This is a genomic window from Nocardia abscessus (genome assembly GCF_015477775.1).
GTDB lineage: Bacteria > Actinomycetota > Actinomycetes > Mycobacteriales > Mycobacteriaceae > Nocardia > Nocardia abscessus_A.
This window is the reverse complement of sequence record NZ_JADLQO010000010.1, coordinates 113,978-228,473: the sequence shown is the minus strand read 5'-3', so window position 1 is coordinate 228,473 and position 114,496 is coordinate 113,978. Positions and strand designations below refer to the sequence as shown.

The window sequence follows — 114,496 nt, the reverse complement described above, 5'->3', positions numbered from 1 at the left end:
GCGCAACTGCATGCCGTCTCTGCACACCGCCTGGGCGCTGGCGTTGTTCATCCACTCCCGCGGCGGCCCCGTGTGGTTGCGCTGGGGCGGCGCGTTCTGGCTGGTGTGCACGCTTACCGCGACGCTCGGCCTCGGCGCCCACTACGGCATCGATCTGATCGTTGGCGCGGCGTTGTGCCTGACGGTCGAATCCGCGCTGCGCGACCCCGACCGGGGTTGGGATCAGCAGCGCATCCGGATCGTGGCCATGGGGGTCGCCGTCTGCGCAGGGGTACTGCTGTGCATTCGCTTCTTCGCCGTGCAGATGGCGACCTACCCGGCGCCGTTCGGGATCGTGACCCTCGGTGCGCTCGGTGCGCTGGCGATCATGTTCTACACCACGTGGTTCGGCGCGTCATCGGTCGAACGGGCGCGGTCGGTGAGTCTCTGACGGTTACACCGGTCATCGGCCGAGCGAAGGGATGGCTGCGTCCGACGGACGCAACTGGTTCCCGTTCGCGGTGGCACCGAGTGGGCCGCCACAGCGCATGCCGCGCAATTCATTGCCGCGCCGCCGATCCCGGCGGCGGCCTGTGCGGGACGAGCAGTCGACGTCAGCGATCGATCCGGTCAGGCCCGACACGGCGATGAGCGGCCAGCGTCGAGGCGAGCGCTGCCCGATCGAGCTTGCCCCGCGGCGTGCGCGGCAGACTGTCCACGACCAGAACCTGCACCGGCATACTCGGGCTCGGCAAAGTCGCGCGCAGTTGCCGCCAGATCTCGTCAGCGTTCGGTGCGGCGTCGCCCACCACGATCGCGGCCGCGGGCGCTTCCCCCATGCGTGCGTCGGGCACGCCGATGCAGGCGGCCTCGGCGACACCCGGTATCGCGGTCAGCGCGGCTTCGACCGACGCGGGTTCCACATTGAGACCTGCCCGGATCACCATGTCGCTCTCCCGGCCGAACAGGCGCAGACGGTTGCCGATCACCTCGCCCCGGTCGCCGACGGTCATCCAGCCGTCGACGGGCCCGCCGGTCACGCCGTCCGCGGTGAGGTAGCCGTCGAACAGCATGTCGCTGCGCACGTACACCAGGCCGTCACGAATTTGTGCCTCGACGCCGTGGAACAGTTCACCCGCCGACTTCTCGTCGCTTACCCCGAGTCCGCGATCGAAGGAGACGAAGCTCAGTTCGGACGCACCGTAGAAGTGCACGAGTGCGGCGTTCGGCAAGACCTCTTGCAACGCTTGCCGTCCCGTGCGCGGCCATCGCGCGGCAGAGGACAGCACTTCCCGAACGCCGCGCACGGGGCCGATTCCCGCGCGCACGACGTCCCACGCGATCGTCGGCACCGAATACAGTTGCGTCGCACCGTCTTGCAGCGAGTCGGCCGCCGACCGCAGATCGACGGTCGCGCCCCTGGTCAAAGCGTGCAGCGCGCCGTAGAGAAAATGGGTGTGGTCCAGTACACCGGGCACCGACACCCAATCTCCGGTGCCGATGTCGAAGGTGCGGTCGGAGCGATCCAGCGTCGTGGCCCAGGACCGCTGGTCGCGTACGAACAATTTCGGCTCGCCCGTGGTGCCGGAGGTGATGCCGGCCAAGAGCTCGGCTCCCGGATCCACCCGGCCCACCGCCCCTTCGGATGCCAAGGTGGCGGCGGTTCGCACAGCTCCCTCGAATCCCAGCCGCCGCAAACGCCGATGCTGGTGCGGCGCGGCCACCACGGCTCCCGGCTCGGCGAGCGCGAGCACCCGGCTCAACTGGGCGGGCAGCAGATGGCGGTGCAGCAGGACGACACTCACTCCCGCGTGCATCGCCGCCGTCACCGTCACCAGCGATTCGACATCGGACGTGGGCAGCACGGCCACCCGCTGCATCCCATCGAGCCCGGCGGCGGTGCGGACGACCTCCGACCAGAATTGTTCGTAGCCGACTCGCTCGCGTCCCGAGATCACCGCGGTGGCCCGCGGATTCGCCGCGACCTGCCGGGCGATTCGCGCGGCGAGCAGTTCAGTCATCGTCCACTCCCCTCGCCGCGAGGGCGTCGCCCATCGCGTCGGCCGTCCGCAATGCGCGCACCAGCACCGGCGTCACCAGCGCCGTCATCGACCATTCCAGCCCACGCGCACGCCGCGCTTCGGCGACGTCGTGCACGATTCCGGCCAGCAACGGGACACAGCGGATCGCCAGAGCCAGCAGCAGGCCGATTCGCTCGGGATCGATACCGACCCTGCGCAGCGGCCCGAGCCACCGGGTCACCGCATCGAGCATGTCGGTCACCCGCGTGGTGAGGGTGAACAGCGCCGCGAGCGCCACCGAGATCACCAGCACGCCGCACACCACCGCCGCCCGCGCGGGCGAGGTGATCAGCACCTGGAACGCGGCGATGAGCAGCACCATCCACACCAGCGGACGCAATTGAGCCAGCGCGACGCGCCACGGGATTCCGGCTGCCGCGAACAATCCCGCCACCGCCGTGGCGGCGACCAGCACCTGCATCGGAGTGCGCACGAACACCGTGCCTGCCACGATCGACACCAGCAGCAGCACCAGCTTCGCCCCGGCGGGTATCCGGTGCAGCAGCGAATTCCCCGGACGATACAGGCCGATCATTCGACCGCTGCCCGGTACGCCGCGACGGCGTCGCCGGGGGCTCCGTCGAACGCCACCGCGCCCTCATCGATCACGATCACGCGTTCGAAGCTCTCCAGCAACGACAGCTGGTGCGTCACGACGATCACCTGCTGGTCCACGCCGTCCAGCGCCTCGGCGACGACCCTGGCATTGCGCAGGTCCAGCAGGGTGGTCGGCTCGTCGGCCACGATCACCTCCGGCCGCCGGATCAGCACGGCACCGAGGGCGAGCAACTGTTTCTGCCCGCCGGAAAGCAGGTGCGCGGGATGCTCCGCGTGGCCCGCGAGCCCGAATCGTTCCAGGATCTCCCCGACGCGGGCGGCGACCTCCGGCTTTCTCAGCCCCGTGCGCCGCAGCGAGAAAGCGAGATCCTCGGCCACCGTGGGCATCACGATCTGGGTGTCGGGGTCGGTGAAGACGAAACCGACCTTGCGCCGCACCTGCGCGCCCTTGCGGGAAACGTCCACGCCGTCCACCGTCACCGTGCCGGAGGTCGGCGTCAGCAGGCCGTTGATCATGCGCGCGAGGGTCGATTTGCCGGAGCCGTTGGATCCGATGATGCCGACGCGGCGCTCGCTGATCCGCAAGGTGATGTCGCGCAACACCTTTCGTTCGCCGAAGCGGTGGCCGACCGAGTCGAAGACGATCTCGCTCACGACACTCGCTCCACGAGCACGGCGATCCCCTGCCCACCGCCGATCGCGCAGGCCGCCAGACCGAGCGCCGGGCCGTCCGCGGCCAGCATCCGACTCGCCAGGCGCACCAGCAAGATCGCTCCGGACGCTCCCCACGGATGCCCCATCGCGATGGCGCCGCCCTGCGGGCAGATCTTGGACTCGTCGAGGCCCAATTCGTCCGCCACCGCCAGCACCACCGAAGCGAACGCCTCGGTGATCTCGATGACGCCGAGGTCCGCGACGCCGAAACCGGTCCGGCGCAGCAGTTTCCGGATCGCGGGCACCGGACCGAGGCCGGGCAGAGCCGGGTCGGATCCGGCGACCGCGCAGCCGAGGATCCGCAGCGCGGGCAGCCCGGCGGCCATCGACTCGGTGGTGACCGCCATAGCCGCCGCGCCGTCGGAGATGCCGCAGGAATTGCCCGCGGTGGCCGTGCCCTCGATGCCGAAGCTGGGGCGCAGCCGCGCGAGCCGGGTCACGGTCATACCCGCCCGGATGCGCTCGTCCCGGCGCACGTCGCCGATCGGGACGATCTCAGCGGAGAAGTCGGCGGCCGCGGCCAGCGCGTGCGAACGTGCCGCGTAGGCGTCCTGCCGCTCCCGGCTGATGCCGCGCACCCGCGCCAGATCGTCGGCGGCCACGCCCATGTCCGGATCGGGAAAACCTTGCGGCGCGAAGGGAGCCCGGGTGTATCGCACGGGCTCGGCGTCCCCGGTCGGCGGCCAGAAGCGCCACGGGGCGGTACTGGCCGACTCCACCCCTCCGGCGAGGACGAGTTCATCCGCGCCGCTGCGCACCCGCAGCGCCGCCTGCATCACCGCGTCGAGGCCGGAGCCGCACTGCCGGTCGACGGTGACTCCCGGCACGTGCACGCCCAGCCCCGCTCGCAAGGCGGCCACGCGGGCGGGATCACCGCCCTGGCCGAGACAGTTGCCCAGGACCACGTCGTCCACTTCGGCGTCGATGCCCGCGCCGCGCACCGACGCCAACACCGCCTGCAAGACTGGAGCGGCCAGGTCGATGGTGGTGACGTCCGCCAATCCGTGCCCCGCGTTGCCGATCGGCGTGCGGCGCGGCGCTACCAGAACGGGAACGGGGCTCATATCAGCAAGTCTCTCAGCTGACCCCGTGCGACCTTTCCGGCGGCGGTGCGCGGCAGCGCGGGCAACGGTACCCACCGGCGCGGCATCGCCTCCTTGGCCAGCACGCGACGTGCTCGCGACCGGATCTCGTCGAGTCCGGCGCGGCCGTCCAACTGCACCGCGGCCGTGACGATTTCACCCAGCACGGCATGCGGCGAGCCGATCACGGCCACCGCGGCGATGCCGTCGAGCGATTCCAGGACGCGCTCCACGTCCTCGGCGACGACCGTGGTGCCGCCGACGTTGATCGCGCAATCGCCCCTGCCCAGCACCGTCAGCTCGCGGTCGTCGCCGAGGACGGCGAGGTCGCCGACGCCGAACCATTCCGGCGCGCCCAGCACGTGGTAGGGCGATCGAACGTAGAGCAGGCCATCGCGTACTTCGGCCTCGACTCCGTCGAGCAGCCGCATCGGCTCGGGAACGCGCCGCGCCGCCACCAACGAGACCTCGGAGGACCCGTAGTACTCGACGACCTCGACGGAGCCCGCCGCGGCCAGCGCACCATCGTCCAGCGCGATGCCCGCCACGATCGCCGTGCGCAGGCGCGGGCAAGTGCGCACCACCTCGCGCAGTACCGCGGGGACCGCGTGCACCACGGTGGCCCGCGCCGGATCGTCGGTCACGCACGCGCCGCGCCACAGCGCGTGCAGCGCACCGAACAGATGCATCGTCGCGTGCAGCGGACCGGTGATCAGGACGCGATCGGACGGCGCCACGCCGGTGATCGCGGTGAACGCGGGGAAGCTGTCGTACCAGGAAGCGGCCGTCCTGGCGAGCGGCCGGGGACGGCCGGTCGAACCGGACGTCGCCACCAGCAGAAACGCCGCGGTCGGAAGCTCCGCTCGGTGCGGCCGGGCCGAAGGATTCTCGATGATCACCGGGATATCGCGGCGCGCCGCGGCGCAGACGCAGATCAGCGCGTCCGGCACGGGCAGGGCCGACGCGTCGTAGACGGTCGCGTCCGAATTGCGGGCGATCCACTGCTCGATCGCGCGGTCGAGTTCGCGGTAGGTATAGGCGTGTCCGCCGAAGTCGACGGCGGGCTCGTCGCCCGTGCCGCCGAGTTCGGGACTAAGCACCGATCACACCGGGATACGCGCGGTGCACGCCCTTGGCCACCACGCTCGCGACCACGACCTTGAGCAGGTCGCCGGGAATGAACGCCCAGTTCGTGGTGATCGCTGCCTCGACCCCGAGATCGGTGCGCAGCAGTAGACCCACGGTGCCGAAGAGGTAGATGATCAGCAGGCCGCCGATGGCGTTGATCAGCAGACCGAGCGCGAGCGGGTATTTCGGCAGGATTCGGGCGGTGCACAGTCCGATGAACAGCGCCGCGGGAATCCAGCCGACGAGATATCCGGCACTGGGCCCGGCCAGCGCCGTCAACCCGGTACGTCCACCGGACAGCAGCGGTAGGCCGATCAGCGTGAGCGCCAGGAAAACCAGCACCGCGGCCGTCCCCTTGCGCGCCCCGAGCACCGCACCGGCCAGGATCACACCGAGGGTCTGCACCGTGATGGGGACACCACTGAACCCGACCGTGATCGCGCCCGGCAGGCCGAGCGCCGCGATCAACGCCGCGAAGACGGCGATCTGCGCCATGTCCCGGGCGGAAATCCCGGCTCTGGACTCCCGAGAGTTCTCGACACCCTCCACGACGACCCTCCGCATAGAACTTGAACGACGTTCAAGGTAGCAGGCCGGATGCGGTGACGCGCGGGACGGGCCGCCCGGCGCCGGACCGGAACCGGCGAACCCGCACTCTGCGAACGAGACCGTCGACGGCGCGGCACCGGCTTATCGGTGGGTCCAATCGGGTTGGCCGAAGTGAGCGACCCGGGCCGCGGAAGCGGCTGTGCCGAGCAGGACGACCTCGCGGAATTGCCAGAGCATGGCGCCGGTGGGTGCGTGGATCGTCATCTTCGGCCCGAGCCGCATCTGCAGCAGGCCGGTCTCATCGGCGGGCGCGGCATCATCGCGCAACTCCACTTGCCGTACCGCGTCCTCGGCGCGAACCCAGTGCGGCGTGTCCTCGGCCGCGAGCCGGGCGAGATCGACCAGGTGCACCGAGTAGACCTCGTCCGGGTTCGGCCGCAGTCGCGCGGCGTCGGTCAGCGCCAGCACGAGGGGCGTGATCGTGAACCCGGAGGCGGCGGGAAAGTCGTCGAGTGCCCCGAGCAGATCACCGGGACGTGCCTCCAGGCCCAATTCCTCGTGCAGTTCACGCAAAGCGGCTTGCTCAGCGGTCTCGCCTTCGTCCACGCGACCACCCGGCAGGCCCCACTGACCGGCGTTGCGTCCGCGGTAGGCACGCTTGATGACTATCACCGACAGCGGTCCATCGGGCTCCTCGACCACGCACAGCACGACCGCCGCCCGGCGCACACCGGGCGAATCCGGAACCTCGATGCGCGGGAACTGGGCCAGCCGGGATTGCGCGAGCACGCGGAACTCGTCGATGCACCTCGGCAGCGGCACTCTCGGGCTCGGTTCCATGGCTTCGATCTTGCCCGAACCCACCGGAAGCGGTGCGACAAGGGAAGTCGTTGACAGCATCTACGGCACCTGTCACCGTATCGGGAACCTCGGGGTCCGGACCGTGCCTCGGGCGTTCTCGATCGGAGCGTGCTTGATGGGGTTTCTCGAGCCCGACCTGCCGGCGGTCGACATGGCGGAATGGAGCAGAGGCACGCGCAGCGAGCGGATCCGCCCCATGGCTCGGCACTGGGCCGAAGTGGGCTTCGGGACACCCGTGGCGCTGCACCTGTTCTACGTCGGCAAAATCTGTCTCTACGTGCTCGGCGGCTGGCTGGTCGCGCTCACCACCGAAGGCATCGACGGTTTCACCGACGTCGGCGCCTGGTGGTCGGAACCGATCGTGTTCCAGAAGATCGTGCTGTACACGCTGCTGTTCGAAGTGGTCGGTCTCGGCTGCGGATTCGGCCCGCTGAACAACCGTTACTTCCCGCCGCTGGGCTCGGCGCTGTATTGGTTGCGGCCCAACACAATTCGCCTACCACCGTGGCCACAGCTGGTTCCGCTCACCAAGGGCGACAACCGAACCCCGGTCGATGTCGCGCTGTACGCGGCACTGCTGGTGACGACGGCGGTGGCCTTGCTGTCCGACGGGACCGGCCCGGTACCGGAGCTGGACACCACCGTGGGGTTGCTGCCGCACTGGCAGGTCGCGATGATCCTCGGCCTGCTGGCAATACTCGGTCTGCGCGACAAGGTGATCTTCCTGGCCGCCCGGGGCGAGGTCTACGCCACCCTCACGGTCACCTTCCTGTTCACGGGAGCCGACGCGGTTGTCGCCGCGAAGGTGGTCTTCGTCGTGATCTGGATGGGCGCCGCGACGTCGAAACTCAACCGGCACTTCCCTTTCGTGGTGTCCACGATGATGTCCAACAGCCCGGTGTTCCGGCCGAAGTCGCTCAAACGCGCATTCTTCGAACGCTTCCCCGACGATCTGCGGCCGGGCCGGTTGTCTCGTATCTTCGCGCACGGCGGGACCGTCATCGAAATGTGCGTCCCCTCGGTGTTGTTCTTCTCCCACGGGGGTTGGCCGACAGCGCTCGCGGCAGCTGTGATGGTGGGCTTCCACCTGGCGATCCTCACCGCCATTCCCATGGGCGTGCCCTTGGAGTGGAACGTCTTCATGATCTTCGGCGTTTCGACGCTGTTCGTCGCGCATGCCGACCTCGGTCTGCGCGACCTGCACAACCCGGCGCCGGTTGCGGCGCTGTTCGTCGTGATCGCGAGCATCGTGATCGCCGGAAACCTGTTCCCCCGCAAGATTTCCTTCCTGCCGGGCATGCGCTATTACGCAGGCAATTGGGACACCACTATGTGGTGCATCAAACCGTCGGCCTCCGCGAAGATCGGCGCCGGCATCGTCGCGATAGCCAGCATGCCGCAGGCGCAGCTCGAGCGGTTCTACGGCAAGGATCGCGCGCAGATTCCGCTGTACCTGGGATACGCCTTCCGCGCCATGAACACTCACGGGCGCGCACTGTTCACCCTGGTGCACCGAGCCATGCCGCCTGGTCGCGAAGACGAGTACACCATCACCGACGGCGAGCGCATCTGCAGCACCGCCGTCGGATGGAACTTCGGCGACGGCCACATGCACAACGAACAACTCATCGCCGCGATGCAGCGGCGCTGCCACTTCGAACCCGGCGAGGTACGCGTCGTCCTCCTCGACGCCCAGCCGATCCACAAGCAGACCCAGCAGTACCGGATCGTCGACGCCGCCACCGGTGAATTCGAGCGAGGCGAAGTGCGGGTCGCCGACATGGTGACCCGCCAGCCCTGGGCCGACGACGTGCCGGTGCGGGTGCATCACAGCACGGGCTAGCGGAAGTAGCGGTCAATCGGTGTTCCGCAGCGGAGACCCATATTTTAATGCGCATATCTACGTATACACATATTAGTGAGCGGTGAACGCCCTCTGAGAAGGGTTCGCCGCAGCCGAGAACCAGCTCGCGTCGGCCTACTCGGATGCGAACGAGCGCGTCGGTAAATCCCTGTTCGCCGTGGCTCCTGGCTACCGCCGATCGATGACAGCCGCGCGTGCCGCTTCGTCGACCCGCTCGCCCACCCAAGCCAGGAAGGCTCGAATGTCGACGGGGTGCAGTGGAAGTGCCGCCGAGCGTGGGCGCTCAAAGCTGCGCAGAGCCATCTCGATGAGGGGTCGAAAATTCTCTTCTGACGTCGCGATCATCTGTGCGGCTTCGCGTTTGGCCAGCCAGCGACCCGTGCGGCAGAACGCTACCGACCGACAGCCGTTCAGCACTTGATTGTCGGCCAGGTGCCCCGCTCCTTCGGCATGTTCCCGGATTGAGGCCAGAATCGCGGCCGACAGGTCACGCTGCGCCGGTGCGGCGAGGACCTCCCGCACCGGCGTTCCGTACAGCAGCCGCCCGGCCTGGTAGGCGATCGAGCGATCGATGACGTACCAGAAGGAGGATGATTCCGCCGGATCGAAGCTGGCGCGATTCGGCAACATCGGCCCGGTATTGAGGTCCAACAGATAACCGGCCGCGCTGGACGGACGCGCGACGAAGTTGGCGTCGTAAACCACCAGTTCCAGCCCGGCCGCCGGGCAGGGCAGCCTTGGGTGAGCGAGTGTCTCAGCCAATTCGCGCAATGCCGGCGCGGGAAGCAACGGGTCGACGACGATCGCCACATCCACGTCGCTGCGTCCATGTCGATAGTCCTCGAGCGCGATCGAACCCACTGCGAAGACGCTGACCACACGAGAACCGCAGACGGCGTGGGCGCATCGCACGAGACCTTCGAGGTACGGACGCACCTCTTCCGGAAGGGATCGCGGGTCCACCAAGGCGTGGGTCATGCAGGCCAGTATCCGCCAGGATCGGGCTCGGAACGGAGGGCAGGCTCGCGGGCGGAATTCGCCGACTCGGGCGGAAGCGGCTCCCGGCTCCCGACCACAGCGCTTTCACCGCGGCCAGCGCCCACTCCCCCCGCCGAACGCTCACTGCGACAAACCGAGGCCCTCGGCCAGCACCGGCCACGACTTCTTCAGCGCCTCTTGCCAATACCCCCACGAATGGGTCCCCGTGGGCTGGAAATCATAGGTGGCGGGGATACCGAGAGCGTCCAGCCGGTCGCGCATGTTGTGGGTGCACCAGTTCACCGCGGCCTCGATCAACCCGCCCAACACCAGCTGGTTCAGATAGCCACGCGGCCCTGGCTGGGCATACTCGCCGTTATAAGTGTCATACATTCCGGGAACTCCGGTTCCGGTGGAGAGGAACAGGCGTATGCCGTGCAGCTGGTCGGCGTGCAGGTACGGATCATTGGCGGCCCACATCGGGTCCTCGGGTGGGCCGTACATGTTCTCGGTGTCGCCGCCGCCCCAGCTCTCCACCGCGAGTTTCACGAACTCGCGGCCGATCGGGTCACTGACCTGCGCGCAACCGCTGTAGGCCGCGACCGCCTGGTACAGGCCGGGTTTGGCGATCGGCAAGTGGAGTACGGAGGTACCGGAGGTGGACAGCCCCGCGATGGCATTCACCCCGGTCGTGCCGAACTCGGCGTCGATCAGCGGCGGCAGCTCCTCGGTGAGAAACGTCTTCCATTTGTACACACCGAGTTTCGGATCAGGCGCCCGCCAGTCGGTGTAGTAGCTCCAGCGCCCACCAACCGGCTGTACGACGTTGACATCCTTGTCGGCGAGGAAGCGCAGCACGTCGGTGTTCTTCTGCCAGGTCGCGCTGTCCTGCCCGCCGCCGCCCCCATTCAGCAGATACAGCGTCGGCCGTGGCACCGAATGGTCCGCCGGGCGCAGCACCTTCACCATGATGTCCTGCCCCATCGCTGCGGAATGCACGCGCAACTGCACGGTGCGGTCGTCCTCCGCCCACGAACCGGTGATCGATGGTGCATCAGCACTCGCGGGAGCTGACGCCGTGACCGCGCCTGCGGTAACCGCGAGCACCGCCGCCAAGACGACGAGCGCGTGCCCCATCGATCGGCAGACCACTACCATTCCCGCGCATACTCTCACCGAATCGACCACAGGCGCAGCCACACGTCCGGCGTCGACGTCGGAACTTCGTTTCATCGCTTGCCTTTCCTCCAGCCGATGCGTTCGTCTACCCGGCACCGATTCGGCTGCTCGGTGACCTACAAGCGCGGCCAACGCTAAAGCAGAAGAAGGCGGCGCACTTCCCCAGTCCGATGGGTCTGGATACCTCACGAATCGGCAAGGATGCCCATGAGAGCGCGACACAAGCACAGACAAGACCTCGTGTCCGTTACTGGCCGTGACTAGCTGCACACACCAGCCGGACCGTTCGCGGCGCGCGATTGCGTTGCCAATAAGCGACATCGAGCGGATGAGCCGCAACTTCAAGGGCCAGATCTCGAGGGCCAGATCTCGCTTGCAATCCGGCTCGGGATGGCTTGAGTCGCAATATCGTGCGACGGCGGGTTACAGCCGGGCGCTGATCACCGCCGCGTAGCGGCGCGACCGATCTCGCCCGGACGATGGAAGGCGTGGTGTCGACGATCTCCGCCGAGCCGCCCAGCATCAACCCAGCGACACCTCGACCGCCGAGCGAGTCACAATCCCGCCCGCGCGGTTATCTGATCCCCCGTTTCCCAACGACAGCCGGACCAATCGAGTCTCGAACCGGGCAACGTCTGTACTCACCCGAAACAGGATCCGACCAGGGCAAACCCGGAACGATGAATCTTGAGGTCGTTCCACAAACGGGAACGCGTCCGGGCGGAGCCGCAGCATGCGCGAGCGGCTCGCCCTCCCTGACGAATCGCACACCGGCATACAGGTTGTCCGGGTCATCGCTGCCCTCGTCCACCGCGCGATAGATAACCGAGTAGACCGCCTCGTACTCCACCCACCGAGCCTATTCGCGAACATGCCTGCTCACCCGAGGTCCGGTTCCGGAGAAAACGCGTACTCATGCCGCTGAGCGCTCGGCCGGCGGATGAGATCCTCCGCGGCTGAGGACATCCGCACATGCCGATGATCGGTCGAATCGACCCTTTGATCCCTGGGTTCACCCAGCAGAACTGGCACTGGCCGGGGCGCGGGTCGGTGTGTCCGAAAAATAGGCTTCGGGCAAAGATGAGCAGGACCATTGCACCCGAGCGTTAGTGCGTCAGGGTATGTGGTTGACCAGGGAGTTGGCGATGCGCTGGGCATCGTCGCAGGAGTTGAATCCGTCGGTGCCGCCCTGAGGGTTCCAGATTCGTGACGCCAAGAGCAAAATGTCACCACCGAAAGACGCTGGTACCGCGATGTAGCACCCGAGCTTGTGAGTGTCTTGCGCCGCACGGAATTGCTGAGATTTACGGCCGGCCACCGTGACCGAACTGAAGTCGACGTATTTACCGGTCTGGCGCAGCTCACCTACCGGCATGCCGTAGGCCGTGACGTAGAACTCGAGCGCGTTGTCGGCGGTCTTCCATTTGCAGGACTTCTCGGTGGGGAAACCGGGATTCGAGATCGGTTGCTCGCTGGCGACGTTCAAGCCCGCACTCGAGAGCGCGGAATCGGGAGTGTCACAGGGGTTCCAGCTGCCGGCGGGCCGATCCGTGTCGGTGCCCGGCGCCTCCGTCGTGGACTCGGACGCGACGGTCGTCGCCGGGGCTGGAACCGACGTCGGCGCCGCTGTGGTCGCGGTGACTGCATTGGCCGAGGTGACCGTGTTGTTCGGAGTGCTCGGCGCGGACGTGCTGTCGGTCGAGGCGGGACCACATCCGGCAAGCAGCAGTGCGGCACCGAGTGCCATCGTTGCGACGCTGATCGATCGCGTTGTCGTACGACTCATGAATGCATATTCGCGCATTGGAACAGGTTGTTACACAGGATCATTGCAGAGTTGAAGACATCGGGAAGTCATCGGTCCACGTGTTCCGCCGCTAAAAGGTGCTGATCATCTCCCATCAGCCGGCTTTCTGCGCGCCGCCTACGGGTCGAGCCGAGCAGATCGGACCGCAGCCGGCCGAACACACGCAAATGCCGATTACCGCGTCCTACACGGCTGCTGGCCGTACCGCCAGACCGTAGCTTCGAAAAGTTATGCCCGGCTCTCACCGCGACAGCGGTAACCACCGTTACGCCGATCAGCCCTGACGGCCCATGCCAGTGCAGCGAAGAGGCCGCCGAACATCATGCCTCCAGCCAGCAAGACTCCCACGCCGACAATGGCGGTAGCGAGCACAGGAGTGCCGAAGCCGAAGTACACGGCGAACGGACTCGACAGTATTGCGCCGATGAAGCCCCCGATCAGGGCCACGACGAGGACAGGTCGGTCTTTCATGAATCCGACTCCAGTCTTCGAGCAGTCATTCACTCCGTCCAAGACACCAGCATCACAGACATCCGCACATGCCGCTTACAAGGCTGTTCGGCTAGCCCCAGTTCCGCAGATGGGTTGCAGGTGGGTCGCGTCCGGCGCAACGCTCCGGCTCCGAGTCCGGAGCCGGGGCTCCGAGCGACGGCAACCCGCGCAACGCCGCGGCCCCCGATATCTACACCGAAACCTTCTCCGCCGCAGTCGACTACCTACGCACCCAGGACACCGTCGACCCCGACGCATCGGTGCACTCGGTATCTGCGGTAGCGGCAGTTTCGTCATCGCCGCGGCCAAGATAGACCCCCCGCATCAAGGCCGTCGCCACGGTGAGCATGTACGACATGGGCGCAGCCAACCGCAACGGCCTGCGCCACTCGGTCACCCCTGAGCAGCGCCAGCAGATCATCGCCCAGGCCGCCGCCCAACGCGATATCGAATTCCGTGGCGGGCCGGTCGAATACACCGGCGGCACCGTGCACGAGCTGACCGAGGCCTCGACCCCGGTCGAGCGCGAGTTCTACGACTTCTACCGCACCCAGCGCGGCGCGGTCACCCCCGAGGGCGCCACCGCCGACACCACCACCCACCCGACCCTGTCGAGCAACACCAAGTTCATGAACTTCTACCCGTTCGACGACATCGAAACCATCTCACCGCGCCCGATGGTGTTCATCACCGGCGAGAACGCCCACTCCCGCGAATTCAGCGAAGAGGCATGCCGTCTCGCCGGTGACCGCAAGGAACTGGTCATCGTGCCCGGCGCCGGACACGTCGACCTCTACGACCGCACCGAGCTGATCCCCTTCGACAAGCTGACCAGCTTCTACACCCAGAACCTCGTGTAGTCAGCACGTCGTGATAGGGGCCCGGCATGCGAGCACAGCGCATGCCAGGGCCCAGCCGTTCCGGTTAGGCTGCCCGACGGCGCGCATCAGGAACCGGCGGCGTTGATCCCGGCGGTGTCCAGGACTCGTTCCCGGACCTCGCCGCGGGTGACGGCGAGCATGGCCTGCCCCAAGCGCAGGCTTGTCGTGACATGGCCGGGGATGATCCGTCGCAACAGCGGGTAGAGCGGTGTCACCACCCGGTACAGCGCGACATAGGCCTTGGTCTTGGCCTGGGTTCCGGACAGGGGCACGATGAACGCGGGCCGGAACATGCAGGCCCGTTCGGACAGGACGAGCAGCGCGTTCTCCGTCTCGCCCTTCACCCGCGCCCACATCATGCGCGATGTGCCGGTGCTGTCGGTTCCGGCGCCGGAGACATAGCAGAACACCAGTTCGGGGTTGGCGTCCAGCAGGGCGCGGGCCGTGGCGAGGGTGTAGTCGTAGGTGATGGTGCGGTAGTCGGTTTCGCTCATGCCGACCGCGGATGTGCCGAGGCAGAACAAGCATGCGTCGTAGCCGGACAATCTGTCCTGGATCGGGGTGAAGTCGGTGAAGTCGGCGTGGTGGATCTCGCGCAGCTTGGGGTGGGCGCGGCCGGTGGCGGAGCGGCCGATCACCAGCACGTCGGTGACCGTGTCGTCGAGCAGGCAGGCTTGCAGTACGCCCTGGCCGACCATGCCGGTGGCGCCGAAGACGATGATGCGCATCGGGGTTCCTGTTTCGGTGGAGTGCGGGTGAATCGGTCAGCCGAGGTAGCTGACGCCGGTCAGGTCTTCGGAGACCTGCCACAACCGTCGCGCCAGCTCGGGGTCGTAGGACTGGTTGCTCGACGAAACCGGCTTCGGGTGGCCGCGCAGGCCTCCGAGCCCGTCGGGGCCGTAGTACTGCCCGCCCGTCACACCGGGGTCGGTCGCCGCACGCAGGGTCGGCAACGCGCCCATCGCCGCGGATTGGGAGAACAGCTTCATCGCGGGAACCTCGATCACCGCGGGCAGGTGTCGGCCCAGTTCGGTGTTCGATCCGCCGGGGTGGGCGGCGACCGCGATCGCCTCCTGACCGGAGGCGGCCAGGCGGCGCTGGAGTTCGCAGGTGAACAGCAGGTTGGCGAGCTTGGATTGACCGTACGCGGCCAGGCGGCTGTAGCCGTGATCGAAGTTCAGGTCATCGAAGTGGATCGCCGAGCGGATGCGGTGCCCGACACGCGTTGGGCGTTGCGGCGGTGATCCGGTCCGCGGCGGCCTTGCCTTTGTCCAGGTTGCGTACGGCGAGCACGACGTGTGCGCCTTTGGCGGCCAGTGCGGTGGCCGTTTCGAATCCCAGCCCGGAATTCGCGCCGGTGACGACGGCGGTGCGTCCGGACTGGTCACGGATGTCGGTGGTGGTCCACTTCGCCATGGGATTCCTCCTGGATAGCATGAGACAAGCGGAATGATCACTCCGCTTATATTTCAACTATACGGAGCGTGTGCCCCGTTTGTCGGCGTGCGGGAGGTGATCCACGTGACCGACAAGCCCAAACCGCTGCGTGCGGACGCGATACGTAACCGGGAGGCAGTCCTCGAGGCCGCCTACCAGAGTTTCGCCGCCGAGGGGTTGTCGATCCCCATCGATGAGATCGCGCGCCGCGCCGGGGTTGGTGCGGGCACCGTCTACCGGCACTTCCCCACGAAGAACGCGCTGTTCGCTGCCGTGATCGATTATCGCCTGACCCAAATCGTCGCCGAGGGGCGCGCACTGCTCGATGAGGACGACCCAGGGCAGGCGCTGCGGGAGTTCATCCGCGCGATGGCGTTGCACTGGGGCGCTGCCGATCAGGGATTGTCCCAGGCAATCGCGGCGACGGGATCGACATCGACACCGTTGCCCCAGATACCGAAGCTCGGTTCATGGGTCTACTCGGCGAACTCCCCACCGCCGCGAAACACGCCGGGACCGTCCGCTCTGATCTGACCGTACGAGAAGCCAAGGCGATTATCGTCGCCTGCCAGGCCACCCGAACTCATACCCCCGACGTCGCCGATCGCGTCACCGCCCTCATCCTTGATGGGATCCGCCCTCTGGAATGAGCGGCAGGAGTGGGTCGTAAGCGCCCAGTGACTCCACGCACGGGTGAGCCACCGAGCGTACCGACTGACTGACCTGCCCGAACCCGACGTGCAGCACTCCTCACGCCCTGGGCGGCGGCCTCGTCGGGGACAGGGCGATCATCGTCGTGCCCGGGGTCGACAACCGCGGCAGCCGCATGGTCTGCTCGCGCTTCTGCCGCGGGCAGGCCAACGTCAGGTCGATGCCTTCGATCTCCCCCGCCCAGCCTCACGCTCGGCGCGGGCGCGCCGAGCGATCAGATCGGTTTCGATATCGTCCAAGCGCGCAAGCATTTTCGGGTTGATCGGCAGCATCGGGCACCGTATACAGGCTTATCTGCACTACGCAAATCGACACCGCTGTTCAGCGGAGTTGTCGGCTTGCCCGATCCGTATCTCTCGACTTCGGGCGCGATGGCAACCTGGACCGCCGTTACTGGCGTGCTTGTGCAGGCACCCGCTGTGCCTCTGTCTCATTACCAAGGTTTCGAGACGGTGCTCTGATCGTCTCGATATCGCGCTCGGCGGACGATGTCGGCCAGTTCAGCGCCCGCGCACCGCGCCGACGATGTTCTGCGGATGCCACCGCGGTGCCGGTGGCTCCCCGTTCTTCGGCTCGCACCAGTTGATCGACTCGCGTCACTGCGCATAGACCGGCTCCGGCAGCACGAAATCGGTCTGGGCCGGGTTGATCTCGGTGATCCGGCGCCAGAAGTAGCCGACCAGGTACCGGGCAAGGTGCTCGAGGGTGGCGTAGTCCATGTCGGGCGACGTATGTGCAGTTGTTCGTCGCGATCGCCTCGGCCAACGACGTGCGCGTGGACGCCGCGCACCCTCGCATTCGCGGCAGCGCAATGGTTTTGGGGCATGATGTTGCGGTGTCCGACGAAGAGATGAAGCAGAAGTCCTGGCAGCGGTGGATCACCCGGCTCCTGGGTCGTCCCGGCGAGCGCGGTGTAGTGAAACAGCGGAAGCCGGAGATCGAGATCCCCGCTGGCCCGCCGCCGAGCGAATTGGTGATCGTGGAGATCTGGGACGGCGACGGCCCGCAGGCCGAACACGGCGATTCCGTCGAAGTCCACTACGTGGGCGTCACGTTCTCCACCGGAACGGAGTTCGATTCGAGCTGGGAGAGCGGCGAACCGTTCGCATTCACACTGGGCGCCGGGCAGGTCATCAAGGGCTGGGACGAGGGTGTGCAAGGCATGCGAGTCGGCGGCCGCAGGAGGCTGATCATCCCGCCCCACCTCGCATACGGCGACCGAGGCGCCGCGGACGCCATCGCGCCGGGGGAGACGCTCGTCTTCGTGATCGACTTGATCGCGACGTGAACCTGTCCGCCGCCTCGGCTGAGGCGGCGGACAGGCCGTCTGAATGTTGCATCCGAGCTGGTGGCCCAGTTGGCGGCCCAGGCCGGCGCGAGCGGGCTACAGCTCAGCGGCGAGGGCGGATCGCTGCAGCTGACCAAGCTGGTGGTCGAGTCCGCCCTCGACGGCGAGATCACCGATCACCTCGGCTACGACCACGGTGATCCTGCCGGGCCGTGGAAAGGGGCAACTCACGCAATGGGACTCGTTCGAAGACCGTGATCACCGATGTCGGCCCGGTAGAGATCGTTGTCCCGCGCGACCGGCACTCCAGAATCGAGCCGCAGATCGTCAGGAAACGGCAGCGCCGACTCGAGGACGTCGAGAACATGGCGCTGTCTGCCAAAGGATTCACGCATGATGAGAGCTCCGCGCATCTACGTGTAGTCTACGGCGCCGAGGTGTCCGAGCAGCGATCTCGGTTACTACCGACAAGGTGATCGACGGCATGGCCGAATGGCAGAACCGGCCGCTGGACATGGCGTATCCAGCGATCTTCCTAGGGGCATAGCGCAGCACGGGAAAGCGTGATCCCGCGTCGTTCTCGCGGTTCTCGCGACCGGACTTCAGCCGACTTCGGCGAAGAACCGCCGGATGTCGCCGACGAGCAATTCGGGTGCCTCGTGCGCGGCGAAGTGGCCTGCGGCGTCGTTCGGACCGCCGATCGCCGAGCCTGCGTCGTAGGAGTTCCAGCTGACGATGTTGCTGTGGTCACGCTCGGCGAACCGGCGGATCGACTGGAAATCACCCTTGAACATGGCAAGTGCGGTGGGGGTGGTGGTCGAGCCGGTCGGGCGGTCGGTGCTGTGCGCCTCCTCGTAGTAGTACCGGACCGATGAGGCAGCGGTGCCGGTCAGCCAGTAGAGGGCAACGTTGCCGATGACGAAATCGGCGTCGAGACTCTCACCGAAAAGCTGTGCGTTCCAACCCAGCAGGCCGATCGGCGAATCGGAGAGCGCGTAGGCCAGCGTCTGCGGCTGCTGGCTGCACAGGATGTTGAAGGCCATCTTGTTGTTCTGGAACCACTTCAGGTGTTCGAGCGCCGCCAGGTCCTCCGGCGAGAGGTCGACGAACTCGGCCGGATCGCCGGACGGGAACGAAAACAGTTGTGTGACATGGACGCCCACTACCCGGTCCGGCGCCAGGCGACCGATCTCCGGGGAGACCATCGACCCGCCGTCATTGCCGATCGCACCGAAGCGCTGGTAACCGAGCCGATCCATCAGCTCGATCCAGGCCTTGGCGACGCGCCGCATGGTCCAGCCGGTGCTGTGCGTCGGGCCGGAGAAGCCCATGCCGGGCAGCGCCGGAATCACCAGGTGGAAGGCGGGATCCTCAGCGGACTCCGGCGCGGTCAGCGGCTCGATGACGTCGAGGAACTCGAGCACCGAACCGGGCCAGCCGTGGGTGAGGACCACCGGCAGCGCGTCCGCGCGAGCTGACCGGATGTGCAGAAAGTAGATGTTCTCGCCATCGATTTCAGTGGTGAACTGTGGGTAAGCATTCAGCTTCGCCTCGAGCGCCCGCCAGTCGAAGGTCTCCAGCCAGTACTGCGCAAGGCCGCGCACCCGATCCTCGGGCACACCGTAGGAGTCGCCGACGCCGGGCAGTTCGCTCGGCCACAGGGAGCGGCGCAGACGGTCGGCCAGATCGTCGAGCTTGGCCTGCGGAATGTCGATCCGGAAGGGCTTGATGGTGCTCATGGCGATCTCCTTTGGAAACGGAATGCTTCGTTCTGTTTGAACCCTATCAGAACGGATCATTCCGTTTCAAGCCGTGAAGTCTTGTCGCAACCAGGTGATGTTCCAGCTCAGAAGGCTCCACTTGAGGAGCGGGCGGCTCGTTGGGCAAGGTTCGGCCAAAACCACCGGGTCACGATGTCACCGGAAGCGACAGTCTCTCCGAAGGACGGGGCTTCTGCGGGCAAGCGACCCCCTCCACGGATCGGCGCCCCTGCCGACGTACCGACCACCGCAGCCACGACGAACAGGACGCCGCGATCGGTGCCTACATCCTCTGGTACAACCAGCACGCCCAACCCAACGCGAGTTCGCCGTCGACTCCAAGCTCCGGCGACCCGATTACCTCCCCCAGATTGCTTGACGGGGCACTAGACCGCTGCCCGCTGCTTCGCCCGGTGCCAGGCGCGACGGTGGATGCGCCCGTCCCACTCCAGGAACATCAACCCTTCCCGCCTCGCCCATCGTCCCGCCACCGTCGCGCGAGGCCGCGCCGCTCGGTATGCGTGCCGTTCCTGTTGTGTCTTCCGTGGTGACGCACGCCTTTTCCCTTTCTTCGAGGAGGTTCGTCATGTCTTCTGTTGGAGATCCCGGCCGATTCATCGCCGAGGCGCTGGCGTGGTTGCCGAAACCGCCACACCGGTCGCTGGTGGTGATGAGCTTGCGGGAGGTGGCGTGCTGGCCGGATGCGTATATCGCGGTCGAATGCGTCCGCCGCGAAGATCTCTATCTGACCCGGGAGCACCTGGCCACCGTCCCGATCCTGGCCCGCACCCGCGGTTGGTGCGCAAAGCATCGCCCGGACGCGGTCGCGGTCGTCGTGATCGATGATCCGAGTCCGGACACACCGTTTCCCCGCGACGAACACCGCGAGCTGGCGGCCCTGTTGCGCGACCAGCTGGCCGAACTACGGGTCGGAACGCTCGGTGCGTGGTCGGTGACCGGCCCTGCCGCGGGTCATCCGTGGGCGAGCTTGTTCGGCGGCGAGCACGGGCTGCTGCCCTACGCCGCGCCCCGCGGTGACAGTGTCGAGGACCTTCCGCCGGACCTGGTTGCGGATACCGAGCTGGCCGACGACATGGTCCGCGACAGCCTTTATGCCTTCGCCGTCAGCGCGAGAGGTGTGCGCGGGCAGTGGTTGTGGGCGTTGCGGGTGCGGGCGCTGCCGTCCCCGCACCGCGCACCAGCCGCGATGTTGTGCGCGGTCACCGCCTACGTCCACGGCGACCGCGACCGGGCACTGGCCGCGGTTCGGATCGCGTTGGCCGACGACCCCGACAACGAGACCGTGCAGGCCATGGTCAGCTGATGCGCACGCTCGAGGTCGAGGAGGCCGCCGCCCGGCTGGCCACTGGCGATGTCGCGGCGGCTGTCCCGCGTGACCTGCGCGGTCAGGCTGCCCAGGATCTCGACCGCGCCGACGAGCTCGGCGTTCGGCTGGTCACTCGCGACGACGCCGAGTGGCCGAGGGTTGTGGCCGACCTCGACGCGCCCGGCGTGGCCGCGGGGAGCCCGGTCCCCCGCGGCCTGCGCGACGAACTGGACTCCCGCGCCCCGGCGGCGGGGGTCGCCGCGCCGCTTGTCGTGAAACACGTCTGCCGGCCCCTAGCCGCCGGTCTTCACCAAGCCGTTGTCGGTGCCATCGCCGCTGCGGCGCCAATTGGCTCAGGCATCGCGTGGATACTGCTCCGAGCATCGGCGGGTCAAGGCCGAGGAAGGCCTGGCTCTGACTGATCAGCGGGGGCACTGATACCGAGCCGTCCTGATCCGCTGGGCCCTCGGACAGCGCTACCGCGTGCGGGCCCGGCCTGCGACGCGGAGCTCGACCGCCACCGGGTCGGCGGCGGGCGCCGTACGCAGCTCGGCGACGGCGTGTCCGAGGATCCGCTGTCGCAGGGCGGGCGAACACGAGTCCGGCGGCCCAGCCCTGGCCAGAGCGAGAAACCTCACCCGATGAGTACGAACCGCCCATCACAGGCTATTGTTGGTCAGGCGCGTGACATGTCACGCCAAGCGTCGTAGATCGCATTCGCTTCGCAACCAGCGCTTGCCGCATCCGCTCTTCTTACGGCGATCGATTTTGCCCATCGGCAATCTCGCCATTTCGTGCCCCCGGCGCGGACCCGGAAGGTTCGCAGACGGCTCAGGCACCACCGATGCCCGAAAGGCACCGCAACACCTATGAGTTCTGCTGACATCTCTTTTGCCGCGCTCGGCGTGAGCGCACCGCTGGTGAAGGCGTTGACTCGCGCCAAGATCACCGAACCTTTTCCGATCCAGACCGACACCCTGCCCGATTCGCTGGCCGGACGCGACGTGCTGGGCCGTGGCCGGACCGGCAGCGGCAAGACGCTGGCCTTCGCCATTCCGATGGTCAACCGTCTCGGCGGCGGTCTCGCCGGTAGACGCGCACCGAGCCGCCCGACCGGCCTGGTGCTGGCGCCGACTCGGGAATTGGCCACCCAGATCGCGGCCGCGCTGGAACCCCTCGCCGCGGCCTATCGCATGACCGTCACCACGATTTTCGGTGGGGTCCCGCAGAACCGGCAGGTCCGGTCACTGCGCGCCGGTGTCGACATTGTCGTCGCCTGCCCCGGCCGGCTCGAGGATCTGATGAACCAACGTCTGATCTCCCTGGATGCCGTCGAGGTCACCGTGATCGACGAGGCCGACCACATGGCCGACCTCGGGTTCCTGCCAGGCGTGACCCGCATTCTCGCGGCCACCCCGAATGACGGTCAGCGCCTGCTGTTCTCGGCCACCCTGGATAACGGCGTCAACAAGCTGGTGAGCCGCTTCCTGCCGGATGCCAAGCTGCATTCGGTCGATGAGGCGAACTCTCCGGTCGCCGCCATGACCCATCATGTTTTCGAGACCGCGAGCGTCGAAGCCAAGCGCGAGGTCGTACACCGGCTCGCCTCGGGCTCGGGTCGGCGAATCCTGTTCATGCGCACCAAACATCAGGCTCGCAAACTGGCCAAGCAGCTGACCCTCGCCGGAATTCCGGCCGTCGATCTGCACGGCAACCTCTCGCAGGGCGCCCGCGACCGCAACCTCGCGGTCTTCGCCGCCGGTGATGCCCTGGTGCTGGTGGCGACCGATGTGGCCGCGCGCGGCGTGCACGTCGACGGTGTCGAGCTGGTCGTGCACGTCGATCCGCCCGCCGAACACAAGGCGTACCTGCACCGTTCGGGCCGTACCGCGCGGGCCGGCAACTCCGGTGAAGTGATCACCCTGGTGCTGCCCGGCGAACGACGCGACCTGGCCGACCTCATGCGCAAGGCCAAGATCACTGTGACCCCGCAACGGGTCACCGCCGACTCGCCCGTGGTGGCCGAGCTCGTCGGCACGATCGCCCCATTCGTCGCGCCCTCCTACAGCGAGCGGGCGGCACGTGAAGACGACCGCCGAACCAGCGGCGGACCGTACCGTAGCAGTGGCGGACCGCGCCAAGGCAATGGCGGATCGCGCAGGGGCAGTGGCGGACCGCGCCAAGGCAGCGGCCGTCGCAACGGAAATGCGGCGCAAGGGCAGTCGCGCGCCAAGCCGCGCGCTCACTCTGCGCGCGGAACGGCCGCATAGGGCCAACAGGTCGAGCAGCATCACCCGGACAGGCAGCCGGTGATCAGCACCGATGCCAAGAAGAAGGAGCAGCTCGGCGGTTGCCCAATGCCGGAGGGCAGTGGCGCCCGAAAGGTGATCCGGTCGAGGTCGAGAATCACAGCTTCTGTTTCATGGCCCCGACGTCGAGGTCGCGATCCCGTTCGGTGTCTACGACTTGGCCACCTATACCGGTTGGGTAAGCGTGGAACCGATCACGACACGCCGGTGTTCTTCTGCCACGCCGCGCTGTCCTGCCCCATCGCCGCGGAATGCACCCGCAGCTGCACGGTCCGATCGTCCTCGGCCTAGGAACCGGTGATCGACGCAGTATCGGCACTCGCAGGCGGTGAAGCCGCGACCAGCCCTGTGGTCACGGCGAGCATCGCCGCGAGTGCGACCGGAGCGTGACCAAGAGAGCGCCGAGCCGTTCGGATCTCGCCCGCACCTGCCCGAATCGACAACAGGCGCAGCCGCACCTCCGGCGCCGACGTCGGAACTACGTTTCATCGCTAGCTTCCTCCAACCGTCACGTTCGTCTACCGCCACCGATTCAGCTGCTCGACGACCCACAAGCTCCGCCACCGCTGAAGCCGAAGAAGGCGGCACGCTTCTCCGGTTCGATGGATCTGGACACCTCACGAATCGGCCCGATTTCCCGTAAGGACGCGACACAAACAGAGGCAGGAACGCAGTGGTTCGTTCCCAGGTTCTGTCCTGTACGTCACCGCAGCCACAGGACTTCTCTGCACTATGCGAGCGAACTCGCCGTCGGCTGTGTGACAGAGTGACCGGGCCTGCTCGGTGCCGCGACGGCGGAGGCCTTGCCGAGCGTCGGGCGTCGTTGATCAACAACCGCGGCATTGGATGAAACGACATGGTGTCCAGCAAGAAGGAGCGATGTGAACGGCGGCTGTCTCTGCGGCAATATCCGGTTCTCCGCGACCGGCGACCCGGACTTCCCTCACCTGTGCTCGTGCGAGCACTGCCAGAGGCTTTCAGGCGCCCCGGTGATGTCGTGGGTGTCTTTCCCGGAGGAAGGATTCGCGTGGACCGGTCCGGGCGGGGAACCGACCTGGTTCGAGACCTTCCCGCAGATCTGCCGCGGGTTCTGTCCGAAGTGCGGTTCCTCGGTCGCGTCCAAGGGGGATGAAGCCGGCTTGGTGGGGGTCACGATCACGGCCTTGGACGATCATGCCGACCTGGTGCCGGTCAAGCAGAGCTTTGCTCACAACGCAGTCCCGTGGATGGCCCCGCTGAAATGACGCGCTGCCCTTGCGGGACAATCCATCCGGGCTGTCCCGCAGAGGCGTTGGTTTCGTTCTCCTACTCCATCGGGAACGAGGACTGCACGGTGAGCGCCTGCTCCGAATCGAGACTTCGAGGTGCGCTCGCACCAGCTGGCGGAGCAGCGGTATCGTCCCCGCATGCGGGGGTGCATGATCTGCGACAAACACAACGGGACCGGACCACTGGTGAGCCCGGTGATCCATGTCGACGACCTCGTGGTGGTGACCCACCGGCCCGCCCATGGCGAGTGGGTCCGGCCGGGCTACCTGTTCGTCGAGCCTCGTCGTCACGTTGCGACCCTCGATCTGCTCGACGAGGCTGAGACAGTAGCGTTCGCTCGCGCTGTCCGCTCGTCGATCGGTGCCCTGCGCCGAGTTCTCGAACCCGCCCACGTCTTCACCTTCGTGGCGGGCCTGAGCGCGGCCGGTGTCCACCTCCACCAGCACATCTTCACCCGACCGTCCGACACCGCACGAGATGTACCGTGGCACGACGCCGATTCTCCGGACGCGCCTCGGATCCCCGCATCCGGACTCGATGCGCTCTGTGCCGAGCTGGCGGCAGCGTTACCAGGCTGAGGCGAACCCGAAGCCGACGCTCATTGCCGCATACCGCGCTGACCGAGACTGCCGGCGCGGCACCTCGGAAGATCAACGCGCCGTCGGCCTCTGCCGCCGTCCACGACGTAAGACTCCATCTCTATGGTGGAACGATGGCGTCGGTCAAACAGATCCAAGTCACCTTCGACTGCGCGGAACCTGAGCGCGTCGCTCGTTTCTGGTCTGAGGTATTGGGTTACGAGCACCGGGGCTCAGCATGTGTTGATCCCTCAGGTGCGGGCCCGCGCCTGTACTTCCAGCGTGTGCCCGAGGGAAAGGTCGTGAAAAATCGGGTGCATCTCGACGTGCGGGTCGGCACCGGGCTCGTGGGTGACGAGCGCGTGGCCGCACTCGAGTCCGAATGCGCACGACTGGTCGCGCTCGGCGCGGTACGCGTGCGACTACTGCGCGCCGATGGCGTCAACGAGTCGTGCCTGGTGATGCAGGACATCGAGGGCAACGAGTTCTGTCTCGACTGAGGAGCCGAGAACATGGCGCCTATCCGCCAACAGGCTGGAAGCACCAGACGACGGCCCCTGAACGTGGCCGGACCGCGATCGGCGGCGGCACTATGCTGCCCTCGGCCGGGGTGAGGCACAGGTGAGTCAGTGTGCTGTTGATCCGGAACCCGTCAGCTCCCTCCGTCAGCTGAAGCGTCCAGTACTGCCGGTCGCCGCTCGCAACAGGATTCATCCCGCTCACACGGGTGTCGTCGTTGAAGGCCAGCGCTATCGCCACATTCAACTCGGTGTTGATGATCCGGTAGGCGCCTTCGGTCAAATCAGCCATGGTTCGCGTCCTCACTGTGTGAGCGCACCGCCACCGAGCCTCGAACCGTTGGTAAACGCTGCGCTGATCTCGTAGTCGTCGTCCAGGGCGAATCTCTGAGATCTAGTAGATCAAATCCACCACCCCGCCGGACCGGATTCCATACCCCCGGCAGGATCACCATCGGTGTGCGGCGGCGTGGGTGCAGCGCGGCTGCGGTGCCCTCCTACCGCGGCAAACCGTTCGGCCCCACATGGTCCTGAGACTCCGACAGCGCCCAGGGCACCGCGGCTTCGCCTCTGCTCGGCTACCACGGAGTTGCCCTCCATCGCCCGGGTGGGTGGGGGCGGACAGCGCCGCTCCCAACGGCGTAACCGACGCCGGGGTGCCCGGTCCCACTCGCGACGCGGTCCATTTCGCTCACCACCGACCGTCGGTGACGGCCTTTCTTGTGGGGTCGCCCACGATGCCGGACTACTCGGCGCCGCGACTGGTGAAGTCGAAGGATCCGCCGTCGATGCCCCAGGAGATGATCCGTTCGGGGTGGATTCGGATGACCGCGCGTTCCTGGGGTTGGAACGGTGGCTCCTCGTCATCGAGCGCCTCGGCCGTGCCGCGTACCTCGATGCCGCGAATGACGTATGGCTCCAATGAAACCTGTTGGTCGACGACGAACGACACCCGGCTACCCGCCTCGACATTGCGGTACTTTCGACTGGCCCGCATCCGCATGCCCCCGATGTCGATCGTGCCGTCGGCGTTCACCCGATAGCTGGTCGGGTTGTTCTGCACAACGCCGTCGGGCGACACCGTGGCCAGCCGACCGATCCCTGCCTCCTCGAGGAATCGCAGTTCATTGCTGGTAAAGGTCATATCAGTCACTCCTCGGTGAATTCGATATCAGGTGTGCCCCCGGCGATCAGCCGGAAGTTGTACTACGCGAGACCGCCTACCCCGTGCTCTGAGATCAGAACAGGATCAGCGCGGCGCACAGTCCAGCAATGGCAATGAACTGCAGGGTGACCCGGTACTTCAGAATGCTGTCCCACTTGTCCTGTAGCGCACGGGCATCGGCCGGAATGATGCCGCTCTGGGCGGCGGCTGTCTGCTGGGTATTGATCGGTTTGGCGATGCGGACGTAGAAGGCGAGCCAGGTCAGCAGCGCCGCCACCGTGATCCCTGCCGCGACAGCGGCGCCGATCCGGCCGGCCAGTAGTGCGATCAGCAGTGTGAGCACCGCGGTGACCATGCCGCCCGCACCGACAACCGGCATGCGCTTGTCGCCGTAGTAGTGACCCCATCCCGCACTCATGGTCACGGCCGCGTCATCGAGCTTGCGGTACACGGACCGGGTGATCACGGCCCCGCAGACATCGGTGCCATAGACGATGGCATTGGCGAGAACGGCGACGGCGGCGATGATCTGGCCGGTGACAACGAGCATTTCGGCTTCCCTTCCTGAATTCTAGCATCGCTAGAAACTGGAGCAACGGTAGCATTCGCTCGCTATCTTGTCTAGCGTTGCTAGATTTCAGATCGCTACCGCGGGATCACTCTCGGATCAGCAAGCCGCACAAGCCCGTTCCGGCCGAGCGGACGCTGTCGCCGTCAACTTCCGGCGGAGCTCTACGATCGGTCGGCGGTACATCGGTCACCTGAGCCGGCGGCCGTCGGCGAAAGTGCACGCACGTACTGCGACTCCGCAGGAGAAAGCTGAGCTCTGGCCGCAGATCATCGCTGCTTATAAGGGTTAGGCGAACTATCAGCAGCGAACCACGCGCGCGACATCCCGGTGGTGATCTGCGAGCTGCGGAGCTGAGCGGTCGGTTGCGCAGGAGGGAAAAGGGTGACCGGGCTCCCGCCGTGCCCACCCGCTTGCGGTCCGTCACACGGGCTGAGCGAGCACAGAGGCCTGGCCGCCCAGCAGGCGGCGGATCTCCTCGTCCGGGTACGGGGTGCTCCGGCTCGCCTGCTGGAACGCACGCATGAACGCCGACATCGCCGCGGCGATCGGCGCGTGCCGGGTGAGGACCGTGGCGGCCTCCGCAGGGATGCCCTCCGGCGGCTTGCCCTCGGCGAAGGCGCGCACCATCGTGGCGCGCGCCTCCCTGTCCTCCCGCCGGAGCCCGTACAAGGCGGTGACCAGCCAGTTCACCAGGTAGGTGGTGGCGTAGCCGCGGTCGTAGCTCTGGTTCTGGTCGAAGAACGCGGTCTCCTCCGGCGAGAGGTCGAACCCGGAGGAGAGCGAGAGGCCGTAGTCGCCGAAGTAGAGGCGTTGACCATCGGTCAGGATGTTCTCGAAGTGCGCGTCGAGGTGCAGCAGTCCACGGCTGTTCATGAACGCGGTGCCGGCGGCCAGTTCCCGCTCCACCATGACGCAGGCCCGGTCCGCGGCCTCGTCGCCCGCCTCGATCTGGGCGTTCAGCCACTCGTGCAGGGTCTGCGGGATGTACTCCAGGAACAGCACGATGCTCGCCGAAGAGTCCCGGAGGGCCTCGATCCGGTGGCGTACCTGCGGTCGGCCGTCCCAGTAGGCGACGGCGCGGTCGACGTCGGCGAGTTCCTCCGGCAGCGGGGTCGTGTCCCGCAGCACCCGCCAGTGGTACATCAGCGGGAAGCCCTCGTGTTCGGCGGCGAGCACCCAGTTCGTCGTCATGGTGTGCACGGCGAGTTCGCGCCAGGCCCCGAAGCCCGGCCCGCCGATGAGGCCGATGCCGTACTGGCAGAAGAGCGGCATGTCGAACAGGTTCGCCGTGGACCGGACGTGCTCCGGCTGCCGTTCCAGGTCGGTGAGGGGCACTCGCTTCACGAAGACCGGGGTTCCGGCGACATCCAGCAGCGCCGACTTCCCGCCGATACCGGCGCCGATCGGCGCGGCCGCATCCACCAGCTCGCGCAACGCGTGATCGCTGTGCAGCGCCAGGGCCGTGGAGACGGCGCTGTGGGCGTGCAGGCGCGCCGGGCGCGACATGTCGCGGGTCGTCGCCGCGTCGCGGGATATCGCCGCGTCAGGTGAACAGGACGTCACCGCGTCAGGGGAGTTCGCTGCGGCCTCCACGTGGGCACCGACCTCGATTCAGTCATGGCCACGCGGTCGTGCCGGCGGCCTCCGGAGCGCGCAGGAGGTCGGTCCGGACCAGCACCCGACAGCGGTCCCTGCCTGTCCCCCGGAACCGCACTCTACGTTACGAACTCCACGCGACGACTTCACGCAGTGAGAGACGAGGCGTCAGGCGCCGGCCCGAGGCTACGGGGCCGCTGGCTTTCGGCAATCAGGAGGCCGTCGGCTCCGCGGCGGCGACCCACACCCGAGTACCCCATGCCGCCCATCGGTGAGTCGACGCTCCCCGGGCAGCACCGTAGGCATCGTTGACGTTGACCGTGTCTGCGCGCAGGCGGGCGGCGACGGCCCTGCCCTTGGCGCCGTCGCCGGTCCAGACGCCGGCATTGAGGCCGTACTGTGTGGCCCAGCCGGGCAGGGCAGCACGGGCGCGCCTGAACGCCGCGTCGACACCGGCGGGCGTCGAGCGGGAAGGCCGGCCAGCGGCGTAGTTCAGTGCAATGCCATGCGCAGGGTGTCCTGCGTCAGCTTGATGGCGGTGGTGGCCGCGTGGGTGGAACGCATCGAGTTGATCATCATGAAGTCGTGGATGATGCCGCCGAACCGCACGTGGGTGACCGGCACACCGGCCTCGCGGAGTTTGGCCGCGTACGCCTCGCCCTCGTCACGCAGGACATCGGCTTCGCCGGTGATCACCAGCGCCGGCGGCAGGCCCTTCAGCTGCTCGAGCGAGGCTCGTAGCGGGGAGGCGTAGATCTCCTCGCGCTGCGCGTCGTTGTCGGTGTACTGGTCCCAGAACCACTGCATGCCCTCGCGAGCGAGGAAGTAGTGCTCGGCGAACTGGTGATACGACGCGGTGTCGAAGTCGGCGTTGGTGACCGGGTACAGCAGCACCTGCTGAGTGACGCGAATATCGCCGCGATCCTTGGCCATCAGGGCCAGCACAGCACTCATGTTGCCGCCCACCGAGTCGCCGACCACCGCGAACTTCGAAGCGTCGAGCCCCTTCTCGGCGCCGTGGGCGAACACCCATTGCGCGGCGGCGTAGTTCTGCTCGATCGCGGTCGGATACTTCGCCTCCGGCGACAGGTCGTACTCGGGAAAAACCACGGCGGCCTCGGCACCGACCGCGAGTTCGCGCACCAGCCGGTCGTGGGTGTGCGCGTTGCCGAACACCCAACCCGCCCCGTGAATGTAGAAGACGACCGGAAGCGTCCCCGTGGCGCCGGCAGGCTTGACGATGCGGACGTTCACCGTGCCGGTCGGCCCACCCTCGACGGTGATCCATTCCTCGTCGATCTCGGGCTTGTCGATCTCACCCGACTGGACCTCGTCGACTATTTTCCGGCCTTCGGCCGGCGGCAACTGGAACAGAAACGGCGGCTTGTCAGTGGCCTTGGCGAACTCGCTCGCCTCAGGCTCGAGCACCGGCTCGATTTCGGTCATCGCGCTCTCCCTCGGTTCTGGTGTACCCGATTCCGGCTGTTCTCGTGGGTTGCTGGTCCGATCAGTTCACGCTCGGGACCGGCACGATCACCGGCTGGCCACCCGGGTCGACCTCGACGGTTGTCTGCTCAGTCGGTGACATCGGTAGCTCCCCAGCTCACTGACTATGGCAAACCCCACGCTAATCGCAAGGTCGCCACTGCGGAGGGGGTTTTCGATCGAGCAGAGAAAGCAGCAAAACCGGTAGGCACACTTCGGTGCCCCGCAAAAGGCGCACAAAGTGGCAACGTCGAGTGAGCGCGGCGTCGAGTGCATCCGACCAGCGGAACCTACCACTCCCCGATCGTGCTCAACGTCCCGCAATCGCGATCGGTTCGCGCTTCTACGCACCGCTCGTCGCGGCGTTCACCGACCGTGGGTGGAGCGCCCGGGCGTGGATCAGAACAGGCACGCGCGTCTCGCGAACACGACTGGTCCTACCGGGACTTGGTTGTCCGGTCTCACTTGTCAGAGGTGGTGCTCGCTATGGTCTTCCACCGCTTCATGAGGCGGCGGCAGGCTTCGACCAACTCAGGGGGTTCCACGTCGGTGAGGTCGGTGTCGAAGGTGGCGAGAATTCCCGCGACACCGGCCCACGACCAGGCTCCGATGGTGAGGCGACAGTGATGGGGGTCGAGGTGCTCGACGACTGATCCGCCGGGCGCCCAGCGAGCCACCGTCTCGGCCGCCAGGTGCAGGCGTGCGGTTCCCGTGCAGGGCCACGCGGCAGGGGTATCGCCTCGGTCGTGGCTGGTCATGACGAAGTGGGCGACGTCGCCGCCCGGCAGGTTTCTGGGGGTGAACGGGATGCCGGGCGGCGTGTGGAGGTGGAGGCGGTCGACGCGGTGCACGCGCCAGGTGCTGTCTGCGAGGTCGTAGGCGACCAGGTACCACCGTCCGGCCCAGACGGCCAGGTGGTGGGGTTCGACGCGGCGTGGAGGGGTGAAATCGGCGTCGCGAGGATCGGGGCGCGTGCCGTCGGCACGCAGTGGTTCGACGACGAGCACGTGGTGGTGGCGTACCGCGCCGCCCACTACCTTGAGCGCACCCGAGGCGATGGGTGGCGCCGGGAACTCCCAGTAATTCTGCAGCCTGGTCAGCTGCAATGACTCCATGGCCGCCCGCAGCCTGGTCGGCATCACCTGCTCGAGCGTGTCCAGTGCCCGTGCAGCGTCCTGTTCCAGGCCGAAGACAGTGCCGGAGACGGTCCGCAGAGCGACCGCGACGGCCAGAGCCTGCTCGTCGTCGAACAGCAGCGGCGGCAGCGTGTGACCGGCGCCCAGTTCGTAGCCACCGGCCGGCCCATGGACGGTCGTGACCGGGTAGTCGAGCAACCGCAGTGTCTCGATGTCGCGCCGGACGGTGCGTTCGCTGACGTCGAGCCGGGCGGCGAGCTCGCTCAGCGACCACCGTCGGCGTGCGGCGAGCAGCGACAGCAATCGCAGCGCCCGCCGTGAGGTATCGGCCACCGTCACATGATGACCGATCGTGGCCACTCGATGTCCACTACCGATGGCAAGGTCACACCCGAAGGTTGTCCGACATCAGAAAGAGGAGCCGAAACAGGATGCGCATCATCATCGTCGGAGGCGGGATCGGTGGCTTGGCGCTGGCCGCCGGCTTGCGTCGTCATGGATTCGACGTGACGGTCTTCGACCGTGACACCGATGTGGCAGCGACCGGGGGCTACCACATCACACTCGACGGTCGGGCACAGTCAGCGTTGCAGGAGCTCGTCGCGCCGGAGGTCTTCGAACGGTTGCTGGCGTCGGCATCAGCGTTGCGGCTGCGGGATCCGGACGCATTCTGGGATCGGCGCGGTCGGTTGCTGGGCCACGGTCCAGACCTCAGCGGCGATACCAGCGTGGACATCGACCGCATCACCCTGCGAACCCTTCTGGCCGAGGCGGTCGGCGACGATCTCCATATGGGCCGAGCCGTCACCGGTATCGGCCGCGCCGAGGACGGGAGTCCGCTGGTGATGTTCGCCGACGAGTCACCTGTTCAGTGTGATCTGCTGGTGGGTGCGGACGGCACACACTCGCTGGTGGCCCGTCACCTGGCCGGAGGCCCCACCAATTCGCCCGCCGGCATCATCGGCTTTTCCGGGAGAACCTCCGTCGACGACCTCAGCCCGGCGGAGCGACAACGGCTCGGACGGCGGTCGGGGCTGGCGATCGGCCCACGGGGTGCGGCACTCTACGTCGGTTTCCTCGACCCGGTGGGTAACGCTGTACTCGACGCACCCGAGCTTCGGGCGGCGGTCACGACCGGCCCCACCTACATCTGGGGGGCCATGTTTCCCGAGTCCGCCGATACCGACTCGATGCGTGACACCCGCGGTGCCGCGCTACAGACCGCGCTGCTGGCCAGGTTTCGCCGACAGGGATGGAGCGAACGCCCGCTCGAGGTGATCGCCCGCGCCGACCCGGACAGTGTGGCCGCGTTCCGGTTCAATGCGGCCTCGTCCCGGGTACAAGACCTCGCCCCGTGGCCGGCCGGATCCATCACCGCGCTCGGCGACGCCGTCCATGCGACCCCGCCGACCGCCGGCATGGGAGCTGGTGCCGCCATCCGCGACGCCGCAAGCCTGGTCGAGCAGCTACGTGAGGTCGCCGCTGACACCACCACCCTCACCGTGGCCATCAGCCGATTCGAGGCGGATGTGCGCCTCCGTGGCAGCGAAGTCCTGACCCTGGCCATGAAGACCGTCCGATGGATACTGGCCACCGACACCCGGCTCGGAGCAGCCGCCACGGCCGCAGCCACCCCCATCCTGGCTGTCGCCAACCAAGTCGGACACCGGCGCTGACACCACCTGGCCGGCGCGCCGCAACGCGCTTCTCCCCGACGCTGCGCACGAGCATCCAGCGACTCTCCAGCCGGTCACGACCGCCGAAATGCATCAGGGAACCGCTCAGAACAGATCATCGGCGCGTCGACCGGCGCCCGGAACAGGTTGACGAACACGAAGTTGCTACCTGCCGCGTCCGGGACGGCGACGCGCTCGAGCAGTACTGCGGGGCCAGCCGGGACACGGGTCCGACCCTCCCGGCTTGCCGCCGCAGAAGCCGTCGTAGTCGGAGTCACCGAACACCAGTGCCGCGAACCGCGCAGTGCGGCATCGGGCAAGGCGGACAACGATTCCCAGAACGCGGCACCGTTGTCGGGTCTCACCGTCACCAAAGGTAGTGCTGAGTCGTGTTCGCCGCTCAGCGCGGCTACGGCTTCATCGGCAGCCGGTCTCGATCGACTCGACGCCTGACTCGGTTCCGCGGCCCGCACGGACGAGGTTTCACCGGGCGGAAGTCTCCGGCGGCAGGCCGGACGACCGGTGGGTGCGTGTCTCACCTGCCGACGGCGCCTGGCCGGTGACTCGTCCGGTCCGGCTCATTCCGAGGACCATCGCGCCCAGCCCGAGCAGCACAGCGATCCCGCCGGTGATGACGTTGTTCCAGATCGTCGATGTGGTGTCGACCTCGCCGCTGACGATCCAGGGAGCCAGGATCGTCCACAGCCCGATCAACGGTGCGGCCCAGACGATGCCGTGGGTCCGGCCGTACACCGAGGCGAACCCGAATGCCAGCATCGCCAGGGCGATCCCGACGATGAGGTTGTTGACGGTCAAGGTCGACAAGTCGTTGAACCCGACAACCCACGGGGAGATCGCGAGGTAGAGCCCCGTCAAAAACAGCAGGCCGGTGACCGCCTGGGCGTCGGGCGCCTCCGAGGCCCGTTCGTACTTCTCTCGCAACTCCACGATGTCGGGATGCCGGCTCATCATGGTTTCACTGCTCATGTTCTCCACCACCCTCTAGACGAAGCGGCGAATCAAAGCCCTTTCGAGCCAAGCCCTCCCTACCGGGGCGGGCCGCGATCGGCCGCGGAACGCGGCTCGTCTTGATCGCCACTCACTCGAATATCATGCCGTGATATTATCACTCTATGATGGAGGGGTCGATGTCATCACCCGAACACCTCACCGACCAGGAGTACTCGAGACTGCTGGCGTTCCGGTCCGGACTGCGCCAACTCCTGCGTTGGAGCGAGCGCCGGGCAGCCGAGGTGGGACTCACCGACACCCAGCACCAGCTACTGCTCGCGATCCGAGGGCATTCCGATCCGGACGGGCCCAGCATCGGAGAGATCGCCGGATACTTGTGCGCCCGCCACCACAGCGTGGTGCAACTGATCGACCGCACCGAGCAACTCGGCCTCGTCGCCCGCAAGCGAGGGCAGGGCACCGACCGCCGCGTCGTGCACCTCACGCTGACCGAAGCGGGCAGGCAAACCCTGGCCTCGCTCACCGCCGCACATCACGAGGAACTCCAGCGACTGACACCCCTGGTCAGCGCCCTGAACGACCCCGCAGTCATGCCGCAGGCCGGGTAAACGCTGCCCAGCCCGGGCGCCAGCTGCATGCGCCGTCGACGGCAGGGGTCGGCGGGCAGCGTGTCATGACCGCACGCAACTGCACGAACTGCCGGCTCGACCAAGGGGAATGGGCCGGACAGGTGACCTGCCCGGAACACCCCGATCCCACACGCGCCGCGCACGCGAGCGCCGCGGCCGACCGACTTTCGCCGACCTCGGCCTCGCGAGTCCCGTTCACACCGCCGCTGCGGGTCAGTCGCGGTATATCGCTACGTGAGCGCCGGTGGCGGTTCCCACGCTGAAAGGACCTATGCACGAGGCCGTGCCATGACCCGACGGACTGAACGAACCGCTCCATGAGCCGCGGTAAGGACCGAAAGCCGTCAACGGGAACGCATTCGGCACCCCGTGCAAGCCGAAGCAGTCCACGATCAGGGCGTACTCCCTACCGGCGGGGGCGTCGTGATCATGACATGTTGCCGTCGCACTGGTCAGGTCCCGCGTGATGACACAGTCCTGTGGTGCGGCCTGCGCCGTCCCGGAGCCGACTACCGCCGCAACGCCCAGACCCAGCACCGCGGCGCACGCAACTCGTGCGGTGGCGACTATCGGTCTTCTCATTCGAATCCCTCTCAGTAGAAACCACTCCGAACGCAGTCCTGTGACTTTCGGTTTCCTACCCGGGGTTGTTACGACTGGCAACCCGCCACCTACTGCGCGATCAGGACCGGACCGGTTGCGGCGCAGGATGTGGTCCTGACCGTTGCTTGGGGGACAGGGCATCTGGATGTCCGTGCGTCGGCTATCTTGCCGCCGACGAGTAGCGTTGGCTCGCAGACGATTTCGAGGACAAGTCGCCTCCGCGGAGGGATGATGGAGTCTCCTGGATAGACAGATCGTCCGGTGGAATCCGGAACAAGGGAGGGTTTCTGTCGTGGGTAAAGTCAGCACCAAAGGGGAATGGACGCGTGTCAGCGTCGACGAGACACAGTTCGAAGGTCTGGGAAAACCGGGCGTCCCATCCAGCAGCGGCATCAGATCCAGCATCAGATGGGGCAGCGCGCAGGACAGCGAGAAGAGCGGTTATGACTTCACGGGTCTCACCGACGTCGACGCCCGCCTCGACGGGAAGGATTTCAATCTCGGCATCTTCACTCACTACAACCGCCGAATCCACCTCGAACACACCCAGTTCTGGGTGTATCTCAAGGTCACGGTGGACTTCCAGGACGAGGGGTTCGACCACACCTTCACCCTGCGTTTCCGCCATGACGAGACGGCCAACCAGCCCGGGGACGTGTCCGATGTGGTCAAACTGCCCGTAGTCCACGAAAACGACATCGTGTACATCGACGACACCGAATACAAGGTGTCGATCACCGGTTTCTTGGATCAGACCGGGCAGGTGACCTCACGATTCGAAAATCCCGAGGGCAGAAACAAAAGAGTCTGGCTCGTTGCTCGATTCGAGCCGATGAACGAGCCGGGCTCCTGACAGGCCGGGGCGACCAACGTCAGCGCCGTCCAAAACGGACAACCAGTTGTACGGCAGTACTTCGCTCCCGAGCGAGCCACCCGTCGGTGCTGTCCAACGGGTGGCTCGCCCCGGTTCAGGTTCGATCGGTCACTCCGATTGGCGGACTCGAGGTCGACCAGCGATAGCGGGCTACTCGGTCACCCGACCCCGTCGTTCGGTCGCCGAACAGACCGGCGCACGCCGGTCACCTCAGTGAACCGCAGCCGTGGCTGTGCGGTCCGTTACGCATCGGGAGCGCACCGCCCCCGCTGTCTTCAGCTTGCGGATACCCCGGCTCAGCAATGGGTTATCCCACAGGCTCGGTGGCGTCTGCTCGGGGTCCATCAGTTCGTTCTCCGCAAGCGGGCTGTCCTCGTCCTCGACGGTCTGCGGCTCGAACCGCACCAGGGTCCGGCCGTTGCCGCGCAACGTCTCGACGGTGCGCAGAAGCGACGACGTCTCGGCGAGTGTGGCGTCGAACTTCGCCGGTTCGGCATCGAGATGTTCGCAGATCAGCTGGCGCCGGATACCGAGGATGGTGTCCCGCAGCAGATCACCGTCCGTAGTGGCGGGGGTGACCTCGACAGCCAGATCGCATTCGGTGTCGAAGCCCATGGAACGGTTGTTGAGGTTCGACGATCCCACCCGCAGCAGCCGATCGTCCATCACCAGCACCTTGGCGTGGACGTAGATCGGCGCACCGGCCTCCGTGACGGGGTAGTAGACGCCGAACCGATTCTCGGTATCGGCCTTCCACAACAGATGAAGTAGGCGGCGGCGGGCCCCGTCCATCGTCTGTTGCTCGAGCCAGCCGTCGGCGTGACGCGGCAGCACCAGCACGATCTCCGGACCGTTCGGCTCGCGCAGCCGCGCGGCGATCGCCTCCGCGAGGGTGCGCGAGGCCAGGTACTGGCTCTCGATGTACAGCGACCGTGTGGCGCCCGCGATCGCCGCCAGATACAACGCCTCCACCTCCCGGACTTCGGCGCGGTCGGCCAGCTCGGGCAAGGTCCGCGCGATACCCACATCGACCGACCGCATCGTCGGCTCCAGCCCCTCCGGCCACGGCGGGTCACCGGCGATCTCGTCGAGCGGGGCCAATTGCTGTCCCGTTGCCGCCTTCCACCGCGCTCGGGCCAATTCGCCGATCGCCTTCGCCGCGTCGCCGTCGACGGCGGTGGTCGCATCGTGCCATGGTCCGTACCGGTTGCCGTTCGGCTCGGTTCGGTAGTGGTTGTCGTCCCGGTGGTCGCTGGTGTCCCAGCGATCGACGGTCATGTCGATACCACCGCAGAAGGCGAGCGCGTCATCGATCACCACGATCTTCTGATGGTGTGCCGAACCGATCGGGTGCGCGCCATCCATTTCGAGGTGCAACCGCCGATCGGTCATCCAATTGATGACGAAGATCGGTGTCATCCCACGGCTGATCGCCGCGAGCGCGCCGACATTCCATTTCAGCAGGTAGATGTCGAGATCCGGTCGCTGTTTCGGCAGCCAGGACAGGAATTTACCCAGCCGATTGGGCCCTTCGAGGGTCTTCTCCTGGGGTTCGAACTTGATCCGGGTATCGAAGTCCCAGCCGATCAGCACGATGCGCTTGCGCGCCCGCAACATCGCGGACTTGGCATGGCGGAAATAGTCCGCCGCGTCGATGATGCACGCCAGCCGATCGGCCCGTGCGATCTGCCAGCAAGATTCGCCGGGGGTGAGGATTTGTTGCTCGTCGCTCATGTGTAGTCAGTTCTCCCGTCCAGCCGCACACCCGTCCCCGCGAGTGAACGATTCACAGTACTGCGCGGTCGCTGACGTTCTCGGTGGGCATCGTCACCGCGATTCCGTTTCTCCTGCTGGTCCGCGACTTCACGGTCGACAAGACAGCGGCTTCACCGGGTTACACCTCGACCTGGGAGCCCATGATCACGGTCCGCTCGCGGGGCAACCCGAAGTAGTCGGCGGCGTCGGAGGTGATGAAGGAGGTGGCGATGAACAGGCGTTTACGCCAGGCTGCCATGGTGGGCGCGTCGCCTCTCTTCAGTTCGATCTTGGATAGGAAGTAGGAGGCGTCATCGACCGAGATCGGGCCTTCGGTGCGGGCCGGATCCAGCCGACGCAAAATGTGCGGCACGTTGGGAGGCTCCATGTAGCCGTGGTAGGCGGTGACGTGGATGATGCCGTCCTCGGTGTAGCCCAGCGCATCGATGCGGACACGGTCGGAATCGGCGACGCGCGGGACGGGCTGGGTCTCCAGCGACAGGATCACGACGTGTTCGTGCAGCACGCCGTTGTGCTCCACGTTGGCGCGCATCGCCAGTGGCGTGCTCCGGCTGCCGCGGTTGAGGAATACAGCAGTGCCGGGAACCCGGGTCAGCGGTGGTTCCCGGTCTCGGAGTCGACCGATGAATTCGCGCAGCGGCCCCTCGGCCTTCTCTCGTGCGGCGGTGACGACGACACGCCCGCGGGCCCAGGTGATCATCACGGTGAACGCGGTAACGCCGATCAGCAGCGGTAGCCACGCCCCGTGGACGAGCTTGGTCATGTTCGCCGCCAGGAACAGTGCGTCGATGGCCAGCAGCGGGATCGCGCCGAGCAGCGCCAGCCACAGCGGGGTGCGCCACTTGGTGTGGGCCACGTAGAAGAACAGCAGTGTCGTGATGGTGATCGTCGCGGTCACCGCCATACCGAAGGCATAGGCCAGCGCGGCGGAGGACTGGAAAGCGAAGACCAGGGTCAGTACCGACACCATGAGCAGCCAGTTGATCCAGGGAACGTAGATCTGCCCGATGGTCGATTCCGAGGTGTGCGCGATGCGCAGCCTCGGCAGGTACCCCAACTGCACGGCCTGGGAGGCCACCGAGAAGGCACCGGTGATCACCGCTTGGGAGGCGATCACTGTCGCGGCGGTGGCCAACAGCACCAGCGGTAGCCGCGCCCAGCCGGGGGCGAGCAGGAAGAACGGGCCACTGACTGTGGCTCGGTCGCTCAGTATCAGCGCGCCCTGCCCGAAGTAGCTCAGGGTGCAGGACGGCAGGACCAGTCCCAGCCACCCCCACGTGATGGCCTTGCGTCCGAAATGGCCCATATCGGCATACAGGGCCTCGGCGCCGGTGACCGCGAGGACGATGGCGGCCAGGGCGAAGAACGCGATGTGGAAATGCCCGATGGCGAAACTCAGCGCATAGGTCGGCGACAGAGCCTTCAAGATCTCCGGATGCCGGACGATCTCCGCGATGCCGAGGGCGCCGATTACCAGGAACCACAGGATCATCACCGGCCCGAACACTCGCCCCACGGTGGCGGTGCCACGCCGCTGAACAGCGAACAGGGCGATGATGATCACCACCGTAATCGGGATGATCAGGTTCTCCAGCTCGGGTTCGACGATCTTGAGCCCTTCCACCGCGGAGAGCACCGAGATGGCGGGAGTGATCATGCTGTCGCCGAAGAACAGCGCGGCACCGAATATTCCGACACCGGCCAGGACGGCGGCTGCGCGGCGGCCACGTGTTCCGCCGAGACGCCGAAGCAGCGTGATCAACGCCATGATCCCGCCTTCACCGTCGTTGTCCGCGCGCATCACCAGCGAGATATAGGTGAGGGTGACGATGATCATCACCGACCAGAAGATCAGCGACACCACCCCGTACACGTTGGCGGCACTGACCGGCACCGGATGCGGATCCTGCGGATTGAACACCGTCTGCAAGGTGTAGATCGGGCTGGTGCCGATATCACCGAACACCACCCCCAACGCGCCCACCACCACTGCGGCACGCACCGGGCCGCGACCCGCTGTGTGCGCCGGCGAACCGGTCTGCGTCTCGGTGACCATGTGCCGTGCTCCTCCTCGAACCGGGCCCGCACCATATCGTGCCGTAGGCGCGATCGAAATCGACATCCACACTGGCCCGGCCCCTCGGACTCCCATTGGAGCGCCGTGACCTGTCGCGAGCAGGCGGGACCCCGTGTCAGGCTTTCGTCGGGGCTGTACGGCCAGACGCTGTTGGTTGCTGCCATGGCATCGAGCTGCGCCTCCTCGAACACCTCGACCTGGGCGGGCACGGTGGCCAGCGACGACACGGCACTGGCCGTCACCGATACCGGCGGCACCGGTCGACCGGTTATCTACCTGAACGGCGGCTACGCCAGCCAGCGGCACCGGCCGGTGATCGATGAACTCGGCACCGGCTACCGCCCAGCTGGCCCGCGTCGAAGCGGTCGGCGGACTACTCCTTCGAGGCACTGGGCCGACCGCAACCCTGACCGTATCGCGGGAGTGGTGGCGGTGCGGCCCCCTACGGCCTGACCGGCGAGGAGGGGCCGAGCGGATCCGGAAACTGTTCCGCCGGAAGACGGTGCCGGTCACGCCCGCGATCCGGTGCGATTCGTGCTGCCGCTGGCGCGCCCGTTCGGCGTGGCGGCGCGGATGAGCGCCGACCTACACGCCGAGGTCGACATCGACGCCTACGAGCTCGCCGCCGCCAGCGTCCCGGTTCTCGGGCACCTGACCTGCCCGGTGCGGTTCCCCCTGGCCACCGGCGGCGGTCTCGGCACCGGCGGCGGGGAAATGGAACAGGTGCGCGCTTCTCTGGATCCCGTGCTCGCCTACAACCCGAACGTGAAGGTGAGCGCGAAGGTCGCCAGCAACCACGCCAGATTCCTTCGCAAGGACTACCGGCGTAGCCCAGGCCGTCCGCGAGACGGCCACCGCCGCAGACCGGCAGGGTTTGCCGAGCCGATAACCGAGGAGCTCACGACCGGGCAAGCCACGTTCATTGCCTCCAGCACCGCAATGGGTTCTCCTGTGGTGCCTACGAGCGGTGCCCCGGTGCGGCCGGTCCTGTTACGGGCGTTCGTCCGTTTCCGCGCCATTGTCTCGGGTTTCGATAGCCTTCACGGACTTGTCGAGGGCCTGTCGCAGGACGCGTTTGCCGACGGTCCCGACCACGACTTCGAGGACCCGGCCCTTGAGGTTCTTGCCCTCGCGCACGATGACGACATCCAGATCGGTCTTTCCGTCGGGCCGCCGATTGAAGGTGTAGGTGTGCCCCGAGTGGCCGCCCCACACGTTCGAGTCGGTGGTCGTCATGACGACACGCTCAGGGTTCGACCAGTCATAGTGCAGGCGCTCCCAGATGCCGTGCGAGCCCTCCGTGACGTCGGCCTCACGGCGGCCCCGGTTGTGCACCTCGAGATATTCGTCGGCGCTGTTGCCGAACACCTGCGAGCGGCCGGGCCCGAAATCGGTGAGCGCCGCCACGAATTGCTCCGGTGTCGAGTTCGTCGTCTCCTTGAAATGGATGGTGGACATTGTTTGCTCCTTCGCGCTCTAGGGGTACGTGCAGGGTCGCGGTTTCGGGCCGCATCCGCGGCAGTTGAGCCCCTGCCGGCTCGCAGGCCCGTGTTGCTCCCGTCGGCATCGACGGCACCAGCTCGAAGCCAGGAGGTGAGAACGATCCGAGCGAGGACCTCCTTCGGGGTGTTCGACACGCCGTAGAGCACGCCGGCACCGGCCTACAGCACCGTTCGCCCGAAATGATCCGGACCGCATGATCGCCCTCGACGTGCGCGGTGTTCCTCTCAATGAAGCATGAGCTTCGGCCCCATGCCGACGCAAGGCTCGAGCGCGCTCGTGAACATGTCCGTCCGGCTCCGGCGCGGTCGATGTTCGCGGGTTTCGCTACACCGCTCTGAAGACCGCCGAGATCGCCACGATCCAAGGATGCGGCTCGAGGCGGTTGCCGCCCATTGCGCAACCGCACCGGGATCGCGACGGTGCGAGTCAGTCCCACCCCCGCCGGGCTCGGATGAACCGAACCGACCGAACCTTGGCAGGAATGCCGGCGGGCAGGTGGACCGAGCAAGACATAACAGCCCAGAAGGGACGACTTGGCGGTCGTCACCGGCGCCAACAGCGGCTCGGGTCCGAGGCAGTTGGGCCCGAAGTCCACGCCGCCGCCTCCGGCCTTCAATACTTGCTCATAGGCCGTCAGCACAGCGCATCGGGCAAGATCATCGGCATGGGGACGCAGAAGGAGCGCATGCTGCGCGGGGAGCTGTATCGGGACGACGATGCCGAACTGGTTGCCGAACGCCGTGCCTGTCAAGAGTTGCTGGACCGGTTCAACGCGACGCGAGCCGGGGAGGACGCGGAACGCCGCGAGATACTCGAGAAGCTGCTCGGCGCCATCGGTGCGGGCTCATGGATCATGCCGCGGTTCCGATGCGACTACGGTCATCTGATCAAGGTGGGCAGCAACAGTTTCTTGAACTACGACGCGATCGTGATGGACTGCGCCCCGGTGATCATCGGTGATGACGTGTCCATCGGACCGCGCGCCCAGCTGCTGACGGCCCTGCATCCGATGGACGACCATGAACTGCGTCGGAAGCGCTGGGAGACAGCGGCTCCCATCACCATCGGCGACAATGTATGGCTGGGCGGCGGTGTCATCGTCTGCCCCGGTGTCACGATCGGCGCGAACACGGTCGTCGGCGCCGGTAGCGTCGTGACGAAGGACCTGCCTGCGCAGGTCTTCGCCGCGGGGAATCCGTGCCGGGTCATCCGGAGTCTGTAACGCGTCGGGCTACGAGTGTGACTGGCAATAGTCGGCATTCGAGATCAAGACAGGCAACCGATCGCGAGAATTGAGTCATGTCGACAGGGATCGTTTCAACGTTGGTCACAGGACTGCTGCCACTACTCGGCGCAGGGCTCGGCGCATCGGCAACCGTTATGGTGCAACGGAGTTCGGCGCGGGCGGCGAAGCTCAAGTTCCTTGCGGAGAGTCGCCTTGCCGGCAGAGATGAGTTGAAGTCGGCGATCATCGACTACTTCGAGACGGCACAGCGACTGCAGGGAGAACTCGATGTCCGAGAGCGCGGAGGTACCCCTGCCGATCTGAAGCGACTGATCGAAAGCGTCTGGCTGGCAGAGAAGCGGGTCGAGCTCATCTGCTCGGACACTCTGCGAGACCGCGTCGTTGCTCATGCACGGGGATTGCACGACGCCGTTCGAGACCCCGCGACCTACCCCGACTGGTGGGCACATTGCTCGTCGCTCCAACGCGACCTCCTCGCAGAAGCAAAGGCAGAGCTGGTACCGAAGCACGATTGGTGAAGGCGTTCAGCAGACACGCCCACCTCGACCGAACGGCCACCGTTCGGGCCAACACTTGCCGGCTCCGGCGCGGAGGGGATGCAGGCGGTCCGGGCCGGGGTGTCAGGTCACGATGCGCAAGGGGTGTTCGAGCAGGTCTTTCAGCTGTTGCAGGAACTGCGCGGCCACGGCTCCGTCGATGGCGCGGTGGTCGGCGGACATGGTGACTCGCAGGATTCTGCGGGTCACGACCTGGCCATCGTCCAGGCGCAGTTCGTCGGTGGCCGCGCCGACGGCGAGAATGGCGGCTTCCGGTGGGTTGATGACGGCGGTGAAGTGCTCGATTCCGAACATCCCCAGGTTGGAGACGGTGAAGGTGCCGCCGCTCATCTCGTCGGTGCGCAGCTTGCGCTCGCGGGCGCGTTCGGCTTTGTCCCGACTTTCCGCGGCGATCTCGGACACGCTTTTGCGATCGGTGTTACGGAGCACCGGGACGAGTAGACCGGCGGGGGTCGCAACGGCGATCCCGAGGTGAATCCCACGGTGCCGCAACAGTTTGTCTCCCGCGAAGGAGACGTTGACCGAGGGGTTGGTCCGCAGCGCCACGGCGACGGCCTTGATCAGCAGGTCGTTCACGCTGACCTTCCCCGCTCCGGTTTGCGCCAGCGTCGCGTTGACCTGCGCGCGGAAGCCGAACAGCTCGGTCACATCGATGGCGGTGGTCAAGTAGATGTGCGGGGCCTGCTGTTTGCTCTCGGTGAGCCGCGCTGCCGAGACCCGTTGAATGGTGGTCAGGGGGATCTCCTCGTAGTCGCCCTGGGCCGGAACCGGAGAGGAGGATCCCGACGACGAAGCGGAGGTGATTTCCGTGTGCGAATCGAGTTCGGCTGCTTGACGGGCGGATTCGATGTCCTTCCGAATTACGCGTCCGCCCGGGCCGGTGCCTACCACCGTGGCGATGTCGACCCCGAACTCGGCGGCGATCTTGCGTGCCAGCGGCGAGGCCTTCTTCCGGTCCCGCGTTCCGGCGGAATCGTCGGCGGCGGGTTGGGTGGCAGTGGCAGCCGGGACCGCGACGGCGCCATTCCCGGGAGCCGGTGCAGCGGCCGACATCGCCCGCTCGACGGGCGCAGGAGTGCTCCGGTCCGAGCCTGTCACCACGGTTGCGCTGCCGTCGCCGATGAGGCCGATCGGAGTACCTATAGGCACCCGCGCGCCCTCTCCGGCGAGGATTTGTTCGAGAACGCCGTCGTCGTACGCCTCGAGCTCCATGAGGGCCTTGTCGGTTTCGATCTCGGCGAGGACTTCCCCTCGTTCGACCGGATCGCCCACCTGTTTCAGCCAGGAGACGATGACACCGTCCTCCATGGTGTCGGAGAGGCGGGGCATGGTGATTTCGGGCATGGATGCGTCCTCAGGGTTTCAGCGTCGTTTGCCGACTGCCGCGAGAGTTTCCACCGCGGCGGTGTACAACGAATCGGCCGACGGCAGGGCGAGCCGTTCGAGCGGCTTGGCGTATGGGAGCGGTACCTCGGCCATGGCCACCCGGCGAACCGGGGCGTCCAGATAGTCGAAGGCGCCGTCGGAGATGGAGGCGGCGACCTCGGCGCCGATTCCGTAGGTGAGCCAGTCGTCCTCGCCGATCACGGCGCAGCCGGTCTTGCGGACGGAGTCGACGAGGGTGGCGCGGTCCAGGGGACGAAGGCTGCGCAAGTCGATGACCTCGGCCGAGAAGCCCTCGGCGGCGAGTCGTTCGGCGACCTCGGCGCAAATCGTGGCCATCCGGGAGTAGCCGATCAGCGTGATGTCGGAGCCGCTCCTCGTGACCGCGGCCTTTCCGATGTGTGCGGCCGGAAGATTCTCCGGCACTTCGCCTTTGGTGTTGTAGAGCGACAGATTCTCCAGAAAGAGCACCGGATCGTCGTCCTCGATCGCGGCCTTGAGCAGCGCTCGCGCATCGGCCGGAGTGCTCGGTGCGACCACCTTCAGGCCCGGCACGAACGCGTAGTACAGCTCGATGTTCTGCGAATGCGTCGCGCCCAGTTGCTGGCCGCCGCCGCCCGGGGTGCGGATGACCATGGGCACGCTGGTCTGCCCTCCGAACATGCCGTAGATCTTCGCGGCGTGGTTGACGATCTGATCCAGCGCCAGCAGCGAGAAGTTGATCGTCATGATCTCGACGACCGGACGCAGGCCGAGCATGGCGGCTCCGATGGCCGCGCCGACGAAGCCCTCTTCGGCGATGGGCGTGTCGCGCACCCGCTTCTCACCGAATTCGGCCAGCAGGCCCGCGGTGATCTTGTAGGAGCCTTCGAAGACGCCGATCTCCTCCCCGATCAGGAAGACATCGTCGTCGCGGCGCATTTCCTCGCGGAGGGTTTCGCGCAGCGCTTCCCGATAGGTCATGACAGCCACGGTGATGTCCTTAACTGGTGAAGAGCGGATCGGCGGGCAGGCGGCGCGAGTCGCCCGCCACGGGCGTCGCGTAGTTGTAGTCGAACAGGCTCGACGCCTGCGGATGCGGACTGGCCTCGGCGAATTCGACCGCGGCGGCCACCGTTGCGGTCACCTCGGCTTCGAGCGCGGCCACGGTCCGGTCGCTCAGCACACCGGCGGCGAGCAGCGCGTCGCGCCAGCGGACGATGGGATCGTTGCTCCGGGCGGCCGAAACGTCCTCTTGGGTACGGTATTTCGCCGGATCGACCACGGAATGGCCCTTGAGGCGGTGACTGACCGCCTCGAGCAGCGCGGGCTTCCGCTCGCGCCGGGCGGTTTCGATCAGTTCGGCAGCCATATCGCGGACGGCCAGCACGTCGGTGCCGTCGACACGCTCACCGCGCATGCGGTAGGCGGCCGCGCGCTTCCACAGATCCGGCTCGGCGGAGGAGCGTTCGACCGTGGTGCCCATTCCGGTCTGATTGTTGATCACCAGGAACACCACCGGCAGGCTCCACAGCGCCGCGATGTTCAGCGACTCGTGGAACGCGCCGATGTTGGTCGTGCCCTCACCCATCTGGCACACCACCACGTCGTCGTCGCCGCGGTAGTCGATGGCCAGCGCCGCGCCGACGGCCAACGGCACCTGGCCGCCCACGATGGCGTAACCGCCCAGCAGGCGGGTCGCGGTGTCGTACATGTGCATGGAACCACCCCAGCCCTTGGACGTGCCGGTGGAGCGGCCGTAGAGTTCCGCCATGACCCGGCCGGGCTCGATGCCTTTGGCCAGCGCGTAGCCGTGCTCGCGGTAATTGGTGAACAGATAGTCGGTCGGGCGCATGGCCGCGCCGAGCCCGACCACGGTGGCCTCCTCGCCCAGGTTCAGGTGGCAGTAGCCGCCGATCGCGGCCTGCTGATAGCTCTGCGCGGTGCGCTCTTCGAACCGGCGCACGAAGAGCATGTCGCGGTAGAGCCCGCGCAGACGGTCGGGATCCTCCGCGGCGATGCGCGCGTCTACCGCGACGGTCGCCGCGGCGTCGATCCTGGTCTGCGCGGCCGCGTCGTCGCCGATCCCGTGGTCCGCGGCGACCGGCTCGGATGTGCGTGCGGCCGCGGACCGCGTCGTCTTGCGACTGGCTTTGCGGGGTGAAGTGCTGGTGGTCACGGCAGGGCTCCTCAACGCTTGCGGGGCGCGATGTGCACGGGCAATCCGAGTCCGGCCATGGCCGCCTCCATGCCGATCTCGCCGAAGGTGGGGTGGGCGTGGATGGTGTCGGCGAGCTCGTCCAGAGTCGCCTCCAGCGAGATGGCCAGTGCGCCCTCGGTGATCAGGTCGCCGGCAGACGGGCCGATGATGTGCACGCCGAGCACTTCCCGATAACGCTGTCCGGCAACGATTTTGACGAATCCCTCGGTCTCGCCGAATGTCTTGGCCCTGCCCAGCGCCGCGAACGGGAAGCGCGCGGTGACGACGTCGTGCCCGGCGGCGCGGGCCTTCGCCTCGGTGAGCCCGACACCGGCGATCTCCGGGTGGGTGAAGGTGGCGGCCGGGATCACGGTGTAGTCGATGCGCGCCGAGTGCCCGGCGATCACGTCCGCGGCGGTGAGCCCCTGATGCGAGGCGACGTGCGCCAGCAAGGCACGCCCGGTCACGTCGCCGATGGCGTAGACGTGCTCGACGCCGGTGCGCAGTTGCTCATCGACGGGGATGAAGCCCCGTGCGTCGGTGTCGATTCCCGCGATGTCCAAGCCGAGCTCGGCGGTGTTCGGTCGGCGTCCGACGCCCACCAGCACCACGTCCGCGTCGACTTCCCGCGCGTGCCTGCCGGAGACGGTCACCCGCAGCGCGTCGTTGAGCGCGATGGCTTCGACCGTCGAGCCGGTGAGCACCGTGATGCCGCGCTTGGTGAACGACCGCCCCAGAGCGGCTCCCACGTCGGCGTCCTCCAGCGGGACCAGAGTGTCCTGCACTTCGACGATGGTCACCTGGCTGCCGAAACTCGCGAACAGGCTGGCCCATTCCGCGCCGACCGCGCTGCCGCCGATGACGACGAGGCGTTCGGGCACCTCGGTCAGCCCGAACGCGCCGTCGGAGGTGATGACACCCGGCAGGTCCGCGCCCGGAATCGCCAGCCGCGCAGGCACCGATCCGGTCGCGATGATCACGTCGTTCGCGCTGATCGCGCGGGTGGCGGTGGCGGTCGGCGCGGCGGCGTAGCGGGGCCCGCCGGGAAAGACCGGCGATCGGCCCGTCTCGAACACTTCGACGCCGGTCGGCGCGGTGAAGCGCGCGTGCCCCTCGATCACCGTCACATCGTTCGCGGCGAGCAAGCTCGCCACACCGTCGGTGAGTTCCTTGACGATGTTGTCCTTACGCTGCCGCACCGCGGCGAAGTCATAGCGCACATTGTCGGCATGGATGCCGAAATCGGCTGCGGCATCGAGGGTCTGGAAGATCTCGGCGGACCGCAGCATCGCTTTGGTCGGAATACAGCCCCAATTGAGGCAGACCCCGCCCGGGCGCTCCTTCTCCACCAAGCCCACCCGCAGGCCGCGTTGCGCCGCGCGGATGGCGGCGACATACCCGCCAGGGCCGCCGCCGACCACCAGTAGATCGAAATCCGGCACTCGTGGTGCTCCTCGTCCTCGATGAATCCGATCCACCGCCGGTTGGGGGTGGATCATCGCTATCGAGTGTTGCGGTAGCGGAGTGCACAGACAATCACCGCGAAGCCCAGTAGTTCAGTTGCCTGATTGGGCGCTGAGCCCAATCAGGTGGGATGCTCGGCGACTGGCTCAGGCTCCGTCCGATGGCCGGGCGAGGTCGAGCGCGGCCAGGGACAGTGACAGTTCCACATAGTCGCGCCGGCCTTCGAGCGGGCGGCCGAGCAGGGTCGAGATGCGGTGCAGCCGATTGATGACGGTGTTGCGGTGGCAGTGCAGTCCTACCGCGGCGTGAGCCGCCGAGCAGTTGTGCGCCAACCAGGCCGCCAGTGTGTCCAGCAGAGTCGCGCGCTCGGCGGCAGGCAGCGCCAGTACCGGGCCGAGCGTGTGCGTGACCAGCATGTCGGTCAGGTCGGTCGAGCGCATGAGCAGCGCCTGCTGGAAACGCTGATGCAGCGGAACCAGCCCCGTCGCGTCCGGGGGCAAGGTCTGCAGCGTCAGGAGCGCCCAGCCGTGCGCGGTGCCGACCTGCGCCAGTCCACTGACTGCCGGCGAGGCACCGGCTCGTCCGCGGATATGCGGTTCGATGCGGCCCAACACCGAGGCGACGTCGTGGCGCTCGACCGCGATCAGCCCGACCGTCGAGTCGACACGATCGTGCCACACCGAACGGATACCGACCGCTGCCAACGCCGTCTCCGTGCCGGTGTGCACGGCCTCGCCTGCACCACAGGCGACGACGACGAGATAGGCGCTGCTGCCCGGAAGGTTCAACTCCCGTGCCGCGCGCGCGGCGAAGGTGCTGTCGTTGGCTCGGCCTGCGAGCAGGTCCTCGATCAGGGCGTGCCGACGACGTTCGTCGCTGCGCAGCTGCTCGAGTTCGGTATTCCGGTAGGAGGTGACCAGCGACGAGGACAGCCCGTCGATCACCGCCCACAGCGCGGTGCCCGCCGCGCGAATCTCACCGGGAGCCAGTTCGTCCGCCTTGTCGAGCAACACCTCCCACACGATCCGGCCGCCGAGCCGGAAGGTGCGCAGCATGGCTTCCAGCGGCACGCCCTGTTCGGCACGGCGGCGACCGATGGACGCGGCGACCTCGTCGTCGAACGCTGTCGTCGGAGCACCCAACAGGTCGAGGATGCGGGTCACATACCGGCGGCAGCCATTGATCAGATCGGCGCGGGCAACCGTGGAGTAGTCGGTCCATTCGGGGTTGTCGGTGAAGATCTCCGATATCAGCCGGTCGGTCAGAGCCGGAATCTCCGCACGACAGGCGGCCACCAACTCCTGCGTGCACGAGTCCGGAATCGACTTCTTCGATTTCGACATGTCGCTCGAGGTCCTTCTCATCGGCCGTGCCACGACTGTGTGAGCGGCTGCGCACCACCGTATAACCGTCGGCAGGTCGCATCGACATCGCTATCACGCAACGTCAACGAAGATCACGTCTCGCGGGTCGGCACCGACCATGCCGCACTCCGCGTGAAACTCACGCCGGTGGGTAGCCCACGAGCGTGACCGAACCCGGAAACCAGAACGCACCCGAACTCGGCGACCAGACCGATACTTCCCACCCCGACGACCTGGATCTCGAAACCCGCGACCTCCCGGAGAACCAGGACGTGAACGAGGACGCGGGCGCCGTCGAACCGCCCGACTGAGCACGGTTTCACCTACGGCGGCTGGGGAATTCCAGCCGCATGGGTATCACCGTCGCCGTCACCGGGCCGACCGGCGAGATCGGCATCTCCGCAGTCACCGCACTGGAGCACGACCCGGCGGTGGACCGGATCGTCGGGATGGCCCGCCGACCGTTCGACCCCACCGCGCACGGCTGGACCAAGACCGAGTACCGGCGCGGCGACATCCTCGACCGAGCGGCCGTGGACGCGCTGGTCGCGGACGCCGACGTGGTGATCCACCTCGCGTTCGTGATCATGGGCTCGCGAGAGGAAAGCGCGCGAGTGAATCTCGCGGGCACCCGCAATGTCTTCGAGGCGACCGCGGCTTCCGAGCGGGCCCGCCGCCTCGTCTACACGTCTTCGGTCGCCGCCTACGGCTACCACCCGGAGAATCCCTCGCCCATTACCGAGGACGTACCGCCTGAGGGTTCGCCCGAGCACTACTACTCCGAGCAGAAGGCCGCGTGCGAAGCGGCGCTCGCCGAGATCACCACCGGCTCCGACCTCGAGGTGTTCGTGCTGCGGCCGTGCATCGTGGCCGGCCCGAAAGCACCCGCCCTGCACGACCTTCCGTGGGAGAAACTCCCCCGCCCGCTGCGTACGCTTGCTCGGTCGAATCCGCTGTTCAAACCGGTGGTCCCCGACCCAGGGCACCCGCTGCAACTCGTCCACCACGACGACGTGGCCGCCGCCATCGCGCTGGCCGCTACCGCGGACGCGCCGCCCGGCGCCTACAACATCGCGGGCGACGGCACCCTCAGCCTGTCCGACGTGGTCGCCGCGCTGGGCGGCAGGCCGGTGCGCGTCCCCGCGGTCGCCGCCACCGCCGCATCCGCGGCTCTCGCCCGTCTCCCCTTCGTGCCCGCCACGCTCGAGTGGCTGCACATCGTCCGCACCCCCGTCGTCATGGACACCAACCGCGCCAAGCGGCACCTCGGCTGGAAACCGGCGCACACCTCCGCCGAGACCCTCGCAGCGCTCGCCGCCGCCCGCTGAACCGCCCGACCGGCGCGACTGGTCGTGGTGGGCAGCCGCAGCGGAATCGCCGGCAGGGTGCCGGGTCGATCAGCGTCGCGTCGCCGCCGCCGGCCGAATGCCCGGTCATCGTCAGCGCGCTGGCGCGGCCGCTACATGGTGATGGCGATATTGCCTCTGGCGTGATGTGCCAGCATGTGGGCAACCGCGTGGGCGGCTTCGGTGAGCGGGTAGGACTTCTCGATGATCACCTTGACGTCGCCGGATACCAGCAGGGCGGCGAGATCGCCGAGGTTCTCGCGGGTGGGCAGACAGGTGGCGGTGCGGACGTCGGTCGGGCCCCAGCGCATCGCCATCGCTCGCGCGATTCTCGGCAGGCTGCCGAACAGCCCGTGGGCGAGTCCGACGCTGTTGGGGATGAAAGTTCCTCCCGCTGACAGCAGTTCGGCATTCGTGGCGGGCGGGTGGTTCAACACGTTGTCGAGGATCACGTCGTAGCGTTGGGTGCCGCGCGTGTAGTCCGTGCGGGTGTAGTCGACGATCTCGTCGGCGCCGAGCGATTGGACGAACTCGACATTGCGGGTGCTGCACACGCCGGTGACGTGCGCGCCGAGCGTCTTGGCGATCTGTACCGCGAATGTCCCCACACCGCCGGACGCGCCGTTGATCAGCACGCGCTTGCCCGGCCCGGCCCGGCCCACGTCTCGTATCGCGAGCAGCGCCGTGACGCCCGACATGACCGCTGCCGCTGCCTCTTCGAAGGACAGCGACGCGGGTTTGGTGATCAGCTGGGACGCCGGCGCCACGGTGTATTCGGCGAACGTGCCGACCGACGACTTCACGCCGTTGTTCCACAGCGAACCGAACACCTCGTCGCCCGGCCGGAAGTCGGTCACGTTCTCGCCGACGGTCTGCACGATTCCGGCGACGTCGCTCCCCCGCACCGGCGTGGACGGTCCCGCGATCCCGAATTGCAGCCGCAGGAGGTACGGGATTCCGGTCACCGCCAGCCAGTCCGGGGTGTTCACGCTGGTGGCCCGCATCCGAATCAGGACGTCATCGTCGCCGGGGGCGGGTCGGGCGATGTCGTCGAGTGCGAGTACCTGTTCGGGTGGGCCGTAGCCGCGTTGGACGATCGCCCGCATCGTGGGGCTCCGATCGCCGCCGGATGCGTCGGGTGTGATCGCGTTCGCCCATGTCGACATGGTGTCCTCCTCGGAGGTCGGAGCGGGGCCGCCAGTGCTGACGGCATGACGCAATCTTTGCGACCGGCCCGGTGCACCACATCGGACGAGCGGCTCGATCTGTGCCGTCCGTTGGGCCGGACGCCGCTAGGACTTTCGGCCGATGCGCTCCGACGGTCAGCGCTTGACGCGGTGGGTCTCGTAGGCCCAGATGACGATCTCGACGCGGTTGCGTGCGCCGAGTTTGGCCATCAGGCTCGCGATGTGGGTCTTGACCGTGCTGAGGCTGATGTGCAGCTCCGCGGCGATCTCGTGGTTGGTGCGCCCGCGTGCGACGACGGCCAGGATCTGCTCCTCGCGTTCGGTGAGCGCGGTGGCCGGCTGGACCGGCGACGCGGCGGGACCGGCACCGGCGAAGGCGGTGAGCAGGCGCGCGGTGACAGTCGGGGCGATGAGCGCGTCGCCGCGGGCGGCGGCATGGACGGCCTGGGTGAGCATCGCGGTGCCGGCCTCCTTCAACAGGAATCCGCGAGCGCCTGCCCGCAGCGCCGCGTAGACGTACTCGTCGAGGTCGAAGGTGGTGATGACGACGACGGCGAGGGGGTCCTCGACGGTCGGCCCGGCCAGACGGCGAGTGGCTTCGATGCCGTCGACGCGCGGCATCCGGATATCGAACAGGCACACGTCGGGGCGCAGGTCGCGGGCCAGCTCGACGGCCTGTTCCCCGTCGGCTGCCGCGCCGACGACCTCGATGCCCGGTTGGGCGTCGAGGATCATCACCAGTCCGGTGCGGACGATCTCCTGGTCGTCGGCGACGACCACGCGCAGGTTCGTGTCCACCGGTTCGCCCGGTCTCATGTCGCCGCGCCTTCACGGGGCAGCACTGCCGTCACGGTCCATCCCCGGCCGGGGTTCGGGCCCGCCGCACAGGTGCCGCCGAGCAGGTCGGCACGCTCGATCATGCCGACCAGCCCGTAGCCCGGCGAGACGGTCGAGCGGGCTGGACCGCCGTCTCCGTCGTCACGCACGAGCAGCCGCACCGCCCTGTCGTCGGCGGTGACCCGGACTTCGACGCGGGTGGCGTTTCGCGCGTGCCGCACGGCATTGGTGACCGACTCCTGGGCCAGGCGGTAGATCGCGGTGCCGAGGGTCGCGGGCAGATCGGTGACATCACCGCTGATCTCGACGTCGACGGACAGTCCGGTGCCGGTGGCCTCGGCCAATCGGTTCAGCTCGGTGATGCCGGGGCTGGGGGCGCGGTCCTCTTCCGCGAGCGGCCGGTTTCGCCGGAGCACGCGCACGATGGCGCGCATCTCGGCGAGCGTGCTCGCGGCCTCCGCCTCGATCAGGCGCAGGGCATCGACGGCGGCGCCGGGTGTGGACTGCTCGGTCGCCAGACCGGCCTGGGCCCGAATCGCCATGGCCGACACATGATGCGCGACGGTGTCGTGCAGATCGCGTGCCAGTCGTTCGCGTTCGATCAGCTTGACCTGCTCGAGTTCACGCGCCTTCGCCCGAGCCCGGTACCGGAACGCCAGGCCCAGCGCGACGGCCGAGGACAGAACGACGAACGCACCGGCGGCATCGGAAACCGGCAGACCGCTGGCGAGCACAGCGAGGCCCGCGGTCGCGAAGACGATCACCGATCCCGCCACGATGTCACGTCCGGATCCCCACCGGAACAACGCGTACGGCAGCAGCAACATCACGGCCAGCGCGTCGATGCCCGACTGTTCGCCCCCCAGCAGCACGGTCGTCGCGGCCGAACCGACGAAGGCGATACCGGTCATCAGCAGCGGTCTGCTCCGCCGCCACAACAGCGTGGGCATGATCGCGACCGCGACGAGCACCCAGACGATCCGATGCGGAACATCTTGCCGCACCGCGCCTTCGAGCATCGCGAGCCCCACGAACACGCCCACCAGCGCCCAGTCCCGCCACGACCGCCGCGGTGGGTCGGGCGCGTGGGGTTCGTACCATACCGAGCGGAGGAGGTGGCGCACGCCTCAATGATCGCATCGGACACGATGAAGGAAGCCGGTCGAGCCTTGGGTTCGGCCAGCTCAGGGGCTCCTCGGTCGGATGATCCGCGGAATGCCCGGTGGCCTCAAGGCGGTGGCGCGGTCCGCAGGTGGTGCCGCACGCGCGCTGCTTCGCGGGTGAGGTGGTCGCGTTCGGCCAGGCTGGTGGCGGCGCGGGCAGCTTCGACGTACAGGTCGGCGGCGCGGCTGAGATCACCCGCGCGTTCGCGGAGATATGCCGTCACCGCGATGTACCGGGGCAGGGCGGGGTCGACGTCGCCGAGCGCGGCGAGACCGGCCTGTGGTCCATCGGCTTCGCCGACCGCCACGGCACGATTGAGCCGTACGATCGGGCTGCCGGTGAGCAGCAGCAGTTCGTCGTACCACTCCACGATCTGCACCCAGTCCGTCTCGGCCGCGGTGCGGGCGTCGGCGTGCAGGGCGGCGATCGCGGCCTGGGCTTGGTACTCGCCGAGCCGGTCGCGGGCCAACGCGGTCTGCAGAATCGTCACTCCTTCGGCGATCAGCTCGGTGTCCCAGAGTGAGCGGTCCTGCTCTGCCAGCGGCACCAGGCGCCCGGCGGGCCCGGTGCGCGAATCCCGGCGCGCGTGGTGCAGCAGCATGAGCGCGAGCAACCCGGCCGCTTCGGGCTCGTCGGAGAGGGCGGCGAGCTGGCGGGCGAGCCGGATCGCCTCGGCCGCCAGGTCGACATCCCCGCTGTATCCCTCGTTGAACACCAGGTAGAGCACTCGCAACACGGTCGCCAGGTCGCCGGGCTGCTCGAGCCGGACCTCGGCGATGCGCCGTTTGGCCCGGCTGATCCGCTGTGCCATGGTGGTTTCCGGGACCAGGTAGGCCGTCGCGATCTGCTTGGTCGTCAAGCCGCCGACCGCGCGCAGGGTCAGCGCGACCGCCGAACTCGGAGGCAAGGTGGGATGCGCGCACAGGAAGTACAGGCGCAGTGTGTCGTCCATGGCAGGCACCGGGCCGCCGGGGGGTTCGGCCTCCACCGCGAGCTCTCGCTCGCGCCGGGCCGTCTCTGCCCGGGCGGCGTCGAGAAATTTGCGCCACGCGACCGAGATCAGCCACGCCTTCGGATTGTGTGGTCGTTCCTCCGGCCAGGCTTCGAGTGCCCGGATCACGGCCTCCTGCACGGCGTCCTCGGCCGAGGCGAAGTCAGCTCCGCGACGGACGAGGACACCGATCACCGCGGGCACCAGCTCCCGCAGCAGCGGCTCGTTCAATCCGTCACCGCGGGCGACTCGGTGAGCAACGGCCGCACCTCCAGCCATTCGCGAATCGGCTCGCCACCGGCCCCGGGAGCCGCGGACAGCTCCCCTGCCAGCTCGACCGCTCGATCCCAGGATTCCACGTCGATGATCATCCAGCCCGCGATGAGGTCCTTCGTCTCGGCGAACGGGCCATCGGTCACCGGTGGGCGTCCCGCACCGTCGGACCGCACGAAGGTGCCCTCGGAGGCCAGAGCCCGCGTGTCCACGAACTCGCCGGTCTCTCGCAGACGGGCGGCGAAATCGTTCATGTACTGGATGTGCGCGTCGACCTCTTCGGGAGTCCACTGATCCATCGGCGGCTGGTCCGTCGCCGGGGCCGGGCCACCGCGATAGTGCTTGAGCAGCAGATACTTCACCATGAGCTCGTTCTCGGTTGTACGGCCGGTTGCGGCCGATCGTGCACCAGGGACGGAGCCGGGGCGAAGTTCTCGACAGCGCCGCCGGAAATTCGCGCACTTTCTGGAGTGACGTCGATCACAGAAGCAGTCAGCGTGCACCGGTACGACAGCGACTGTGCCGCCTCTGCGGCGTTCCGGCAGCTCATCGCCGACCCTCCCGGTTTCACCGGTCACCAGAGGAGAGTCGCTGCGTGGCAGCCTGCTGACGAAGCGGCGGGTGCCGTCGTCCTCAGCGACCCCGAGTCACCCTTCGATCGCGCGCACCATCCAATTGCGGGATCGGTACGACCGATGGCGGGGTGGGCAGTAGCACACCCAAGCGTCGCCGACGGCAAGTCGGCCGATGGACTTATCGACAGATCACCACGGCGTGAGGTGGTTCCGCTGGGAAGCGAGATGAGCAACGCCTTGCACCCCGCCACAGGCTGGCTCGCGCGTGAGTGCCGGACCACTGATCTCAGCCGATTCGTGGTCGTGCGCACGCTTGCGCGGTTCCAGCCCGCTCGGCCGTTTGCTACTGCTGCACGATGCTCTTGGCACCCACCATGCGCACCAAGCTGAAGATCGGGAGCCCGATCACCAAGTGTTCGATCCCGGTGGTGATACCCACCCAGAGGTCGCTGGACAGTGCCAGTGGGATGATCACCGCCGCGGCGGTGAGGATTCCCACGATCCAGCTGAAGAACAGTTCCGGTGAGGGGGTGCCCAGACGCAGCAGATACCAGAGCACTCCGGCCAGCAGCGCGCAGATGAAGGCCACGACCGCGAACCAATACGCGTCCTGGGCCATCGGATTCCACACCCCGAAGCTGCCGCTCTCGGTCACCCGGTGGGCGATGATCTCGATGATCCAAGCGCACAGCCAGGCCGCCAGCGCGGTGACCACCGCCGTCGCGATCACACCGCCTGCGAACATGCCGATGTTGACGTCCGGCCCCTGCTGCGGCCGAGACTGCCGGTCCGGATATTCGGACTGCTGATACGCGCCGGGATCCTGACCGTATCCGGGGGCCTGGCCGTATCCGTGATCTTGGCGGTACCCATGATCTTGGCTGTACCCGGGATCACGGTAATTCCCCGGCTGATAACCGGATTCATAACGTGCGGTGTGCTGGTCGCGCGGATCCATGGGGTTCAACCGCCGATCACCTCCGTCGAAAGCGTGCGTGTGCGTCGAGTGTAGGGCCAGACCGAACGACCCGCTGCCCGCCTACCCAACTCCGCTCGGCCCACGACCTCGCCACCGACTCAGGCCGAGGCGGCCTCCCATGCGAACCCGTCCGGGTCGGCGAAGGACCCGATATCCCCGCCGATGACGATCCGATGCGACCCGCTTCCCTCCGGGGAGACACCGGCATCCTTGGCGGCGGCACGGCGGCCGTAGAGCGCCAGCTTGACCGCGGAGGACGGGGCGTCGAACTCGACGTACTTGCTGCCGAAGCTCTTCGCCACGCTCAGGCCACGGTCGACATAGAACTGCTTGGTCGCCTTGACATTGTCGACGCCGAGCAGCACCACGAAGTCATCGATATCCCGGGTGGCCGGGCCGGTGTCCTTCTTCGCCGACGTCGCGATCTTCCAGATCGCGCCGTCGGGAGCCTGGACGACGCCGCCGTAGCCCCAGAAGCTTTTCTTGGCCGGCTTCAGCGTCGTCGCGCCTGCGTCGACGGCGGTGCCGACGAGGCTGTCGACGGTGCTCGGCTGAGACACCACGAGCGAGAGGATGAAACCGCGGAACCCGGTCGTCGGCGCCTCGGAGGCGCGCACGCGCACCTTGCCGCCGAGCCCGAACGCGGCGGTGTAGAAGGCCTCGGCGGCCGCGGGGTCGGACACCTCGAGGATGACGGACTCGATAGTGGGCTGGTCAGTGGTGATGTTCATGGCAGTAACGCTATGCGCCACTCGGTGCGCGGCGCTTCTCGATTCCTGACCGGTGTGGCGAACCGTCTCGAAGCGGAGACGCGGCCGTGGCGGGTTCGTCGGACGGGCGGGGATATACGGGCGGGGATATATCAGTGGGTTCCGACCCGCGCGCCACCTGTCGGACGCGACCTGCCGACGGCCGCCCGTGCGTCATCTTCCGTCCGTTCACGACTCCGGCGGGAGAAGGGGCGAGGCGAACACTTCCTCCAGCGGGGTCGGGCCGGTGTAGCGACGGCAGTTGCAGCCGACCCACTCTCGCAGACCGTGAGTGCCTTTACGGGAGATCTCGGCGTGGCACTTACCTGTCGCACGGTCGTGCAGCGCCAAGTCGTGACCGCAGCCGCAGCGCGCGGGAAGTTTCGCCCCCGGCCGAACTCGCCGCCGATGCCCGAATCGGCCACATATCCAGCCGACACCGAGGATGCCGGCGCCGACTGCGAGACTCAGGGGGTCCAACATAAATGCAGTATACGTATACGCATAGCCGCAGTCATCCGTATCGCGACCTGCCGCTGTTCGTGACGATTCAGGCAGAGGTAATCGAATTCGAATCGGCGGACGCTCGGGACGAGCGCGAGTCGGTCTCGGGATGACGCTGCTCGGTCCGCGCCGCGATGCGCCGGTCGATGACGGAGAGGGCGAACGCGCTCCAGCGAATGTTCTCCTGCTCGAACGAGATTCCGCGCAGCAGGGTGAGATACGGGCCGATCCGTTCGACCTCGGCCAGGTACGCCTGTTCACTGCGCCCGTCCAGCAACCGCGACCGCAGGCGTTCGTAGCGCGCCAGCTTCGTCTTGGACCATTCCATTCGCTCCGCGACGGCGGCGCGGACGGTGGGCGCGTCCTCGCCGTCCATGCCCTGCACCTTGACCATCATCTCGTCGCGGATGGCCGTGGGTTTGGCGGGCTCGGCGACGAATGCGTGCAGCGCCGCCCGGCCCACGGCGGTGATGGCGTGCAGACGCTTGTTGGGGCGGCGTTCCTGCTGGACGACCCGGGTCTCGATGAGTCCATCGGCCGCCATCCGGTCGAGTTCCTTGTACAGCTGCTGCGGCGTGGCCATCCAGAAGTTCGCGACGGAGGCGTCGAAGCTTTTGGCCAGGTCGTATCCGGACGCCTCGCCCTCCAGAAGCGCGGCGAGCACCGCGTTACGTAGCGCCATCGCCCCAGGTTAACACAGGAGATGAGTAATCAATTTTTTGTCCTGACCATCTCTAGACTCCTCGCGTCGACGTCGCTAATGTTCCAACAATATACTCATAAAATTGACTATGAAAGGTGCGACATGCATCCCTTTCGTGAAGCGGTCGAAGCACGTGACGAAGCGGCCATCGAGGCGCTGCTCGCCGACGATGTGGTGTTCACCAGCCCGGTGGCGTTCAAGCCGTACCCGGGCAAGGCGATCACCGCGGCCATCCTGCGCGCGGTGATCCGGGTCTTCGAAGACTTCCGATACGTGCGTGAGATCGCGGATGCGGGCGGCCGCGATCACGCTTTCGTCTTCGAGGCCACCGTCGACGGCAAGCAGCTGACGGGGTGCGATTTCCTGCACTTCGACGAGCACGGCAAGATCGATGACTTCATGGTCATGGTGCGCCCGCTGTCGGCCGCGCAAGCGCTGGCCGCCCGCATGGGCGAGCAGTTCGGACGCATCGAGTCCGAAGCCACCGCTCAGCTCGAGCGCGAGGCGACCGGAGCATGAGCGACTTCGACGTCATCGTCATCGGCGCGGGCAACGCCGGGCTGACGGCCGCGGCCACCCTGCAGCGTGCCGGTGCCCGGACGCTGCTGCTGGAGCGGCACAACGTCCCTGGCGGCTGTGCGACCTCGTTCCGCCGGGGCCGCTTCGAATTCGAGGTGGCTCTGCACCAACTGTCCGGAGTCGGTGTCGAAGGCCAGCCGATTTCGTTGCGGGAGGGGCTGTTCCAGCAGTTGGGCGTCGCCGACGAGCTGGAATTCGTGCAGGAGCACGACCTCTACCGTGCGGTGGTTCCCGGGCTGCTGGACCTCACGCTGCCCGCCGACTGGGAGGCCGCGATCGACGCCGTCGACGCCGCGTTCCCCGGCAACCGCGACCGGACGGCGAAGTTCTTCGAACTGGTCGAGCAGGTGACGTTCTGGCAGATCGCCGCCATGCGCGGCATGCCGGTCGCGCAGATCGATCCCGTGTTGTTCACCTACGGTCTGCGACCACTGAAAGACGTGCTCGACGAATACTTCGACGACGACCGCATCAAGGTCGCGCTCGGCATGTACTGGACCTATCTCGGCCAGCCGCCGTCGAAGCTGCGGTTTCAGGACCTGGCGCTGACGTTGTTCGCCTACTTCGAATTCAAGCCCTGGCATGTGCGCGGCGGCTCGCAGGCCATGTCCGCCGCCATCCTCGACGCCTTCCGCCGCGCGGGCGGCGAGGTGCGGTTCAACACCGGGGTCGAGGCCATTCTCACGGCGAACGGCCGGGTGCTGGGTGTGCGGCTCGAGGACGGTTCGGAGGTGACCGCACCTGATGTGGTGTCGAATGCTTCCTTGCCCGTCACATACGGCATGCTCGAGGGTCTCGCCGTGCCGTCCGCGGTCCGCGCCGACCTGGCCACCAGGCGTATCGGCGTCTCCGGGTTCGTCCTGCACATGGGATTGGACGCCACGCCTGCCGAGCTCGGGTTCACCACCAGCACCACCTTCGTGAACGTCGACACCGATGATGACCGCACCTACGACGCCTGGCGGTCTTTCGAGCCCGCGCGTGGGATCTGCGTGAGCTCCTACGATGTCGCGCCCATCGGTTTCGCCCCGGCAGGCGCCACGCACGTCAGCCTGATGACCCTGCAGCACGCCGATATCTGGCGCAATGTGGCCCCCGCGGAGTACGCGCGCACCAAGTTCGCCTACGCCGAAACCCTGCTCGACCTGTGCGAGACCATCACGCCCGGCATCCGTGACGCCATCGAAGAGGTCGACGTGGCCACGCCGTTGACGATGATGCGCTACCTCGGCCACCCGGGTGGCGCCATCTACGGCTACGACCAGGACGCGACCGAGGGCTGGCTGTTCCGCAACAGCGAACGGGAAACCCATGTCCCCGGACTGTATCTGGCCGGTTCCTGGGTGGGCCTCGGCGGATTCCAGCCCACGCTCGAAGCAGGCGCCCGCGTCGCGCGCCGCCTGCTGCGCACCAAAGCCGCCTGAACGGAGCAGACGATGAAACACCCCCTCGCGCAACGATTCGACGGCGCGGCACAGATCCTCGCCGAAATCGATGCGCGCATCCCCGACACCCGCGACTACGGCGCCGAGACACGTGACACGGTCGACACCTACCATCCCAAGCGGCTTCGGCTCGTCGTCGCCGAGATCATCGACGAGACGGTGTCCACCAAGACCTTCCGGCTGGAGAGCTCCGACCGAGTCGAGCTACCACCGTTCCTCGCCGGTCAATACGTCAACGTCTTCGTCGACGGCACCAGCCGCCCCTACGCCATCTCCTCCACACCCGCCCTGCTCGACCATTACGACCTCACCATCCGCCGCGTCCCAGGCGGACGCATCAGCAATCTGCTCGTCGACACCCTGCGCGTCGGTCAGGTCCTCACCACCACCGGGCCGATGGGCACCTTCCACCACAACCCGCTCTTCCACGGCGACGACGTGGTGTTCCTGGCCGGCGGCTCCGGCGTCGCCCCGGCGATGAGCATGATCCGCGACATCGTCGACCGCGGACACGACCGCACTTTCCATCTCGTCTACGGCTCCCGCCACGCCACGGACGTGATCTTCCGCGCCGAGCTGGACGAACTCGCCGTCCGGCACCCGGGCATCACCGTCGACCACGTCATCGCCGAGCCCGACGCCGACTGGGCCGCAAACACCGGTCTGCTCACCGCCGCCACCATCGAAGCCCTCGTAGGCAACCTGGCAGGCCGAACGGTCTACGTGTGCGGACCCCAAGCCCTCTACCCGCACGCCCTCCGGCAGCTCACCGCGCTCGGCCAGCCGCGCAAGCGAATCCGCTTCGAAGCCAACGGAGCGCCGAGCGACCCCACCGCCCAACCGCACTGGCCCACCGGTGCCGACCCAGACGACGAGGTCACCGTCACCGTGGGCGGCACCTCGTTCCGCACCCTACGGAACCGTCCGCTGCTGGATGCTCTGGAGGACAACGGCATTCGCCCCGAGACCGCCTGCCGCTCCGGCGAATGCAGCCTGTGCCGGGTCCGGATCGTCAAGGGCGAGGTGCACACCGCCGCCGAGGCCAAGCTCCGGCTGTCCGATGAGAAGTTCGGCTACACGCACTCCTGTGTGGCCTACCCGATCAGCGATGTGGAGATCGACCTGTGACCGCCGGATTCGAGTATCGGATCCTATAGCTGACGCCGGAGCGCGTGGCCGACCGCGGTGGCGACGGCGACGAGAAGCGGGACGAGCAACAGCGCTCGCGGCAAGCCGCCGGTCTCGGCGGCGAAGCCGATCGCCGGCGGGGCCAGCAGGATCCCTCCGTAGCCGAGCGTCGTCGCCACCGCTACGCCGCTTGCACCGCCGCGCGCCCCCGCGGCTGCGACAGCCAGCGGAAAGAGGTTGGCCAGCCCTAGCCCGGCGAAGCCGAGACCCATGAGCGCGAGCCACGGCCAGGGCGTGAGGGCGGCGAGAGTGGTTCCGATACAGGCCGTTACGCCACCGATCCGCAAGACGGCTCCCGCACCGGCCGTGGCGACGAAGGCAGCGCCGGCCAACCGGCCCAGCGCCATGGCGCCCTGGACCGTTCCATACCCAGCCGCCGCCAGCCCGTCGCTCACTCCCAGATCCGCGCGCAGATGCAGCGGCACCCAATTGTCCAGACCGCCTTGAGCGAAGGCGGCGCACAACCCGACGAGACCGAACATCACGACGATCCAAGTGGAACGATCCACGGCCGCCGTGGACGACGACAGCGGTGCCCGGGGAACGGGGTCAGCGTGAAACGTCCGCCCGGCCACCACGGCCGCCACCACACCGAACGGGGCCACCCACAGCAGGTGCTCGGCCGGTGACAGATGTGCGGCCAGCACGCCACCGGCACCCGCGCCGGCCAGACTGCCCAGGCTGTTCGCCGCGTGCAGCGCGGGCAGCAGTGGGCGATCCAGCGCGGTCACCAGGTCGACGGCCACCGTGTTGACGGCGACGTCGAGCGCTCCGAAGGCCACACCGAAGACGGTCAGCGCCACCGCGAGCTGCGGCACGGATGTCGCCAGTGGCGGCAGCACGACCGTCGCCGACAGCATCCCGGCCGCGACGGCCGCCACCCGCGCGCCACCCCAGCGGCGGCAGATCACGCCGCCGGCCGACATCGTCGCGATCGCCGCGACCGACATGGCCAGCAGCGCCAGACCGAGTTCGCCGGGCGCGGCGTGCAGACGCTGCGCCACCGCGGGAATACGCACCGCCCAGCCCGCGAAGACGAACCCACCGAGCGCGAACAACACCGCCACCGCGGCCCGGGCGCGTCGCAACGGCACAGGGCCCGCCCGCCGCGCGCGCACGGACGGCTCGAACAAACTGTTACCAGTCATAGAATTAGACGGTAAGCACATCGTCCTTACCGGTCAACAGTTACACTGGTAAACATGTCGGGGACGAGCAGCGCACCCGGAGCCCTGGAACAGGTCCGGACCTTCCTGAACACCTGGCGGTTGCCGCACGAGACCCGTACACCGGCCGACGATCTGCCAGCGCTGATCAGACGGGCTACCGACTGGCGCACCGCCCTGCCCGACATTCCGCGACCGCACCCGCACGACGCGGACGAACTGTCGGCCCTGCGCACCGACCTCCGCGCGGCACTCGGCCGCCCCGCCCCGGCCGAGCTGCGCGAATGGTTCGAACGGCATCCGGTGGACGTGACCGTCGGCGACGAAGCGCAACCACTGCGGTACCGGCCCGGCGATCGCAGCGCTGCGGCCGCCGTCGTCGCGATGGTCGCCGCCGCGCTCGCCGGGCAGCAATGGGCCAGGCTCAAATCGTGCCCCGACTGCCGCAACGTCTTCTACGACCACAGCCGCAATCGCAGCCGGACCTGGTGCTCGATGTACGCCGAGACATCCGACGGCCGCGCCTGCGGCAGCATCGCGAAGGTACGGGCGTATCGGAAACGTCAGCGCGGCAACTGATCACGACCGTGCGCCAGGCTGCCGAGGTGCAGGAGGGTGTCGATCACCCCGGGGACTCACGAGGGATGAATGTCAACCGTTGCCGTAGACGCGATCCGGCACGACCAGCACAACGGCACGACGCTCGGCGGCCATCATCCGGTCGTACTCGTCCCACTCCTCGTGCACGCCACCGGCGGCGGTGCACACCACCCACAGCAGTAGCCGCAGCCGCTCGGCATCGATGCCGGGGGCCGGGTCGTCCGAAACACGCCGATGCCCACCGAGCGGCGGGTGCGAGGGTCCGCTCGGTGGGCACACCGCCACGCGCCGGGGACGTGCGCGCCGGGACGGAGGCGGGTTGAGGGATTCCGTCCGGCGGGCAGAAACGCGTGGCGGGCGGCGCTTCCGTCGAGCGAGCGTGGGAGTAAGGGCACTTGCCACGCTGCTCGACGGAAGCAGGTCTATCCGGAGATCGTCTATTCGAAAATCACAGCGAGCCTCCGCCGCCGAGCAACCACGGGTTGAAGGTGCATTCCAGATTCGGGTGACCGGCGGGGTCGAGCGCACGCAGCGCGATGGACAGCGCCCGTGGCGAGTACATCATCGTGAGGTGGTCGGACACGTCCTGCTCGCATCCGTCCTGCAGGGTGATGTTCTGCACCGTCACGCCGGGCGCGGGCTTCAGGAAGGTCAGATCGTAGGGATTGGTGATCTCGTCGTAGCGGGTGCCGACGACGGTGTAGTCGACGCCGGAAACGGTGTCGCCGTTCTCGTTGAGCTTGTTGACGAAATCCGAGCCGATGGTCTGCTGGATACCGGCGTGCCCGACGAAGATCTCGATGAAACCGAGGATGTCGATACCGAAGTTGTTGATCGCCCGGCCCAGCGCACCGATGCCGATCAGGCTGGTGCCGTGATGGGTGGCGCCGTAGGTGACCAGGTTCTTCACCTTGGCCGCGCCGCCCTCGAACTTGGTGTACCAGTTCGACATCGACCCGCCCTGCGAATGCGCGACGATGTCCACCTCCGGCGCCCCGGTCGCGGCCAGCACCCGGTCGACGAAGGTGGCCAGCTGCTTGGCCGAGTCCTGGATGTACCCGGTGCCCATCACGCCGGGCAGTACCGAGCCGAGTCCGCCGCCCTCCAGCAGGTTCGACCGGCCGTAGTTGAAGGTGTACGTGCAGAAGCCGGCGTCTTTGATGGGCTGGCCCATGTAGGCGAAGCCGTTGTAGGCGTTCATCCAGGTGCCGTGCACCAGAACCACCGGGCGCGGATGCTCGGCGGTCGGCTTGCAATTCCAGTCGTTGGCGCCTGGCGGCGCGACGTCGGGATGGGTCAACCCGTAACCGAACGCGGCCAGCCACGAGGTCATCGGCGGGCCGTAACCCACGGTGTCGCTGGCGTAGCCGCCTGCCGAGCCCGAGCTGCTGCCCGACCCGCCGTAGCAGTCACCGGATCCGTTGCCCGAGCCCGCGCCACTGCCCGAGGTGCACGCCGAGCCGGTGCCCGCGCTGCCCGAATCCGCCACGGGCGCCACCTTGCGGCCCGCCGCGATGTAATCGGCCAACTGCTGCTCGCTCGGCTGTGCCTCCGGCGCCGCGTTCGCGCCGGTCGCGCCGACGGCGAGCACCGACACGCTCAGCAGCACCGCCGCCAGGGACGAGCGCCCATAGGTACTTCGTTTCATCAGTTGCCTTCCTGCAGAACCACAGTGTTCGACGAACGGCGCCGTTCTCGCTGGTCGACGGCACCGAAGCTGCGCCAACGCTAGAACCGGAAAACCGGGCCGCCTACGCGGAACCGCTGGATCTGGAGACCTCACGAATGCGTTTGTCGCGACTAGGGATACGACACAAAGGGGGCGGAAAAGGCAATTCACGCAATTCGGCGGACAGGTCCGACAGCACAAGTCGGCCGCGCGGAAACGGTGAATTATCCAGATCACCAAGCGGTTACGGTTTCGCAACGGCCTGCGGCCGCATCATGGATGGACGCTTCACCCCAGCCATCGGTGGCCATCCGATGGCTAACCGCTTGGAGATCTCGTGTCCGCCACCCTGGTTCCCCTCGCCCGCACCTTGCTGGGCGCGCTCGCGGTCGCCGCCGCGCTGACCCACCTCCCGCACGCGTCGGCGGAAGGCACGGGCTCCGCCGACGCAACCGCCGTCCTCCCGGCGCCATCGCCGCCGCCGACGGTGCACGGACCCGTGACCGCCATCGTCGTGCTCGGTTACGGCCTGCTGCCCGACGGCGGCATGCGTCCGGAACTGATCGACCGTCTGCACGCCGGATACGTGCAGGCCCTGCTGGCGCCCATCTCGCCGATCATCGTGACCGGCGGCAACGCCCGCAACGGAGTCACCGAGGCGCGGGCCATGGCCGACTGGCTGATCGCCCGCGGCATGCCCGCCGCCCGGATCCATCTCGAACCGGAGGCCGACACGACCGCGCAGAACGCCGCGCGCTCGGCCACGATCATGCGCGCCATCGGCGCACGCGACGCCGTGGTGATCACCTCAGCCGACCACATCGACCGTGCGGTGGGCACCTTTCACGACGCCGGGGTGGAGGTCGTCGGCACGGTGACGCCCGAGCAGGTGCCCGCGCAGATCTGGCGGTTCGGCCCGCTCGCCTGACGAGAGCCGCCGCAATCCACCGTTTCGCAATACAGGAGCAACCATGAACGAGACCGCGCTGAGTCCGGCCGATCAGGCGAGGTCGCTGGTCGACCACCGTTACCGTTCCACTTTTCGATACGAGGTGGAACGAGAAAAGATCCGCGAATTCGCCCGCGCCGTCCAGGATTCCCATCCGGCGCATCGAAGCGAGTCCGCTGCCGCCGAACTCGGTTTTCCCGGGCTGATCGCGCCCGTCACATTCAGCTCGATCATCCTCACCCGGGTGCACCGCGAAATTCTGGACACGCTGATCACCGGCTACGATCCGACCCGAATTCTGCACGCGGACCAGGTTTTCGACTTCGGCAGGCCGTTGGTGGCCGGCGATCGCCTCACCTGTGACATCTATTTCGAATCGTTCCGGCACTTCGGCGACTACGACGTCCTCGCGATCAAGAGCGTGCTCATCGACCAGCACGGCACCGTGGTACAGACCGGTTCCAGCGCGCTGCTCGCCCGCGTCGGCGGTCGCGATCCCGGATTGGCCGACGCCGTGCGCAAAGTCGCCATGGACGATCAAGTCCCCGCCGCCCCGCGACGAGCCCGGGGCAGCGCCGTCGTCCCGGCTGCCGCCGACTATCTCTCGCCGACGCCCACCCGCCGGTCTCCGAGGCCGGTCGTCGACTTCGCCGATCTCACCGTGGGTACCGAGCTGCCCGTTCGCACCATGCGGCTGTCCCGCGGCGACCTGGTCAACTACGCAGGCGTGACCGGCGAATCGAATCCGGTGCTGTTCGACGAGCGGGTCGCGCTCGCCAGCGGCCTGCCGACCGTGGTCGCGCCCGGCATGCTGAAACTCGGCCTGGCCACGTCGTTCCTGACCTCCTGGCTCGGCGACCCCACGGCGGTCACCCGATTCCGCGCGCAGTTCGCGCACAATACTCATCACCTGCGCATCCCTCCGTTGGGGGCCGGGACGATCCAGTTCCGCGGCCGGGTCACCTCGACCGATCCGCGCAGGCGGCGGGCGACCATCGCGGTCGACGCACACGCCGACGGACGCAAGCTGTTCGGCTACGCCGCCGCCGAAGTGCTCTTCCCGCGGGCGGTTACGGCCGCTGTCTGATCAGGCCGCCGTACCGGGCCGCGCGGCGGCTCGATCGCGCTCCCCGGTCGACCCGCGCAGAAGGCCGGCGACCAGCGCCAGGCGGCGATGCGACGCCAGCCGCGCGAGGCGATCGTAGGTGCTGGTGTGCACGAGGATCTCGTCGGCGCCGGTCCGGCCGACCAACCGCTCCAGTTGCTCGGCGACCTCGTCCTCGGTGCCGTACAGGCTGCCGTGCAGTCCCTCGTCGAAAATCCGGCGCTCCCGAGCGGTCATGGTGCGCGCCTCGATCTCCGAGGGCGGGATCAGGGGCGGGAACTCGCCGCGGGTGCGCGCGTAGGCGGCCGCCCACGCCTCCGGCAGCAGCAACCGGTGCGCCTGCTCGGTGGTGTCGGCGATCACGATCGATCCGGAGACCACCACGTAAGGCGTGGCGCCCGGCAGGGAGGGGCGGAACTGCGCCCGATAGCGCTCGATGGCCTCGACCATGCGGTCTTCGCCACCCACCGCGGCGATCACCAGCGGCAACCCGAAGCGGGCCGCGCGTTCGGCGCCGGAGCCGGTCGCCAACAGGAACGCCGGAACCCGCAGCCCTTCGGCGGGCCAGGCGTGCACGCCCTGCCTGCCCTCGGCGAAGTAGGCCAGCAACTCGGTGAGCTGGGCATCGAAGTCTTCCGCGTCGCGCTTGTCGTGCCCGAGTGCGCGCCGCACGCCATCGGTGAATCCGACCGAGCGGCCCAGGCCCATGTCGATGCGTCCCGGATACAGCGATTCCAGCACCCCGAACTGTTCGGCGACCACCAGCGGCTGGTGATTGGGCAGCATCACCCCGCCCGTGCCGATCCGGATCCGCGAGGTCGCGGCAGCGGCGGCGGCCGCGAGCACCGTCGGCGCCGAACCCGCCACACCGGGCACACTGTGATGCTCGGCGACCCAGAAGCGGTGATAGCCCCACTCCTCGGCGAGCCGGGCGAACTCGACGGTCTCCCGCAGCGCGGCGGGATGGCTCTCGCCGCGCCGGACGCGCGAGCGGTCGAGGACGGAGAACCGGATCGAGGAAAGCGGCGCGGACACGGTGGTTACAACGCACCGGCGCCGCGCTGATTCCGCGCCGCTCAGGAGGACGTGGCCACGCCCAGCGCCTCGGCCAGCACCCGCCATGCCTTCGGCAGCTGCGCCTGGAAGTCCGGCCAGGTGTGCATGCCCTCCGCGGTGTACTCCACGGTGGCGGGAATCTTCAGCTCGTCCAGACGCGCGACGAACCGCTCGGTGCACGCACGGGCGCCCGCCTCCAGCGCCGCGCCACCACCCGCCGTCCGCAGCGCCTCCGCGATCGTCGGGGAGTTCGCGACCGCCACCAGATCGGCGCCGGTCGGCACTCCGGTGGCCGCCGAGAGGTAGATCGCGGTGCCGCGCAGCGCTTCCGCTTGCAGCAGGCTGTCGTGCGCGGCCCATTCCGGTGAGGTCGGCGGGCCCCAGAGATTCTCCACGTTGCCGCCACGCGAGGCGACCGTGATGGTGGTGACCGCGTGACCGAGCGGGTCGGCGGTGGAATAGCACCCGCTCATCCCGGCCACGGCGCGATACCAGCCGGGATGGCGCTGCGCGAGCATCATCGCCGCCTGTGCGCCCATCGAGACGCCGGCGATGGCGCGGCGCCCATCGGTGCGCAGCAGCGATTCCACGATGGGCGGCAGCTCGGTGGTGAGGAACGTCTCCCAGCGGTTGAGGCCAAGGGCGGCGTCGTGCCGGGCCCAGTCGCTGTACATGCTGCCGGTGCCGCCGCCGGTCAGCACCACGTCCACCGGTTTGTCCGCGAAGAACTCGGCGGCCCCGCCCTTGGTCAGCCACGCCGAGGTGGCGTCGCCGTCGACGCCGTCGAGCAGGTACAGCACCGGGCGCGGCGCCGCGCCGCTGCCGCGCAGCACCTCGACGGTGATGACCCGGCGCATCGCCGCCGAGGCGATGGACAGCCGTTCCCGCCCCGGAGCGACCTGCTCGGTCGAGAGCAGCCCCGTCCGGGTCATGGCCGGATCGACCGCGGGCGGCGGGGTGGGCGGTACCGGGTCGGCCAGAACGGGGGCAGCGGTGGTCACGGCGATGAGGGCCATCGCCGCCGCGGTGATCGGTACGCGCAGACTCATCCTGCCGCGGCAGCCCGTTCCGCTTGTCTGGCCGCCGCGCGTTCGCGCTGCTCCTCGAACCGTCGCGCCCGGCTCTCGAGATCGTCGAGGTAGGCGTGCAGCTCGTCGCGGGCGCGTTCGCCGTCGCCGGCCAGATCGGTCCGTTCGAAGACGCGCCATGCCCGCAGCACCGGACGCACCACCACGTCGAGATGCTGACGCAGGTCGTAGATGCCGTGTTTGGCCAGCAGCACCGCGTTGCGCCGGAAGTTCGGCTGGGTCAACCCGGGCATCTGGAAGCGGGTGACCACGCTGGTGATCGCGCGTAGCGCTTCGTTCGGCACCAGGTCCAGGGCCGCGGCGCTGATGTTCCGGTAGAAGATCATATGCAGGTTCTCGTCGGCGGCGACTCGCTGCAGCATACGCTCGGCGATGGGTTCCTCGCAGGCCGCTCCGGTATTCCGGTGGCTGATCCTGGTCGCCAGCTCCTGCAGTGTCACGTAAGCCACCGAACGCAGGAACACCTGCTCCGTTTCGGGTTTCGCGAAGCCCGAGGTCATATGCGCCATCCTCGCCTGCTCCAGCAGCACCGGATCGACCGCGCGGGTCACCACCAGATAGTCGCGCATCACGATGGCGTGGCGGTTCTCCTCGGCGGTCCACCGGCCGACCCAGGTGCCCCACACTCCGTCCAGGGAGAACGATTCCGAGATCTCCCGGTGATACGACGGCAGATTGTCCTCGGTGAGCAGATTGGTGATCATCGCGGTCTGCGCGACCTCCGAAAGCGCGGATTGCCCCGGCTCCCAATCAATTCCGCCGAGGGCCGCGAAATTGCGTCCGTCGTCCCACGGCACGTAATCGTGCGGATTCCATGACTTCGCCTTGCGCAGATGATCATTGAGCAGGCGTTCGGCGGTGGGCTCGAGCTCGCGCAGAATATCGCGATCGGACAACGCGGTGGACACTCGCACTCCTTTGCTCACCCTCGAGATCAGGGCACAGTCGACGATACCGGCGAAAGGTCAGGCCGAACGGCCGATTACGTGATCGTTGGGCGCGGTGACGATGGTCATATGGCCCGGCTGGGGCAGCTCACAGCCCGTCGTCTCGCCCGGGTCGGCCACCCGATACAGCCCGGCGGGCCTGCCCGCAGCCCGCAACCGGTCCAGCAGGTCGTGGGCGCGGCCGGCCAGTTCGGGGATGCGCGCGGTGCGCCCGGCGGCCACGGCGGCGGTCAACGGCACCTCGGCGGCCTCGCCGACGATGGCCAGCACGTCCTCGGTCATGCTGAACATGCCGGTGCGGGCGGGCACGTCATCGATCGGCACCAGCACCGTGCCGCCCGCGGCGGACAGCACCGACAACGCCCGGGAGCCGAGCGGATCGGCCAGCGCGGCCTGGACCCGGCGAAGCTTGCGCCGGGCCGCATCCGCCCCCGCGCCGGGTCTTCGCTCGTCCGGGTGTGCCGGAATGCCCAGCGCCACTACCTGGTACGACCGGGCGATCGGAATGCCCGTCGCCCTGGCGAGCTCGCCGACCGCGTGTCCGCCGAGCAGGGCGGAAACCAACGTCTGGGCCGCGGTCTGATGCTCCCGCGCGACCGCGCGGTGCTCGTCCACATAGGCGGTCGACGCCGCCACGGTCACCATTTCCAAGACGTGCACCGCCAGCCGGGCGCCCGCGAGGAATTGATCGGTCTGCTCATCGGCGGCCTCGTCTGCGAGGAATTCCAGCCCGTTCCGAATTTCGTCGTGATACGCGCCGAGCACCGTTTCCAGCGCGATGCCCTCCCGCGCCCAGCGCGAGGCGAAACCGGCGATTTCCGGCGGCCGCACCGCCGCGGGCGCCGGACGCGGAGCCAGCAGTTCGACGGCGGCCGCCAAACAGTTCCGCGCGGTGGTCGCGACATCGCCGGACGCGTCGCGACCGGAATGCTCCGCCAGGTGTTCGACGAGTTTCGATGTCAACGTCTCGGTACTCGTTCTCGGCTGCCTGCCCATCATGCCTCCCGAAGGTTAGCGACGGATCGTGATGGAATCGAGATATGTTCGGCCGAATCAGGTAAGTCATCAGCGGCCGCCCGACCCGTTGGGCGGAATCACAAGCGTTCGAGGCGATTTCGGGAGGGGCGAGTCCGGCGCGGAGAGAGCTGCTGCGGCATCGCGATTTCGGATCCGGCGCCGATCGACGCGGACGCACCATTTCCGGAGTAGTGACGCAGCGCCGTCCGCGCATTTCCGGCGCTGCGTCGAGATCACCCTAGATCCGTCCGCCCCGCCCTGAGAAGCCCCCGCCGACGCCCTCGGGACGGTTCATCGGCACCCGTGCCCACGGTTGGGACCTTGCACAAATCGTGTCGGCGCCCCGGCAGCGGGTGCCGCTGTCATGCGCCGGGAGCCAGGAGAGTAAACCTGTGAGGTGTCCCATGAGATCTTCTGAACGCCTGTGCGGCGGACAGCACCGCCGATAGCATCGAACGCCGCGCTGCCGCACGGCGTCGCGACGAGTTCGAAGGACTGAACCATAAATGAGCGGTACGCGAGAAAAGCTGGACGAACTGCGGGGACTCCTGGAGCTTGCCGAGGAACCAGCCGGCGAGACCGGCATCGCGAAACGCAAGAGCAAGGGCATCCCCAGCGCGCGGGAACGGGTGCGCGCACTGCTAGACCCGGGCAGTTTCGTCGAGATGGGCGCCCTGGTGCGCCAGCCCGGCACCTCCGGAGCCATGTACGGCGACGGTGTGGTCACCGGCCGGGGCCGGATCGACGGCCGACCGGTCGTGGTGATCGCGCACGATCAGACCGTCTTCGGCGGATCGGTCGGTGAGATGTTCGGCCGCAAAGTCGCCAAGGCGCTGGATTTCGCCACGGCCAACGCCTGCCCGGTGGTCGCGATCAACGACTCCGGTGGCGCCCGCATCCAGGACGCGGTGACCTCCCTGGCCTGGTACGCGCTGATGAGCCGCCGCCAGGAGCGGCTGTCTGGCTTCGTGCCGCAGGTGTCGATCATGCTGGGCAAGTGCGCGGCCGGGTCGGTCTACGCACCGGTGAACACCGACGTCCTGATCGCGACCGAGAAGTCGTACATGTTCGTCACCGGCCCCGAGGTGATCAAGGAGGTCACCGGCGAAGAGGTGACCATGGAGGAGCTGGGCGGCGCGCAGGCGCAGGCGGCCAACGGCACCATCCACCACGTCGCCGCCACCGAGCAGGACGCGTTCGACTGGGCCAAGACCTATTTGAGCTATCTGCCGTCGAGCTGCCTGGAGCAGGGCCCGATCGTCAACCCGGGGCTGGAGCCGCAGGTCACGCCGCACGATCTGGAACTGGACTCGATCGTGCCCGATTCCGATCGGGAGGGCTACGACATGCACGAGATCCTGCTGCGCCTATTCGACGACGGCGACTTCCACGAGATCAGCGCGGCCACCGCGCAGAACCTGATCACCGGTTTCGCCAGGGTGGACGGGCGCAGCGTCGGGGTGATCGCGAACCAGCCCCTCGTGCTCGGCGGCGCCATCGACGCGCGATGCTCGGACAAGGCGACGCACTTCATCCGGCTGTGCAACGTCTTCGGATTGCCGCTGATCTTCGTCGTGGACACCCCCGGCGTGCTGCCCGGCGTGGAGGAGGAGCGCAGCGGGGTGATCAAGCGCGGCGGGCGGTTCTTCCGCGCGGTGATCGAGGCGACCGTCCCGATCGTGACCGTCGTGGTCCGCAAGGCCTACGGCGGCGGCTACGCGGTGATGGGCTGCAAGCAGCTCGGCGCCGACATCAGCCTGGCCTGGCCCACGGCGCGCATCGCGGTGATGGGCGCGGAGAGCGCGGTGAGCATCGTCGGCAAGCGCCGGCTCGCCGAAGTGCCCGCGGACCAGCGCGCGGCCGCGCGGGACTTCATGATCGAGCAGTACAACGCGACCGTCGCCACGCCGTGGATCGCCGCCGAGCGCGGCTACATCGACGCGGTGATCGAGCCCTCGCAGACCAGGCTGGAGATTCGCCGCGCGCTGCGCCTGCTGCGCGAGAAAGAGGCGAGCGCCGAGCCGAACCCGCGCAAGCACAGCCTCTTTCCGGTCTGAGCAGCCCTGCGGGCGCCTTGGGTTGTGTCACAACATAACCCGGCTTATGTAATGGAATTTCCGGTGATCCGCGAGGAATCGGGCGGCCCGGCACACCGATGCCTTAATCTCAGAGGCAGTGCCGGGACGCTTCGTTCGCCGCGATGTGGTCCGGCACGCGACGTGCCCGCTGTGCCTGTTCCCTACCCTCGCCCGGCGGGCACGCCGCACCGAGGCTCAGCCGTGGCCCCAGGTGAGATCGGCGGCCACCCACTCCGTCTCCCATTGCCGCAGCCGCCGCCGATCGAGTGCGCGGCGAACCAGCAGGTAGCTGCCCGTGAGCACGACCGAGACACCCAACACCGCACCGGCGGTGAGCATCACCGCCTTGCTGGCGGGCTGGGTGGCCGACGGCGGCTCCACGATCGCACCGGCTTCGTTCAGCCAGATCGGGACGGTGGAACCCGGCTCCACCACCGTGGTCGATTGATAGTCGCCGGTGCGCTCCACGCCCTCGGCGTCCTTCCAGGACACCCGCGCGGGTATCACCGGCGTGTACAGCGGCGCCTTCCCGGCCTCGACAACGGTGGCGTCGACCTGGTGCAAGCGCGCCGTCTCGGCTCGCACCGCGGCCGTTTCCACGCGATACACCCGGCCTCCGACGGTGACCGCCAGCACCGGCACGACGATCAGGAACACCAGGGCGAGCAGCACCGCCACGCCGGTCTGCACGCGGTCTTCCCTGCGGCGCAGCGGATTTCGGTCCAGACCGACGCGTCGGCACGTCCGGCGGTACATGTTCACCGACGGGGTAGACATGACGGTGACTCCTCGTTACGGAATTCGGCGGTGAGGATGACGAGGGTGTCGAAGAACTCTTCGACGAGGCCGGGCAGACCCATCGGATCAGGGCCCGCGGCCCAGCTCTGCAGCGCCGCGAGCAGCATGCCCGCACCGGCGCCGACAGCGACGGCCGGACGTGGATCGGTCAGCGGATCGACTCCGAGCCGTGCAGCGATGATCCGGACCGATTCGCGCTGCCCATCGATGCGGATGCGCTGATAACCGGCGAACAGTTCCGGTTCGTCGTCGAAGCGCTGGAACAGCGCCCAGCGGCGCGCCAGCAGCGCGGCGCGGCCGCCGCCGTACTCGGCGGCGAGCCAGTCGTGGACGGCGTTGCGATAGGCGATCAAGGGCGGTTCGCCCGGGGGTCGGCGGCGCAGCGCCTCGTTGAACAGGTGGACGTCCTGATCGACATCGCCGAGAACCGCCTCCTCGATGGAGGCGAAATGCCTGCTGAACGTGCGCCGGGTGACACCGGCGCGCAGCGCGATGTCCTCGACGGCCACCGCGTCCAGTCCGCGCTCGGTGAGCAGGTCGAACGCGGCGCGCGACAGCGCCTCACGGCTGCGCCGAGTGCGCAGCCGACGGCCGTCCAGACCGACACCGTCGTCGCCCATGAGCACATGATACCTCTTATTGTCCCGGTGGGACAATACTTTGCCCGACCCCGGCATGCGCATCACCTCGCCCAGGAAATGCCCGATCCGGGCAGGTCGAATCGCCCGGCCGCGTCGGAACTCGGCGTGTCACGTCCGGCGTTTCAGCCCGGGGCGACTGATCCACCGCATGTGCGCAGCGGACTCCCGCCGAAGCGGAGTCCGGTCATCCCCGCATGCGGTCCACGGGTTCGTCGACGGTCGGAAGGACACCGTCGCGCAGGACCTGGAGCAGCCCCCGGGAATGCTCCGGTGCGGGCGCGAGCACCAGAAGCTGGTTCAGCACCGCGTAATACACATCCAGGTCGGCGATCTTGTCCAGATAGAGCGCGCTGGTCAGCTGCTGGAGATAGACGATGTCGGGCAGATCGGCCTCCGCGAAGCGCAAGATGGTGAACGCCCCGTCGGTGAGCGCCGGACCGCCCACGTCGTCGGCCAGGATCTGGATGGTGATGTTCGGCTGGGCCTCCGCGCGCAGCAGATGGTCGAGCTGGGCGCGCCAGACGGTGGAGCCGCCGATCCTGCGCCGCAGGGCGGCTTCCTCGATGATCACCCAGAGCTGGGGCGGGTGCGGGCCTGCGAGAATGTCCTGCCTGCGCATCCGCAGCGCGACACGGCGTTCGATCGACTCCTCCGACTCGCCCGGATGGGACAGGGTGAGCAGCGCGCGAGCGTACTCCGGCGTCTGCAGCAGCTCCGGAACCGCCCGCGGTTCGTAGCTACGGATCCGGCGCGCCGCCTGTTCCAGCCCCAGGTAGGTGTCGAACCACTTCGGCAGCCAATCGCTGTCCCGCGCCCACCAGCCCGACGCGTTCGCCTGCCTGGCCAGCTCCAGGTATCGCTGCCGTTCCTCCGGATCGGTCACCCGGTAGAGGTTCAGCAGGTCGACCAGATCACGTTCCCGGCAGCCGGTGCGCCCGAGTTCCAGCCTGCTGATCTTCGAATGCGACCCGCGAATGGCCTCGCCCGCGTCTTCCCTGGTGAGCCCACGGGACTCGCGCAGACGACGCAGACGACCCCCCAGGACCATGCGTAGGACCGTGGGCCCGCCACCGGACACCGGATGGGCACCGGCCGACCCGGCGTCCGGTCGGAGCTTCGAAGCACGCATGTCCCGAGTGTGCCATGCACACCCATTCGCTATCTATGGTCGAAAGTCCCTGTACGGATGGATATTCGGGTTCGACCAGGTCGGGCATACCGGTCAGAACCGGCCCGAGGGCCGCTCCACGATGTGCGGCTCGCGCTCGCGCAAGGCCGCGACGAGTTCCCGGGTGTACTCCGGGGGCGCGGCGTGCACCGACAGCAGATTCGCCACCGCGCGGTAGGCCGCGAGATCGGCGTCCTTGTCCAGGTACAGCGCGCCGGTGAGCTGCTGGAGATACACGATGTCGGGCAGGTCCGCCTCGGCGAAGCGCAGCATGGTGAACGCGCCGTCGGCCAGCGCGGGGCCGCCCACATGGTCGGCGAGCACCTGTACCGTGATGTTCGGCGCCTCCGCCGCCCGGAGCAGGTGCTCCAGCTGGGCAAGCCACACCTGCGATCCGCCGATCCTGCGCCGCAGCGCGGCTTCCTCGATGATCAGCCACATCTGAGGCGGGTCCGGCCTGGTCAGGATCTCTTGGCGGCGCATACGCAAGGCCACGCGCCGCTGGATGGCCTCCTCGTCCTCGTGCGGATGCGCGAGCACGAACAGTGCGCGGGCGTAGTCGGGAGTTTGCAGCAACTCCGGGATGACCCGCGGTTCGTAGCAGCGGATCAGCTGAGCGGCCTGTTCCAGCCCGAGATAGGTGTCGAACCACTTCGGCAGCCAGTCGGCGTCGCGATGCCACCATCCCGAGGTGTTCGCCTGCTTGGCCAGGCGCTTGAACTCGGCGCACTCCTCCTCATCGGTGACGCCGTAGAGGGCGAGCAGATCGACCAGGTCCCTTTCCCGGAAACCGGTGCGCCCCAACTCCAATCGGCTGATCTTGGAGTGCGAGCCGCGGATCGCCTCACCCGCTTCCTCGAGCGAGATTCCGCGCGCCTCACGCAGCCGCCGCATCCGCCCGCCGAGGATCATCCGTAGGGCGGTCGGGCCGCCCTCCGCCACCGGAGCCGTTCCGCGAGCGATGGATTCGTTCTGAGGCCGCACTACCGAAGCACGCATGTACCGAGTCTCGCATGCGCCGCCCCCACACTCCAGCACCGCACCCGCCGAATCGCAGTGAATGCGCAGGTGTAAGCACATCCGCAAGATCATCGACAGCGGCGTTGTGACACCTGCCCGGTGCCGGCGAAATCGATAGGACGTTCCACAAGACGACGCGATCCGGGCCGCTTTCGCGCACCGCGACCGCTAGCGTCGGCGGCCTCCCCGATTTTCGAGAGCGAGTCGACCGCCATGCCGATGGCCGCAGGAACCGAACCGCGCAGAAGCACCGTAATGCATTGGACCCGAACGATTATCGCGGCACTACTGGGCGCCGTCGCTATAGCCGCCGGCTGGACGGTGCTCGCCGCCGAGCCACACACAGCACCCGCGGCCGCGCCCCGCGCATCCTGGGATCCCTGCACCCGGATCCCGGACGACCTGCTACGCGCGGCTGGTTTCGAACCGGCCAGCCGGCGCGCGGATGTCGGCGCGGCTCCGGGACCGGGCTGGGCCGCCTGCGGGTGGAGCAATCAGACCGCGGCGTTGCGCGTGCTCGCCGCTGACGCCACGCCGGTCCCCGACGACCTCTCGGCGGCGATGGAACGCATCGACGTGACAGTCGGCGATCGCGCAGCGGTACGCTCTCGCCCGCTGGCCACGGACACGGCATGCCTGCTGGTGTTCACCACGGCGGACAACAGCCAGGTCCGGATGCGCCTGGACACCCGGGCTGCCGCCATGGACCGGTCCATGGCGTGCGATCTCCTCTACGCCGCCGCGACGGCACTGGCACCCGCGCTTCCCCGCTGACGCCGGGCGGGCCGGCTCAGCGCAGCAGCACGTCCGCCGTCGCGCGACCGAACAGTTTGCGCTCACCACAGGTCGCGGTCAACGCGATGGTGGCGGCACGGCGATCGGGATCCAATTGCTTGACGCGGCCCTGGAATTCGATCGAGCTCGCCTTCGCCGCCTGGACCGGGGCGAAACCGGCGAACCGCACCCCGTACCGCGTCACAGCGGCCGGATCACCGAGCCACGAGGTGAGATATCCGGCGCCGAGGCCCATCGTCAACAACCCGTGCGAGACCACGTCGGGCAGACCGGCGCTGCGGGCGACCACGTCGCTGAAGTGGATCGGATTCGAATCACCGGACACCCCCGCGTAATTCACCAGATCACCGCGAGATATCTGGACGGTGCGCGGCGCGAGTTCCATGCCGACGGACAAGTCCTCGAAAGCGGGGACGGTTCGCGGTGTCCGCGGCTCGTCGGGCGAATCCGGCTGTGCCGTCTCCTCGAAGCACTCGACGAGACCGCTGTCCTCGCCGGTCCCGCGGGCGGCCGCCGCGTCCGACCGGTCGGTGGTCGACTGCCCGGTCATGATCACGCCCTCGACCGCCGCGCGCAGATCGGTGGCGATGCCCACCCCGGTCTGCGCCACCGCCGTGGTGTGCGCGGTCTGCAACACTTCCTTGTACTGGTTGCTCAGCACGTTCTTGGTGACCATGAAGTCCTTGTCACCGAACTGCCGGAACGACTCGATGTAGGAGTCGCACCGCACCTCGTCGCCCGCGACGATCGGCCGGTGCACCTGGATGGACTGCTCGGTCTGCAGCACCTGGCCGAGGTCGTAGCCGGTGAGGACGGACTCGAACATTTTGCGCTGCATCAACATGAGGACGATCGAGGAGAACGTCAGCGGCGCGACGAGCCCGTCGAAGCCCAGCCGCACGGCGGCGTCCTCGTGCCGGTGTGCCGGATGGCCGTCCTGCAACGCTCGCGCGAACTCCCGGATCTTCTCGCGTCCCACCTCGTACGAGTCGGTCAGGCGGTAGTGCCGCCCGACCAGGGCCTTTGCTTGTTCGGACGCGGTGGTCGTGATGTCGTTCATGTGCCTCTCTCGGGAATCGGGCGTCAACCCGCCCAGCCCGGCCCACCGTACCGAAGCCGCGAAGACGCCGCACAGCACCATCGCCAGATCTGGGCATACGAACCGACGGACCGAAGGGGGTACACAGTGTTGATCGCGACAGCAGGCCCAGCGCGTTAACCGGAGCCCTCCCGGCCGTGGTCACACGGTCAGCACTCGTCGGGCGCCCGGACCCCCTGCAACCTGTCGTCCAGCCAGATCATGGCCTCCGGATAACCGAGCGCACCCGCGATGATGTGCTCACCGAGCACGCTACGGTACACCGAGGGCACCCCGAGACGGCACTGCTCCAGATAGAGATTGCGCGCGCCCTCGGCCGGGATCCAGAACTCCTGCTCCCCGTTGTAGATGTACAGCGGAGTCGCCGACCGCATGCCTGCCATCTTGGTCACCCGATAGATGTCCGCGGCCAGCGCCGAATGCAGTGGATCCGGGAAGTTCGCGGCGATGTCGATCGGCAGCATCAGCAGGCCGATCGCTCCGTAGCTGCTGCCGCACATGTTCTTCACCGGCGAGGTGGCCACCCACTGGGCGAGGTTGTTCATCCTGGCCAGGATCTCCGGTCGCTCACGGCCGATCCCGAAGACCGCGCCCATGAATATCGCCGAGGCGAGGTTGCCGTTCATACTGCGCGCCAGGATCTCGTAATCGGCGGGCACCCCGCCGAGCGCGGCGCCGACGATCACCTCCGCCAATTCCGGTGCGTAGCCATCGATCAGCTTCACCGCTCCGTGCGTCGCGATCGCGCCACCGGAATAACCCGCGAGACCGAACTTCGCGGCGCCGAACTCCTCCGGGAGCAGATTGCGTACCGCCCTGATCGAGTCGAGCACCGCGTGACCGGCCACGAACGGTTCGGCGTAAGCCATCGAGGGACCCTCGTGGTCCGGGATCAGCACGGCGTAACCGCGCAGCGCCGCCACGTGTGTCGTGGGTGGCAGGAAGTCGGTGAAGCTGGTGTCCGGGTTGAGCCCGTGCGCGAGGGTGTATCCCGGTGTGCAGGTACGGCCCAAGGCATCGATGGGCAGGTTGTTCACCACCACCGGTCGCGGCCCCCGCCCCGGCCACGGCGCGGCGGGAACGACCAGCGTCGCGGTGGCATACGACGGCGCGCCGTGCGCGTCCGACGTACGGTACTTCACCAGCTGCGCGCGCTGGATCGGCATCAGCATCAACGGCGCGGTCGTCGCGGTCACGTCGCGCACCTCGATGACCTGGCCCTCGGCCAGCTCGTCCAGATTCGCGGGCCGCAGGTCGAAGATCGGGTCGCCGACCGCGGAGGGCAGCGCGGCCCAGCGCAACGCCGCCAGCGACGGTGACAAGGTAGTCGCCTCGTGCGCAGGGAAACTCGGCTCCGGCAGCGGCGCGATCGGCGGTGGCGGAATCACCTGATCGATGAGCTGTTGCAGGCCGGGCAGCAGCCCGCCCGGCGGCGGTAGCGTGCCCGACACATCGGGCAGCGGCGAGGCGGGCGGCGGCTCCGCGGCGGCTGGGACAGCCAGAACCGAGCTGGCGGCGAGCAATGCCACAGCAATGGCACGCGAAATTCTCATGGCACACGCCTCTGGGTGCGAACGGCAACGTCGTCTGGCACCCGGGCGCACTGGCCGCGACCCCCGAAATGTCCCCTGTCAGACCGGGAGCCAGGACGTCAGGCTACGTCAGCGGCCGTGACTGGACGCAGTAAAGCATCCGAGTTGTGTTGTCGCGTATCCATATCGCAACAACCGGCCGAGACCCGTATCCGGAGAACGGGTCCCGGCTCGGCCGTCCGCGTATCGTCGCTCAGCAATTGCTCGGCGCGGGCTCCCCCCGGAAACGGGCGTCCAGCCAGTTCAGCGCCGCGGGAATGCCGAGCACCGCCGCGGTCAAATGGTCCGGAACCGGGATCTCCTCGGTTTGCACCCTGGCGCCCGCCGCACACCACCGCTTGTCGGTGTTGACCACCGCGTCGATCGGAATGAGCCCATCGATGGGCGAATGCCATTCGAACACCGGCGTCTTGGGCACACCGTCGTAGAGCTCGAGGCTGTTCTCCTCGACCACGGCGCGCGCGGTGTCGTCGTTGATCATCGAGGTCGTCTTGGCGAAGTCGAGCGCACCGCGACCGGCCCCCGTCGAGAGGATGTCGTTGGTGCAGCTGTTGGCGATCTGCGCGCGGGCGGCCAGGCCACGCTCGTTCAACTGGTCGCTGAGCGGGAAACGCGTCGGATACTCGCGCTCGAGCCCGAATCCGGCGGCGAATGCGAGCCCGAACACCGGGTGCGGATTCAAACCGAGCCCCTCGAGCATCTTCACGAGATTCATCGGCACGCCGCCCATGGCCGCGCCCGCGATCTCCAGCTCCGGTGCGTACTTCGGCTGCAGGGCCGCCGCCCAGGCGGTGGCCATTCCGCCGCCTGAGTATCCGACCATCGCCACCGGGCTGCGCTGCACCCCGAGTTCGGCGACCTGCTTCACCGCGCGAATCCCGTCGAGCGTGATCTGCCCGCCCAGCTTCGCGGCGCCATAGGCGAAGTTCGGCCCGAGATGGTCGGGCAGCGCGACGCTCCAACCGCGCGCGAGCAGGACGTTCCAGCCCGGCGCCTCACGCACGACCAGGTTCGGGTCACCGGTGTAGAGCACCCGGGAGACCGAGCATTCCGAGCCGAGTCCGTTGATGATGTGCTGGAACGACAGCAGCGGCCCGTCGGGGCGGTGCGACTTGGGCGTCAGCACCGTGGTGGTCGCGGCGATCGGTTTGCCCTCCGAGCTCGTCGACCGGAACCGGACCACGGTCACCGTGGTCTCCGGGAAGATCGCCAGCGGGGGCATCACTCGGGTGGCGATCAGGTCGCCGGGCTTGCGGTCGGCGATGTCCGCCGGTGTCGCGTAGAAGGGATCCGGATCGGGCTGGGGGTACAACGGTGCGCTGGTTGCCGCACCGGCCATGCTCGCGACCAGCACCAGGCCCGCGGCCATCGCTCCGATCGCACGTGCGAGACGTCGTCGCCCCACTCCCCTACCCAACGAACGTGGGCCCTGACTCATCGACGTGTGCCTCCTGAATCGTCCAACGCTGTAAATCATCCTCGGCAACATCGCCACGCAGGGCACTACCCGACGCGATCGTGTTGACAATTAACAAGTTTGGGGTGCGCGGACTGTGATCGCGACGCGCCCCGGCTGGTGACTGTACCCCACCGGCGCGGGTCCGTTCTGTGACATTTCCAGCCGATAACCTGGAACATGTTCTCAGCAGTGACGGCCCTCTACCGTCGGTCCTACCGGCGCGGCTGCCGCGCCGGCCGGAAGGAGACGGTGGCATGGACGGCACTGCGCGCAGACTCGCTGACCGCGACGACACCCAGGACCCGCCCACCCAGCGGATCACCGTCTACTTCGACGGCCCCACTCCCGACGACGCGCTGATCCTCGAGTACGCCGCGACTCGCACCGAGGCGTGGGAGTTCACCTCGGCCGCCGCGCACGCCGGGCTCACCGTCACCGTCGACGGCCAGGTCCGTCCCGGCCTGCGCAGGCTACCGTGCCGATCGCTGTGGCGCTGAGTACGCGGACTCAGGGCTGATCGAGCACGCCGCGCAGGAACGTGAGCGCGTCGGGAAACGCTTCCCGCGCCGCGCCCAGATGATCGCCGGGGTAGAAGCCCACCCGCAGATCGGTGCCGGAGGCGCGCAGCTCCGCGATCAGCTCGAGCGTCAGCGGCGCGGGCACCTCCAGATCGGTCAGCCCTTGACCGAGATACAGCGGCACGGAGTAGTCGCTCGTCGGCACCCGCAACATCGCGCGCACCGCGGCCAGCAGCGCGGGGTCGTCCAAAGGCCGCGACAGCATGGCGCCGATGCCGATGCCGGACACCTGCGCGTCCGCCTCGACGGCGCAGTCCGCTTCCACGACGCGCAGCACGTCTCGCCCGACCGGCGTCAGGTAGCTGTCGATGTCCAGCTCCGGTGCACTGGCCCGCAATCCGGCCAGCAGCATGCCGAAGTAGGTCGTCGTCTTCTGCAGCGGCAGCCGCGGCAGCCAGGGGCCGGCCAGCGGAAACACCAGATCCAGATTCGACGGGGTGCCGGTCGCGGCCGCACCGCGCAGCTCGAGCTCCGGGGCGTCGATGGGTGCGAGGTGGGCGGTGAACAGCGCCGCGTGCCCACCCTGCGATTGCCCGAACACCGCCCAGCGGGTGCCGAGCGAGGGGGCGACCGCTCGCGCGGCGCGTACGCCATCGATGATGCTGCGGGCCTGCGCGGGACCGTCCAGATACGGATGCACGCCGGGGGTGCCGAGTCCGACGTAGTCGGAGATCACGACCGCGTATCCGGCGCGCAGCAACTCCGGGTACACCGACGTCAGGTAGTAGTCACGGGCTTGCAGCGTGAACGCGCACTCGTCGGCGATCCCGGACGTGCCGTGCGCGTAGGCGATGATCGGCCAGCCGCCCTGCGGCGGAGCGCCTTCGGGCAGGTACAGCACTCCGGTACTCAGCATCGGACCGCGCGGGCCGCGCGACCAATACGTCAGCCGCTCGGCGGTGGCCGCTCCTCGCACGTGCAGCCGCCCGGCCAGCTCCACCAGATCCGTGACCGTGCCCGGCGCCTCGCCCACCCGCGCGCCCGCGGGCCCGGCCAACGCGACCGTCACCGAGACCACGACGCCCGCCGCCCCCACCATGATCCGTCCACACCGCACCGACCGACTATCCCTACCCGCGGCCGTAGCGGCAAGCCACCACAATCGGTGGCCCGCCCGGGGAACCTCGCCGTGGCCGCTCGCGCTCGCTAGGCTCGGTTGAGCACGCCGGAAAGCGGTGCCGAGGAGAACACAGGAGGTTCGACCGTGGCGCAGCGGTACCCGCATCGCCTCGTCACCGGGCGCCGCGCCGCAGTGCTGCTCTCAGCAGGCCTGCTGCCACTGGCGGTGGCCTGCGGAGCCGAGGAATCCGCGCCTCCGGCGAACACGACCACAGGCACCACGACGACCACCCCGAGCGCACCGGCCTCGACACCACTGGCCGCCGTACCGTCCGTCGACCCCTACGCGGGACAGCCGCTGGTCGATCACGTCACCTGGACCGAGACGATCGACGGGCCTCGGCTGCTCGTCTTCCCCACCCAGGCCGGTCGCCAGACCACCTTCCCCGGCTCGGACGAACGGGCGTGGCAGGAAGTGGTGGCCCGGTCGGCGGACGCCGCCGCACCCGGCATGCGCGATCAGTTCGTCTGTCACTGGGCGTGGGCGCGGCTGGTCCAGCCGAACAAGCCGAGCTGGAACTTGGAACCGTGGCGCCCTGCGGTCGGCTACCAGGCCACCGTCGAAGCGCGCTGTAATCCCGGCGGACCCGAGCGCTGAGCGCGGGCGCCGCCCCGACCGGAAGGAGCGATCCATGCGCGTCGTCATCGCAGGCGGACATGGGAAGATCGCATTGCTGCTCGCCCCCTTGCTCACCGAGGAGGGCCACGAGGTCGCCGCCCTGATCCGCAATCCCGAGCACGCGGACGACGTGCGCGGCACCGGCGCCGAACCCGTGCTGTGCGACTTGGAGAATGTCGGCACCGACGAGCTGGATACGGTCGTAAAAGGCTGCGAAGCGGCGATTTTCGCCGCCGGCGCGGGACAGGGCAGCGGCGTCGAGCGAAAATATACGGTCGATCTGGGTGGCTCGGTCCGACTGGCCGAGACGGCCGAGCGCACCGGGGTGCGCCGTTTCCTGCAGATCTCCACGATGGGCGCGGGCCGCCCGCCCGCGGCCGGCTCCGACGAGGTGTGGGCGGCCTACGTCGACGCCAAGACCGCGGCCGAGAACGATCTGCGCGGCAGGGATCTCGACTGGACCATCCTGCGGCCCGGCCGCCTGACCGACTCCCCTGGCACCGGGCTGGTGACGCTCGCCCCGCCCCCGCTCGAGCGCGGCGAGGTCTCCCGCGCCGACGTGGCGGCCGTGCTGGCCGGACTGCTGCCTGCCGCGCCCACCGCCGGAACAACGCTCGAACTGATTTCCGGCGGAACTCCGATTAGCCAGGCAATAGCGCAACTGGCCGACTGAGCCGTCGGGAACCTCGCTACCGCCCTTGCCGATTGACGCCTCCGGTCACGATGGGAGAACAACCGTGTTCAGTCGTATCGTCTCGATGAAGATCCGCCCCGGCTCCCGAGCGGAGTTCCTCGCGGCCATCTCCCGCAGCGCGGAGGCGTCGGTGCGGACCGAACCCGGCTGTCTGCGCTTCGACATCTGCGCAGATCGGGTGGACCCGCACCGATTCTTTCTCTACCAGCTCTACACCGATGACGAGGCGGCCGAAGCGCATCGCTTCACCGAACATTTCCTCGCCTGGCGGGCCGCGGCGGACCAATTCGTCGAGCCGGGTACACAGATCGACTACAGCACGGACGTCCTATTCGGCCGCGACTGAAATTCGCTCGGCGGGCACCGCGTCCGCAAACTTCCGGACGCGAATTGCCTGCACGCACGTGCAATCGATCGTGCAGATGTGCTTGCATCTGAAAGGTACAGCGGCATAAACTCGGTGCCGCAACGCTTTACAGGGGACCACCAGGGGAGGCCGCGTGGGCGAGCCGAAGGCCGAAGCCGCCGTGGGCTTGCCGCCGCCAGTCGACACAGGGGCGTTCGAATGGAACAACCACTTACCGGCGGTCGGTTCGGATCAACCGACACCGCACTGGCCGACCAGCCAGCGAACGGTAGACATATGAGCACATCGACGGCCCGCAGTGGCCACAGCAATACCGCATTTTCCCGAGAAACCGCCATGGCATACGTTATTGATGCCGTCGAATCCACTGGGGCGGCAACTCGGCACGATTTCGATATAGAGCGAATCGTCACCACCGCGCACGCGATGGCCGACGACTGGGATCTCGGGACCTTGCAGCCCGCGACATTCTGGCGAATCGCCTCCAGCTTCATCAAGCAGTAGCGAATCAACCTCGCCGTCCGAGCCCGGCGGGTAACGAACTATAGCGAGCGGCCACCTCCGGAATTCCGGAGGTGGCCGCTCGGCTCAGTAGGTCTTACGGGTGTGCGCGATGCCGCCGCGCGATCTCAGCGCCCGGCGGCGTACTTCTCCATGATCTCGATCGACTTGTCCGGACGCTCGGCCTGAACGCTGAGCCGGTCCATCACCGACAGATACAGCGCCAGGTCTTGCCGCCGTTCGAGATACAGCGCGCTGGTCAACTGTTCGAGATACACGATGTCCGGCAGTTCCGACTCGGCGAAACGCAGGATACTGAAGGAGCTCCCCGCCGCGGCGTGCTCGCCCGCGGTGAACGGAAGCACCTGGATCGTCACGTTCGGCAGCTTCGCCAGCCGCACCAGGTGCAGCATCTGCTCCCGATGCACCTGCGGGCCACCGACGGGCCGATGCAACGCCGCTTCGTCGAGCACCGCCCAGACCACCGGAGGGTCCGAGCGGAAAAGGATTTCCTGCCTACGCTGACGCACCGCGACCCGCCGATCCGTGTCGGCGTCCTCGTACCCGAGCGCCACGACAGCCCTGGCGTATTCGGGCGTTTGCAGCAGGCCGGGAACAAGATGCGACTCGTAGGTGCGGATCTTGCTCGCGGCCTGTTCGAGACCGAGGTAGGTGCCGAACCACTGTGGCAGCAGGTCGCTGTAGCGATGCCACCAGCCGGGCTCGTTGGCCTGCCTGGCCAGTTCGAGGAACGACTCGCGCTCCTCGGGATCGTGGACTCCGTAGAGGGTCAGCAGGTCGCGGATATCGCGTTCCTTGAAGCCGGTACGGCCCAACTCGAGACGGCTGATCTTGGCGTGCGATCCGCGGATCGCATCGCCCGCCGCCTCGCGGGTGATGTTCCTCTTCTCCCGGAGCTTGCGCAGCTGACCGCCCAACGCGATGCGTAGCACGGTCGGACCACGTTCCGCGACAACGGATTGCACGTGACCATCGTCATCGGGTTCAGCGATCATCGAGTTCGTCTCCGATACTCCGGGGGTTGCCCACAGTGTGTCACATCCACATGTCGCGAGACACACCGCACCGACCGCTAATGTTACCGCTCAGCTAGTCAAATAGTCGAACTCTCCGGCCTTCGCGCCGCGGACGAACGCATCGATCTCCGGACGGGTGTAGACGAGCACACCGCCCTCCGGATCCCGCGAGTTACGCACCGCCACCTGGCCGTTGACCGTTTCGGCCACCTCGACGCAGTTGCCGCTCGGATTACTGAAGGAACTCTTGCGCCAAGTTCCGACGATCTCGTTGGTGGATGTATCCGACATCTTCCCACTCCTCGGTTACCGCAGTTAGGCGATTCGGTTCGTGCAGATGCACGTTCAAACGTTCTTGCATTTGCACCAACACCGGACGATAGCACGAAGTTCGCCCTCTGCGCGCCCGCAGATTCGGACCATTCGGTCGGGATTGTGAAACACGGTCGCGCCGACCCGGAAACACCGTGATCAGCTCCCCGATCCGACCCGCTCGCGGAGGACGAATCTTGTACTGTCACAGTGCACATCGGATGTACCAGTCATTCGCGACACCTCCACGCGCCCACCCGCACGGCCGTGCCGCGGACACCGTTTTTTGCGAGGAGTCCAACCCATGCCCGAAGACCACAGCCCCCTCATCCGGACCGACATCCCCCACTCCGCGCGGATCTGGAACTACTGGATGGGCGGTAAGGACTACTACGAGATCGACCGCATCGCAGGCGACGCCGGAATCGAAGTCGATCCGGACATCACCACCATGGCGGTGCAGTCGCGCCAGTTCCTCATCCGCGCGGTGCGCTACCTCGCCGGCGAGGTGGGCATCCGCCAGTTCCTCGACATCGGCACCGGCCTGCCCACCATGCAGAACACCCACGAGGTCGCCCAGAGCGTCACGCCCGAAGCCCGGATCGTGTACGTGGACAACGACCCACTGGTGCTCACGCACGCGCGGGCGCTACTCACCAGCACCACACCCGAAGGCGTCACCACCTACGTCGACGCCGACTACCACGATCCCGAGCGGATCATCGCCGACGCCAAGAACGTCCTGAACTTCAACGAGCCGATCGGCGTGATGTTCATGGGCGTGCTCGGCCACGCCAAGACCTACGACGATCTCCTGCGCATCGTGCACACGGTGCTGGACGCCGTACCGTCGGGCAGCCACTTGGTGATGTGGGACGGCACCGACGACAGCAAGTCCTATGTCACCCTGTGCGAGAACTACACCGGCACGGGCGGCACTCCTTATGTCCCTCGCCCGCAGGCTCAGATCAAGGCCGTCTTCGACGGTTTGGAGCTGGTCGAGCCGGGCTTCGTATCCATCACGCAGTGGCGCTCGGGCGACACCGAGGTCGGGGAGGCCCGTCCGATCTCCGCCTACGGCGCGGTCGCTCGCAAGCCGTAAGCCCCCTGGACGCCAAACCACAAGCGACACAGCGGCGGTCGCCGGTCTCGCACCGGCGGCCGCCGCCGTTTTTTCTCTGACCGATCGTGCAGATGTACTTGCATCTGTAAGTGACGCAGGCATAGACTCGAATTCGAAATCGGGGAGGTACGCAGGGAGTTCGAGCCCGCGCACCAGCACGACGGCCTCCCCTCCGCACGTCCGGACGCGAGGGGTAGTCGAATGATCGAGCCATTTCGAACTCCCCGCCGGGTCGCCGTGATCGATGGCGCCGGTGCCGAATCCCTACGCCAGCTCCCGGCGCCCGAGTTCGCCATATCCGACTGCGCGGTGGAACCCCGCGGCCTCACCTACCGTCAGGCGCGCGACATTCTCTACGTCCATGAGGTCCACGGCCCGCAGTGCAGGCAGTGGCTGGCGGCCGCCGCCTACCTGTCAGCCGGCCTGGACGACGAGTAGTCCTCTCATCGTCTGGCGCACAGCCGATTTCGTCGCTGTGCAATCCCCCTCCAGCGCTCCGGCGCCGCACACCTGGCGGCGGGTCACGATCGCCCTCGCGTGATACCGCGAGCTCCTGATCGATCTCACAGATCACTCCCGGTAGGCACGAGCCTTTCGTATAGTGATCGATCGACTCGGGCGCGATTTCTCGCACGCCTGGCGTGGCATTTGGAGCGAATTCGTAATGACCTACTCCGCGTTGGATCTGTCCGCCGACTCGTCCGACTCGGTGCTGGAAATCGGCGGACAGCCGGCTTCGGTGCCCTTGCAGAACACCGACAGCGTCGCCTCGCGCATGGTCGGATACTTCGAGAACTTCATGGCTCCCTGCCGGACGCTGCCCGGGGAGCAATTACGCGGAGACGTCACCAGACTCACCCGCAGCTGCCTCGAGCTCGCTGCCGAGATGTTCGACCGGCGTACCGTGCCGGACGAGCAACAGCTCGGCCCGGTGCGCGCGGCGGCCGCCCGCTGGGCTCGTGAGGGAGTGCCGCTGAGCACCATCCTGCGCGCCTACCACGAGGGCCTGCGCATGGCCTTCGGTCTGGTCACCGCGCACGCCGAGGCCGACGACGTCGATGAGGTACTGGTCGCCGCCGATCTACTGCTCGAGTTACTCGAGGCGATCACCGCGGCGGTGTCCGACGCCTATGTCGACGAACAGCACCTGGTCGCCAAGGAACATCAGACGGCGACGCAGACGCTCGCCTCGGCCCTGCTCAGCGGTCGGGGCAGCTCGGCTCTGGCACGGCAGACGGGCATTCCGATCGCGGAGTCCTATCAGGTTGTCGCCCTGTCTGTTCCGGAACATCCGGACGAGTGCGACCCGCGCGTCGACGGAAACATCGCCGCGCGCCGCAAGCTGCGGCGGTTGCAGTCCGAGCTGGCCACCGTGTTCGCCTCCCGCGCGCTCGCCCTGCTCAGCGCCAAGGGCGGCACCCTGCTCATCCCGTTGGGCGAGGAGGGCGACACCGTCCTCACCGAGACGACGCTGGGGCTGCTGGCCGAGGCCGCCGAGGTCCGGCTCACCGCGACCGTCGTGCCGACCGACACCGAGCAGATCCCGGAATCCGCCGATCAGGCACACGAACTGCTCAATCTCGTGCGGGTCGGCGCCAGGCCACCCGGTCTCTACCAGATGTCCGATCTCGCCGTCGAATACCAGCTCACCCGCAGCGGCCCGGCCACACGGCGGATCGCGACCATCCTCGACCCGCTCGACGCCCATCCCGAGCTGTTCGACACCATGCGCGCCTACCTCGGCAACGACATGAACCGGCAGCTCACCGCGCGTCAGCTCTACGTGCACCCGAACACCGTCGACTACCGCCTGCGCCGCATCGCCCAGCTGACCTCGATCGACCTGGCGACCTCGGCGGGCATCTCGCAGGCGGCGATCGCCCTGCTGGCCCGGGACCTCGACCGCAGCGTCGCGCGACGCCTGTGACGCCCGCACCGTGACCCGATCGTGGCCTGTAACGGATTCGTGCTGGTCACCGAGCCGTGAACTTGCGATCCTGGTAGTGCCGCGACGTCTGGATGGTGAAATATGCGAATTTCGGAGATCTTGCGCAGGAAGGGCAGCGACGTGGCCACCGTCGCACCCGACACGACGGTGCGCACGCTGCTCGCCACCCTGGCCGAGCGGAACATCGGCGCCGTCGTCGTCTCCCCGGACGGCGACACGATCGCCGGCATCGTCTCCGAGCGCGACGTGGTTCGCAGTCTGCACGCCCGCGGTGCGGACCTGCTGGACACGCCGGTCTCGGCGATCATGACCGCCGAGGTGCGCACCTGCGCCCTCGATGACCGGGTGGACGGCCTGCGTCGCACCATGACCGACCACCGCATCCGGCACCTGCCCGTGGTGCACGAGGGCAGGCTGGTCGGCATCGTCAGCATCGGCGACGTGGTGAAGAGCGCGATCTCCGAACTGGCGACCGAACGCCAACACCTCGTCGAGTACCTGCAGGGCAGGTACTAGAGCTCGCTCAGGTTGCCCAGGTCGGCCGAGAGCCAATGCTCCGGGCGCAGGAAGACCGCGACCTGCTCTCCGTAGGCCTCGGCCGCCTTCAGGTAGGCGTCGACGGTTTCGGCCGGGAGGTACCGCGCGGCCATTTCACGATGCAACGCGTCGGTCATCGGGGTGATCCGGGTGACCGAGCCCTCCACACTCACATACCGGACGGTGGGCTCGACGCGCTGCACCATCAGACCGAACCGGCCGGTCTCCCGAAGGTAGCGCATCTTCTGTGACTCCGGGCCGGTCAGGATCCAGATCTCGCCGCCGGGGTTGTACTGGTACCAGATCGGGACCGTCAGTGGGCCGCGGCCGGGACCCACGGCCACCGAGAACGCCGCGACGTGCGGCTGCGCGAGGAACTCTCGACGTTCTTCCACGGTCAGGGGCATGTCCTCCAGGCTAGTCGAAAGCCGTTGTCCACGAGAAAACTTCGAAGTCCGTACCGAAAATGCGTATCGTGGGTGACGTCCGAGTTACCGGTGAAGGGAGCGTCACGTTGCGGTCCCCCGCCCCGAGATCGCCGGTGACGCGCGCGGCGGAGAAATCCGGCCCACCGCAGACGCCGCCGTTCGCGCCTGCTTCGGTGCGGTCGCTGTTCCCGGCGCTCGCCGACGCGGCCGAGGTCTACCTGGACAGCGCCGCCACCACCCAGAAGCCGCTGCCGGTGATCGAGACCATCCAGCGCTACCACAGCTACGGCACAGCCAACGTGGGCCGCGGCACCTACCCCTGGGCCACCGGGGTGACCGCCCGGATCGCCCGCGTCCGGGAGCGGACCGCCGCGTTCATCGGCGCGCAACACCCGGACGAGGTGGTCTTCACCGGCGGAGCCACCGCGGCGCTCAACGCCGTCGCACTGTCCTGGGGACTGACCGCGCTCGCCGACGGTGATCAAATCCTCTACAACGCGAGCGATCACGCGTCGAACGTGTACCCGTGGCAGCACCTGCGCGGGCTGCTCGCCCGGTTCGGACGCCGGATCGAGCTGATCCCCTACCGGGTGACCGGCGCCGGTGAGGCGGACACCGAGGACATCCTGGCCAAGATCACCCCGCGCACCCGGCTGATCACCACCGGGCATCTGCACCACGTCTTCGGCGCTGTGAGCACCCTGGAGGAACTGCGCGACCGGATCGACCCGGCCATCCTGCTGTGCTTCGACTGCTCGCAGAGCGGCGGGCATCTCCCGGTCGACGTGACCGCGCTCGGCGCGGATTTCGCGGTCTTCGCCGCGCACAAGATGTTCGGCGCGCCGGGCACGGGCATCCTGTACTGCCGCCGACGCGTGCACGACAGTTTGGTGCCGTTCCTGCCCGGCGGCAATTCCGGCATCGATACCGACCCGGACGGGCTGCGACCAGGGCCGATGCCCGCGCTGCTGGAAGGCGGCACACCCGACATCCCCGGCATTCTCGCCCTCGGTAGTGCGCTGGAGGTGCTGGAATCGCTCGGTCTCGATGCCGTCGCCGCGCACAATCGTGCCCTGACCCTGCGACTGATCGACGGGCTGCGATCGGTACCCGGAGTGGAGTTCCTGCCCGGCCCGGCGCACGCCGCGTGCGAGGTCGGCTACGGGATCGTCTCTTTCACCCTGGACGGGATCTCGGCCACCGACGCGGGATTCGTGTTGAGTGAGCTGGGTTTCCTGGTGCGCACCGGCGCGCACTGCGTCCCCGCCGCAGCAGGCGGCGCGGGCTCGGTGCGCGTCAGCACGCACATCTACAACACGCCCGACGAGATCGACCGCTTCGTCGCGTGCGTGCGAACCATTGCCGAGGAGGTCACGTGAGTATCGACATCCCCCGCTACGACCGGCGGGCCGCGTCCAGAGTGCTGGCCGACTTGGCGCAGCCGGGGCTGTTCACCGCACCGGCTCCCGCTCCCCCGCCGCATCGGTTCGAATTCACCTGCGCCGCACTGCGTCCCGAGCCGGATGGCCATCTCACCTACTCGCAGCGGCTGTACCTGGAACGTTTCATGGGGCCGTGTCGCGCGGATCAGGTGACCAGCGCGACGCACCGGATCGCGTGGACCGACAGCGCGGGCATTCCGAATACCGGGCACTTCCGTGCCGACGGCCTCGGCCCCTCGGTGCCGATCGCGGTGCGCGAGACGGTGCTGGCACTGTGGCGCCGACTGGACACCGATTCCGGTTTCGCCGCGCGCGCCGCGGCACTCGGACCGAGCGACCACGCGGTGCTGGCCGGGACGACCACCGATCACGATCCGCGCGACATCTTCCGGGTCGGCATCGAGGCGGCGGGACGCGTGCTGGCCCAGCACGCACTGCTGGCGGCGCAGACTCCGTACCGCGATGCCGCCGAATTCGCCAGGGGCCTGCACGATTCCGGGATATTCGCCGCCGTGGCCACGCGATGGTTCTGGGAGTTGCAGGCCTCCACCTACCGGCGCGGCATGATTCCGGCGACCCTCGTCGCGCAACCCGACGGCACCGTGCGCTACTCGGCGGAGACGGTGGCGACCCTGCGCGCGATGAAGGACGCCACGATCGCCGACGCGCACGCCGTGATGGAACGCGCCACCACCGGCGAAGGTCTCACGGTCGCGGAGGCGATCGCCAAGTACCACGACGACCTCGACCTGATCTCCCGGCAGTACGCGCTGCTGCCCTCCGGTGTCCATCCCGCCTGTCTGGCGGCCACACCGCATCAGCTCGACAGCGGGCACTACAGCATCCTTCCGCCGCTGGTGGACCGGTTCGTCGCGACATTCCTCGAGATCGCCGGTCACTGCGAGGTCACCGAGGTGAGTGCCGAACTCGACGAGGCCGTCGCCGACCGCGCCGCCACCGCCGAGGATCAGGTTTTCTACGTGCCCGATATGACCTGCAAGCACTGCGTGCGCACGATCAGAGGGGTCCTGGAATCGATGGACATCCGCGTGGTCGAGATCGACCTGGACAGCAAGCGGGTGGTGGCCGAGTTCCGCAGCCCGCGCAATCGGGCCCGGGCGTTCGAGGCGATCCGGGACGGCGGCTACAACCCGGTCGCGGAGCGTCCCGACAGCGTGGCGCGGACCTCGGACACCGCGCCGTCGGAAGCCGCCGTATGACGCCGTGGCCGCCGGCATTGCCTGCGAAGCTGCATCCGATCGTCCGCGACTTTCTCGACAGCCCGGACGCCGCGGCGGACACGCTGACGAAATTCGGGTCCCCCGCGCACCTGGTGTTCCCGCAGGTCTATTCCGAGAATCTGGCCCGCCTGCGCTCGCCACTGCGGCGGAGCCTTCCCGGGCATCGGATCTGCTACGCGCACAAGGTGAACCAGTCGCGCGCGTTCGTCCGCACCGCCGAACGCGCGGGCGTCGCCATCGATGTCGCCTCGCCGCACGAACTGTCCAGTGCCCTCGGCGCCGGATTCGATCGGGCACGCGTCGAGGTCACCGGCCCGAAGGGGGAAGCCTTCCTCCGCGACCTGGTCCGGCGCGGGGTGACGATCAACGTCGACAACCTGTGGGAATTGCGCCGCATCGCCGAACTCGCCGACGGGCACGCGGAAATCCCCGTGCTACTGCGTGTCTCGGGTTTCGATCCCGGCCAGGTGAGCCGGTTCGGTGTGCCGGTCGCGCACGTCGAGCAGGCCTTCGATCTGTTGTCGGCTCAGCGGGGGCGGATCGCCTTCCTCGGCTTCGCTTTCCACCTCGACTCCGGCGATCTCGGCGAGCGTGTCCGGGCGGTCGACGCCTGCCTGCGGTTGATCGAGCAGGCCTATGACCGTGGGCTCACCCCTTCGGTCCTCGACATCGGCGGCGGATTCCGTCAAGTGTTCACCGCCGACGCCGAACGGTTCGACGCCTACGTGCTCGCGCTGCGCGAGTCGCTGCTCGGCCGGGGGGAGCCGATGAGCTGGGGCAGCAACACCTTCGGCTACCACGTCGCGGGCGGCGCCGTGCACGGCACGCCGGTGTTCCACAAGTACGCCAACACCGTCTCCGCCGATCGCATGCTCGCGGATCTGCTCGACGCGCCGCTGGAGCGGCACGGGGGGCGCACGGTGGCGCAGGTGGTGGGCGACAATCTGCTGGAGTTGTGGCTGGAGCCGGGAAAGGCGCTGGTCGATCACGCAGGCGTCACGGTGGCCACGGTCGAGTTCGTCAAGGAGGTCGGCGAGGGCAGCGTGCTGGTGCACGTCGACCTCAGCCGCGATTCGGTGACGCCCGCCGACCAGGAGGTCATGGTCGATCCGATCCTGCTGCCTCGCGCGGACGCCGGACTAGACCACACCGGCGAGAACGCGGCGGGTCCGATCGGCGTCTACTTCGCCGGACGGCTGTGCCTGGAGCGCGATCTGATCACCAATCACAAGGTGTGGCTGCCCACTCGGCCCCAGCCGGGCGATCCGGTGGTGTTCCCGAACACCGCCGCCTACCACATGGACCTGTCCGCGGCGACGGCTTCGATGCACCCGCTGCCCGCGAAACTCGCCGTCACGCAGGGTCGCGGCGGGTTCCAGGTCGTCCGCGACGCCGACTACGAGCCGGACCTCCCCGGCGAGCCGTCACGACCGCGCGATATCGCCCCACCCGCCGTCCACGCTGTCACCAGCCCGGTCCGATCCGTCGAGGCCCCCTGATGCGATACGAACACATCACCGAACTCATCGGCAATACGCCACTGCTCCGGCTCGACCCCGCGGTGCACGGGATGGCGAACGTCGAGCTCTACGCGAAGCTGGAGTCGCACAACCCGTTCGGCTCGGTCAAGGACCGGGTGGCCTGGGGGATGCTCCGCGACGATCTGGAGCGGATCCGCGCGAGCGGTCAGACGCTCATCGAGGCGTCCAGCGGCAACACGGCCAAAGCGCTGCGCGTCCTCGGCGCGGTGTACGGCATCGACCTACGCGCGGTGACCAACCGGATCAAGGTGGCCGAGGTCCGTGACCTGCTCCAGCTGTTCGGCACCGAGATCGTGGAACTGCCCGGACTGTCCGAATGCCCTGACCCGACCACGCCCAACGACGTCTACTCGGTGATCGAGGCGACCATGGCCCAGCACCCGGGCGCGTATCGGCATCTGTCGCAGTACACCAACGAGAAGAACATCGAGGCGCACCACGAGGGCACCGGACGGGAGATCCACGAAGACCTCGCGGCCGACGGCATCGGCCGGGTGGACTATCTGATCGGCGGGCTCGGCACCACCGGGTCCACCCGTGGGACCGCCACCTACCTGCGCAAGCACAATCCCGAATTGCGCACGATCGCCGTGGTTTCCGAGCGGTCGGACTTCGTTCCCGGCATCCGGTCGGAGAGCGAGATGTGGGATGTCGGACTGTTCCAGCCGGAGTTCTACGATCGGATCGTCACCGTGTCGGCGCGCGACGCCGTGGACGCGACGCTGCGCCTGGCGACCGGGTACGGCATCCTGGCCGGACCCACCAGCGGCGCGGGTTACGCGGCCGCGCTGGAGACGCTCGGCGCGCTCGATCTCTCGGCGACCGATCCGGACGACCCGGTCGTCGCGGTGTTCATCGCCTGCGATCGGCTCGAACCGTATCTGTCCTACATCAAGAAGCGCAGGCCGGAGCTGTTCGGCCGAGCCGAACGCGACACCCCGCCGACCGCGGCCGAGCTGGCCGAGGTACCGCGTCTGTCGCCCGCGCAGCTCGCCGAGCTCGACCGGACGGGGCGACCGACCATCGTGGACAGCCGCGGCGCCATGGCCTACCGGATCGGACACGTGCCCGGTGCGTTGAACATCCGCGATGACCAGCTCGACGACATGTTCGGTCAGGGCATCCCGTTTCCGCGGTCACGCCCCGTCGTGTTCGTCTGTCCGGTCGGAGAACTGTCGCTGCGGTTCGCCGCCCGCGCCCGCCGGGCCGGATACGACGCCTCGAGCCTGGCGGGCGGAATCGTCGCCTGGCGCGACGCGGGACTGCCTCTGGAACGCGGCTGACCCCGCAGGCGGGAACCGAGACCGTCGTCACCGCGGCGCGGCGCAAAAGGCGGTCAGCAACGGCGCGACCGGGCCCCGGTAGCCGGTAGCGAGCAGTTCTACTGTGGCGGTGAACAATTCGACGAAGGCCACCGCGGTGCCACGATTGAACAGCGCGGTCGGATAGATGAACACCCCGTCGACGCCCGCGGGCGCGCCCAGCCGGTCGTACCGGTCCACCAGGCCGAATTCGAGGTCGTGCTTGGCGCGGACGACGCCGGTGTCGAGCTCGGTGACGGTCAGCCCGCCGTCGCCGCCGCCGGCCGGCGCGGCGGCCGCGCCGCGCTGGAGGATGAGCGTCGCCTGGAACAGCGGGCAGGCCGCGTCCTGCAACAGGCAGCGCTTCAGCCGCTGGGCGGGGGTGTCGGGGTGGGCGAACGCGGCCAGCGCCACCCGGCGCACCTGATCGAGCAGGTCGTCCGCGTCGGCGGCCCGGTCGAGGCGCACGCGCATCAGCACGTCGTCGGCGAAGTTGCCGACCAGATCGTCCAGCAGCCGGTGGTCGCGGCCCGCCACCGCCGTGGCCACCGTGACGTCGGCGCTGCCGGAGAACGCGCCGACCGCCACCGCGAAAGCGGCTTGCAACACCATGAACAGGCTGGACCGCGCCGCGCATGCGCGATCGAGCAGCGCGCGGTGCACCTCGGCGCCGAACGCGACGGGCACGACCGCCCCGGCGCCCGCCGCGCCTGCCCGGCGGATCGGGCGTGGGCGAGCGCAGGGGAATTCGAGCACCGGAGGCCGGCCGGCGAGGGTGTTCGCCCAGTAGCGCAACTGCTGCGTGGCGCGGCTCCATTCGTCGGAGTAATCGCCGAGCTGGGCGTGCTTCCACAAGGTGTAGTCGGCATAGTCGACCGGCAAGGGCGTCCAGTTCGGCGCGGCCCCGGCCTGCCTGGCCAGGTAGGCCGTGACGAGATCGCGCAGCAACGGGGCCACCGAGCGCCCGTCGATCGAGATGTGGTGGACCACCAGCACCAGCACCACGTCGTGTGGCCCGAGCACGCACAGCCGGGCGCGCAGCGGCAGGTCGGAGTCCAAATCGAACGCACCCGCGGTGAATTCCGCGATGCGGTGCGGCAATTCGGCCTCGGTGACCGCGACGATCTCGGTCCGCACCCTGGCCTCGGGCGCCGGGACGATCACCTGGGCCGGGCCCGAGGCGGTCTTCGGGTAGCGCGTGCGCAGCGGTTCGTGCCGGGCGACCACGTCGGCTATCGCGGCGACGAGCGCCTCCGTCCGCAAGGCGGGCCCGGACAGGCGCACCGCGCGAGCCACATTCCAGTCACCCGAGCTTCCGGCCCGCGCGGCATGCCACATGCGTTCCTGCGCCGGGGCGAGCGGGAGGTGCGCCGGGCGCGGCCCACGGGCCAGCGGCGCCGGACGCCGTGGCGGCGGGAGATGCCGAACCGCTGGTCGCGTGCCGCGTGCCCGGGTGCGTCCCAGTCCATCGCCGATCGCTTCGGACCAGACCACCGCAGCGGAGTTGTTCACGCGCCGTTACCCTCCACTACCGAACCACTGCAAGACCCGGGGAAGGTAACCGGCGCGAGTAAACCGACAGTTACCACCCCGTGACCGGGTGGGATCCGTTTCGGCAAGACCGCGGGGGCCGGGGCGGGTGCGCGCGGCGCAGGGGTGCGCCGCCAGGCATTATCGTTGGGCCGTGCAGACAGGTCAGCAATCAGACGACGACGGGGGCCCGCGGATCTGGGGTGGGACGACGCTCACCGAGCGCAGGGAGACGCGGCGGACGGCGTTGCTGGAGGCGGCGCTCGATCTGATCGGCGAGTCGGGCGCGAGCGGGGTCACCATGCGCGCGGTGTGCCGCAAGGCCAATCTCACCGACCGCTATTTCTACGAGAGCTTCGCAGGCCGCGACGAGTTGCTGGACGTGCTCTACCGTCAGGTCGCCGACGAATTCCTGGAGCCGATGACGGCCTTCGCCGCCACCGACAACCCCTCGCGCGACCGCGCGCTGTCGGAGATCCTGGTGGACAAGGTGCTCGCCGACCCGCGCAAATCGCGGCTGTTCCTGGTCGAGCCGTATTCCAGCACCGGACTCGGGCAGACCACCTTCGCGGTGATGCCGGTCTTCACCCGGATCATGCAAGATCATCTGTTCGGCCACATCGATGACCCGGTCAAGCGCAGGCTGGCGGCGGTGACGATGGCCAGCGGGAACGCGGGCATGTTCTCGGCCTGGCTGAACGGCTCGCTGCGCGCCACCCGCGAGCAGATCATCGAGCACTGCGTCGAGACGCTCACCGCGTACCGCTCGCTCTACCGTTCCTGACCGCACGGCTCGGGCCACCGAGCGGCAGAGCCGAATCGTCAGTCCCCGGACTGGCCCCGCCAGTACGCCAGGGTGTTCTTGGTCCGAACGGTGGCGGCGTGCGTGGGACCGAGGGCACGCAACTCCGCCACCAGCAGAACCTCCAGCTCCGCGACGGCGCGAACCAGGTCGCCGTGCCGGGCGCGGCAGGCGGCGAGATCGTTGCGGGTGTCGAGGGTGTCCGGATGATCCGGGCCCAGCACCCGGAGCCGGTCGGCGAGCAGTTTCTCCAAGTCGGTGATCGCGCCGGGCAGGTCGCCGCTGTCGGCGCGATAGGTGGCCAGCCGACCGCGGGTGAGCAGCGTGTCGGGGTGGTCCGGACCGAGCACCCGTAGTCGATCGTCGAGCAGGCGGGTGAATTCCGCGCCCGCCCCGGCCAGATCACCGCTGCGCGCGCGGAACGCGGCGAGGTTGTTGCGCGCACCGAGCGTGTCGGGGTGGTCGGGGCCGAAGACGCGCAGACAGTCCGCGACGAGTTGCTCGAACTCGGCGCGGGCGCCCGCGAGATCTCCGCTGCCGGCGCGCCAGTAGGCCAGGCTGTTACGGGTGCGCAACGTGTCCGGATGATCCGGTCCCTGCACGCGCGCGCGGTCGGCGCGCAGGGTTTCGAATTGGGCGATCGCACCGGCGAAATCGCCGACATCGCCGCGATTGGACGCCAGATTGTTCCTGGTGCGCAGGGTTTCGGGGTGGCCGGGACCGAGCAGGCGCAGCTGATCGGTGAGCAGGTGCTCGAATTCCAGTCCGGCGCCGGAGTGGTCACCGCAGCGGGCGCGGTAGCTGGCCAGGCGGTCGCGGGTGTCCAGGGTGTCCGGGTCGTCGGGGCCGAAGACCCGCAGCCGGTCGGTGAGCAGCTGCTCGAAATCGGCGATGGCGCCGACCAGGTCGCCGCTCTCGGCGCGGTGGTAGGCCCGCCGCTCCCGCGTGGTGAAGGTGTCGAGGTGGTCCGAGCCGAGTGCTTGGACGAAGTCGGGCACCCAGGCGGCCCACAGGTCGCGATCGTCGGCCGACCTGCCGGTTTCCAGCTTCATCAGGAAGTCGATGGCCAAGGCGGAATCGCCGTAGGCCAGGCAGTGCCGAACGGCCGCGCCCCGTGCGTAGTCGGCGGCCCGGTCGGTGTCGTCGGCCTGGATCGCCGCCACGAGGGCGCGGTGCGTGTCCTCCAGGCGCACGCCGAGGCGGCGGCATTCCGCGGCCAGCGCGGACAGGAACCCGCTGTGGGACACCCCGAGCGACTCACGGACGCTGCCGGGATGACTTCGGGTGATCAGCGCGCCGAGATTCACGGCGACGTCGCGGATCCGGGCGGTACTGAGATCGACGCCGAGCGACAGCAGCGCCGCGTCCAGCAACTCCAACGGCAGCACGGGCCCGGCCCCCGCCGCCACCAGTACGCCGAGCAATGTCGCTGTCGCGCTGGTCGTTTCGGGATCGGCGCTCCGTAGCGCCGTCTCGACCCGCAGTGCGATCACCCGGTCGAGACCGATCCCGGAGGCGACCGCGCCGTCGGTCAACCCCGCGGCGACCTCCAGCAGGATGCCCGCCACCAGCCAGCCGCCGGACACCACCCGCGAACCGCTCGCGTCGGTCGGTGTCTCGGCCAGCAGCCGCTGGATCCAGCCGATCCAGTCGACCGGACCGATCGGCGCCGTCCCGCGAGCCGAGTCCACCACAGCGGCGATGTCGTCGGCCGCCGGTTCGGCGACATCGATCCGGTGCATGTGCGCCAGCTCCGGGTCGTCCTCGACGCCGGTACCCGGCCGGATGCCGACGATCACCCGGACATGCCGGAGATCCTCGCGCGTGGTGAGATCCGCGATCGCGGCCACGAGCAGCCGCCTGGTCCCCTCCTGCGGCTGGTTGAGTCCGTCCAGCACCACGGTGACCCGGCGGCCCGCGGTGGACAGGCGCGCCAACGGGCGGCGGACCAGGATGTCGAAGATGTCGAACTCGTCCCTGGGCCGGTGCGCCCGCGCCGCTCGGGCCGCCTCCCGGAAGCCGGGCAGGCGTGCGTCGAGTTGCGCGGCCAGTTCCGCGGCGACCGACTCCACCGAGCTGTTCACCGTCAGGAACACCGCGGCGGTGATGTAGTCGGGGGTCACGGCGAGCCCGTCGACCAGACTGGGGCGGATCAGCATCGCCAGCAGCGTGGACTTGCCCACGCCCGCGGGCCCCAGCACGGCCCGCAGCCGGTGACTGCCCGCGTCGACGATCGCGTCGAGGCGCTCGCGCACGTCGGGTGTCAGCAGCAGACGCCGGGTGAGCTGGTCGACGAACCCGGCGGCGGAGCGCCCGCTCACCGCGTCCCGGTGGCGGGCGGTGTTCGGCACCAGCCACAGCCCCGGGTCGACGCCCTCGGCCGTGGACACCGCGCCGGAACTGAAGGAGAGATGCTGCGGCTGTTGATAGGTGCACTGCATCGCGATCGGGTCGACCAGATCCGAGGGCAGCAGGTTCTCCCCGCGCAGCGGCAGTCCGATGTCGAAGGTGGCGAGCATGGTCCTGGTGAAGCATCCCGAGTACGCGGGCCCGTCGCCCGAGGCGACCAGCAGCTCCATCCGGCCGCCGGACTGGGCCAGCAGATCGGTCCACCGGCGCGCCGCGCCCTGCACGCCCTGGCCTGCCTCGCAGGCGTCGACGAGCAACACCAGTCCGTCGATCGCGGCGCGGTCGAGCCGCTCCCTGATCTCCTGGGTGAGGTGGAAGGCGTTGTGCGAGTTCGGGTCGGCGGGCGAATCGTGGCCGAGCAGGTAGAAGTCCTCCGCGGTGGTCGCCACGCCGTGCCCGATGAAGCCGAGCAGCAGCGTGGCCTGCCGCTCCGACGCCGCCGCGAAGGCCGCGTCGACGGCGGCGAGCAATTGCGCGGCAGTGGGATTGAGCACCGGGCCGTCGAGTTCGGTCGCTGTCCGCCAGCCGCCCGCCCGAGTGAGGCTCCCGTACAGCCCGGTGGCGAGTTCCTCGGGGAATCCCAATTCTCCCAGCGCCGCGCATTCCGCCCCCACCACCAGCGCCAGCCGTCCTCCCATGCAAGAAACATACCTGCGCCGCCGCGGCCGTCCCGTCCTGCGGTCGAGCCGGACCCGTATCGAAAGTCGCTGTGCGAGACGTAGGGTGACGATCCGAGAGCCAGCAAAGGAGATCGTGGGATGACCGACCCGGTGGTGGGTTTGACGGGTACGCTCACATCGCCGATCCGGGGTGCCGGGATGCTGGGCGAGGTCCTGGTCGCGATTCGAGGGGGAACCGAGCTGTACATCGCACGGGCCGCCGAGCCGATCTCGGCTGGTGCGGCCGTGCTGGTCATCGCGGTCCATCCGGGGCGCGTCGTCGACGTCGTCCCGTGGATTCCGCTCACCCCGGACCCGGCCGGAGAAACCTGAAACAGTAAGGGAGACAGAGGTGCTGGGCTACCACGTGCCGGACCCGGACGAGGCGATGCTGGTCAGCGGCGCCAAGAGCCGCGACAACGCGCCGTTCAAAGTGATCATCGGGCGCGGCGCCTGGGTGATTCCGTTGTTCCGCAAGGTGCGCTATCTGTCGCTGGCGATGTTCGAGTCCGAGATCAAGGAGCGCTGCGTCACCAAGCAGGCGATCCAGCTCGACGTCCGCGCGGTGATCGCGTTCAAGGTGGCCAACGACACCCAGTCCATCGTGAACGCCGCGCAGCGGTTCCTCTCCGAGCAGGAGCGGGAGATGTCGGTGCTGACCGGGCGGATCTTCTCGGGGCACCTGCGCTCGATCGTCGGCTCGATGACGGTCGAGGAGATCATCCGGGAGCGCCAGAAACTGGCCGACGAGGTGCTCGTCGCGTCGAAAGTCGAGATGAGCAATATCGGCCTGTGGGTCGATTCCTTCCAGATCCAGTCCATCGACGACGGCAACCTCGGCTATATCGCCGCGCTCGCCGCGCCGCACAATGCGGCAGTGCAGCGCGACGCGCAGATCGCGCAATCGCAGGCCGCGCAGGCGGCGGCGCAGGCCGAGCAGGAATCGCAGCGCAGGCAGGCGGAATATCAGCGCGAGACGTCGATCCTGCGCGCGCAATACCAGCGCGATATCGACAAGGCCAACGCGGAGGCTGCGCAGGCGGGCCCGCTCGCCGAGGCGATGGCGTTGCAGGAGGTGCTCACCGCCCAGGCCGAGCAGGCGCGCAAGGAGGCCGAGCTGCGTGAGCAGCAGTTGCAGGCCGAGGTCGTGAAACCCGCTCAGGCCGAGGCGGATCGAGTGCGCATCCTGGCCGAGGCGGAGGCCGACCGCACCCGCATCCAGGCCGCGGCGGCCGCGTCGAACAACCGGATCGCGCTGGATCAGTTGTTGATCGAACAACTTCCGGAAATCGTGAAGCAGGCGTCGAACGGGTTGGCGAACGCGAATCTCACCGTGCTCAACGGGCCCGACGGAGTGGGCGAACTGGTGAACGGAATGGTCGGTCAGGGACTGACCGTTTTCAATTCGCTGCAAAAGGCGCTTTCCTCCAACGATGGCGAAAACGCGGGTTAAAGTGGCCGAGTAGCGACGGCGACGAGGAGCGGGTGTTGGTGTCCATCGGGAAATTGGTGTCGTTCGACAGCTCTCGGGGATTCGGTTTCATTCGACCGGAGGACGGTGGGCCCGATGTGTTCGTCCACGTCAACGACATCGGTCTGGACGAGGACGAGTTGCGGCAGGGGCGGGTGTTCGAATTCGAGGTGACCGAGGGCGACCGCGGACCCAAGGCGGTCAATCTCAGCCTGGTCGGCGCAGCGTCCGCGCCGCCCGCCCGGCACAAGGGCAAGGACCGGGCGGGTGCGGGACAGCTCACCGTCGCCGAGCACAAACGCCTGATCACCGAACTGCTGCTGGATGCCAGCCCCGCGCTCACCGCGGGTGAGATCCTCACCATCCGCGACCGGCTCACCGCGTTCGCCGATCAGCACGGCTGGCTGGAGAACTGACCGGAGAAGTCCACGATCCTGTCGGGGCCTCCGCCTACGATCGAGCCGAGACCGCGGCCACATACCGATGAGTTTGCTCGGCGCGCGCCGTCGGTATGGGTGAGGATCGAACCCGAGGAGGATCGCGTGGACCTACCGGTGATGCCACCAGTGCGGCCGATGCTGGCCAAATCCGCGCCCGCGGTGCCGCGCGAGCCGGGCCTGAGCTACGAACCCAAATGGGACGGCTTCCGCTGCATCGTGTTCCGCGACGGCGCCGAGGTGGAACTCGGCTCCCGCAACGACCGGCCACTGACCAGGTATTTCCCCGAGGTCGCCGAATTGCTGAAGCAGGCGCTGCCGGATCGCTGCGTGGTGGACGGCGAGATCGTGATGGTCACCGAGCAGGGCTTGGATTTCGACACGCTGCAGAACCGTCTGCACCCCGCCGCGTCCAGGGTCGCCAAGCTGGCCGCGGAGACGCCGGCCAGTTTCGTGGCGTTCGACCTGCTCGCGCTCGGCGACAAGGATTTGACCGGTGAGCCGTTCACCGAGCGCAGGCGGCTGCTGGAAACGATCCTGGACACCGCGCTCGCGCGCGTCCATCTCACCCCGATCACCCACGACCCCGACGTCGCGCAGGACTGGTTCACCCGTTTCGAGGGCGCCGGATTCGACGGCGTGATGGTGAAGTCCGACGAACTCGCCTATATGCAGGACAAGCGGGTCATGCTGAAGGTCAAGCACGAGCGCACCGCCGACTGCGTGGTGGCGGGGTTCCGCTGGCACAAGGACGGCGCCGGTGTCGGTTCCCTGCTGCTGGGCCTGTTCGACGAGGAGGGCCGCCTGCACCATGTGGGCGTGGCCAGCAGCTTCACCGCGGCCCGGCGCAAGGAACTGGTCGAGGAGCTGGCGCCGCTGCGGGAGAACGCGCTGGACGATCACCCCTGGCGGGACTGGGCCGACGCCGCGGCGCAGGCGGCGGCGGACGGCAAGATGCCCGGCGGCGTCAGTCGCTGGACCGGCGGCAAGGATCTGTCCTGGGAGGCGTTGCGGCCGGAGCTGGTCGCGGAGGTGCGCTACGAGCACGTGCAGTCGGGTCGGCTGCGCCACGGGGGCAGGCTGGTGCGCTTCCGGAACGACCGGACGCCCGAGTCGTGTACCTACGGTCAGCTCGACGAAGTCGCACCGGCGGAATTGAGCACGCTGTTCGGCGAAGGCGCGGCGCGATGACCGAGTCCGTCGATATCGAGACCGACGGCCGGACCGTCACGATCAGCAATCCGGGCAAGGTCTACTTCACCAAGCGCGGCGAGACGAAACTCGATCTGGTGCGGTATTACCAGGCGATCGCCGAACCGTTCCTGAACGTGGTCGGCGGACGTCCGCTGCTGCTGGAGCGCTACCCGGACGGAGCCTCGGGTAAATCCTGGTTCCAGAAGCGGGTGCCGAAATCCGCGCCGGAATGGCTGCGCACGGTGGAGGTGTCCACACCGAACGGCACCACCAGCGACGCCCTCGTCGCGCACGATCTCGCCCACATCCTGTGGGCGGTGAACCAGGGATGCCTCGGTTTCCACGTCTGGCCCAACCGCGCCGACAACCTGGAGATCGCCGACGAGTTGCGCATCGACCTCGATCCCTCTCCCGGCATCACCTTCGCCGATCTCCGGCACGCGGCGATACGCACCAGGGATCTGCTCGCCGAACTCGGTATCGAATCGTGGATCAAGACCTCCGGGTCACGCGGCTTGCATCTGTATTCCGCGCTGGAGCCGAAGTGGGACGGATATCAGGTGCGGGCCGCCGCGGTGGCGCTGGCGCGCGAATTGGAGCGCCGGTATCCGGAGGACATCACCGCGCAGTGGTGGAAAGAAGAACGCGGCAACCGGGTATTCATCGATTTCAATCAGAACGCGCCGCACAAAACGGTTTTCGGGGCCTGGTGTGTGCGACCGAAGGTCGGCGCGCAGGTGTCGACGCCGATCGGCTGGCCGGATCTGGATTCGGTGGTGCCCGACGAGCTGACCATCGCGACCGTTCCCGCGCGCTACGCCGAGTCGGGTGACCCGTGGGCCGACCGCGCACCCCAGTCCATCGCCCCGCTCCTGGAGATGTCCGAACGGGATATGGCAGCCGGGCTCATGGACGCGCCGTGGCCGCCGCAGTACCCGAAGATGCCCAACGAACCCCCTCGGGTCCAGCCGAGCCGCGCGAAGAAGTCCGAATAGCGTCCGCCGCTATTCGGTCCACAGCACCCACGTGCCGCTGCGGCCGCTGACTTCGCACACCAGGGCGCGGCCGTCGGCGGTGCGGCCGGTCTTGGCGCCCGAGGCGTCGCACTTCGATCCCGCCTGCTGCACGGCGGTCGCCACGGTGTGCGGGCCCGACCACTGGTAGCCGCCCCCGGTCGTCAGACAGATCAGGGTGCCGCCGGTGGCGGCGCTGCCTATCTGCCCGAGCTGGGCCTCGGTGCAGGATGCGCCCTTCGTCACCGGTCCGGGACTCTCCGGCGACGGCGTGGTCGTCACGGCGGGGCTCGGTGCGGCGGTCGTGGGGGGCGCCACCGGGCGCTCGACGGTCGTGGGCACCGACGCGAGGGGTGTGGGCGCGATCGTGGCGGTGCGGTTCATCAGATCCGGCATCCAATTGCCGGTCAGCAGGACGAACCCGGCTACCGCGGTGATCTCGGCGACGCCGAGCAGCAACGCGAACATCGCCATGACCCGGCCACGGGGATGGCTGAAGGCGATGAAGCCGAACACGATCGCCACGGGGAACAGTCCGAGCAGCGCCGCCACCAGCGCGACGATCGCGTACGGATTGACGATCGGCGGAATCTCCACGCGCAGCCGTCCGGTCCGGCGGCGGCTCGGCGGCTGCTCGGGCCAGCGTTCGTCCTCGTCCTCGGACCAGTGACCGTCGGGCTCCGGCTCCGACCAGCGGTCATCCGGCTGTGACTGCGGCCAGCGATCCGTTTCACGCCGTTCTGCCCGTGTCATCCAGGTCCTCTCCACACCGACACACCGTGCAGGAACCTCGGATATTGTCCGGACCCGCCCCGATATACCGACACAGAATAGGACGCGCGACGCGAAAAGTTGATCCGAAGGGTCCGATATTTGTGATCGGGCCGTAATAACAAACTCACCGCAACTCTCGGGGATCTGTTAGCCGAGGCGCATGCTGGTCGATCGGCGACCTGCCGAGCGCGACTGATCAAAGGCGGATCCATGACCGATATGACGACGTCGAGCGGCGGGGATTGCTGAGCCGACCCGAAGGGCCGGAAATTTGCTCGACACCCTTACCCGGCTTCGTGCTGTGCGCACTGGCCCGCTCCCTGCCGGCCGCGCCGAGGCCGCGCAGCCGTTCACTGCCTGCGATCGACCTTGGGCAGCGATTCGGTGACCAGCGTGAGCAACATGTCGCACAACAGGTCGTGCACCTGCTCGCGGGTGAGCGTGCCGCGGGTGATCCATTCGCGGCCCGCGACCTTGACCAGCCCGCCGTAGGCGCGCACCATCGCGCGCAGTTCGGCATCGTGTGCCGAATCGGCGAGGCCCACCATCAGCAGCAGACGTTCGGCCGCCGCGTCGTCGGCCGCGTCCAGGATCTGCTGCACTTCGGGGTCGTCACCGACGCCCTCGTGGCTGGTCACTTTCACCCAGGTGCTGCCGTGTTCGGCGATGGTGTCCAACAGCCAGCGCACGCTGGCGTCCACACGCTCGCGCCAGGAGCCGGTCGGCACGATCATGTCGTCGAGTTTGGGCAGCGTGACCATCCGCCGTACGACCGCGAGGTAGAGATCGCGCTTGTTGCCGAAATAGTGATTGATCAGGCCACGGGCCACACCGGCCCGCTGCGCCAGTTCGGCGGTGGAAACGGCCGCGTACGGGCGCTCGCCGAACATATCGATGGCGCAGGCGAGGATCTGCGCGCGCCGCTCGTCGGGTTCGAGCCTGCGGCGGCGCGGTAGCGCCGGGTCGGCGCCACCGTCCGCGGTCGTGCTCCTGGTATCAGAGAGACCGGGCAATGAGATCCTTCATCACCTCGTTGCTGCCCGCGAGGATGCGCAGCACGCGGGCGCCGGTGTAGAGCTGGGAAATCGGATACTCCGTCATGTAGCCGTAGCCGCCGAACAGTTGCAGGCAGCGGTCAACCACGATACCGAGCTGATCGGTCAACCAGTACTTCGACATGGCAGCGCTGGGAATATCGAGCTCGCCGCGCAGATGCTTGGTGATGCAGTCGTCCAGGAAGGTGCGGGAGACCTTGGCGATGGTCGCGCACTCGGCGAGTTCGAACTTGGTGTTCTGCATGGCGAACAGCGGCTTGCCGAACGCTTCGCGGCCCTTGGTGTAGTCGACGGTGAGCTGCACGGCCTGCTCCATCATGGCGACCGCGATGATCGCGGTGACCAGGCGCTCCTGCGCCAGCATCTGCATCATCTGGTAGAAGCCCTGGCCCTCGGCCTCGCCGAGTAGGTTGGACGAGGGCACGCGCAGACCGTCGAAGAACAGCTCGGCGGTGTCCTGGGCCTTGCCGCCGATCTTGTTCAGAATGCGTCCGCGCTTGAAGCCGGGGGTGTCGTCGCCGACTTCGGCGAAGATCAGCGAGACACCGGCCGCGCCCTTGGCCGGGTCGGTCTTGGCCGCGATGACGATGCCGTCGCAGAGCCAGCCGTTGGTGATGAAGATCTTCGAACCGGTGATGACGTACTCGTCGCCCTCGCGCACCGCGCGGGTCTTGATGTTCTGCAGGTCCGAACCGGTGCCCGGCTCGGTCATGCCGATGGACAGCACGATCTCACCGCTCGCCGCCTTGGGCAACACGCGGCGCTTGAGCTCTTCGGAGCCGAATTCGTACAGGTAGGGCGCGATGATCGAGCTGTGCACGGGGATGCCCATCGACCCGTCGCCCGCACGCGCCTGCTCCTCGATGATGGCGGCCTCGTGCGCGAAGGTGCCTCCGCCGCCGCCGTATTCGGCGGGAATCGCGGGGCACAGCAGGCCGAGTTCGCCCGCGCGGTTGTACAGCGCGCGATCGGGGTGCCCTTGGGCGACGAATTTCTCTTCATGGGGGACGACCTCCTTCTCGAAGAAGGTCCTCGCCAGGTCTCGTACCGCCTCGACCTCGTCGTCACTCCACGCCGCGCGCGCCATCGCTCGATCCTTTGCTCGCTCCGGTCCGGCTCCGTCGCCGGTTCCGCCCCAAGATTCCCGAACTATTGGCGAGTTGTCAACAAGAGTCGGACACCGCTCCCGCAGCTGCCGGAAGAGGATCCGGGCCGGTCTGCGTCCCCGCGGTATCGAACCCAACGGGCACCGAGGACAGCGGGACTACCGAGTGGCCCCGGCTCGCACAGCCGCCGGGCCGCGATAACCGCCGGTGAGCTGCGCCATAATTCGGCGTTTTACCTTTCCCTCGAGCGGTCAATCCTTCGTACTGTCCGTATCGAAATTACTGACGTTCGGCACGACGGCGACGTGCCATCGGATCGGTAGCCGGCAGCGAACGAGGCACAGACATGACCGAACTGCTCGACACCACCGGAACACCCCGCCCCGACCGCACCTGGACGGTCGACCGGGACGGCGCCGATCTCGCCGTCTTCGAATGGGGTGACGCGGCCGCCGACCCCCTGGTGCTGGTGCACGGCCTCACCGACACCCACCACGTGTGGACCACGGTGGCGGCCCTCTTGGCCGACGGCTTCCGGGTCATCACCTACGACGTACGCGGGCACGGACGCTCGGACACTCCCGGCGCGCTGTCGGAGTATCGCCTCGGCCACCTCGCGGAGGACTTCTTCGCGGTGATCGATGCCGCCGGCCCGCGCAAGCCGGTGCACACGTGCGGGCACGGCTGGGGTGCGGTGCAACTGTGGGAGGCGGTCTGCGACGAGCGGGCCAACACCCGCGTCGCCTCGTTCACCGCGATCGCCGGACCGAACCTCGATCATCTGGGCCTGTGGCTGCGCGCCTTGGCGCCGCGGGCCGGTCGCGAACTCGGCGACGTGGGCTGGTGGCTGCGGGGAGCCCGCTGGGCGCTCACGCCGGGTCCGATCGCCCGCAGGCTCTACCCGCCGCGGGTGCGCGGCCTGCTGGTGCGGCAGCTGGGCGGTATCTCGCCGTTGCCCGCGCGCGTCGCACGGACCTGGCGCACCGACCTGGTCGCGGGTGCGCGCATCGCGCAGGCCAACCTGCTGCACCACCTGAGCAAGCCTCGGGTGCGGCGGACGGCGGTGCCCGTCCAATTGCTGGTCGACACCACCGACCCGTTCGTCCCCGCCGCCGTCTACGACGCCTCCACGCGCTGGGTCGACAGGCTGTGGCGTCGCGCCGTCCCGGCCGATCACTGGCTGCCGATCACCGAACCGCTGCTGGTCGCCGAGGCGATCGCCAACTTCGTCGACGATCTTCGCGCCGACCGCGCGGCGATCAGCCCGCGCAGCAGCTGACCGAGGGCGTTGCGGCGGGAACACAGGCAACCGGGCGGTTACCCGGCGGGCGGGTTTGCGACAATGGGCCGGTCGCCTACCCAGCTCTATGAAGGATGTCCCCCGCCGCGATGGCCGAAAGCATGATCGATCCCGACGACCTCGCGACCTGTCTTCGGGTCCTGGAGCAGGCCGGAACCCTGGAGAAGGATCACCCCGACTCGGTGATCGTGCAGCGGGCGGTCGGGCACATGTTCAAGAAGCTCAAGCAGCGCCGCCGCTCCGAGGCGCGCGAGGCGGTCTCGTTCGCCGATCGCGCGGTGGTCGCCGCGACCGCGACCGGCTCACCGAACCGGATCGATGACGAGACCGCGGGCATCCCGATCAGCTCCTCCGCCTCCGGCGCCAGCGCGGGCACGCTGATCCGCGCGCGCCCCTGCTACATCTGCAAGCAGCGCTACACCCGGGTCGACGCCTTCTACCATCAGCTGTGCCCGGAGTGCGCGGCGACCAGCCACGCCAAACGAGACGCCAGGACCGATCTGACCGGGCGCCGGGCACTGCTCACCGGCGGTCGCGCCAAGATCGGCATGTACATCGCGCTGCGCCTGCTGCGCGACGGCGCGCACACCACTATCACCACGCGCTTTCCCAACGACGCCATCCGGCGGTTCACCGCGATGGACGACAGCGCGGACTGGCTGCACCGGTTGCGCATCGTCGGCATCGACCTGCGCGACCCGGCCCAGGTGGTCGCCCTCGCCGACGACGTCGCCGCCCAGGGCCCGCTGGACATCCTGATCAACAATGCCGCGCAGACGGTGCGCCGCTCCCCCGGCGCCTACAGCGCCCTGGTCGATGCCGAATCCGGACCGTTGCCCGCCGGCGCGCTGCCGGAGGTGGTGAGCTTCGGCAAGACCATGCAGGCGCACCCCACCGCGCTGACCGCCTCGCTCACCCCCGCCCTGACCGCCGCCGATGTCGCCGAACTGGCCCTGGTCGCGGGATCCGCGACGCCGGAACGCATCTCGCGCGGTGTGGCGATCGACGCGGGCGGCCTGGTGCCGGACCTCGCGCACACCAACAGCTGGGTGCAGACCGTCGCCGAGGTGGACCCGACCGAACTGCTCGAGGTGCAGCTGTGCAATTCGGTCGCGCCGTTCATCCTGGTCTCGCGGCTGCGTCCGGCGATGGCCGCCGCGCAGGCGCGCCGCAAGTACGTCGTGAACGTCTCCGCGATGGAAGGGCAGTTCTCCCGTGCCTACAAGGGCCCGGGGCACCCGCACACCAACATGGCCAAGGCCGCGTTGAACATGCTGACCCGCACCAGCGCCCGCGAGATGCTCGAGCAGGACGGCATTCTGATGACCGCGGTCGACACCGGCTGGATCACCGACGAACGCCCGCACTACACGAAGGTCCGCCTCGCCGAGGAGGGCTTCCACGCGCCACTGGACCTGGTCGACGGCGCGGCGCGCGTCTACGACCCGATCGTGCAGGGCGAGAACGGCACCGATCTGTTCGGCTGCTTCCTCAAGGACTTCCAGCCCTCCCCCTGGTAGCGATCCGGGATCTCGTACGCGGGGAAAGGCTACGCTGGAGGCGTGCTCTACCGGCTGTTGGCCGACGCCACCGTCGCCACGCACTTCGCCTTCGTGGCCTACGTGGTGGTCGGCGGATTTCTCGCGTGGCGCTTCCCGCGCACGATCTGGCTGCACCTGATCGCGGTCTGCTGGGGATTCAGCACGATCGTGGTCGGCTTCGACTGCCCGCTCACGCATCTGGAGAACTGGGCACGCGAACGCGCGGGGCTGGCGCTGCTGCCGTCGAGCGGGTTCATCGACCACTACCTCACCGGTGTGATCTATCCCGAACACGCGCTCGGATCGGTGCGGATACTGGCGGCCGCCCTCGTGGTGGCGTCCTGGATCGGCTATGTGTGGGTGCTACGCGGGCGGTCCACCCCGGCCGTCCAACCGTAGACACCGCACTGATCGCCCCGCACTGATCGCCCTCAGCCCTCAGGTGGACGCCAAGTGGCGCGCGACGAAGCCGGCTACCTCCGCGGCGTGCTCGTCGAGATAGAAATGCCCGCCGGGGAAGGTCGCGCGGTCGAATCCGGCACCGGTGTGTGCCCGCCATTCGTCGGCCTGTTCGGGTCGCATCGTCGGGTCCTCGGTGCTGACCAGCGCCGCGATGCTCGCGCGCAGCGGCTCCCCCGGCTGGTAGCGATAGGTCTCGACCGCTCGGTAATCGGCACGCACGGCAGGCAGCACGAGTTCGGCGAGGCTCGGCTCGGCGCGCAGCATCTCGAGCGGCGCGGGGTCCGCCGCCAGCCGGATCAGGTCGCCGATGAGATCGTCGTCGGAGGCCAGGTGTAGCCGTCCGGTCTCCTCGAAAGTCGGTGCGGGACGGCCGGACACGAACAGCGTGGTCACCGGCTGGCCGGCACGCTCGAGCCTGCGCGCGGTCTCGAACGCCACGGTCGCGCCCATGCTGTGCCCGAACAGCGACAGCCCCGCGACCCGGCCCTGTGCGAGCACTTCCCTGGCGACCCCGTCCGCGAGCGCGACCAGGTCGGTGATCGGGTCCTCGCCCAGCCGGTCCTGCCGCCCGGGGTACTGCACCGCGAACACCGCGACGCCCGCCCCGAAACGCTGTGCGAGGTCTCGGTAGGCGGTGGCCGATCCGCCACCGGGCGGGAAGCACAAAAGGTGCTGCCGCACGCCTGCCTCGGATCGCAGAGTGCGCAACCACGCCGAGTCGGTGATGGTTCCAGCCACGTTCGGTCTCCCTTCTCCACCGTCGGTTCCGGCGCGAGCCGGACCAGACCACGGTAATCGCCCGCGCCGGTCAGCGACCGAACCGACAGCTCGATCCGAGGCGAAATCACCGGCACGGCCGGATGACCCCGAACAACTCCGACGCGCTTTGCAGCCATGCACCCCGGCCGAATACCTACGCTCGGTCGGTCTGACGCAGTCGCGCCATGCCCTGAGAGATCGGCTGTCTCGCCTTCCCGCGCGAAGTCCGCCGCGGATCGTGGCGCTCGACGCGAACGGACGGGGGCCGGAGAGTTGCACTACATCCCGGAGCGGAGCAGGCCGGTCAGGGCGTGAAGGTTTGCAGGTGGTCCACGGTGACGAAGGTGCTCTGCGGGCTGACCGCGGCGACCGCGGCCCGCAGGGGCTCGAGCCCGCCCCAGTCGCGCGCGGGTTCGGTGAGCGGATGGTCGAAGTCGTCCCAGTGGGTGGGCAGCACGTAGCGTGGATTGCCGGTGGCGCGCAACAGGCGTCCGACGTAATCGGCGATCTTGCCGCCGCCGGCGGGCAGCAGCAGCACATCAGGACGCAACTGCGCCACTTCCGACTCGATGTAGTTCGAGCCGCCGAAGTCCAGCACGCTCACCCCGCCGCCGCTCACCTCGTAGGCGAGCGTGCCGCCCTCGACGAGATCGCGAATCACTTTGGGCTCAGGGAGATTTCCGGTACCGAAGCCGGGCCGGGTGCCCGCGAAGGCAACCGTGGCACGTGGTCCCGAAGCAGAATGCAACGAGCGCAGCACCCGGATGGTGTAGCCGTCGAAGCGGAGGACCTCGCCGCCGGTGGCCAAGGCGAGCTGCTGCTC

Annotated in this window: 110 protein-coding genes and 4 pseudogenes (2 of these 114 cut by a window edge); 51 read left to right on the top strand and 63 right to left on the bottom strand. The window is 68.0% G+C overall.

The genetic code is table 11. From position 1 onward, the window contains the following. On the top strand, positions 1-430 hold the 3' portion of the coding sequence (locus IU450_RS24685) for a DUF5933 domain-containing protein (RefSeq protein ID WP_416382901.1). 863 nt of this gene lie to the left of the window's left edge; only the last 430 of its 1,293 coding nucleotides appear in the window; the start codon falls outside the window, past its left edge; its stop codon occupies positions 428-430. A 163-nt stretch (positions 431-593) separates the two neighbouring features. Here the strand turns inward: IU450_RS24685 and IU450_RS24680 are convergent, their stop codons facing one another. The 7 genes from IU450_RS24680 to IU450_RS24650 form a co-directional block, all read right to left on the bottom strand. Continuing rightward, on the bottom strand, positions 594-2,000 hold the full coding sequence (locus tag IU450_RS24680) for an AMP-binding protein (RefSeq protein ID WP_195152113.1): 1,407 nt from the start codon (positions 1,998-2,000) through the stop codon (positions 594-596). After that, a complete protein-coding gene (locus tag IU450_RS24675; RefSeq protein WP_195152112.1) occupies positions 1,993-2,595 on the bottom strand; it encodes an energy-coupling factor transporter transmembrane component T family protein in 603 nt (200 codons plus the stop codon). The genes IU450_RS24680 and IU450_RS24675 overlap by 8 nt, the downstream gene beginning before the upstream one ends. Continuing rightward, entirely contained in the window at positions 2,592-3,272 is a 681-nt protein-coding gene (locus IU450_RS24670; protein WP_195152111.1) for an energy-coupling factor ABC transporter ATP-binding protein, read from the bottom strand. Before IU450_RS24670 ends, IU450_RS24675 begins: the two co-directional genes overlap by 4 nt. Then, positions 3,269-4,396, bottom strand: coding sequence for a thiolase family protein (locus IU450_RS24665; RefSeq protein ID WP_195152110.1), 1,128 nt, complete (start codon positions 4,394-4,396; stop codon positions 3,269-3,271). The genes IU450_RS24670 and IU450_RS24665 overlap by 4 nt, the downstream gene beginning before the upstream one ends. Further along, positions 4,393-5,514: a class I adenylate-forming enzyme family protein gene (locus IU450_RS41000; protein WP_195152109.1), complete on the bottom strand. Its 1,122-nt coding sequence runs from the start codon at positions 5,512-5,514 to the stop codon at positions 4,393-4,395. Before IU450_RS41000 ends, IU450_RS24665 begins: the two co-directional genes overlap by 4 nt. Further along, positions 5,507-6,091 (bottom strand): biotin transporter BioY, encoded by a 585-nt coding sequence (locus IU450_RS24655; protein ID WP_195152108.1) that lies wholly within the window; start codon positions 6,089-6,091, stop codon positions 5,507-5,509. Before IU450_RS24655 ends, IU450_RS41000 begins: the two co-directional genes overlap by 8 nt. A 141-nt stretch (positions 6,092-6,232) precedes the next feature. Next, positions 6,233-6,991: a CoA pyrophosphatase gene (locus tag IU450_RS24650; RefSeq protein WP_324197805.1), complete on the bottom strand. Its 759-nt coding sequence runs from the start codon at positions 6,989-6,991 to the stop codon at positions 6,233-6,235. Positions 6,992-7,067: 76 nt separating this feature from the next. On the opposite strand from IU450_RS24650, the gene IU450_RS24645 reads away from it, so the two are divergent. After that, on the top strand, positions 7,068-8,795 hold the full coding sequence (locus IU450_RS24645; protein WP_195152107.1) for a DUF3556 domain-containing protein: 1,728 nt from the start codon (positions 7,068-7,070) through the stop codon (positions 8,793-8,795). Positions 8,796-8,984: 189 nt separating this feature from the next. On the opposite strand, the gene IU450_RS24640 is transcribed toward IU450_RS24645, so the two are convergent. From IU450_RS24640 to IU450_RS24630, 3 genes are all read right to left on the bottom strand, one after another. Beyond that, positions 8,985-9,794, bottom strand: a complete 810-nt coding sequence (locus IU450_RS24640) for a nucleotidyltransferase domain-containing protein (RefSeq protein ID WP_195152106.1) — start codon at positions 9,792-9,794, stop codon at positions 8,985-8,987. 141 nt (positions 9,795-9,935) lie between these two features. After that, entirely contained in the window at positions 9,936-10,931 is a 996-nt protein-coding gene (locus IU450_RS24635) for an alpha/beta hydrolase (RefSeq protein ID WP_195152105.1), read from the bottom strand. Positions 10,932-12,087: 1,156 nt separating this feature from the next. After that, positions 12,088-12,720, bottom strand: a complete 633-nt coding sequence (locus tag IU450_RS24630; RefSeq protein WP_195152104.1) for a DUF3558 domain-containing protein — start codon at positions 12,718-12,720, stop codon at positions 12,088-12,090. 908 nt (positions 12,721-13,628) lie between these two features. Here IU450_RS24630 and IU450_RS24625 point away from each other — a divergent pair. Beyond that, complete coding sequence (locus IU450_RS24625; RefSeq protein ID WP_228835035.1) at positions 13,629-14,132, top strand: alpha/beta hydrolase; 504 nt, start codon at positions 13,629-13,631, stop codon at positions 14,130-14,132. 86 nt (positions 14,133-14,218) lie between these two features. Here the strand turns inward: IU450_RS24625 and IU450_RS24620 are convergent, their stop codons facing one another. Then, on the bottom strand, positions 14,219-14,881 hold the full coding sequence (locus tag IU450_RS24620; protein WP_195152103.1) for an NAD-dependent epimerase/dehydratase family protein: 663 nt from the start codon (positions 14,879-14,881) through the stop codon (positions 14,219-14,221). Positions 14,882-14,917: 36 nt separating this feature from the next. Next, a pseudogene (locus IU450_RS24615) lies at positions 14,918-15,590 on the bottom strand (SDR family NAD(P)-dependent oxidoreductase). 84 nt (positions 15,591-15,674) lie between these two features. Here IU450_RS24615 and IU450_RS24610 point away from each other — a divergent pair. Then, positions 15,675-16,240: pseudogene (locus IU450_RS24610) on the top strand (TetR/AcrR family transcriptional regulator). 657 nt (positions 16,241-16,897) lie between these two features. Here the strand turns inward: IU450_RS24610 and IU450_RS40645 are convergent. Beyond that, positions 16,898-17,020, bottom strand: coding sequence for a hypothetical protein (locus tag IU450_RS40645; protein WP_267470595.1), 123 nt, complete (start codon positions 17,018-17,020; stop codon positions 16,898-16,900). A gap of 197 nt (positions 17,021-17,217) precedes the next feature. Here IU450_RS40645 and IU450_RS24605 point away from each other — a divergent pair, with 197 nt between their 5' ends. Both IU450_RS24605 and IU450_RS41350 read left to right on the top strand, forming a co-directional pair. After that, positions 17,218-17,589, top strand: a complete 372-nt coding sequence (locus tag IU450_RS24605) for an FKBP-type peptidyl-prolyl cis-trans isomerase (RefSeq protein WP_195152190.1) — start codon at positions 17,218-17,220, stop codon at positions 17,587-17,589. Between the two features lie 57 nt (positions 17,590-17,646). Continuing rightward, positions 17,647-18,127: pseudogene (locus IU450_RS41350) on the top strand (transposase); the annotation flags it as partial. Positions 18,128-18,191: 64 nt separating this feature from the next. Here the strand turns inward: IU450_RS41350 and IU450_RS24595 are convergent. Beyond that, positions 18,192-19,328, bottom strand: coding sequence for an epoxide hydrolase family protein (locus IU450_RS24595; protein WP_195152102.1), 1,137 nt, complete (start codon positions 19,326-19,328; stop codon positions 18,192-18,194). 607 nt (positions 19,329-19,935) lie between these two features. Here IU450_RS24595 and IU450_RS24590 point away from each other — a divergent pair. Then, the gene (locus tag IU450_RS24590; RefSeq protein WP_195152101.1) at positions 19,936-20,673 is read left to right on the top strand and encodes a DUF4192 family protein; all 738 of its coding nucleotides are present in this window, start codon (positions 19,936-19,938) and stop codon (positions 20,671-20,673) included. After that, entirely contained in the window at positions 20,673-21,098 is a 426-nt protein-coding gene (locus IU450_RS24585) for a hypothetical protein (RefSeq protein WP_195152100.1), read from the top strand. Before IU450_RS24590 ends, IU450_RS24585 begins: the two co-directional genes overlap by 1 nt. Before the next feature lie 54 nt (positions 21,099-21,152). Here IU450_RS24585 and IU450_RS24580 read toward each other — a convergent pair whose 3' ends face one another. After that, on the bottom strand, positions 21,153-21,314 hold the full coding sequence (locus tag IU450_RS24580) for a hypothetical protein (protein WP_195152099.1): 162 nt from the start codon (positions 21,312-21,314) through the stop codon (positions 21,153-21,155). 231 nt (positions 21,315-21,545) lie between these two features. Between IU450_RS24580 and IU450_RS24575 the strand changes: the two genes are divergently transcribed. The 5 genes and pseudogenes from IU450_RS24575 to IU450_RS24560 all read left to right on the top strand — a co-directional run bounded on the left by IU450_RS24575 (position 21,546) and on the right by IU450_RS24560 (position 25,332). Continuing rightward, entirely contained in the window at positions 21,546-22,946 is a 1,401-nt protein-coding gene (locus tag IU450_RS24575) for a DEAD/DEAH box helicase (protein ID WP_195152098.1), read from the top strand. A 3-nt stretch (positions 22,947-22,949) separates the two neighbouring features. Beyond that, positions 22,950-23,198: pseudogene (locus tag IU450_RS39960) on the top strand (ISAzo13-like element transposase-related protein); the annotation flags it as partial. Between the two features lie 668 nt (positions 23,199-23,866). After that, positions 23,867-24,229, top strand: a complete 363-nt coding sequence (locus IU450_RS40640; protein WP_324197803.1) for a GFA family protein — start codon at positions 23,867-23,869, stop codon at positions 24,227-24,229. Between the two features lie 162 nt (positions 24,230-24,391). Continuing rightward, on the top strand, positions 24,392-24,832 hold the full coding sequence (locus tag IU450_RS24565; protein WP_228835033.1) for an HIT family protein: 441 nt from the start codon (positions 24,392-24,394) through the stop codon (positions 24,830-24,832). Between the two features lie 134 nt (positions 24,833-24,966). Further along, the gene (locus IU450_RS24560; RefSeq protein WP_195152188.1) at positions 24,967-25,332 is read left to right on the top strand and encodes a VOC family protein; all 366 of its coding nucleotides are present in this window, start codon (positions 24,967-24,969) and stop codon (positions 25,330-25,332) included. Positions 25,333-25,351: 19 nt separating this feature from the next. Here the strand turns inward: IU450_RS24560 and IU450_RS24555 are convergent, their stop codons facing one another. From IU450_RS24555 to IU450_RS24530, 6 genes are all read right to left on the bottom strand, one after another. Continuing rightward, positions 25,352-25,642, bottom strand: coding sequence for a hypothetical protein (locus tag IU450_RS24555; protein ID WP_195152096.1), 291 nt, complete (start codon positions 25,640-25,642; stop codon positions 25,352-25,354). Between the two features lie 453 nt (positions 25,643-26,095). After that, positions 26,096-26,494, bottom strand: a complete 399-nt coding sequence (locus IU450_RS24550) for a PPOX class F420-dependent oxidoreductase (RefSeq protein ID WP_195152095.1) — start codon at positions 26,492-26,494, stop codon at positions 26,096-26,098. Between the two features lie 94 nt (positions 26,495-26,588). After that, positions 26,589-27,065 carry a DUF1772 domain-containing protein gene (locus IU450_RS24545; RefSeq protein WP_195152094.1) on the bottom strand — a complete coding sequence of 159 codons (477 nt, stop codon included), beginning with the start codon at positions 27,063-27,065 and terminating at the stop codon, positions 26,589-26,591. Positions 27,066-27,506: 441 nt separating this feature from the next. Continuing rightward, positions 27,507-28,679, bottom strand: a complete 1,173-nt coding sequence (locus IU450_RS24540; RefSeq protein WP_324197802.1) for a protein kinase family protein — start codon at positions 28,677-28,679, stop codon at positions 27,507-27,509. 495 nt (positions 28,680-29,174) lie between these two features. After that, on the bottom strand, positions 29,175-30,128 hold the full coding sequence (locus tag IU450_RS24535) for an alpha/beta hydrolase (RefSeq protein ID WP_195152093.1): 954 nt from the start codon (positions 30,126-30,128) through the stop codon (positions 29,175-29,177). A 500-nt stretch (positions 30,129-30,628) separates the two neighbouring features. After that, on the bottom strand, positions 30,629-31,636 hold the full coding sequence (locus tag IU450_RS24530) for a helix-turn-helix transcriptional regulator (protein WP_195152092.1): 1,008 nt from the start codon (positions 31,634-31,636) through the stop codon (positions 30,629-30,631). Positions 31,637-31,734: 98 nt separating this feature from the next. On the opposite strand from IU450_RS24530, the gene IU450_RS24525 reads away from it, so the two are divergent. Then, on the top strand, positions 31,735-32,979 hold the full coding sequence (locus IU450_RS24525) for an FAD-dependent oxidoreductase (protein ID WP_195152091.1): 1,245 nt from the start codon (positions 31,735-31,737) through the stop codon (positions 32,977-32,979). Positions 32,980-33,462: 483 nt separating this feature from the next. On the opposite strand, the gene IU450_RS24520 is transcribed toward IU450_RS24525, so the two are convergent. Beyond that, positions 33,463-33,966: an SPW repeat protein gene (locus tag IU450_RS24520; protein WP_195152090.1), complete on the bottom strand. Its 504-nt coding sequence runs from the start codon at positions 33,964-33,966 to the stop codon at positions 33,463-33,465. Positions 33,967-34,127: 161 nt separating this feature from the next. Here IU450_RS24520 and IU450_RS24515 point away from each other — a divergent pair, with 161 nt between their 5' ends. After that, positions 34,128-34,559: a MarR family winged helix-turn-helix transcriptional regulator gene (locus tag IU450_RS24515; RefSeq protein ID WP_195152089.1), complete on the top strand. Its 432-nt coding sequence runs from the start codon at positions 34,128-34,130 to the stop codon at positions 34,557-34,559. Between the two features lie 916 nt (positions 34,560-35,475). Next, on the top strand, positions 35,476-36,036 hold the full coding sequence (locus tag IU450_RS24510) for a choice-of-anchor K domain-containing protein (RefSeq protein ID WP_195152088.1): 561 nt from the start codon (positions 35,476-35,478) through the stop codon (positions 36,034-36,036). A 231-nt stretch (positions 36,037-36,267) separates the two neighbouring features. Here IU450_RS24510 and IU450_RS24505 read toward each other — a convergent pair whose 3' ends face one another. After that, entirely contained in the window at positions 36,268-37,791 is a 1,524-nt protein-coding gene (locus tag IU450_RS24505) for a phospholipase D-like domain-containing protein (RefSeq protein ID WP_195152087.1), read from the bottom strand. 160 nt (positions 37,792-37,951) lie between these two features. Then, the gene (locus tag IU450_RS24500; protein ID WP_195152086.1) at positions 37,952-39,889 is read right to left on the bottom strand and encodes a potassium transporter Kup; all 1,938 of its coding nucleotides are present in this window, start codon (positions 39,887-39,889) and stop codon (positions 37,952-37,954) included. Positions 39,890-40,072: 183 nt separating this feature from the next. Between IU450_RS24500 and IU450_RS39945 the strand changes: the two genes are divergently transcribed. Next, positions 40,073-40,363: an alpha/beta fold hydrolase gene (locus tag IU450_RS39945; protein WP_228835032.1), complete on the top strand. Its 291-nt coding sequence runs from the start codon at positions 40,073-40,075 to the stop codon at positions 40,361-40,363. Between the two features lie 537 nt (positions 40,364-40,900). Here IU450_RS39945 and IU450_RS24490 read toward each other — a convergent pair. After that, positions 40,901-41,368, bottom strand: a complete 468-nt coding sequence (locus IU450_RS24490) for a hypothetical protein (RefSeq protein WP_195152085.1) — start codon at positions 41,366-41,368, stop codon at positions 40,901-40,903. 709 nt (positions 41,369-42,077) lie between these two features. Here IU450_RS24490 and IU450_RS24485 point away from each other — a divergent pair. Then, positions 42,078-42,635: a sugar O-acetyltransferase gene (locus tag IU450_RS24485; RefSeq protein ID WP_195152084.1), complete on the top strand. Its 558-nt coding sequence runs from the start codon at positions 42,078-42,080 to the stop codon at positions 42,633-42,635. A gap of 77 nt (positions 42,636-42,712) precedes the next feature. Further along, a complete protein-coding gene (locus tag IU450_RS24480; RefSeq protein ID WP_195152083.1) occupies positions 42,713-43,177 on the top strand; it encodes a hypothetical protein in 465 nt (154 codons plus the stop codon). A gap of 102 nt (positions 43,178-43,279) precedes the next feature. Here IU450_RS24480 and IU450_RS24475 read toward each other — a convergent pair whose 3' ends face one another. The 5 genes from IU450_RS24475 to IU450_RS24455 all read right to left on the bottom strand — a co-directional run bounded on the left by IU450_RS24475 (position 43,280) and on the right by IU450_RS24455 (position 49,585). Next, entirely contained in the window at positions 43,280-44,560 is a 1,281-nt protein-coding gene (locus IU450_RS24475) for a dihydrolipoamide acetyltransferase family protein (protein WP_195152082.1), read from the bottom strand. 18 nt (positions 44,561-44,578) lie between these two features. After that, positions 44,579-45,562: an alpha-ketoacid dehydrogenase subunit beta gene (locus IU450_RS24470; protein WP_228835031.1), complete on the bottom strand. Its 984-nt coding sequence runs from the start codon at positions 45,560-45,562 to the stop codon at positions 44,579-44,581. A 19-nt stretch (positions 45,563-45,581) separates the two neighbouring features. Next, complete coding sequence (gene pdhA / locus IU450_RS24465; RefSeq protein WP_324197801.1) at positions 45,582-46,757, bottom strand: pyruvate dehydrogenase (acetyl-transferring) E1 component subunit alpha; 1,176 nt, start codon at positions 46,755-46,757, stop codon at positions 45,582-45,584. Between the two features lie 11 nt (positions 46,758-46,768). Further along, a complete protein-coding gene (gene lpdA / locus IU450_RS24460) occupies positions 46,769-48,220 on the bottom strand; it encodes a dihydrolipoyl dehydrogenase (protein ID WP_195152080.1) in 1,452 nt (483 codons plus the stop codon). Positions 48,221-48,388: 168 nt separating this feature from the next. Beyond that, positions 48,389-49,585, bottom strand: a complete 1,197-nt coding sequence (locus tag IU450_RS24455) for a PucR family transcriptional regulator (RefSeq protein ID WP_195152079.1) — start codon at positions 49,583-49,585, stop codon at positions 48,389-48,391. Between the two features lie 185 nt (positions 49,586-49,770). On the opposite strand from IU450_RS24455, the gene IU450_RS24450 reads away from it, so the two are divergent. Together IU450_RS24450 and IU450_RS24445 are read left to right on the top strand one after the other, a co-directional pair. Further along, positions 49,771-49,917, top strand: coding sequence for a hypothetical protein (locus tag IU450_RS24450; RefSeq protein WP_195152078.1), 147 nt, complete (start codon positions 49,771-49,773; stop codon positions 49,915-49,917). A gap of 39 nt (positions 49,918-49,956) precedes the next feature. Beyond that, positions 49,957-50,934 carry an NAD-dependent epimerase/dehydratase family protein gene (locus IU450_RS24445; RefSeq protein WP_195152077.1) on the top strand — a complete coding sequence of 326 codons (978 nt, stop codon included), beginning with the start codon at positions 49,957-49,959 and terminating at the stop codon, positions 50,932-50,934. Positions 50,935-51,065: 131 nt separating this feature from the next. Here IU450_RS24445 and IU450_RS24440 read toward each other — a convergent pair whose 3' ends face one another. From IU450_RS24440 to IU450_RS24405, 8 genes are all read right to left on the bottom strand, one after another. Then, positions 51,066-52,118, bottom strand: coding sequence for an NAD(P)-dependent alcohol dehydrogenase (locus tag IU450_RS24440; RefSeq protein ID WP_228835029.1), 1,053 nt, complete (start codon positions 52,116-52,118; stop codon positions 51,066-51,068). 156 nt (positions 52,119-52,274) lie between these two features. Next, complete coding sequence (locus IU450_RS24435) at positions 52,275-52,955, bottom strand: response regulator (protein ID WP_195152076.1); 681 nt, start codon at positions 52,953-52,955, stop codon at positions 52,275-52,277. After that, complete coding sequence (locus tag IU450_RS39940; protein ID WP_195152075.1) at positions 52,952-54,100, bottom strand: histidine kinase; 1,149 nt, start codon at positions 54,098-54,100, stop codon at positions 52,952-52,954. The genes IU450_RS24435 and IU450_RS39940 overlap by 4 nt, the downstream gene beginning before the upstream one ends. Positions 54,101-54,204: 104 nt before the next feature. Beyond that, positions 54,205-55,362, bottom strand: coding sequence for an RNA polymerase sigma factor (locus tag IU450_RS24425; RefSeq protein ID WP_195152074.1), 1,158 nt, complete (start codon positions 55,360-55,362; stop codon positions 54,205-54,207). Beyond that, a complete protein-coding gene (locus tag IU450_RS24420) occupies positions 55,359-55,769 on the bottom strand; it encodes a YciI family protein (protein WP_195152073.1) in 411 nt (136 codons plus the stop codon). The genes IU450_RS24425 and IU450_RS24420 overlap by 4 nt, the downstream gene beginning before the upstream one ends. A 553-nt stretch (positions 55,770-56,322) precedes the next feature. Continuing rightward, a complete protein-coding gene (locus tag IU450_RS24415) occupies positions 56,323-56,937 on the bottom strand; it encodes a hypothetical protein (protein WP_324197800.1) in 615 nt (204 codons plus the stop codon). 119 nt (positions 56,938-57,056) lie between these two features. After that, the gene (locus IU450_RS24410) at positions 57,057-57,689 is read right to left on the bottom strand and encodes a glyoxalase (protein ID WP_195152071.1); all 633 of its coding nucleotides are present in this window, start codon (positions 57,687-57,689) and stop codon (positions 57,057-57,059) included. A gap of 568 nt (positions 57,690-58,257) precedes the next feature. Next, a complete protein-coding gene (locus IU450_RS24405) occupies positions 58,258-58,893 on the bottom strand; it encodes a PadR family transcriptional regulator (RefSeq protein ID WP_195152070.1) in 636 nt (211 codons plus the stop codon). Positions 58,894-59,016: 123 nt separating this feature from the next. On the opposite strand from IU450_RS24405, the gene IU450_RS24400 reads away from it, so the two are divergent. The 3 genes from IU450_RS24400 to IU450_RS24390 are packed head-to-tail and all read left to right on the top strand — an operon-like array spanning position 59,017 to position 62,066. After that, entirely contained in the window at positions 59,017-59,433 is a 417-nt protein-coding gene (locus IU450_RS24400) for a nuclear transport factor 2 family protein (protein WP_195152069.1), read from the top strand. Further along, positions 59,430-60,917 carry a phytoene desaturase family protein gene (locus IU450_RS24395; protein WP_195152068.1) on the top strand — a complete coding sequence of 496 codons (1,488 nt, stop codon included), beginning with the start codon at positions 59,430-59,432 and terminating at the stop codon, positions 60,915-60,917. The genes IU450_RS24400 and IU450_RS24395 overlap by 4 nt, the downstream gene beginning before the upstream one ends. A 12-nt stretch (positions 60,918-60,929) precedes the next feature. Further along, the gene (locus tag IU450_RS24390; protein ID WP_195152067.1) at positions 60,930-62,066 is read left to right on the top strand and encodes an FAD-binding oxidoreductase; all 1,137 of its coding nucleotides are present in this window, start codon (positions 60,930-60,932) and stop codon (positions 62,064-62,066) included. A gap of 23 nt (positions 62,067-62,089) precedes the next feature. Here IU450_RS24390 and IU450_RS24385 read toward each other — a convergent pair whose 3' ends face one another. Continuing rightward, positions 62,090-63,274 carry an MFS transporter gene (locus tag IU450_RS24385; RefSeq protein WP_195152066.1) on the bottom strand — a complete coding sequence of 395 codons (1,185 nt, stop codon included), beginning with the start codon at positions 63,272-63,274 and terminating at the stop codon, positions 62,090-62,092. A 54-nt stretch (positions 63,275-63,328) separates the two neighbouring features. Here IU450_RS24385 and IU450_RS24380 point away from each other — a divergent pair, with 54 nt between their 5' ends. Then, positions 63,329-63,871 (top strand): CGNR zinc finger domain-containing protein, encoded by a 543-nt coding sequence (locus IU450_RS24380; RefSeq protein WP_195152065.1) that lies wholly within the window; start codon positions 63,329-63,331, stop codon positions 63,869-63,871. 72 nt (positions 63,872-63,943) lie between these two features. Here the strand turns inward: IU450_RS24380 and IU450_RS24375 are convergent, their stop codons facing one another. Beyond that, positions 63,944-64,177 carry a hypothetical protein gene (locus tag IU450_RS24375; protein ID WP_195152064.1) on the bottom strand — a complete coding sequence of 78 codons (234 nt, stop codon included), beginning with the start codon at positions 64,175-64,177 and terminating at the stop codon, positions 63,944-63,946. Between the two features lie 163 nt (positions 64,178-64,340). Continuing rightward, on the bottom strand, positions 64,341-65,540 hold the full coding sequence (locus IU450_RS24370) for an esterase/lipase family protein (RefSeq protein ID WP_195152063.1): 1,200 nt from the start codon (positions 65,538-65,540) through the stop codon (positions 64,341-64,343). Positions 65,541-65,898: 358 nt separating this feature from the next. Between IU450_RS24370 and IU450_RS24365 the strand changes: the two genes are divergently transcribed. After that, positions 65,899-66,489: a YdcF family protein gene (locus IU450_RS24365; protein WP_195152062.1), complete on the top strand. Its 591-nt coding sequence runs from the start codon at positions 65,899-65,901 to the stop codon at positions 66,487-66,489. A 43-nt stretch (positions 66,490-66,532) separates the two neighbouring features. Continuing rightward, positions 66,533-67,597, top strand: a complete 1,065-nt coding sequence (locus IU450_RS24360) for a fused (3R)-hydroxyacyl-ACP dehydratase subunits HadA/HadB (RefSeq protein WP_195152061.1) — start codon at positions 66,533-66,535, stop codon at positions 67,595-67,597. Here IU450_RS24360 and IU450_RS24355 read toward each other — a convergent pair whose 3' ends face one another. Genes IU450_RS24355 through IU450_RS24340 form a run of 4 tightly spaced genes read right to left on the bottom strand, consistent with a single transcriptional unit; the run spans position 67,598 to position 71,669 of the window. Continuing rightward, complete coding sequence (locus tag IU450_RS24355) at positions 67,598-68,650, bottom strand: LLM class flavin-dependent oxidoreductase (RefSeq protein ID WP_324197799.1); 1,053 nt, start codon at positions 68,648-68,650, stop codon at positions 67,598-67,600. A gap of 41 nt (positions 68,651-68,691) precedes the next feature. Continuing rightward, a complete protein-coding gene (locus tag IU450_RS24350; RefSeq protein ID WP_195152059.1) occupies positions 68,692-69,720 on the bottom strand; it encodes an alpha/beta hydrolase in 1,029 nt (342 codons plus the stop codon). Continuing rightward, complete coding sequence (locus IU450_RS24345) at positions 69,717-70,667, bottom strand: acyl-ACP desaturase (RefSeq protein ID WP_195152058.1); 951 nt, start codon at positions 70,665-70,667, stop codon at positions 69,717-69,719. Before IU450_RS24345 ends, IU450_RS24350 begins: the two co-directional genes overlap by 4 nt. 57 nt (positions 70,668-70,724) lie before the next feature. Then, positions 70,725-71,669 carry a transcriptional regulator gene (locus IU450_RS24340; RefSeq protein ID WP_228835028.1) on the bottom strand — a complete coding sequence of 315 codons (945 nt, stop codon included), beginning with the start codon at positions 71,667-71,669 and terminating at the stop codon, positions 70,725-70,727. Positions 71,670-72,229: 560 nt separating this feature from the next. On the opposite strand from IU450_RS24340, the gene IU450_RS24335 reads away from it, so the two are divergent. After that, a complete protein-coding gene (locus tag IU450_RS24335) occupies positions 72,230-73,780 on the top strand; it encodes an acyl-CoA carboxylase subunit beta (protein ID WP_195152057.1) in 1,551 nt (516 codons plus the stop codon). A gap of 216 nt (positions 73,781-73,996) precedes the next feature. On the opposite strand, the gene IU450_RS24330 is transcribed toward IU450_RS24335, so the two are convergent. From IU450_RS24330 to IU450_RS24315, 4 genes are all read right to left on the bottom strand, one after another. Continuing rightward, the gene (locus IU450_RS24330; RefSeq protein WP_195152056.1) at positions 73,997-74,578 is read right to left on the bottom strand and encodes a hypothetical protein; all 582 of its coding nucleotides are present in this window, start codon (positions 74,576-74,578) and stop codon (positions 73,997-73,999) included. Further along, positions 74,560-75,219 carry a TetR/AcrR family transcriptional regulator gene (locus IU450_RS24325; protein ID WP_195152055.1) on the bottom strand — a complete coding sequence of 220 codons (660 nt, stop codon included), beginning with the start codon at positions 75,217-75,219 and terminating at the stop codon, positions 74,560-74,562. The genes IU450_RS24330 and IU450_RS24325 overlap by 19 nt, the downstream gene beginning before the upstream one ends. Positions 75,220-75,424: 205 nt before the next feature. After that, positions 75,425-76,369, bottom strand: a complete 945-nt coding sequence (locus IU450_RS24320) for a helix-turn-helix domain-containing protein (RefSeq protein ID WP_195152054.1) — start codon at positions 76,367-76,369, stop codon at positions 75,425-75,427. 93 nt (positions 76,370-76,462) lie between these two features. Continuing rightward, positions 76,463-77,407, bottom strand: a complete 945-nt coding sequence (locus IU450_RS24315) for a helix-turn-helix domain-containing protein (protein WP_228835027.1) — start codon at positions 77,405-77,407, stop codon at positions 76,463-76,465. Between the two features lie 276 nt (positions 77,408-77,683). Here IU450_RS24315 and IU450_RS24310 point away from each other — a divergent pair, with 276 nt between their 5' ends. After that, positions 77,684-78,202, top strand: a complete 519-nt coding sequence (locus tag IU450_RS24310) for a DUF3558 family protein (RefSeq protein ID WP_195152053.1) — start codon at positions 77,684-77,686, stop codon at positions 78,200-78,202. 16 nt (positions 78,203-78,218) lie between these two features. Here the strand turns inward: IU450_RS24310 and IU450_RS24305 are convergent, their stop codons facing one another. The 3 genes from IU450_RS24305 to IU450_RS24295 form a co-directional block, all read right to left on the bottom strand. Further along, positions 78,219-79,283, bottom strand: a complete 1,065-nt coding sequence (locus tag IU450_RS24305; RefSeq protein ID WP_195152052.1) for a fused (3R)-hydroxyacyl-ACP dehydratase subunits HadA/HadB — start codon at positions 79,281-79,283, stop codon at positions 78,219-78,221. Between the two features lie 188 nt (positions 79,284-79,471). Continuing rightward, a complete protein-coding gene (locus tag IU450_RS24300) occupies positions 79,472-80,875 on the bottom strand; it encodes a lipase family protein (protein ID WP_195152051.1) in 1,404 nt (467 codons plus the stop codon). A gap of 232 nt (positions 80,876-81,107) precedes the next feature. Next, positions 81,108-82,283 carry a lipase family protein gene (locus tag IU450_RS24295; RefSeq protein ID WP_195152050.1) on the bottom strand — a complete coding sequence of 392 codons (1,176 nt, stop codon included), beginning with the start codon at positions 82,281-82,283 and terminating at the stop codon, positions 81,108-81,110. 344 nt (positions 82,284-82,627) lie between these two features. Between IU450_RS24295 and IU450_RS24290 the strand changes: the two genes are divergently transcribed. Next, on the top strand, positions 82,628-82,870 hold the full coding sequence (locus IU450_RS24290; protein ID WP_195034413.1) for a hypothetical protein: 243 nt from the start codon (positions 82,628-82,630) through the stop codon (positions 82,868-82,870). Positions 82,871-82,880: 10 nt separating this feature from the next. Here the strand turns inward: IU450_RS24290 and IU450_RS24285 are convergent, their stop codons facing one another. After that, a complete protein-coding gene (locus IU450_RS24285; RefSeq protein ID WP_228835075.1) occupies positions 82,881-83,990 on the bottom strand; it encodes a lipase family protein in 1,110 nt (369 codons plus the stop codon). 165 nt (positions 83,991-84,155) lie between these two features. Here IU450_RS24285 and IU450_RS24280 point away from each other — a divergent pair, with 165 nt between their 5' ends. The 4 genes from IU450_RS24280 (at position 84,156) to IU450_RS24265 (ending at position 86,254) form a co-directional block, all read left to right on the top strand. After that, complete coding sequence (locus tag IU450_RS24280; protein ID WP_324197797.1) at positions 84,156-84,668, top strand: DUF2599 domain-containing protein; 513 nt, start codon at positions 84,156-84,158, stop codon at positions 84,666-84,668. A gap of 34 nt (positions 84,669-84,702) precedes the next feature. Then, on the top strand, positions 84,703-85,362 hold the full coding sequence (locus IU450_RS24275; protein ID WP_195152049.1) for an SDR family oxidoreductase: 660 nt from the start codon (positions 84,703-84,705) through the stop codon (positions 85,360-85,362). A gap of 64 nt (positions 85,363-85,426) precedes the next feature. Beyond that, a complete protein-coding gene (locus tag IU450_RS24270; RefSeq protein WP_195152048.1) occupies positions 85,427-85,729 on the top strand; it encodes a putative quinol monooxygenase in 303 nt (100 codons plus the stop codon). Positions 85,730-86,026: 297 nt separating this feature from the next. Next, positions 86,027-86,254 (top strand): hypothetical protein, encoded by a 228-nt coding sequence (locus IU450_RS24265; protein ID WP_228835026.1) that lies wholly within the window; start codon positions 86,027-86,029, stop codon positions 86,252-86,254. A gap of 125 nt (positions 86,255-86,379) precedes the next feature. Here IU450_RS24265 and IU450_RS24260 read toward each other — a convergent pair whose 3' ends face one another. Next, positions 86,380-87,267 carry a helix-turn-helix domain-containing protein gene (locus IU450_RS24260; protein WP_195152046.1) on the bottom strand — a complete coding sequence of 296 codons (888 nt, stop codon included), beginning with the start codon at positions 87,265-87,267 and terminating at the stop codon, positions 86,380-86,382. Between the two features lie 90 nt (positions 87,268-87,357). Beyond that, positions 87,358-87,579 carry a DUF397 domain-containing protein gene (locus IU450_RS24255; protein ID WP_195152045.1) on the bottom strand — a complete coding sequence of 74 codons (222 nt, stop codon included), beginning with the start codon at positions 87,577-87,579 and terminating at the stop codon, positions 87,358-87,360. A 325-nt stretch (positions 87,580-87,904) separates the two neighbouring features. Here IU450_RS24255 and IU450_RS24250 point away from each other — a divergent pair, with 325 nt between their 5' ends. The 4 genes from IU450_RS24250 (at position 87,905) to IU450_RS24235 (ending at position 91,187) form a co-directional block, all read left to right on the top strand. Then, positions 87,905-88,702: an SAM-dependent methyltransferase gene (locus tag IU450_RS24250; protein ID WP_195152044.1), complete on the top strand. Its 798-nt coding sequence runs from the start codon at positions 87,905-87,907 to the stop codon at positions 88,700-88,702. Between the two features lie 222 nt (positions 88,703-88,924). Continuing rightward, positions 88,925-89,161 carry a hypothetical protein gene (locus IU450_RS24245; protein WP_195152043.1) on the top strand — a complete coding sequence of 79 codons (237 nt, stop codon included), beginning with the start codon at positions 88,925-88,927 and terminating at the stop codon, positions 89,159-89,161. A gap of 226 nt (positions 89,162-89,387) precedes the next feature. Beyond that, positions 89,388-90,650 carry a PucR family transcriptional regulator gene (locus IU450_RS24240; protein ID WP_195152042.1) on the top strand — a complete coding sequence of 421 codons (1,263 nt, stop codon included), beginning with the start codon at positions 89,388-89,390 and terminating at the stop codon, positions 90,648-90,650. Between the two features lie 102 nt (positions 90,651-90,752). Further along, the gene (locus tag IU450_RS24235; RefSeq protein ID WP_195152041.1) at positions 90,753-91,187 is read left to right on the top strand and encodes a CBS domain-containing protein; all 435 of its coding nucleotides are present in this window, start codon (positions 90,753-90,755) and stop codon (positions 91,185-91,187) included. On the opposite strand, the gene IU450_RS24230 is transcribed toward IU450_RS24235, so the two are convergent. Continuing rightward, positions 91,184-91,615 (bottom strand): pyridoxamine 5'-phosphate oxidase family protein, encoded by a 432-nt coding sequence (locus IU450_RS24230; protein WP_195152040.1) that lies wholly within the window; start codon positions 91,613-91,615, stop codon positions 91,184-91,186. The two genes, IU450_RS24235 and IU450_RS24230, sit on opposite strands and share 4 nt — an antisense overlap. Before the next feature lie 68 nt (positions 91,616-91,683). Between IU450_RS24230 and IU450_RS24225 the strand changes: the two genes are divergently transcribed. From IU450_RS24225 to IU450_RS24210, 4 genes are read left to right on the top strand one after another with little or no spacing between them, the layout of a single operon-like run. Beyond that, on the top strand, positions 91,684-93,015 hold the full coding sequence (locus IU450_RS24225; RefSeq protein ID WP_324197796.1) for an aminotransferase class V-fold PLP-dependent enzyme: 1,332 nt from the start codon (positions 91,684-91,686) through the stop codon (positions 93,013-93,015). Continuing rightward, positions 93,012-94,298, top strand: a complete 1,287-nt coding sequence (locus IU450_RS24220; RefSeq protein WP_195152038.1) for a heavy-metal-associated domain-containing protein — start codon at positions 93,012-93,014, stop codon at positions 94,296-94,298. The genes IU450_RS24225 and IU450_RS24220 overlap by 4 nt, the downstream gene beginning before the upstream one ends. After that, positions 94,295-95,818: an alanine racemase gene (locus IU450_RS24215; protein WP_195152037.1), complete on the top strand. Its 1,524-nt coding sequence runs from the start codon at positions 94,295-94,297 to the stop codon at positions 95,816-95,818. The genes IU450_RS24220 and IU450_RS24215 overlap by 4 nt, the downstream gene beginning before the upstream one ends. Beyond that, positions 95,818-97,143 carry a pyridoxal-phosphate dependent enzyme gene (locus IU450_RS24210; RefSeq protein WP_195152036.1) on the top strand — a complete coding sequence of 442 codons (1,326 nt, stop codon included), beginning with the start codon at positions 95,818-95,820 and terminating at the stop codon, positions 97,141-97,143. The genes IU450_RS24215 and IU450_RS24210 overlap by 1 nt, the downstream gene beginning before the upstream one ends. Positions 97,144-97,170: 27 nt before the next feature. Here IU450_RS24210 and IU450_RS24205 read toward each other — a convergent pair whose 3' ends face one another. Beyond that, entirely contained in the window at positions 97,171-98,673 is a 1,503-nt protein-coding gene (locus tag IU450_RS24205; RefSeq protein WP_324197795.1) for a condensation domain-containing protein, read from the bottom strand. A gap of 172 nt (positions 98,674-98,845) precedes the next feature. Here IU450_RS24205 and IU450_RS24200 point away from each other — a divergent pair, with 172 nt between their 5' ends. Continuing rightward, the gene (locus IU450_RS24200) at positions 98,846-99,475 is read left to right on the top strand and encodes a TetR/AcrR family transcriptional regulator (protein ID WP_195152035.1); all 630 of its coding nucleotides are present in this window, start codon (positions 98,846-98,848) and stop codon (positions 99,473-99,475) included. Positions 99,476-99,513: 38 nt separating this feature from the next. Here IU450_RS24200 and IU450_RS24195 read toward each other — a convergent pair whose 3' ends face one another. Further along, positions 99,514-102,540, bottom strand: coding sequence for a tetratricopeptide repeat protein (locus IU450_RS24195; RefSeq protein WP_195152034.1), 3,027 nt, complete (start codon positions 102,538-102,540; stop codon positions 99,514-99,516). Between the two features lie 120 nt (positions 102,541-102,660). Here IU450_RS24195 and IU450_RS24190 point away from each other — a divergent pair, with 120 nt between their 5' ends. The 5 genes from IU450_RS24190 to ligD all read left to right on the top strand — a co-directional run bounded on the left by IU450_RS24190 (position 102,661) and on the right by ligD (position 106,658). Then, the gene (locus IU450_RS24190) at positions 102,661-102,894 is read left to right on the top strand and encodes a hypothetical protein (protein ID WP_043690391.1); all 234 of its coding nucleotides are present in this window, start codon (positions 102,661-102,663) and stop codon (positions 102,892-102,894) included. Between the two features lie 19 nt (positions 102,895-102,913). Further along, entirely contained in the window at positions 102,914-104,014 is a 1,101-nt protein-coding gene (locus IU450_RS24185) for an SPFH domain-containing protein (protein WP_195152033.1), read from the top strand. Between the two features lie 38 nt (positions 104,015-104,052). After that, on the top strand, positions 104,053-104,448 hold the full coding sequence (locus tag IU450_RS24180; RefSeq protein WP_416382900.1) for a cold-shock protein: 396 nt from the start codon (positions 104,053-104,055) through the stop codon (positions 104,446-104,448). 126 nt (positions 104,449-104,574) lie between these two features. Next, the gene (locus IU450_RS24175; RefSeq protein ID WP_195152031.1) at positions 104,575-105,660 is read left to right on the top strand and encodes an ATP-dependent DNA ligase; all 1,086 of its coding nucleotides are present in this window, start codon (positions 104,575-104,577) and stop codon (positions 105,658-105,660) included. Beyond that, the gene (ligD, locus tag IU450_RS24170; RefSeq protein WP_195152030.1) at positions 105,657-106,658 is read left to right on the top strand and encodes a non-homologous end-joining DNA ligase; all 1,002 of its coding nucleotides are present in this window, start codon (positions 105,657-105,659) and stop codon (positions 106,656-106,658) included. The genes IU450_RS24175 and ligD overlap by 4 nt, the downstream gene beginning before the upstream one ends. A gap of 9 nt (positions 106,659-106,667) precedes the next feature. Here the strand turns inward: ligD and IU450_RS24165 are convergent, their stop codons facing one another. From IU450_RS24165 to IU450_RS24155, 3 genes are all read right to left on the bottom strand, one after another. Next, positions 106,668-107,429, bottom strand: coding sequence for a DUF4190 domain-containing protein (locus IU450_RS24165; protein ID WP_195152029.1), 762 nt, complete (start codon positions 107,427-107,429; stop codon positions 106,668-106,670). Between the two features lie 371 nt (positions 107,430-107,800). Beyond that, positions 107,801-108,463 carry a TetR/AcrR family transcriptional regulator gene (locus IU450_RS24160; RefSeq protein WP_195152028.1) on the bottom strand — a complete coding sequence of 221 codons (663 nt, stop codon included), beginning with the start codon at positions 108,461-108,463 and terminating at the stop codon, positions 107,801-107,803. Continuing rightward, positions 108,447-109,592, bottom strand: coding sequence for an acyl-CoA dehydrogenase family protein (locus tag IU450_RS24155; RefSeq protein ID WP_195152027.1), 1,146 nt, complete (start codon positions 109,590-109,592; stop codon positions 108,447-108,449). The genes IU450_RS24160 and IU450_RS24155 overlap by 17 nt, the downstream gene beginning before the upstream one ends. Positions 109,593-109,957: 365 nt before the next feature. Here IU450_RS24155 and IU450_RS24150 point away from each other — a divergent pair, with 365 nt between their 5' ends. From IU450_RS24150 to IU450_RS24140, 3 genes are all read left to right on the top strand, one after another. Next, the gene (locus tag IU450_RS24150; RefSeq protein WP_195152026.1) at positions 109,958-110,890 is read left to right on the top strand and encodes an alpha/beta fold hydrolase; all 933 of its coding nucleotides are present in this window, start codon (positions 109,958-109,960) and stop codon (positions 110,888-110,890) included. 110 nt (positions 110,891-111,000) lie between these two features. Beyond that, positions 111,001-112,431 (top strand): SDR family NAD(P)-dependent oxidoreductase, encoded by a 1,431-nt coding sequence (locus IU450_RS24145; RefSeq protein ID WP_195152025.1) that lies wholly within the window; start codon positions 111,001-111,003, stop codon positions 112,429-112,431. A 42-nt stretch (positions 112,432-112,473) separates the two neighbouring features. Then, positions 112,474-112,851, top strand: a complete 378-nt coding sequence (locus tag IU450_RS24140) for a DUF2784 domain-containing protein (RefSeq protein WP_195152024.1) — start codon at positions 112,474-112,476, stop codon at positions 112,849-112,851. A gap of 39 nt (positions 112,852-112,890) precedes the next feature. Here IU450_RS24140 and IU450_RS24135 read toward each other — a convergent pair whose 3' ends face one another. Next, a complete protein-coding gene (locus IU450_RS24135) occupies positions 112,891-113,652 on the bottom strand; it encodes a thioesterase II family protein (protein ID WP_324197794.1) in 762 nt (253 codons plus the stop codon). Between the two features lie 325 nt (positions 113,653-113,977). Continuing rightward, a protein-coding gene (locus tag IU450_RS24130; RefSeq protein WP_324197793.1) for an MBL fold metallo-hydrolase crosses the window boundary here: on the bottom strand, positions 113,978-114,496 show its 3' portion. The gene runs 372 nt beyond the window's last position; the window shows 519 of its 891 coding nt (coding positions 373-891); the start codon falls outside the window, past its right edge; its stop codon occupies positions 113,978-113,980.

Coding starts and splice junctions, on each gene's coding strand:
- IU450_RS24680 (WP_195152113.1), bottom strand. CDS start 2,000: ATGACTGAACTGCTCGCCGCGCGAATCGCCCGGCAGGTCGCGGCGAAT.
- IU450_RS24675 (WP_195152112.1), bottom strand. CDS start 2,595: ATGATCGGCCTGTATCGTCCGGGGAATTCGCTGCTGCACCGGATACCC.
- IU450_RS24665 (WP_195152110.1), bottom strand. CDS start 4,396: ATGAGCCCCGTTCCCGTTCTGGTAGCGCCGCGCCGCACGCCGATCGGC.
- IU450_RS24650 (WP_324197805.1), bottom strand. CDS start 6,991: ATGCTGTCAACGACTTCCCTTGTCGCACCGCTTCCGGTGGGTTCGGGC.
- IU450_RS24645 (WP_195152107.1), top strand. CDS start 7,068: ATGGGGTTTCTCGAGCCCGACCTGCCGGCGGTCGACATGGCGGAATGG.
- IU450_RS24640 (WP_195152106.1), bottom strand. CDS start 9,794: ATGACCCACGCCTTGGTGGACCCGCGATCCCTTCCGGAAGAGGTGCGT.
- IU450_RS24635 (WP_195152105.1), bottom strand. CDS start 10,931: ATGGGGCACGCGCTCGTCGTCTTGGCGGCGGTGCTCGCGGTTACCGCA.
- IU450_RS24630 (WP_195152104.1), bottom strand. CDS start 12,720: ATGGCACTCGGTGCCGCACTGCTGCTTGCCGGATGTGGTCCCGCCTCG.
- IU450_RS24625 (WP_228835035.1), top strand. CDS start 13,629: ATGGGCGCAGCCAACCGCAACGGCCTGCGCCACTCGGTCACCCCTGAG.
- IU450_RS24620 (WP_195152103.1), bottom strand. CDS start 14,881: ATGCGCATCATCGTCTTCGGCGCCACCGGCATGGTCGGCCAGGGCGTA.
- IU450_RS40645 (WP_267470595.1), bottom strand. CDS start 17,020: ATGGACTACGCCACCCTCGAGCACCTTGCCCGGTACCTGGTCGGCTAC.
- IU450_RS24595 (WP_195152102.1), bottom strand. CDS start 19,328: ATGAGCACCATCAAGCCCTTCCGGATCGACATTCCGCAGGCCAAGCTC.
- IU450_RS24590 (WP_195152101.1), top strand. CDS start 19,936: ATGTCTTCTGTTGGAGATCCCGGCCGATTCATCGCCGAGGCGCTGGCG.
- IU450_RS24585 (WP_195152100.1), top strand. CDS start 20,673: ATGCGCACGCTCGAGGTCGAGGAGGCCGCCGCCCGGCTGGCCACTGGC.
- IU450_RS24575 (WP_195152098.1), top strand. CDS start 21,546: ATGAGTTCTGCTGACATCTCTTTTGCCGCGCTCGGCGTGAGCGCACCG.
- IU450_RS24565 (WP_228835033.1), top strand. CDS start 24,392: ATGCGGGGGTGCATGATCTGCGACAAACACAACGGGACCGGACCACTG.
- IU450_RS24560 (WP_195152188.1), top strand. CDS start 24,967: ATGGCGTCGGTCAAACAGATCCAAGTCACCTTCGACTGCGCGGAACCT.
- IU450_RS24555 (WP_195152096.1), bottom strand. CDS start 25,642: ATGGCTGATTTGACCGAAGGCGCCTACCGGATCATCAACACCGAGTTG.
- IU450_RS24550 (WP_195152095.1), bottom strand. CDS start 26,494: ATGACCTTTACCAGCAATGAACTGCGATTCCTCGAGGAGGCAGGGATC.
- IU450_RS24545 (WP_195152094.1), bottom strand. CDS start 27,065: ATGCTCGTTGTCACCGGCCAGATCATCGCCGCCGTCGCCGTTCTCGCC.
- IU450_RS24535 (WP_195152093.1), bottom strand. CDS start 30,128: ATGACCGAAATCGAGCCGGTGCTCGAGCCTGAGGCGAGCGAGTTCGCC.
- IU450_RS24525 (WP_195152091.1), top strand. CDS start 31,735: ATGCGCATCATCATCGTCGGAGGCGGGATCGGTGGCTTGGCGCTGGCC.
- IU450_RS24520 (WP_195152090.1), bottom strand. CDS start 33,966: ATGAGCAGTGAAACCATGATGAGCCGGCATCCCGACATCGTGGAGTTG.
- IU450_RS24515 (WP_195152089.1), top strand. CDS start 34,128: ATGTCATCACCCGAACACCTCACCGACCAGGAGTACTCGAGACTGCTG.
- IU450_RS24505 (WP_195152087.1), bottom strand. CDS start 37,791: ATGAGCGACGAGCAACAAATCCTCACCCCCGGCGAATCTTGCTGGCAG.
- IU450_RS24500 (WP_195152086.1), bottom strand. CDS start 39,889: ATGGTCACCGAGACGCAGACCGGTTCGCCGGCGCACACAGCGGGTCGC.
- IU450_RS39945 (WP_228835032.1), top strand. CDS start 40,073: ATGGCATCGAGCTGCGCCTCCTCGAACACCTCGACCTGGGCGGGCACG.
- IU450_RS24490 (WP_195152085.1), bottom strand. CDS start 41,368: ATGTCCACCATCCATTTCAAGGAGACGACGAACTCGACACCGGAGCAA.
- IU450_RS24485 (WP_195152084.1), top strand. CDS start 42,078: ATGGGGACGCAGAAGGAGCGCATGCTGCGCGGGGAGCTGTATCGGGAC.
- IU450_RS24480 (WP_195152083.1), top strand. CDS start 42,713: ATGTCGACAGGGATCGTTTCAACGTTGGTCACAGGACTGCTGCCACTA.
- IU450_RS24475 (WP_195152082.1), bottom strand. CDS start 44,560: ATGCCCGAAATCACCATGCCCCGCCTCTCCGACACCATGGAGGACGGT.
- IU450_RS24470 (WP_228835031.1), bottom strand. CDS start 45,562: ATGACCTATCGGGAAGCGCTGCGCGAAACCCTCCGCGAGGAAATGCGC.
- IU450_RS24455 (WP_195152079.1), bottom strand. CDS start 49,585: ATGTCGAAATCGAAGAAGTCGATTCCGGACTCGTGCACGCAGGAGTTG.
- IU450_RS24445 (WP_195152077.1), top strand. CDS start 49,957: ATGGGTATCACCGTCGCCGTCACCGGGCCGACCGGCGAGATCGGCATC.
- IU450_RS24440 (WP_228835029.1), bottom strand. CDS start 52,118: ATGTCGACATGGGCGAACGCGATCACACCCGACGCATCCGGCGGCGAT.
- IU450_RS24435 (WP_195152076.1), bottom strand. CDS start 52,955: ATGAGACCGGGCGAACCGGTGGACACGAACCTGCGCGTGGTCGTCGCC.
- IU450_RS24420 (WP_195152073.1), bottom strand. CDS start 55,769: ATGGTGAAGTATCTGCTGCTCAAGCACTATCGCGGTGGCCCGGCCCCG.
- IU450_RS24415 (WP_324197800.1), bottom strand. CDS start 56,937: ATGGATCCGCGCGACCAGCACACCGCACGTTATGAATCCGGTTATCAG.
- IU450_RS24410 (WP_195152071.1), bottom strand. CDS start 57,689: ATGAACATCACCACTGACCAGCCCACTATCGAGTCCGTCATCCTCGAG.
- IU450_RS24405 (WP_195152070.1), bottom strand. CDS start 58,893: ATGGCGCTACGTAACGCGGTGCTCGCCGCGCTTCTGGAGGGCGAGGCG.
- IU450_RS24400 (WP_195152069.1), top strand. CDS start 59,017: ATGCATCCCTTTCGTGAAGCGGTCGAAGCACGTGACGAAGCGGCCATC.
- IU450_RS24395 (WP_195152068.1), top strand. CDS start 59,430: ATGAGCGACTTCGACGTCATCGTCATCGGCGCGGGCAACGCCGGGCTG.
- IU450_RS24390 (WP_195152067.1), top strand. CDS start 60,930: ATGAAACACCCCCTCGCGCAACGATTCGACGGCGCGGCACAGATCCTC.
- IU450_RS24385 (WP_195152066.1), bottom strand. CDS start 63,274: ATGACTGGTAACAGTTTGTTCGAGCCGTCCGTGCGCGCGCGGCGGGCG.
- IU450_RS24380 (WP_195152065.1), top strand. CDS start 63,329: ATGTCGGGGACGAGCAGCGCACCCGGAGCCCTGGAACAGGTCCGGACC.
- IU450_RS24370 (WP_195152063.1), bottom strand. CDS start 65,540: ATGAAACGAAGTACCTATGGGCGCTCGTCCCTGGCGGCGGTGCTGCTG.
- IU450_RS24360 (WP_195152061.1), top strand. CDS start 66,533: ATGAACGAGACCGCGCTGAGTCCGGCCGATCAGGCGAGGTCGCTGGTC.
- IU450_RS24350 (WP_195152059.1), bottom strand. CDS start 69,720: ATGAGTCTGCGCGTACCGATCACCGCGGCGGCGATGGCCCTCATCGCC.
- IU450_RS24335 (WP_195152057.1), top strand. CDS start 72,230: ATGAGCGGTACGCGAGAAAAGCTGGACGAACTGCGGGGACTCCTGGAG.
- IU450_RS24330 (WP_195152056.1), bottom strand. CDS start 74,578: ATGTCTACCCCGTCGGTGAACATGTACCGCCGGACGTGCCGACGCGTC.
- IU450_RS24325 (WP_195152055.1), bottom strand. CDS start 75,219: ATGGGCGACGACGGTGTCGGTCTGGACGGCCGTCGGCTGCGCACTCGG.
- IU450_RS24320 (WP_195152054.1), bottom strand. CDS start 76,369: ATGCGTGCTTCGAAGCTCCGACCGGACGCCGGGTCGGCCGGTGCCCAT.
- IU450_RS24315 (WP_228835027.1), bottom strand. CDS start 77,407: ATGCGTGCTTCGGTAGTGCGGCCTCAGAACGAATCCATCGCTCGCGGA.
- IU450_RS24310 (WP_195152053.1), top strand. CDS start 77,684: ATGCATTGGACCCGAACGATTATCGCGGCACTACTGGGCGCCGTCGCT.
- IU450_RS24305 (WP_195152052.1), bottom strand. CDS start 79,283: ATGAACGACATCACGACCACCGCGTCCGAACAAGCAAAGGCCCTGGTC.
- IU450_RS24300 (WP_195152051.1), bottom strand. CDS start 80,875: ATGAGAATTTCGCGTGCCATTGCTGTGGCATTGCTCGCCGCCAGCTCG.
- IU450_RS24295 (WP_195152050.1), bottom strand. CDS start 82,283: ATGGCCGCGGGCCTGGTGCTGGTCGCGAGCATGGCCGGTGCGGCAACC.
- IU450_RS24290 (WP_195034413.1), top strand. CDS start 82,628: ATGGACGGCACTGCGCGCAGACTCGCTGACCGCGACGACACCCAGGAC.
- IU450_RS24285 (WP_228835075.1), bottom strand. CDS start 83,990: ATGGTGGGGGCGGCGGGCGTCGTGGTCTCGGTGACGGTCGCGTTGGCC.
- IU450_RS24275 (WP_195152049.1), top strand. CDS start 84,703: ATGCGCGTCGTCATCGCAGGCGGACATGGGAAGATCGCATTGCTGCTC.
- IU450_RS24265 (WP_228835026.1), top strand. CDS start 86,027: ATGAGCACATCGACGGCCCGCAGTGGCCACAGCAATACCGCATTTTCC.
- IU450_RS24260 (WP_195152046.1), bottom strand. CDS start 87,267: ATGATCGCTGAACCCGATGACGATGGTCACGTGCAATCCGTTGTCGCG.
- IU450_RS24255 (WP_195152045.1), bottom strand. CDS start 87,579: ATGTCGGATACATCCACCAACGAGATCGTCGGAACTTGGCGCAAGAGT.
- IU450_RS24250 (WP_195152044.1), top strand. CDS start 87,905: ATGCCCGAAGACCACAGCCCCCTCATCCGGACCGACATCCCCCACTCC.
- IU450_RS24245 (WP_195152043.1), top strand. CDS start 88,925: ATGATCGAGCCATTTCGAACTCCCCGCCGGGTCGCCGTGATCGATGGC.
- IU450_RS24240 (WP_195152042.1), top strand. CDS start 89,388: ATGACCTACTCCGCGTTGGATCTGTCCGCCGACTCGTCCGACTCGGTG.
- IU450_RS24235 (WP_195152041.1), top strand. CDS start 90,753: ATGCGAATTTCGGAGATCTTGCGCAGGAAGGGCAGCGACGTGGCCACC.
- IU450_RS24230 (WP_195152040.1), bottom strand. CDS start 91,615: ATGCCCCTGACCGTGGAAGAACGTCGAGAGTTCCTCGCGCAGCCGCAC.
- IU450_RS24215 (WP_195152037.1), top strand. CDS start 94,295: ATGACGCCGTGGCCGCCGGCATTGCCTGCGAAGCTGCATCCGATCGTC.
- IU450_RS24210 (WP_195152036.1), top strand. CDS start 95,818: ATGCGATACGAACACATCACCGAACTCATCGGCAATACGCCACTGCTC.
- IU450_RS24195 (WP_195152034.1), bottom strand. CDS start 102,540: ATGGGAGGACGGCTGGCGCTGGTGGTGGGGGCGGAATGCGCGGCGCTG.
- IU450_RS24190 (WP_043690391.1), top strand. CDS start 102,661: ATGACCGACCCGGTGGTGGGTTTGACGGGTACGCTCACATCGCCGATC.
- ligD (WP_195152030.1), top strand. CDS start 105,657: ATGACCGAGTCCGTCGATATCGAGACCGACGGCCGGACCGTCACGATC.
- IU450_RS24165 (WP_195152029.1), bottom strand. CDS start 107,429: ATGACACGGGCAGAACGGCGTGAAACGGATCGCTGGCCGCAGTCACAG.
- IU450_RS24155 (WP_195152027.1), bottom strand. CDS start 109,592: ATGGCGCGCGCGGCGTGGAGTGACGACGAGGTCGAGGCGGTACGAGAC.
- IU450_RS24150 (WP_195152026.1), top strand. CDS start 109,958: ATGACCGAACTGCTCGACACCACCGGAACACCCCGCCCCGACCGCACC.
- IU450_RS24145 (WP_195152025.1), top strand. CDS start 111,001: ATGGCCGAAAGCATGATCGATCCCGACGACCTCGCGACCTGTCTTCGG.